The organism is Acidobacteriota bacterium (genome assembly GCA_003225175.1).
Classification (GTDB): Bacteria; Acidobacteriota; Terriglobia; order Terriglobales; family Acidobacteriaceae; genus Gp1-AA112.
Window position 1 is genome coordinate 1 of sequence record QIBA01000035.1, and the last position, 111564, is coordinate 111564.

The 111564-nt window shown below is 55.3% G+C and carries 83 protein-coding genes and 3 pseudogenes; 47 read left to right on the forward strand and 39 right to left on the reverse strand.

The genetic code is table 11. From position 1 onward, the window contains the following. From DMG62_06140 to DMG62_06155, 4 genes and pseudogenes are all read left to right on the forward strand, one after another. Positions 1-2483: pseudogene (locus DMG62_06140) on the forward strand (restriction endonuclease subunit R). A 176-nt stretch (positions 2484-2659) separates the two neighbouring features. Beyond that, positions 2660-3523: an alpha/beta hydrolase gene (locus DMG62_06145; GenBank protein ID PYY23866.1), complete on the forward strand. Its 864-nt coding sequence runs from the start codon at positions 2660-2662 to the stop codon at positions 3521-3523. Between the two features lie 805 nt (positions 3524-4328). Further along, the gene (locus DMG62_06150; protein ID PYY23786.1) at positions 4329-4589 is read left to right on the forward strand and encodes a hypothetical protein; all 261 of its coding nucleotides are present in this window, start codon (positions 4329-4331) and stop codon (positions 4587-4589) included. Positions 4590-5545: 956 nt separating this feature from the next. Next, positions 5546-6013, forward strand: coding sequence for a glyoxalase (locus tag DMG62_06155; protein ID PYY23787.1), 468 nt, complete (start codon positions 5546-5548; stop codon positions 6011-6013). 205 nt (positions 6014-6218) lie between these two features. On the opposite strand, the gene DMG62_06160 is transcribed toward DMG62_06155, so the two are convergent. The 3 genes from DMG62_06160 to DMG62_06170 are packed head-to-tail and all read right to left on the reverse strand — an operon-like array spanning position 6219 to position 9042. Next, positions 6219-6818 carry a recombination protein RecR gene (locus DMG62_06160; GenBank protein PYY23788.1) on the reverse strand — a complete coding sequence of 200 codons (600 nt, stop codon included), beginning with the start codon at positions 6816-6818 and terminating at the stop codon, positions 6219-6221. Positions 6819-6849: 31 nt separating this feature from the next. Then, a complete protein-coding gene (locus DMG62_06165; GenBank protein ID PYY23789.1) occupies positions 6850-7149 on the reverse strand; it encodes a YbaB/EbfC family nucleoid-associated protein in 300 nt (99 codons plus the stop codon). Positions 7150-7167: 18 nt separating this feature from the next. Beyond that, positions 7168-9042, reverse strand: a complete 1875-nt coding sequence (locus DMG62_06170) for a DNA polymerase III subunit gamma/tau (protein ID PYY23790.1) — start codon at positions 9040-9042, stop codon at positions 7168-7170. A gap of 222 nt (positions 9043-9264) precedes the next feature. Between DMG62_06170 and DMG62_06175 the strand changes: the two genes are divergently transcribed. The 5 genes from DMG62_06175 (at position 9265) to DMG62_06195 (ending at position 15296) form a co-directional block, all read left to right on the forward strand. Then, positions 9265-10935, forward strand: a complete 1671-nt coding sequence (locus DMG62_06175) for a ribonuclease J (protein PYY23791.1) — start codon at positions 9265-9267, stop codon at positions 10933-10935. A 260-nt stretch (positions 10936-11195) separates the two neighbouring features. Beyond that, positions 11196-12161, forward strand: coding sequence for a threonine dehydratase (locus tag DMG62_06180; GenBank protein PYY23867.1), 966 nt, complete (start codon positions 11196-11198; stop codon positions 12159-12161). A 289-nt stretch (positions 12162-12450) separates the two neighbouring features. Next, the gene (locus tag DMG62_06185) at positions 12451-13410 is read left to right on the forward strand and encodes a signal recognition particle-docking protein FtsY (GenBank protein ID PYY23792.1); all 960 of its coding nucleotides are present in this window, start codon (positions 12451-12453) and stop codon (positions 13408-13410) included. A 6-nt stretch (positions 13411-13416) separates the two neighbouring features. Further along, positions 13417-14607: a bifunctional diaminohydroxyphosphoribosylaminopyrimidine deaminase/5-amino-6-(5-phosphoribosylamino)uracil reductase RibD gene (gene ribD, locus DMG62_06190; protein PYY23793.1), complete on the forward strand. Its 1191-nt coding sequence runs from the start codon at positions 13417-13419 to the stop codon at positions 14605-14607. Between the two features lie 50 nt (positions 14608-14657). Continuing rightward, positions 14658-15296, forward strand: coding sequence for a riboflavin synthase (locus DMG62_06195; protein ID PYY23794.1), 639 nt, complete (start codon positions 14658-14660; stop codon positions 15294-15296). Between the two features lie 184 nt (positions 15297-15480). Here the strand turns inward: DMG62_06195 and DMG62_06200 are convergent, their stop codons facing one another. After that, positions 15481-15669, reverse strand: coding sequence for a hypothetical protein (locus tag DMG62_06200; GenBank protein PYY23795.1), 189 nt, complete (start codon positions 15667-15669; stop codon positions 15481-15483). A gap of 10 nt (positions 15670-15679) precedes the next feature. After that, complete coding sequence (locus DMG62_06205) at positions 15680-16060, reverse strand: hypothetical protein (protein PYY23796.1); 381 nt, start codon at positions 16058-16060, stop codon at positions 15680-15682. A gap of 59 nt (positions 16061-16119) precedes the next feature. Here DMG62_06205 and DMG62_06210 point away from each other — a divergent pair, with 59 nt between their 5' ends. The 7 genes from DMG62_06210 (at position 16120) to DMG62_06240 (ending at position 24264) form a co-directional block, all read left to right on the forward strand. Beyond that, a complete protein-coding gene (locus tag DMG62_06210) occupies positions 16120-16635 on the forward strand; it encodes an acyl-CoA thioesterase (protein PYY23797.1) in 516 nt (171 codons plus the stop codon). A gap of 49 nt (positions 16636-16684) precedes the next feature. Next, positions 16685-17509 (forward strand): ATP-binding protein, encoded by an 825-nt coding sequence (locus DMG62_06215; protein ID PYY23798.1) that lies wholly within the window; start codon positions 16685-16687, stop codon positions 17507-17509. Positions 17510-17642: 133 nt separating this feature from the next. Then, positions 17643-18689 (forward strand): heat-inducible transcription repressor HrcA, encoded by a 1047-nt coding sequence (gene hrcA, locus DMG62_06220; GenBank protein PYY23799.1) that lies wholly within the window; start codon positions 17643-17645, stop codon positions 18687-18689. Positions 18690-18698: 9 nt separating this feature from the next. Then, positions 18699-19289, forward strand: a complete 591-nt coding sequence (gene grpE / locus DMG62_06225; protein PYY23800.1) for a nucleotide exchange factor GrpE — start codon at positions 18699-18701, stop codon at positions 19287-19289. Positions 19290-19301: 12 nt separating this feature from the next. Next, complete coding sequence (gene dnaJ / locus DMG62_06230) at positions 19302-20420, forward strand: molecular chaperone DnaJ (protein PYY23801.1); 1119 nt, start codon at positions 19302-19304, stop codon at positions 20418-20420. A 9-nt stretch (positions 20421-20429) separates the two neighbouring features. Continuing rightward, positions 20430-21146, forward strand: coding sequence for a 16S rRNA methyltransferase (locus tag DMG62_06235; protein ID PYY23802.1), 717 nt, complete (start codon positions 20430-20432; stop codon positions 21144-21146). Positions 21147-21285: 139 nt separating this feature from the next. Further along, positions 21286-24264 carry a hypothetical protein gene (locus tag DMG62_06240; protein PYY23803.1) on the forward strand — a complete coding sequence of 993 codons (2979 nt, stop codon included), beginning with the start codon at positions 21286-21288 and terminating at the stop codon, positions 24262-24264. Between the two features lie 3 nt (positions 24265-24267). On the opposite strand, the gene treZ is transcribed toward DMG62_06240, so the two are convergent. The 3 genes from treZ to DMG62_06255 form a co-directional block, all read right to left on the reverse strand. After that, entirely contained in the window at positions 24268-26013 is a 1746-nt protein-coding gene (gene treZ / locus DMG62_06245) for a malto-oligosyltrehalose trehalohydrolase (GenBank protein ID PYY23804.1), read from the reverse strand. Between the two features lie 124 nt (positions 26014-26137). Beyond that, positions 26138-27337 (reverse strand): glutathione-dependent formaldehyde dehydrogenase, encoded by a 1200-nt coding sequence (locus DMG62_06250; protein PYY23805.1) that lies wholly within the window; start codon positions 27335-27337, stop codon positions 26138-26140. Continuing rightward, complete coding sequence (locus DMG62_06255) at positions 27334-28110, reverse strand: cyclase (protein PYY23806.1); 777 nt, start codon at positions 28108-28110, stop codon at positions 27334-27336. Before DMG62_06255 ends, DMG62_06250 begins: the two co-directional genes overlap by 4 nt. Positions 28111-28654: 544 nt before the next feature. Here DMG62_06255 and DMG62_06260 point away from each other — a divergent pair. Then, positions 28655-29515, forward strand: a complete 861-nt coding sequence (locus DMG62_06260; GenBank protein ID PYY23807.1) for a hypothetical protein — start codon at positions 28655-28657, stop codon at positions 29513-29515. Between the two features lie 138 nt (positions 29516-29653). Further along, entirely contained in the window at positions 29654-29986 is a 333-nt protein-coding gene (locus DMG62_06265; GenBank protein PYY23808.1) for a hypothetical protein, read from the forward strand. Here the strand turns inward: DMG62_06265 and DMG62_06270 are convergent. From DMG62_06270 to DMG62_06285, 4 genes are read right to left on the reverse strand one after another with little or no spacing between them, the layout of a single operon-like run. After that, entirely contained in the window at positions 29967-33224 is a 3258-nt protein-coding gene (locus DMG62_06270; GenBank protein PYY23809.1) for a hypothetical protein, read from the reverse strand. The two genes, DMG62_06265 and DMG62_06270, sit on opposite strands and share 20 nt — an antisense overlap. A gap of 5 nt (positions 33225-33229) precedes the next feature. Then, complete coding sequence (locus tag DMG62_06275) at positions 33230-34051, reverse strand: hypothetical protein (GenBank protein PYY23810.1); 822 nt, start codon at positions 34049-34051, stop codon at positions 33230-33232. Then, on the reverse strand, positions 34051-35238 hold the full coding sequence (locus DMG62_06280) for a hypothetical protein (GenBank protein PYY23811.1): 1188 nt from the start codon (positions 35236-35238) through the stop codon (positions 34051-34053). Before DMG62_06280 ends, DMG62_06275 begins: the two co-directional genes overlap by 1 nt. A 38-nt stretch (positions 35239-35276) precedes the next feature. Next, on the reverse strand, positions 35277-35891 hold the full coding sequence (locus DMG62_06285) for a hypothetical protein (GenBank protein PYY23812.1): 615 nt from the start codon (positions 35889-35891) through the stop codon (positions 35277-35279). 907 nt (positions 35892-36798) lie between these two features. Here DMG62_06285 and DMG62_06290 point away from each other — a divergent pair. The 4 genes from DMG62_06290 (at position 36799) to DMG62_06305 (ending at position 43995) form a co-directional block, all read left to right on the forward strand. Beyond that, complete coding sequence (locus DMG62_06290; GenBank protein ID PYY23813.1) at positions 36799-37512, forward strand: macrolide ABC transporter ATP-binding protein; 714 nt, start codon at positions 36799-36801, stop codon at positions 37510-37512. Continuing rightward, positions 37509-38954: a hypothetical protein gene (locus DMG62_06295; GenBank protein ID PYY23814.1), complete on the forward strand. Its 1446-nt coding sequence runs from the start codon at positions 37509-37511 to the stop codon at positions 38952-38954. The genes DMG62_06290 and DMG62_06295 overlap by 4 nt, the downstream gene beginning before the upstream one ends. A gap of 132 nt (positions 38955-39086) precedes the next feature. Then, on the forward strand, positions 39087-40670 hold the full coding sequence (locus tag DMG62_06300) for a GMP synthase (glutamine-hydrolyzing) (GenBank protein ID PYY23815.1): 1584 nt from the start codon (positions 39087-39089) through the stop codon (positions 40668-40670). Positions 40671-41019: 349 nt separating this feature from the next. Beyond that, positions 41020-43995 carry a preprotein translocase subunit SecA gene (locus tag DMG62_06305; protein PYY23816.1) on the forward strand — a complete coding sequence of 992 codons (2976 nt, stop codon included), beginning with the start codon at positions 41020-41022 and terminating at the stop codon, positions 43993-43995. Positions 43996-44303: 308 nt separating this feature from the next. On the opposite strand, the gene DMG62_06310 is transcribed toward DMG62_06305, so the two are convergent. The 5 genes from DMG62_06310 to DMG62_06330 form a co-directional block, all read right to left on the reverse strand. Further along, positions 44304-45122, reverse strand: coding sequence for a hypothetical protein (locus DMG62_06310; protein ID PYY23817.1), 819 nt, complete (start codon positions 45120-45122; stop codon positions 44304-44306). 32 nt (positions 45123-45154) lie between these two features. Beyond that, positions 45155-47770 (reverse strand): penicillin-binding protein, encoded by a 2616-nt coding sequence (locus tag DMG62_06315; protein PYY23818.1) that lies wholly within the window; start codon positions 47768-47770, stop codon positions 45155-45157. A 92-nt stretch (positions 47771-47862) separates the two neighbouring features. After that, on the reverse strand, positions 47863-48234 hold the full coding sequence (locus DMG62_06320; GenBank protein ID PYY23819.1) for a hypothetical protein: 372 nt from the start codon (positions 48232-48234) through the stop codon (positions 47863-47865). Between the two features lie 24 nt (positions 48235-48258). Further along, positions 48259-50022, reverse strand: a complete 1764-nt coding sequence (locus DMG62_06325) for a proline--tRNA ligase (protein PYY23820.1) — start codon at positions 50020-50022, stop codon at positions 48259-48261. Between the two features lie 86 nt (positions 50023-50108). Then, the gene (locus DMG62_06330) at positions 50109-50951 is read right to left on the reverse strand and encodes a sugar phosphate isomerase/epimerase (protein PYY23821.1); all 843 of its coding nucleotides are present in this window, start codon (positions 50949-50951) and stop codon (positions 50109-50111) included. 130 nt (positions 50952-51081) lie between these two features. Between DMG62_06330 and DMG62_06335 the strand changes: the two genes are divergently transcribed. From DMG62_06335 to DMG62_06345, 3 genes are all read left to right on the forward strand, one after another. Continuing rightward, positions 51082-52494: a gfo/Idh/MocA family oxidoreductase gene (locus DMG62_06335; GenBank protein PYY23822.1), complete on the forward strand. Its 1413-nt coding sequence runs from the start codon at positions 51082-51084 to the stop codon at positions 52492-52494. Between the two features lie 110 nt (positions 52495-52604). Then, the gene (locus tag DMG62_06340) at positions 52605-53444 is read left to right on the forward strand and encodes a hypothetical protein (GenBank protein PYY23823.1); all 840 of its coding nucleotides are present in this window, start codon (positions 52605-52607) and stop codon (positions 53442-53444) included. Then, a complete protein-coding gene (locus DMG62_06345) occupies positions 53401-53736 on the forward strand; it encodes a hypothetical protein (GenBank protein ID PYY23824.1) in 336 nt (111 codons plus the stop codon). Before DMG62_06340 ends, DMG62_06345 begins: the two co-directional genes overlap by 44 nt. 1324 nt (positions 53737-55060) lie before the next feature. On the opposite strand, the pseudogene DMG62_06350 reads toward DMG62_06345, so the two are convergent. Further along, positions 55061-55369, reverse strand: a pseudogene (locus tag DMG62_06350) (hypothetical protein). 402 nt (positions 55370-55771) lie between these two features. Between DMG62_06350 and pyrG the strand changes: the two are divergent. Together pyrG and DMG62_06360 are read left to right on the forward strand one after the other, a co-directional pair. Beyond that, positions 55772-57451, forward strand: a complete 1680-nt coding sequence (gene pyrG / locus DMG62_06355; protein PYY23825.1) for a CTP synthetase — start codon at positions 55772-55774, stop codon at positions 57449-57451. Positions 57452-57560: 109 nt separating this feature from the next. Then, positions 57561-58397, forward strand: a complete 837-nt coding sequence (locus tag DMG62_06360) for a 3-deoxy-8-phosphooctulonate synthase (protein ID PYY23826.1) — start codon at positions 57561-57563, stop codon at positions 58395-58397. A 239-nt stretch (positions 58398-58636) separates the two neighbouring features. Here the strand turns inward: DMG62_06360 and DMG62_06365 are convergent, their stop codons facing one another. Continuing rightward, a complete protein-coding gene (locus DMG62_06365) occupies positions 58637-60556 on the reverse strand; it encodes an antibiotic hydrolase (protein PYY23827.1) in 1920 nt (639 codons plus the stop codon). Between the two features lie 105 nt (positions 60557-60661). Here DMG62_06365 and DMG62_06370 point away from each other — a divergent pair, with 105 nt between their 5' ends. Beyond that, positions 60662-60973: an antibiotic biosynthesis monooxygenase gene (locus tag DMG62_06370; protein PYY23828.1), complete on the forward strand. Its 312-nt coding sequence runs from the start codon at positions 60662-60664 to the stop codon at positions 60971-60973. Position 60974: 1 nt separating this feature from the next. Here the strand turns inward: DMG62_06370 and DMG62_06375 are convergent, their stop codons facing one another. Together DMG62_06375 and aroB are read right to left on the reverse strand one after the other, a co-directional pair. Next, positions 60975-61730 carry a dimethylmenaquinone methyltransferase gene (locus DMG62_06375; GenBank protein PYY23829.1) on the reverse strand — a complete coding sequence of 252 codons (756 nt, stop codon included), beginning with the start codon at positions 61728-61730 and terminating at the stop codon, positions 60975-60977. 2 nt (positions 61731-61732) lie between these two features. Continuing rightward, the gene (gene aroB, locus DMG62_06380) at positions 61733-62833 is read right to left on the reverse strand and encodes a 3-dehydroquinate synthase (GenBank protein ID PYY23830.1); all 1101 of its coding nucleotides are present in this window, start codon (positions 62831-62833) and stop codon (positions 61733-61735) included. Positions 62834-62917: 84 nt separating this feature from the next. Here aroB and nadB point away from each other — a divergent pair, with 84 nt between their 5' ends. Then, positions 62918-64477, forward strand: coding sequence for an L-aspartate oxidase (nadB, locus tag DMG62_06385; GenBank protein ID PYY23831.1), 1560 nt, complete (start codon positions 62918-62920; stop codon positions 64475-64477). A gap of 111 nt (positions 64478-64588) precedes the next feature. Here nadB and DMG62_06390 read toward each other — a convergent pair whose 3' ends face one another. Further along, on the reverse strand, positions 64589-66256 hold the full coding sequence (locus tag DMG62_06390; GenBank protein PYY23832.1) for a serine/threonine protein phosphatase: 1668 nt from the start codon (positions 66254-66256) through the stop codon (positions 64589-64591). A gap of 61 nt (positions 66257-66317) precedes the next feature. Here DMG62_06390 and DMG62_06395 point away from each other — a divergent pair, with 61 nt between their 5' ends. After that, the gene (locus DMG62_06395) at positions 66318-67037 is read left to right on the forward strand and encodes an ATP-binding protein (GenBank protein PYY23833.1); all 720 of its coding nucleotides are present in this window, start codon (positions 66318-66320) and stop codon (positions 67035-67037) included. A gap of 73 nt (positions 67038-67110) precedes the next feature. Here the strand turns inward: DMG62_06395 and DMG62_06400 are convergent, their stop codons facing one another. The 3 genes from DMG62_06400 to DMG62_06410 form a co-directional block, all read right to left on the reverse strand. Next, positions 67111-67416, reverse strand: coding sequence for a hypothetical protein (locus DMG62_06400; protein PYY23834.1), 306 nt, complete (start codon positions 67414-67416; stop codon positions 67111-67113). Positions 67417-67516: 100 nt separating this feature from the next. Beyond that, complete coding sequence (gene mscL, locus DMG62_06405) at positions 67517-67942, reverse strand: large conductance mechanosensitive channel protein MscL (protein ID PYY23835.1); 426 nt, start codon at positions 67940-67942, stop codon at positions 67517-67519. A gap of 260 nt (positions 67943-68202) precedes the next feature. Then, entirely contained in the window at positions 68203-68679 is a 477-nt protein-coding gene (locus DMG62_06410) for a hypothetical protein (protein ID PYY23836.1), read from the reverse strand. Positions 68680-68913: 234 nt separating this feature from the next. On the opposite strand from DMG62_06410, the pseudogene DMG62_06415 reads away from it, so the two are divergent. Continuing rightward, positions 68914-70138: pseudogene (locus DMG62_06415) on the forward strand (glutathione-dependent formaldehyde dehydrogenase). A gap of 10 nt (positions 70139-70148) precedes the next feature. Here DMG62_06415 and DMG62_06420 read toward each other — a convergent pair. Then, positions 70149-70898, reverse strand: coding sequence for a hypothetical protein (locus tag DMG62_06420; GenBank protein PYY23837.1), 750 nt, complete (start codon positions 70896-70898; stop codon positions 70149-70151). Between the two features lie 34 nt (positions 70899-70932). Next, entirely contained in the window at positions 70933-71973 is a 1041-nt protein-coding gene (locus DMG62_06425; protein PYY23838.1) for a hypothetical protein, read from the reverse strand. A gap of 62 nt (positions 71974-72035) precedes the next feature. Here DMG62_06425 and DMG62_06430 point away from each other — a divergent pair, with 62 nt between their 5' ends. Both DMG62_06430 and DMG62_06435 read left to right on the forward strand, forming a co-directional pair. Further along, positions 72036-72269 (forward strand): hypothetical protein, encoded by a 234-nt coding sequence (locus tag DMG62_06430; protein ID PYY23839.1) that lies wholly within the window; start codon positions 72036-72038, stop codon positions 72267-72269. 23 nt (positions 72270-72292) lie between these two features. After that, entirely contained in the window at positions 72293-74125 is a 1833-nt protein-coding gene (locus DMG62_06435; GenBank protein PYY23840.1) for a hypothetical protein, read from the forward strand. Between the two features lies 1 nt (position 74126). Here the strand turns inward: DMG62_06435 and DMG62_06440 are convergent, their stop codons facing one another. Together DMG62_06440 and DMG62_06445 are read right to left on the reverse strand one after the other, a co-directional pair. Further along, the gene (locus DMG62_06440; protein PYY23841.1) at positions 74127-74522 is read right to left on the reverse strand and encodes a hypothetical protein; all 396 of its coding nucleotides are present in this window, start codon (positions 74520-74522) and stop codon (positions 74127-74129) included. A 115-nt stretch (positions 74523-74637) separates the two neighbouring features. Continuing rightward, positions 74638-76521, reverse strand: coding sequence for a hypothetical protein (locus tag DMG62_06445; protein PYY23842.1), 1884 nt, complete (start codon positions 76519-76521; stop codon positions 74638-74640). Between the two features lie 191 nt (positions 76522-76712). Between DMG62_06445 and DMG62_06450 the strand changes: the two genes are divergently transcribed. The 3 genes from DMG62_06450 (at position 76713) to DMG62_06460 (ending at position 80129) form a co-directional block, all read left to right on the forward strand. Beyond that, entirely contained in the window at positions 76713-77525 is an 813-nt protein-coding gene (locus DMG62_06450; GenBank protein PYY23843.1) for a hypothetical protein, read from the forward strand. A 161-nt stretch (positions 77526-77686) separates the two neighbouring features. Then, complete coding sequence (locus tag DMG62_06455) at positions 77687-79630, forward strand: hypothetical protein (protein PYY23844.1); 1944 nt, start codon at positions 77687-77689, stop codon at positions 79628-79630. After that, entirely contained in the window at positions 79617-80129 is a 513-nt protein-coding gene (locus DMG62_06460) for an N-acetyltransferase (GenBank protein ID PYY23845.1), read from the forward strand. Before DMG62_06455 ends, DMG62_06460 begins: the two co-directional genes overlap by 14 nt. A gap of 115 nt (positions 80130-80244) precedes the next feature. Here DMG62_06460 and DMG62_06465 read toward each other — a convergent pair whose 3' ends face one another. The 3 genes from DMG62_06465 to DMG62_06475 form a co-directional block, all read right to left on the reverse strand. Next, positions 80245-80898 (reverse strand): hypothetical protein, encoded by a 654-nt coding sequence (locus DMG62_06465; protein PYY23846.1) that lies wholly within the window; start codon positions 80896-80898, stop codon positions 80245-80247. 280 nt (positions 80899-81178) lie between these two features. After that, complete coding sequence (gene proC, locus DMG62_06470; GenBank protein ID PYY23847.1) at positions 81179-82087, reverse strand: pyrroline-5-carboxylate reductase; 909 nt, start codon at positions 82085-82087, stop codon at positions 81179-81181. 244 nt (positions 82088-82331) lie between these two features. Further along, positions 82332-85352 carry a hypothetical protein gene (locus DMG62_06475; GenBank protein PYY23848.1) on the reverse strand — a complete coding sequence of 1007 codons (3021 nt, stop codon included), beginning with the start codon at positions 85350-85352 and terminating at the stop codon, positions 82332-82334. Between the two features lie 183 nt (positions 85353-85535). Here DMG62_06475 and DMG62_06480 point away from each other — a divergent pair, with 183 nt between their 5' ends. Together DMG62_06480 and DMG62_06485 are read left to right on the forward strand one after the other, a co-directional pair. Next, positions 85536-86507, forward strand: a complete 972-nt coding sequence (locus DMG62_06480) for a hypothetical protein (protein ID PYY23849.1) — start codon at positions 85536-85538, stop codon at positions 86505-86507. Positions 86508-86915: 408 nt separating this feature from the next. Further along, a complete protein-coding gene (locus DMG62_06485) occupies positions 86916-89396 on the forward strand; it encodes a hypothetical protein (GenBank protein ID PYY23850.1) in 2481 nt (826 codons plus the stop codon). Between the two features lie 118 nt (positions 89397-89514). On the opposite strand, the gene DMG62_06490 is transcribed toward DMG62_06485, so the two are convergent. Beyond that, on the reverse strand, positions 89515-90888 hold the full coding sequence (locus DMG62_06490; protein PYY23868.1) for a peptidase M20: 1374 nt from the start codon (positions 90886-90888) through the stop codon (positions 89515-89517). Positions 90889-91010: 122 nt separating this feature from the next. Between DMG62_06490 and DMG62_06495 the strand changes: the two genes are divergently transcribed. From DMG62_06495 to DMG62_06510, 4 genes are all read left to right on the forward strand, one after another. Next, a complete protein-coding gene (locus DMG62_06495; protein PYY23851.1) occupies positions 91011-91955 on the forward strand; it encodes a hypothetical protein in 945 nt (314 codons plus the stop codon). 24 nt (positions 91956-91979) lie between these two features. Beyond that, positions 91980-92855 (forward strand): UDP-diphosphatase, encoded by an 876-nt coding sequence (locus DMG62_06500; GenBank protein ID PYY23852.1) that lies wholly within the window; start codon positions 91980-91982, stop codon positions 92853-92855. 22 nt (positions 92856-92877) lie between these two features. Then, positions 92878-94038: an FAD-binding oxidoreductase gene (locus DMG62_06505; protein ID PYY23853.1), complete on the forward strand. Its 1161-nt coding sequence runs from the start codon at positions 92878-92880 to the stop codon at positions 94036-94038. 191 nt (positions 94039-94229) lie between these two features. Beyond that, positions 94230-96602 (forward strand): cell division protein FtsK, encoded by a 2373-nt coding sequence (locus DMG62_06510; GenBank protein PYY23854.1) that lies wholly within the window; start codon positions 94230-94232, stop codon positions 96600-96602. A 111-nt stretch (positions 96603-96713) separates the two neighbouring features. Here DMG62_06510 and DMG62_06515 read toward each other — a convergent pair whose 3' ends face one another. Continuing rightward, complete coding sequence (locus DMG62_06515; protein PYY23855.1) at positions 96714-96905, reverse strand: hypothetical protein; 192 nt, start codon at positions 96903-96905, stop codon at positions 96714-96716. A gap of 77 nt (positions 96906-96982) precedes the next feature. Between DMG62_06515 and DMG62_06520 the strand changes: the two genes are divergently transcribed. The 4 genes from DMG62_06520 (at position 96983) to DMG62_06535 (ending at position 103072) form a co-directional block, all read left to right on the forward strand. Continuing rightward, positions 96983-98338 carry a 2-isopropylmalate synthase gene (locus tag DMG62_06520; GenBank protein PYY23856.1) on the forward strand — a complete coding sequence of 452 codons (1356 nt, stop codon included), beginning with the start codon at positions 96983-96985 and terminating at the stop codon, positions 98336-98338. A gap of 5 nt (positions 98339-98343) precedes the next feature. Beyond that, positions 98344-99573, forward strand: coding sequence for a peptidase M20 (locus DMG62_06525; protein ID PYY23857.1), 1230 nt, complete (start codon positions 98344-98346; stop codon positions 99571-99573). 288 nt (positions 99574-99861) lie between these two features. Further along, positions 99862-101571, forward strand: coding sequence for an amidohydrolase (locus tag DMG62_06530; protein ID PYY23858.1), 1710 nt, complete (start codon positions 99862-99864; stop codon positions 101569-101571). 235 nt (positions 101572-101806) lie between these two features. Further along, the gene (locus DMG62_06535) at positions 101807-103072 is read left to right on the forward strand and encodes a UDP-glucose 6-dehydrogenase (GenBank protein PYY23859.1); all 1266 of its coding nucleotides are present in this window, start codon (positions 101807-101809) and stop codon (positions 103070-103072) included. A gap of 58 nt (positions 103073-103130) precedes the next feature. Here the strand turns inward: DMG62_06535 and DMG62_06540 are convergent, their stop codons facing one another. The 3 genes from DMG62_06540 to DMG62_06550 form a co-directional block, all read right to left on the reverse strand. Continuing rightward, positions 103131-104411, reverse strand: coding sequence for an adenosylhomocysteinase (locus DMG62_06540; GenBank protein PYY23860.1), 1281 nt, complete (start codon positions 104409-104411; stop codon positions 103131-103133). Between the two features lie 95 nt (positions 104412-104506). Continuing rightward, the gene (locus tag DMG62_06545) at positions 104507-105682 is read right to left on the reverse strand and encodes a methionine adenosyltransferase (GenBank protein ID PYY23861.1); all 1176 of its coding nucleotides are present in this window, start codon (positions 105680-105682) and stop codon (positions 104507-104509) included. Positions 105683-105932: 250 nt separating this feature from the next. Next, the gene (locus DMG62_06550) at positions 105933-106823 is read right to left on the reverse strand and encodes a hypothetical protein (protein ID PYY23862.1); all 891 of its coding nucleotides are present in this window, start codon (positions 106821-106823) and stop codon (positions 105933-105935) included. 180 nt (positions 106824-107003) lie between these two features. Between DMG62_06550 and DMG62_06555 the strand changes: the two genes are divergently transcribed. Beyond that, positions 107004-108113 (forward strand): sensor domain-containing diguanylate cyclase, encoded by a 1110-nt coding sequence (locus DMG62_06555; GenBank protein ID PYY23863.1) that lies wholly within the window; start codon positions 107004-107006, stop codon positions 108111-108113. 207 nt (positions 108114-108320) lie between these two features. Here DMG62_06555 and DMG62_06560 read toward each other — a convergent pair whose 3' ends face one another. Next, on the reverse strand, positions 108321-109340 hold the full coding sequence (locus DMG62_06560) for a hypothetical protein (protein PYY23864.1): 1020 nt from the start codon (positions 109338-109340) through the stop codon (positions 108321-108323). Between the two features lie 72 nt (positions 109341-109412). Further along, positions 109413-111473 (reverse strand): hypothetical protein, encoded by a 2061-nt coding sequence (locus DMG62_06565; protein PYY23865.1) that lies wholly within the window; start codon positions 111471-111473, stop codon positions 109413-109415. Between the last annotated feature and the right edge of the window lie 91 nt (positions 111474-111564).

A 111564-nucleotide genomic window follows, 5' to 3' on the forward strand; every position in this document is an offset into this window, starting at 1 on the left:
CGCTTCAAGGAACGCGCTCTGGTGCACTTTGCCGCCGATCCTGAAGAAGTCCACATGAGCACGCGCCTGCAAGGGCAGGGCACGCACTTTTTGCCGTTCAATCGCGGCAGCCATCCCGGCGAGGTGCAGTGCGGAGCGGGCAATCCGCAGCATCCTTCCGGATACCGCAGCGGATACTTCTGGGAAGAGGTGCTGCAGCGCGACAGCTTTCTCGATATCCTCGGCCATTTCATGTTCATCGAGAAAAGCGAAGAGAAGATCGACGATGGCCAGGGCGGGCAGCGGCGGATTGAAAAAGAGGCCATGATCTTCCCCCGCTATCATCAACTCGATGCGGTGCGCAAAATTGTGCGCGTAGGGACGACCGGTTGGCCAGCCTGCACGATGCTGCCGACAAGAAGATTTTCGATTGCGTCCTGGTGATCACCGATCGGCGGGTTCTCGACGACCAGCTCCAGGACGCCATCTACCAGATCGAACATGCGCAGGGCGTGGTAAAGGCCATCGATCAGGACTCAAAGCAGCTTGCGGAAGCCCTGATTGACGGAACGCAGATCGTGATTACCACGCTGCAAAAGTTTCCTTTCGTTATGCGCGGGTTATTACACACCGCCGGAGCTGAGAGCCGGGACAAAGCCACCGAGCAGGAGAAGCAGCAGGCCAAAGCGTGGCAGGCGGCCATTGCCAAACGCCGCTATGCGGTCATCGTGGACGAAGCCCATTCCAGCCAGAGCGGTGAAAGCGCGCGAGAGATGAAAGAGATTCTCGGAAGCGTCGGCAACGGCAATGAGGAAACTGAGCCGGATTGGGAAGACCGCCTGAACCAGGTCATCCAGTCACGCGGACACCAGCCAAACCTCAGCTTTTTTGCTTTCACCGCTACTCCCAAGGGCAAGACGCTGGAAGTCTTCGGCAGGACTGGGCCGAGTGGCCTGCCCGAGCCGATACACATCTACAGCATGCGGCAGGCCATTGAAGAGGGATTCATCCTCGACGTGCTCAAGAACTACACAACGTACAAGATGTATTACGGCCTGCTCAAGGCAGCGGACGACGATCCGCAATTGCCCAAGAAGAAAGCCACCAAGCAGCTTGCCAAGTTCACCACGCTGCATCCTTACAACATCGAGCAGAAGACTGAAGTGATGGTCGAGCACTTCCGCCACAGCGTGAAACATCGCATTGGCGAGCGCGCAAAAGCCATGGTCGTGACCGCATCGCGGCTTCATGCCGTACGCTTCAAGCTGGCCTTTGACCGCTACATCGCGGAAAACGGCTATACCGACGTGCGTCCGCTGGTGGCTTTCAGCGGCACGGTACGCGATCCTGAAACGGGACTTGAATACACCGAGCCGGGCATGAATCTGGACGTGGTGACCGGCAAGCCGATCGGTGAGAGCCAGTTGCCCAAGCGCTTTGAGTCGATGGACTACCAGATTCTGCTAGTCGCCAACAAATACCAGACGGGATTCGACGAGCCTTTGCTGCACACCATGTATGTGGACAAGCGCCTGGATGGCGTGCAGGCCGTGCAAACCCTTTCGCGGCTCAACCGCATGATTCCCGGCAAGGACGCGCCGTTCGTTCTCGATTTCGTCAACGAATCCGAAGACATATTCCGCGCTTTCAAACCTTATTACGACAAGACCGGCCTGCGGCAGCCATCCGATCCTTCCCAACTTGAGAGATTGAAGCACGAATTGAATCAGGAGCAGATTTACCGTCGCACGGAAGTTGAGTCGTTCGCGCAAGTCTTCTACAAGCCAAAAGAGAAACAGAGTCCCGCTGACCATGCGGAGATGCAGAAGCATCTTCAGCCCGCGGTAGATCGCTTCAACGCTCTGGAAGATGACGACGGGAAGCAGGAGTTTCGCGACAAGCTCAGCGGCTACGTGCAGCTTTATTCTTTTTTGAGCCAGATCATTCCTTACGGCGATCCCGAGTTGGAAATGCTTTACAGCTTCGGCAGGTTCCTGCTGCCCTATCTTCGCCTGAGCCGTGATAACACCCCGATCAACTTCTTCGACGAAGTAGAGCTGCAGTACTACCGGCTGGAGCGCATCTATTCCGGGCCGATTGACTTGCAACAGGGAGACGCCGAGGGCGTGAAGAGTCCTACAGAGGTAGGCACGGGAAAAGCGAAAGATGAGGGGGCCCCGCTGTCAGAGATCATCAGCGTTCTCAACGAGCGCTTCGGAACCAGCTTCACGGATGAGGACCGGCTTTTCTTCCAGCAGATCAAGGAAAAAGCTGTCCACAACGAACAGGTGATTCAGACAGCTCTTGCCAACCCACTGGACAAATTCGCCCTCGGAATTCGCAAGCTGATTGATGACTTCATGATCGAGCGCATGGAGCAGAACGACGAGATTGTCACCCGCTATATGGCAGATCGCGAATTCCAAGGCGCAGCCTTCCCCATCCTGGCAAGAGAAATATTCGATGCCATACACGCGCCGAAGACGGCAGCGATAAGCGATTAGCAATAAGAAGGGAACAGGGGACAGGTTACAGGGGATAGAGCAAATCCGACTTCGCTTTCGCTATTGGCTTATCGCGTATCGCTTGGGAAGGCGTCCTGTATAGTCCAGAGATCTCTAATCTGGAGCATACCTTGGGAACGTCTTTCCGGTTTGTTGCTGTAATCGCGGTTAGCCTTATGCCTGCTGCATTGTCGGCAGCGGTTGTAGACGACAATCCGTTCGCCTCGCGCGCGGCCGACGTTGATGGCGTTTCGATTCACTACATGACTGCGGGCCAGGGTCCGGCGGTGGTTCTGCTGCATGGATTTGCTGAGACCTCGCTGATGTGGAAGCCGGTTATTCCGGCGCTGGCGCGGCGGTTTACTGTGATTGCGCCGGACCTGCCGGGGATCGGCGAATCTGCCATTCCCAAAGAGGGACTAGATATGAAGTCTGCTGCGGTGCGTATGCATGCGCTGGTGCGGTCGCTGGGCTTTGAGAAAGCTGAAGTCGTGGGCCACGACATTGGCCTGATGGTCGCCTATGCCTACGCTGCGCAGTTCCCTGCTGAGATCACAAAGCTAGTCGTGATGGATGCATTTCTTCCCGGTGTTGGCGGTTGGGAGGAGGTCTACAACAATCCGGCGATTTGGCATTTTCGCTTCAATGGTCCGACGCCCGAGGCGCTGGTGCAGGGACGCGAAGGCACCTACTTCGAATATTTCTGGAATGATCTGGCTGCCAATAAGGCGCGCTCAATTCCCGAATCGGACCGCAGAGCTTATGTTGCGGCCTATTCGCGTCCGGGGCGGATGCACGCGGCGTGGGCTTATTTTGTCTCGTTTCAGCAGGCGGCTAAAGACTTCGCCGAACTCTCGCAGACTAAGCTGACGATGCCGGTGCTGGCTATCGGTGGAGAGAAGTCGCTGGGAGGAGTGCTGGCGAATCAGATGAAATTAGTTGCTACGGACGTGAGAGCTGTGGTGCTGAATGATACCGGTCATTGGGTGCTCGAGGAGAATCCCAAGGAGACGACCGCGGCGTTGCAGAAGTTTTTGTGAGACAGGCGATGGAAAGGCGGGCCACAGACGCGACGCTCACCTTCGATGTAACAGCTTAAAAAAGCAGCAATAAGCAATAAGCGATTAGCAATTAGCTAAAGCAACAGCAACAACGAACACCGGCAGTTAGCAATTAGCGATTAGCGAAAACATAGGTGACAGGTTACAGGGGACACGCTTGCATCTTCGCCTCTTATTCGCCTATGCTGTTGGCGTGCAAGATGAAGACCCGCGAGACAAAAAGGCGATTCTGGTGGCGGCAGCGATTATCTGTGCCGTGAGAACCGCGCGAGAAGAGAACATCATGCCAACGTCGCCGCGCATTCTGAGCCGGGTATCGGACTCCATCCTCCTGGCCAGGCTGCTGTGGGACCGGATCAGGAGGGGATGATTAGCCAGCGATTAGCGATTAAAAAAGCAGCAATTAGCAATTAGCAATTAGCTACGGCAACACCAACAAGGAAAACCGGGAATTAGCAATTAGCGATTAGCGAGAATATAGGGAACAGGGGACAGGTTACAGGGGACAGCAAGGATCGGATGATCGGGTCATCCGGTCATTGGGTGAAGTCAGTCAGAACCCCTGCCATCCTGCACCCCGGCAGACGGGAAACAGCTAGAACCAGACACAGGATCCTTCGGCAGGCTTAGGAAAGGCGTCGCCTGGCCGGGACGCGGCACATCCCGGCGACACTAACACGGGATTAAGACTCGGAAGTTACTTCGTGTCGCAAGATAGCGCATCGATTTCTGCAACACTGATGTTATCTTCTCACTACCGATCCCGCTGTTCCCCTGGTTCCCTATGTCTGCCAAGGCCGGCAAGAAAAAAAACGGCAAGGCTACGCCTACAAACGGCACGCCTACACCTATTGATGAGCAGGAAGTGGGGCTCTGGATAGACACGGCTCTGATTTCACGCCTTCACGGGGTGAAGTCATCGCCGCTCAGGACTGAGATGAGTGGCGAAGCCCAACGCTTATTGCATTATGCCGACGTTCTGCTCGGTACCGACAAGAAGGAAAAGTTCGTCTCCGCCAAGCCGCAGAAAGAGCGGACGAAGTAACGGCAGCAATTAGCGATTAGCGATAAGCGATTAGCTAAGACAACAGCGATTAGCGATGGCAACAGCCGGGCGAGGGCGCGCGGCGGTCCCCGCTACCCACCCTATCAGGCGCAACCGCGGCTGGAGACCCCGATGGCAGGGGGTTCTGACTTACTTCACCCGATCACCCGATCACCCGATCACCCGATTCTGACTGACTTACTTCACCCGATCACCGGGGTCCCCGGCAAGCGCCGCTGTTGCGGTTGCTTGGGTGAGGTCACCCGACGGCCCGATCACCCGATTCTTCCGGTTCCCTGTTCCCTATGTTCTCGCTTTTCGCTCTTCGCTTATTGCTAATTGCTGTTGTCTTAGCTAATCGCTTATTGCTGATTTTCCTGTTTTCGCTAATTGCTAATCGCTTATTGCTGCCTTTTCCCCCCTTGACGCGCTAGGGCAACGTGTCGTAGCAACGAAGAATGGGGATTCGCAGGGAATCTTGGCTGGGGTGGATGCCTTCTGATGCGGGGTTGGGCTTGTCGGTGATCTCGGCGATTCGCTGTGCCTTCCCTGATCGTTCCCTGCCTGGTTCGACTTGTCCCAGTGCTTACGCGGGTTTTATGCAGGAAGAGAAATTCACTGATAATTCACTGTTAATTCGCTGTTTAATTCGACTTTCCCCGGATTTACGGGGTTTTATGCATGAAGAGAAATTCACTGATAAATTCGCTGTTAAATTCGCTGTTAATTCACTGTTAAGCTCCGGATCAGCGAATTAGCAGTGAATTTGAATTCCTGCGATCGCTTCGAAACGGTGGCCGGATTCAGAGGCCGGAGCTGATCCCCTAGCGCAGCCCCACCAAATCTTTTTCCTATCTTGTCGATTCCCCGATGTCCGCCCGTCTTAGGTATGCGCGGGGGAAGTTATCCGCACAGGCAATCGATCTGAACCATGAATCTAATCTAAGGAGATAGTCGTGAAAAACAAGGTAAAACCAGTTCCCGATGGCTACAGCACAGTGACTCCCTACCTCACCATTCGAGGTGCAGCGAAGGCCATCGACTTTTATACGCAGGCCTTCGGCGCTAAGGAACTCTTCCGAATGCCGGCGCCTGACGGCAAGGTCATGCACGCCGAGATCCTGATTGGCAATTCTCATATCATGCTCGCCGATGAGTCGCCCCGAAGCGAAACCAAAGCGCCGCAAACGTTGAACGGCAGCACCAGCGGCATTTTTCTGTATGTCGAGGATGTCGATGCTGCTTTTCACCAGGCGCTAAAGGCGGGTGCCAGGGAAACGCAGCCTCTTGAGAACCAGTTCTGGGGCGACCGCTTCGGCAAACTCACTGATCCATTTGGGCACAGATGGATGCTGGCGTCGCATGTCGAAGACGTCTCTCCCGCGGAGATGGAAGAACGAATGTCCGCTGCTGTTTCGAAATAGCGCCGCGTATTAAAGAACCGTCGAGCCCGGCGAGTGTTGTTGCAGGCAACTTTCGCAGCATCTGTGAAAGCACGTGACGGCACTCGCCGATGTGCTCCGGAGTTATTGCTGCCAGCCTCCCCCTAAGCCTCTGTGGAGCTGGACAAGCGAAAGTAGCTCGTTGAGCTGAGCTTGGCGGAAAAGTTTCCACGAAACGAGTCCGCCGTTACAACTCGCGGCGGCCTTCGATTGCTTTGGCCATGGTCACTTCGTCGGCGTATTCGATATCGCTTCCAGCGGGTATGCCGGTGGCAATGCGCGTGAGCTTTACAGCCGGATTCTTCAGCATGCGGGAGATGTAAGTCGCGGTAGCTTCGCCTTCGACTGTGGGATTGGTGGCGATGATGAGCTCATCGATGTCACCGCGGTCTACTCGCGTCGAGAGGCTGGTAAGCCGGAGGTGCTCTGGCCCGATGCCGTGCAGCGGTGAAAGGGCTCCGTGCAACACGTGATACACACCGTTGTAGCTCCGCGTTTTCTCAATGGCAGCGATGTTCGTAGGCTCTTCGACAACGCAGACCAGGCGCTGGTTGCGGGTGGCACTGCTGCAATACACGCAGGGATCGACGTCCGTGATGTTGTTGCATACCGAGCAGAGATGAAGGCTGGCCTTAACCTGCCTGATGGATTCAGCAAGCAGCTCGGCATCTTCGTCACTAGCGCGCAGGATGTGAAAGGCGAGGCGCTGCGCTGTCTTGCCGCCGATACCGGGCAGCTTCTTGAGTTCCTCGATGAGCCGCGCCATCGGCTCTGCAAATTTCGACAACTGATCCTCTGAATTCTTCGATCTTGCTAAATCAGAATGGCAGATTCATGTTGCCCAACATTCCGCCGAGGCTAGATTGCATGGTGCTGTCCACTTTGCGGCCCGCTTCATTCACTGCGGCGGTGATCAGATCCTGAAGCATCTCGAGGTCGCCTGATTTCACGGCCTCGGGATCGATCTTTACTGAAAGCAGCTGCTTTTGCCCATTCATCTTGACGCTTACCGACCCACCGCCGGCGGATGCCTCAACGCTGGTGGCGCGCATTTTCTCCTGGATCTCCTGAGAAGCGCGCTGGGCCTGAGCTAACAATTCCTTTGGGTTGAATTCCATTGGTGAGGAATCTCCGATTTAGTTCTTCTGTCGCAGATCGACTACGGTACGAACTTCCGCTCCAAATTTCTCCTGCATGCGACGCACTATGGGATCTTCCGCAGCTCTTTGTCGGGCCACACCCGATCCCTTGCCGTTCCCGTTCGTCACTCGCTCAACGGGCCCATTCCGGGCCGTGCCTCCGCCGGAGAAGTTCAATTTCATTAGTCGGCCGCAAACACGACTCGCTTCCTGAATCAGCAGACGCTTAGCTTCGGCGCCGATGCTAAGGTCAATCACTCTTTCGGAGAGCGGAACGCGCAGGTTGATCTGGTTCCCTGTGAGTTCCCATTCTCCGCGTGCAAGCAGGTCCGCCGCCGTATCCTGGTTTTGTGCTTCGAGCATCGAAACCAAAGCAGAGCGAAGCTTCTCAACCGAAACTTCTGGGACTGAGGCAGGAACAGCCACGGCTTCTGGAACTTCTTCGATAGCCGTCGCGGTCGAAATCACTTTGTATGCAGCCGTAGATCCGTCGATCGATTCCACGATCGACATCTCCGGTTCGGAGTTCCGCACCTTCCGCAAGCGATCTGCTTCGAAGGGTGAAACGCGCTGCTGAGTTTGTGGCGAGGCGCCTCCACTCGAAGACGGAAAGGGCGACCTTGATCCGCTGCTGATTGGCGCGGGACGTACTTCGGCGATTCTTGGCACAGTAGCGAGAGGAGCTCGCGCGGTTTGAAGTACTGGCATCGCTCCTCTGCTTGCATTTTGACTGAGGAATTCTTCGAGTGGCAGCAGCCGACTTGCATGCACCATCTTAAGCATGCCTAGCTCAAGATGGAACCGCTGCTCCTGGCGGTAGCCGAGTTCGTCATGGGTGCGCAGAATAATGTTGAGAAAACGGGTGAGATCTTCTTCAGAGAAAAGCGCGGCTGTACTTGCGACCTTCTTCCGCTCATCTGAAGAGATTTGCAGCAGCGGGGACTCCTCTCCAGCTACCTTCGCGACCAATGCATTGCGCAGGAAACGCACGAGTTGTTTTGCAAAATGCGAGGGACTCTGTCCTTCGGTCATCAGTCTGTCGAGGAGCTTTAATAGCTCTTCGCTGGAGCTGCGGTGCACGCACTCCATCGTTTGCACTAAAACGTCAGACGAGACAGTGCCCATCAATCCTCGCACTTGCAAGGCCGTCAGCACCGCTCCGGAAGCGCCTTCGAAGACGGCACAGCATGCGATCGCTTGATCCATGATGGAGAGCGCGTCGCGCATCGATCCATCACCAGCCTCAGCCAGAGCGGCCAGAGCATCATCTTCTGCCTTGATGTTTTCCTGTGTAGCCAGATCGCGGAGCTGGCGCACAATCTCGTCAAATCGAACCGCGTGAAAGCTGAAGTGCTGGCAGCGCGAACGAATCGTTTGCGGAATGTCTTCCGGCTGCGTTGTAGCCATCATGAAGACAATGTGGCTGGGCGGTTCCTCGAGAGTCTTCAGCAATGCGTTAAAAGCAGCGTCGGTAATCTGATGCGCTTCGTCCAGAATGTAGATCTTGTAGCGATCACGGGCTGGGCGATAACGTGCAGCATCGCGCAGTTCGCGGATCTCGTCGATACCACGATTTGTCGCCGCATCAATTTCGATTACATCGATCGAACTACCGGCACGGATCTCCTGGCATGAATCGCAAACGCCGCAAGGTTCTGGAACAGGTTTTTCCGTCGAACGACAGTTGAGCGCCATTGCCAGAATACGAGCGACGGTGGTCTTCCCGATCCCGCGGTGCCCGCTGAAAATGTAGCCGTGTGCGATTCGTTCTTGGGTAATCGCGTTCTGCAGCGTACGCGTGACATGTTCCTGCCCTATAACATCGGAAAATTTCTGTGGCCGGTATTTTCGGGCGAGGACCTGATAACTCATGGTGGGACTGTGTCGATTATACCTGTGAAAGAAGGGGCATCAGCATTAAGCAGTCAGCGTTCAGCCTCTCACCATTCGGGTCGGCTCGTGCACGGCGCGAGGCTCCTGCACTTTGTCCAAAATGCCTTGAAGGAGCACTACAGCGCAAAGTGACTGAATGCCGAGTGCAGAATGCTGAGTGCTGAATTTCTGCACGATTTTGTGTGCTAGCATCGAGCTTCGATGACTTCCGGCAAACTTCACGTTGTGCCCTTAGGCGGGCTCGGCGAGTTCGGCATGAACTGCATGGCCCTGCGCTGGGGCGACGACATTATTGTCATCGATGCCGGCCTGATGTTCCCCGAGTCCGAGCTGCTCGGGGTTGACATCGTTGTTCCAGACATTACCTATTTGCTGGAAAATCGCGACAAAGTTCGCGCCATCCTGCTGACCCACGGCCACGAAGATCACATCGGCGGACTTCCATGGATTCTCTCCGAGCTGAATCTCCCTGTTTATGGCACGGAGTTCACCCTTGCTCTTGTTGAAGGCAAGCTCGAAGAGCACGAGCTGCTCGACTCCGCGCAGCTCAATGAGATCGCGGCAAACGAGCGCTTTCGTATCGGGCCGTTTCTGATCCATCCGGTGCGTGTCACTCACAGTCTGGTAGATTGCGTGGCGTTGGCGATTCACACTCCGCTTGGCGTTGTGATTCATTCCGGCGACTTCAAAGTCGATCCGACGCCTACCGACGGCAAACTCTTCGACCTTCATCAATTCGCCGAATACGGCAAAGAAGGCGCGTTACTCCTTTTGCAGGATTCGACGAACGTCGAGCGTCCAGGCTACACGCCCAGCGAACGAGCGGTACGCCCTCGATTTGAAGAGATCTTCACGCGCAGCAAGCGGCGACTTTTCGTCTCTTGCTTCTCATCGTCTATACATCGAATCAAGCTCGTCGCCGACATGGCATTCGAGCATGGACGTAAGCTTGCCCTTGTCGGCCGCTCGATCAATGAAGCGACCGAGATCGCGCTCGATCTGGGCTATATCCATATTCCCGAAGGAACGCTCATTCATCCAGGGCAGATTCGCGACTTCGCTCCAGAGAGGGTCTGTGTCCTTATTAGCGGTACGCAGGGCGAGCCGATGTCTGCCCTGTCGCGCGCGGCGGTTGACAATCACAAGCACGCAAAGATCGAGCCCGGCGATACGGTTGTTCTCTCCTCGCGCATCATTCCCGGAAACGAGAAGGGAATCTATCGCATGATCGATCACCTTTATCGTCGCAATGCACAGGTGATTTATGAAGATGGGTCTGGCTCGCCGGTTCACGTGAGTGGACACGCGAGCCAGGAAGAGCTTCGGCTGCTCATTAATCTTGTACGGCCCAAGTATTTTGTCCCGATTCACGGCGAGTATCGTCAGCTCAAACGTCATGCGGAGTTAGCAGCTTCGATGCATGGTGCTGTCGGTAATGTAATGATGCTGGAGAGCGGCGAGGTTCTAGAGATCGACGAACTCGGCGCCCGCAAGACAGGAAAAGTCACAGTCGGGCGGGTGTGCATCGACTCCGGCTCGGCTAGCGACGTAGTTGAAGATCTTGTAATACGCGATCGCCGCCACCTCAGTGAAGATGGCATCGTACTGCCCGTAATCGCGATCAATAAGTTGACCGGAAAGGTGGAGTCCATTCCCGAAATCGTAATGCGGGGCTTCGCTGCCGCCGGCGCAGAGAATGGATTCCTGGCAGAGGCGCGTGAAGTGATTAGCCGAACCTTGGAACAGTCGAGCCAGGAAGAGAAGGCTGATTATGGCGTGATCAAAGAGAAGATCCGTCAGGATCTGAAGCGTTATATCAACAAGAGTATGAGCCGCCGTCCGTTGATTATGCCGGTCATTCTCGAAATCTGAAATAGCGCGCCACAAATATACCCAGTATCATCTTGGTCTGGATTACGTGGTCCGGCCGCCCTCGGTCGGTACGCGGCTGAAGAGCCAGCAATGTGTCTTAACGCGAGCAGATTTCTACAACAGAAACGGTGGGGGGCCGCCTAACTCAACAGCATAGAAATCGTCTGCAGTCTACCGGCCCAGGGCGGCCGGAACCACGTAAGCATCGCCGTGCCAACATCTGGCCCTAACGTGACAAATCACAAAGAGTGAGCTTTATCTTGATCACCCTAGAAAAAATTCAGCAAGCTCAGGAACGGCTGCGTGGGGTCGCGCTTCGCACCCCGTTACAGCGAGTTTCATTCGGGGAAGGCGAGATATATCTCAAACCGGAAAATCTTCAGCCCATCGGCTCATTCAAGCTGCGCGGCGCATACAACAAGATTGCGACCTTTTCTTCTGGACAACGGGAGCGCGGCGTCATCGCTTACTCCAGCGGAAATCATGCGCAAGGTGTCGCTTACGCGGCGCGCGCGATGGGCTGCCATGCCACCATCGTGATGCCTGATAACTCTTCCAAACTCAAACTGGAGAAGACGCGAGCGCTGGGAGCGCAAATTGTCATTGTCGGCCCATCGAGCGACGAACGCAAAGCACGAGCTGAGCAACTCGCGCAGGAAAAGGGATTCGCTCTTGTTCCGCCATACGACGATGAAGCTATCATCGCGGGGCAAGGCACGATGGGATTAGAGATCCTCGCTGATTTATCTGATGCAACCACCGTCCTCGTGTGCGTCGGAGGGGGCGGCATGATTAGCGGGATCGCTGCTGCCGTGAAAAATATGAGGCCGAGCCCCAAAGTCTATGGTGTCGAATCGGAGCTAGGCGCCAAAGCTAAAGCCAGCTTCGAAGCCGGGCAGCGCCTGACTTTCCCGGCTGAAGAGACCACGCGCACGATCGCCGACGGACTGCGCACGCAAAGCGTTGGCGAGTGCAACTTTGAACACATCCAGCGCTACGTGGATGGGTTCATTGCCGTAAGCGAGGACGAAATCCGTGAATCGGTTCGTCGTTTAGCGTTTGACGCACATTTGATCGCAGAACCTAGCGGTGCAGTTCCATTGGCAGCCGCCCTGTTTCATCGCAACGAGTTCCCTGCCAGCGGCAAGACAGTAGCCATCGTTAGCGGAGGAAACATCGCTCCGGAAATGCTGAAAGAGATACTTGCCAAAGGTAAGCAGTCGTGAGCACGTTCTGCTGTTGGTTAAATGGTTCCGGCCGCCCTCGGCCAGTATACGGCTGACAAACCAGCACTGCCTCCCATTACCAGCAATCTTCTCATTGTGAGCATTGTGCTCGTTTAATTCAACAGCATGGAGATCACTTGCTTTGTACCGGCCGAGGGCGGGCGGAACCACGTAATCGCAGCAGAACATGCGATCGCACGAGGGAAACCAATTCTTCACGCCACGTATAATCGAGTATTAGCGCGCCAACTCTGCACAATTCTGAGAAGTTGATGTCGCGCTCGACCTGATGATCCAAACCCTGTTCGGCAGCCTCGACGAGGAAAAGAATAAAAAGCCAGGCTTCTTAGATCGCATGAAGGAGGCGGTCTCGCGCACGCGCGAAAACCTCAGCGATCGCATCGAGGAAATCGTTGCCTTTAATAAGGAAATTGACGTCAACACACTCGACGATCTCGAAGCCACCCTGATCGCAGCCGACCTCGGAACGACGACAACCCACGAGGTGCTGGAAGCGCTGCGCGAGCGTGCCACTCACAAGCAGATCGGGGACGTGAACGAGCTCAAGCGCCTGCTGAAGGAACAGATCGCGGGCATTCTCAACGGCGCATCAAATGTTCAGGTGCGCCAGGTTAACGGTCCCGAAGTGGTACTCATCGTAGGCGTAAATGGTACAGGCAAGACCACAACCATCGGGAAACTCGCAAGTCTTCTTCGTGGCCAGGGAAAATCGATTCTCCTATGTGCGGCTGATACGTTTCGCGCGGCTGCCATCGAGCAATTAGAAGTTTGGGGCAATCGCACGGGAGTGGAGGTCATCAAGACCAAACCAGGCGGCGATCCGTCGGCAGTGCTCTTCGATAGCTTGAGCGCCGCCAAGGCGCGCGGTGCCGACTACGTGATCGTCGATACGGCCGGCCGCCTCCACACTAAGCAGAACCTGATGGCAGAGCTCGAGAAGATGCGCCGAACAGCACAAAAAGTAATTCCTGACGCTCCACATGAAATCCTGCTCGTCATGGACGCGACTACTGGGCAGAATGGACTGCAGCAAGCACGACAGTTCACGCAATCCGCAGGCGTAACCGGCATTGTGTTGACCAAACTCGACGGCACTGCAAAGGGTGGCGTAGTAGTTGCGATCTCACGCGAGCTCGGACTTCCGGTTCGCTACGTTGGCATTGGAGAAAAAGCCGGCGATCTGTTGCCCTTCGATTCGCAGTTATTTGTCGATTCATTATTCGAATAGAACGACATGCCCGACGAAAACCACGAACGCTCCATGCGTCGCGCATTGGGACTGGCGCGTGAAGGGATTGCGCTCGCCTCTCCCAATCCTTACGTCGGGGCAGTGATCGTCAGCCCAGCGGGTGAGATCCTCGGGGAAGCTTTTCATACCTACGCAGGTATAAAACACGCTGAGGTAATCGCGGCAGAGCAGGCGGGAGAGCGCGCTCGCGGCGCAACGCTCTACCTCAATCTTGAACCCTGCTCGCACGCTGGACGCACTGCGGCGTGCTCCGACGCGGTAATCCGCGCCGGCATCAATCGCGTTTACGCGGCAATGTCCGATCCCAATCCTCTGGTCGCCGGCAAAGGTTTCGAGCGGCTGCGAGCAGCAGGAATCGAAGTGCACATCGGTCTGCTTGAGTGCGAAGCTCGCAAGTTAAACGAGGCTTTTGCGAAATACATCCTTACGAAGGCTCCGCTGGTAACGCTGAAAGCCGGCATGACACTCGACGGCAAGATCGCTCCTCCGTACACCTCTCCAGCCGACGGAGTTGCACTTGCTGATGCTGCGGGAGGATGGATTACCAGCCCTGATGCCCGCACGCACGTACAAGAGTTGCGACACGCCGCCGACGCAATTCTTGTTGGGGTGAATACCGTTATCACAGACAATCCTCTACTCACCGACCGCACTGGACTGCCAAGGCGGCGTCCGTTGTTGCGCGTCGTCAGCGATTCCAAGTTGCGCCTGCCGCTCGAATCACGCTTGGTGAAGACCGCAAACAAGGATGTGATCGTCTTCTGCTCATTCGCAGAGGAAAAAAGACGACGGGAATTTGCAGAACGTGGGATTCGCGTTGAGCAGGTCAGGCTGGGGGCGCTCGATGGACGTCCTGATATCGCGGCGATTATTGAGCGACTGGGAGAACTCGAAATTACAAACCTGATCATCGAAGGTGGAGCGCTCGTGAATTGGACCGCGCTCGCCGCAAATGTGGTCGATAAAGTCTTCCTGTTCTATGCACCCAAGATTCTTGCAGGAACTGGGTCGGTACCGTTTGCGAGCGGCCCAGGCTTTCCGCACATCAGCGAAGCCGCCCGAGTGCGCTCGATTTCACTGCATCGCTTCGGCGAGGATTTTGCGGTTGAAGGATATATAAAGGATCCATATGCAACAGACGAACGTGAAATCAGGCAGATAAGACCGCCATCCTGAGTCGTAGAATCTAGGATCAGATCCTCCAAAACGGTGCTCCCAGAACGAGAATGTTTACAGGCTTGATTCAGCAAACCGGACGCGTTGCTGCTCTTGATGTTAGAGAAGGAGCAACACGCATCCGCGTCTCGGCCCCCGGGCTCGCATCGCATTTAAAAAAAGGCGACAGCGTAGCGGTGAGCGGAGTGTGTTTGACTGCGCTCTCGCCCAACGCCGACAGTTTTGAGGCCGACCTGGCAGAGGAGACCATCGGACGCACTTCCCTCTCGCGCCTGGAAGCGGGAACAATCGTAAACCTGGAACTACCCACCCCAGCTGGAACTCCACTCGGTGGTCACATAGTTCAAGGTCATGTGGACGCTACCGGCAAGTTGACTTCTCTTGACCTTACAGGGACAGGAAACCAGGACCGCTGGCTTAAAATCGCAATTCCCGAAACGTTGACTCGCTATGTAGTGCAGAAAGGTTCAATCGCAGTGGAGGGTATCAGCTTAACCGTGGCATCTATCAGTGGAACCCAGGTTACGATAGCAATTATTCCGCACACCTATCAAGCGACGAACCTTCATTCGCTCAAGCCGGGCGATCCTCTCAACATCGAAGTCGATGTGCTGGCACGTTATGCAGAGAAGCAGCGCCGGCAGGCGCATCGTTGGACGATCGAGGAACTGGTCAGCCGGGGACTCTGACTTCCAGCCTGCTTCTTGGGCGAGCACTGGCCCTTCTATAGCGCCCATTCACACATTGTTTCCCTTCGGGAAAACGCAAACGCCGTATTGGACTTTCCTTCGCGCACATCCACTTTGCCTCCTTTTACGACACAGTTTTGCAAAGCGGAATTGGCCAGCGCAGATGTACCAACTTTCGTTAAGTTCAAATTGAGCTCGACTTGATGCGACGCTGACCGTTATCTAACTGCGAAAGCTGGTTGCTTCCCAAACTAAGGAAGTCTGTCAGCTCTCCGGTCTTATTGTCTTTGAGCTGGTAAATCTTTGCGTCCGGATTGTCGGGAGTTCCCTTCATCAAGACCAGATTCCGCTTTCGGAAAAACTCTGTCCTCACCCCTTGCCTTTCAGGACGGTGCGTTTGAGAACATATCTCGGCTTTCAATTTCCTGCGGCGATTTGGCATAAAACGTCAGTTCAGTATCCACTCCCGAACAATCGGCACACGGCAGCATGCCGCGGTATGGCGCAATCAGCTGTATGGAACCAGATGAGGTGGATTGCGGCTCGTAGAATGCATTTCCAAATCGGAAGCAGGAGACCAGGCATGGAAACGACGAGGCGGAAGCATAATCGCAAAGACATTCTGCACCTCTCCACGTAAGTTTTGGGAGCGTCACCACACCGAAGAATGACCGTCCTTCCAAGCAGAGTGCAGCCCATTTGAGACATCGCAATTTGTCACACAAGACAAACGCTTCCGGACCTCTCACACTCCAGACTGGCATCGCCTGATTCAGAACAACATACCTTGAATCGTTGCCTTATTCCTGCGACTCTAGGTCACATGGAAAGTCTCGATGACCATCAGCAGCCGCGGCCGGTTTCAGATTCCGTCTCCGAAATGGCCGAAGTGGTGCTCCCTAACGATGCAAATCCGTTGAACAACCTGCTGGGCGGCAGGCTCATGCACTTCATCGACATTGCAGGAGCGATGGCCGCACACCGTCACAGTCGAAGCTACGTTGTGACCGCATCTATGGACCACATCGACTTTCTTGCTCCCGTGCACGTTGGCGATCTTCTGATTCTGCGTTCTTCGGTAAACCGTGCTTTTCATACGTCGATGGAAGTCGGCGTGAAGTGCTGGGTAGAAAACTACATCGCTGGCACCCGCCGCCATATTGCGTCTGCATACCTCACTTTCGTAGCAGTCGATAATGGCGGACGCCGACAACCCGTGCCACCCGTTGTACCCGAAACGGAAGAGGAGAAACAGCGCTACGAAGATGCTGGCCGGCGCCGGGAGCTGCGCAAGCAGGAGCAGGAGCGCAAGAAGGCCAATCAGCTGGCGCGCGGGTAGCACGGCTCAAACGTATAATCAAAGTTTCAAGGAGCAATCCGTGGGACACATGCATGGCGGCCCGCCGCAGCAAGGGCCAATGCCGCTTCCGGGCGTGCAGAACGTAATTGCTGTCGGTTCGGGTAAAGGTGGAGTGGGAAAAACTACGGTCGCGGTGAATCTGGCCGTGGCGTTGGGAAAGCTTGGCTACAAAGTTGGTCTACTCGACGCTGACATCTATGGACCTAATGTTCCGCTGATGATGGGCGTCAACCGGCAACCCGATGTGCTCGGGGAGAACCGCATCGCTCCAATCACGAACCACGGCATCAAGGTGATTTCAGTTGGATTCATCAGTCCCGGCGACCGTCCCCTCGTGTGGCGTGGACCAATGCTGCACTCGATCATTAAACAGTTTCTGCAGCAGGTGGAGTGGGGTGATCTGGACTTCCTAATCGTCGATCTTCCTCCCGGAACGGGAGACGTCGTGATCTCGCTGTTTCAAACCGTTCCGCTGACCGGGGCAATTGTTGTCTCGACGCCGTCAGATGTTTCGCTTCAAGATGCGCGCAAAGCCATCGAGATGTTTCGTGGTGTGAAGGTAGACGTCTTCGGCGTAGTAGAGAACATGAGCCAATTCCTCTGCCCGCACTGCCATCACGAGATCGACATTTTCTCCAAGGGCGGGGTGGAGCGCACGGCGAAGCAGTTTGGCGTGCCATACCTGGGCTCGGTTGAGCTCGATGCCGATGTTCGTAAAGGTGGCGATACCGGTTTGCCTGCGGTACTTGGAGGCGAGGATTCTCCACATGCCAAATCGTTCTTTGCCTTCGCGCGCCAAATTTCTCAGAGCGCAGCGGAACACAAGACCGAGAGCGTCATCGAGATTAGGTGAACCCGAGAGCCGCTTAGCACTCCCGAACTCGGAGTGCTATCTTGACAGCATCCCGCTCAGGTTCCTATCATCTAACCAGTGGGAGTGTGTCTTCGCTCTGGTATTATCCAAGCAAAATCAATAAGTTAGCCGTATGCCAAGCTCCAATATAGGCTCTCGGGAACGGGAAATCCTGACCGCCATCGTCGAGACTTATATCTCAACCGGGGAACCGGTTGGCTCGCGGACTCTTGCTCGCGCGAACAAGGACGGATTAAGTCCGGCGACGATCCGGAACGTTATGGCCGACTTGGCGGAAGCGGGACTGCTTGAGCAGCCGCACACCTCGGCAGGACGAGTGCCCTCTCCGCAGGGATATCGGTATTACGTGGAGCAGCTCACCGGCCGCGCGCAAATCTCCCACGCTGACCAGGAACTGATCACGAATTCTTTTCTCGGGATCGGCGATCCGCAGGAATTTTTGGAGCGCACCTCGCATGTTCTGTCGCTGATCTCACGGGGAGTTGGGGTCGCGATATCGTCTCCAGGTCACGATCGTCATGAGCTGGAGCACGTCTACTTCTCGCGCCTCAGCACAGGCAAAGTTCTTGCCGTAGTTGTGACGAAATCAGGAGTTGTTCGCGACCGCGTACTGCGTATGGATCGGGACGTCTCGCAGACTGAACTCGAGAGCGCCGCGAACTACATCAATGTTAACTTTCAGGGATGGACGATTGAGTCGATTCGCACAGAGCTGGCGCGGCGCATCGAGCGGGAACGCAGCGAGTACGACCGACTGATGAGCTCGCTGGAGCAGCTCTATCGCGGTGGAGCGCTGCATCAGGAGGAAGGCCCCAAAACGGTCTGGGTCGAAGGTGTCTCCAATCTGGTAGTAAAGGATGCTGATCGCGAGCGCCTGCGCGAAATGCTGCGAGTTCTTGAAGAAAAACAGCGGATCGTGGAACTACTCTCCAGCTATGTTGATACCAGGCAGGAAGCGGTTCGCGTAGTGATTGGCCTGGAAGATCGCTTGCCCGAGATGCGCAACCTGGTGCTGATTGGAGCGCCGGCGCGTGTGGGGGGGCAGGTGGTTGGATCTTTGGCGGTAATCGGTCCGACCAGAATGGACTACGAGCACACGATTACGGCTGTGTCTTACATAGCGCAATTATTTGACAAAGTCTTAAACGAGAACGAGTAAGTTTGAAATATGGCAATCGACAAGGAACAGAATCAGACAGTACAGACGGACGACGGGCAACAGAACGGCGCGCACGAATCTTTGCCGCCTGCCGACGCGCAGGAGCTGGCACAGGAATCGCAAGGTGGAGTCTCGCGCCAGGAATACGAGCGTGTGAGCCAGGAACGAGATGCTCTGCTAGATCGTCTCGCGCGTCTTCAAGCCGAATTTGAGAACTATCGCAAGCGCAACGCACGTGAGCAGGCTGAGTTTCGCGAGTATGCAGTTGCGGATGCCGTCAAGAACTTCCTTCCCATTTTGGATAACTTCGATCTGGCGCTTCGCAGCCAGAAGAACGAAGGCGCTGAGGCGGCGCTGCGTTCGGGCATCGAATTGATCCGCAAGCAGATGGACGATGTTCTCTCGCGTCTCGGCGTGCAGGTGATTCCGGCCCAGGGCAGCACCTTCGATCCACGCGTACATGAGGCGATCGAGATGGTCGAGTCCGCAGACCACGCGGATCACGAAGTGATTGACGAGTTGCAACGCGGATACAAGCTGAAAGAGCGGCTGCTGCGTCCGGCGATGGTTCGAGTGGCCACAAATCCAACCGGCAAATAACGGAGAATCCACCTGCCTACAAAAGTGAAGCGGGACTATTACGAAGTTCTAGGTGTAAGCCGAACCTGCACCGAGCAGGAGCTGAAGAGCGCCTACCGCAAGCTCGCGATGCAACATCACCCTGATCGCAATCCCGGTGACAAAGATGCGGAAGAAAAATTCAAAGAGGCGAGCGAGGCATACAGCGTCCTCTCGGATGAGGAGAAGCGCGCACAGTACGACCGCTTTGGTCATGCGGGATTCGGAGGCGGCGGAGTTGGTTTCGATGCTTCGTCCTTCCAGGATCTCAGCGAGATCTTCGGCGACCTCTTCGGATTTGGCGACGCCTTCGGCGGTGGTCGCCGCCGCAGTCGCGCACAGCGTGGCGCAGATTTGCGCGCCGACATCACGATCGAGCTGAAGGATGCGATCTTCGGGAAGAGCACCGAGATTCCCGTTCGCAAGACCGAGACTTGCGATACGTGCCGTGGAACCGGAGCAGCCCACGGAAAGCAGCCGACTACATGCAGCGCTTGTGGAGGCCGCGGGCAACTTCGGTATCAGCAGGGATTCTTCAGTGTGGCTCGCACCTGCGGAACTTGCGGCGGCACTGGCCAGGTAATCACTGACCCATGCAAGACCTGTCGTGGCGAAGGTCGCGTAATTCGCGAACACAAAATGAAAATCGATATTCCGCCTGGAGTGGAGGACGGCACGCGGATTCGTTATCAGGGAGAAGGCGAGGCCGGTGTTTTCGGCGGCCCATCCGGGGACTTATATGTTGTGCTCGGCGTTAAAGAAGACTCGTTCTACGCACGAGATGGAAACCATCTGCACTGCATGGTGACAATCGCGTTTCCTCAGGCCGCACTTGGAACGGAAGTCGCTGTGCCGACCTTTGATGGCGAATACGCCCTCAAAATTCCCGCCGGAACACAGAGCGGCCAGACAATCCCAATTCGGAACAAGGGCGTTCCTATACTGCGCGGACGAGGACGAGGGGACCTAATCGTTCACGTTGAAGTTCAGATTCCCAAGAAGCTTTCTCCGCGTCAACGCGAGCTTCTGGAAGAGCTCGCGACACTTACACAGGTCGACGAAAAGCAGGACAAGCGCAGCTTCTTTGAACGCATGAAGGCACGCCTGCAGTAAACTGCGGCGATGACCCGCCGTCGCTGGATCGCCGATGAGGTCTCAGGCGACCAAGCCTTTCTTCTGGGAAAAAAAGCTGAGCATCTCTCCCGAGTTCTGCGTGCGCGTGTAGGACAGCAATTCGAAATCGCGACGCCCTCCGGCGTGCGCATGGGCGAAATCATCGAAATCGAGCCCCAACGTATCGTCTTTTCCACCCATGATGTTCCGCGCACCGAGGTCGGACGGGCCACAGCGCAGATTCATCTTTATCTTGCTATTTTCAAATTCGATCGTTTCGAGTGGGCGGTAGAGAAATGCACGGAGCTCGGGGTCAACAGTATCGTTCCCGTTATCGCGCGACGCACGGATGCACATCTCGCAACCGCGGCTCAAAAACGTGTCGATCGCTGGCGACGAATCGCGCATGAGGCGGCGCAGCAATCGCGGAGTGAATCTGTCCCCGAAGTCGCCAATCCTGAAAAGCTTGATGGAGTTATTTCAACCGCTCAGGGCAAACGCGTCGTGTTGGCCGAAACCGAGCATGAGCTTCGGTTGCGAGATGCTATAGGGATGGCTTCGGAGCTGTCCCTGGCGGTTGGCCCTGAAGGTGGTTGGACCGAATCAGAATTGGCCTCATTTACAAAGAGTCTATGGGTGCATGCATCTCTTGGTGCCACAATCTTGCGGGCGGAAACTGCTGCCATTGCTGCACTGGCGATTGCGCAGTCGTTCCGCGGTGGCTGAGCCGCGAACACAACCGAGGGCAGCTGTGCCACTGATTTATCCCAACTTCTTGTGCTCCAGATTTGCACTCGCATCCAGTGATTCCCGTTGTATTGTTCGCCTTTTTTTCGCATAATGCCCTCGGACGCTGAAAGGTTTTATGGGAATCTCGTATTCGCAGCTCAATCCGAAGCAGAAGCAGGCGGCCAGTCACGTCCATGGGCCCATGCTGGTGCTTGCCGGAGCTGGGACCGGTAAGACCAGCGTTCTGGTGCACCGGATCTCACGGCTAATCAATGCAAGGCACGCTCAGGCCAACGACATTCGTGCATTTACCTTCACTCATAAGGCTGCACGCGAGATTCGGTCGCGGGTTTCACGATCGTCTGCAGGAATCGCAGCCTCAGGACTACACGCATCCACCTTTCATGGGTACTGCTATCAACTGCTGCGCGAGGCTGGGGAAGACTTCCAGCTTCTCGATCAGTTCGAGCTATGGACATTCCTGCGCCAGCGAGTCGCAGAACTTCCACTGAATCGCTTTCTTCGGGCTGCCAATCCCGGCCGCTTCCTAAAGGACCTGCTCACTTTTTTCGATCGCTGCTCGGACGAGTTGGTCAACGCGAGCACTTATGCCGAATACGTTGCGCATGTGCGAGCCGGAGAAATCGCACTTCCGCGAGTTGCAAAGAAGAAACTGGCGGAAAGCATGAGTCGCGACGAAGTTCTCGAGCGATGTGAGGAAATCTCTGCGATCTTTATCGCCGTCGAGGCGCTGCTAGCGTCGAATCGTCTGTTGACTTTCGGCGCGCTGGTCCCCCGTGCGATTCAACTGCTGCGAAGCGATGCGCTCCTGCTTGCTCGCGAACGTCGCCACACCCGTTTCCTGCTGGTTGATGAATTTCAAGACTCGAATCATGCACAGATCGAGCTCACGCGCGTGCTGGCGGGATCTGAGCAGAATGTCTTCGCGGTTGGCGATCCCGATCAGGCGATCTATCACTTTCGAGGCGCCTCCAGCGCGGCGTTCACGGAATTCATCAGCGTCTTCGACCGGCTGGAGCAGCGAAACATTATTAATCTCGCCGCGAATCAGCGCTCGACGCAGAACATCCTGGACTGCGGCTTCTCCAGCATTCGCCACAATCCAGGATTTTCGCCGGCGGGCAGCCGCCTGAGTCTCGAGCGCGAGAAGCTGGTGTCGGCCCGCGACGAAGAAGATCGCAATACCGGGAGTGCTTTGCTCTTTGGAACCGAGCCTGTGCATTTGGTTCCATATCGGGAATATGCCCAAGAATGCTCAGATATTGCGGAGCGCATGCTCGAATTGCATGCTCAAGGCGCGCGCTGGCCAGACTGCGCCGTTCTCTTCCGCAGCCACGCCAATGCCGAGGGCCTCGTCGAGGAGCTTGGCGCGCGATCCATTCCCTTCGAGGTACAGGATACTGACGTATTCGAAAGCGATGTGTTGCGTGATCTGGTCGCCTGGCTGCACTGCGCAATCTCAGGCTCCGATGATGTTGCGTTCTTCCGTCTCGCGCTGCGCAATGATTCAGGCATTAATCTGAGCGGCTTGTACGCGAAATTGTCATCATGCGCGCGTGGCACCAAAGTCGTGCAGCTTCTCAACGACGTGTCTGGCGGTCCGGAGCTACTGCACTCGCTTCGGGAATTTGCGGAGCGTTGCAATGCTGTCGGAGGCGATTTGCTGGAGATCGTCGGGGCTGCAGCTGCCGTTCTGAATATCTCGCAATGCTCTGTTGAGTTCGTTCGCTTTCGGGATTTCGCCGCGAAATGGCGAGAGAAGCGCATCGCTCGAACCGGCCGATTGGCTGAGTTTCTGGAATATCTCGATTTGTACAAGACCGGCGGAGGCACACTTCCTCTGACTTCTCCTGAGCGCCCAGAGGAGGAATTCCAGCACTTAAGTTCCCAACATGTTGAGGAAGATCGCGATGCAGCAAAGCTGCTTACCGTTCATGCTGCCAAGGGGCTGGAGTTCAAGAATGTTTTCGTATTGCGAGTGGCCTCCGGATCACTCCCAACGAACTACAAAGAAACGCTGTTTGAATTTCCGCGCGAGCTGAGCCGCGGGAACTCGCTAGCGGCAAAAAGCGATGACGACATTCACCGTGAAGAAGAGCGGCGTTTGTTTTACGTCGCTGTTACGCGAGCCCGCGACACGCTTACGCTGTACGGCCGGTTGCGTGCCGGCAAGAATAAACAGGAGATTCCTTCGGGTTTTCTGCGCGAACTCAATGATGACTCAACGGTAAAGCATGCGCTCAGAATTCTTGAGCCGCGATATGCCGCTCGAGAAGAAATCCTGCGCGACTTACCCGCCTGGGCCGCTATCGCGCGCGACCCGATATCGCAAATTGTGGAATTGAGTGCTTCGGCGATTGAGACGTATGCAATATGTCCGCTGAAGTATGCCCTGCAAAAGCATTGGCGGCTTCCTGAAGAGCCATCCGCAGCGCTGCAGTATGGAGCGGCGATGCACTCTACGCTCAAGGATTTCTACGATGCCGCGCGACGAGGAATCGACCGTGCGGCTGAGGAAAGCGTTGACATCTTTCTGCGCGAGTTTGAGCAGGCGAAGATCGACGAAGCTCTCCAACGAACGCTATACGAGCGACAGGGGGCCGAGCAGCTTCGGCAGTTTATCGCTCTTCGCGCACTTGAGCCCAAACCTTGCGTCCTTAGCACAGAAAAGAAATTTCGCTTCGCGATCGAAGATGTGATGATCAACGGCCGCATCGATCGCATAGATCAGCTCGAAAGCGGTGGGGTTCAAGTCCTGGACTACAAGACCGGCGCTCCGAAGAACAATATGGACGCGGACAACAGCGTGCAGCTTGGTATCTATGCCATGGCTGCAAGGCTCGAAGAACACAGGGTCGAGAAGCTGGTCTTCTATAACCTGGAAGATAACAGCACTGCCGAAACAACTCGCGTAAACAATGAAGAGAGAATTCGAAACAAAGTTCTGGACGTAGCGAATGGAATTCGCGCAGGAGCTTTTCATCCATCGCCTGGGTTTCATTGCAAGAACTGCGGCTACAACAGTCTATGTCCCGCCACGGTAGAGCGAGTATTTGAACCTGCCGAAACCCCGGTTGCTGGCGTGAGCGCCTGAAATTTAGTCTGCAGCCGCTTGCGTCGGTTTTGACGCTGCCTGCGAGACGCGCTGACATTTAAGAATTAATGTCTGGTATCCATTCTCATCGCTGCGCAATAGGACTTCCTCATGGGCTTCGGTTGTCTCCGCAGCTTTCCCGCTTCCAGGAAATCGCACTCTAATCACTATTTCGGCATTCTGAGCTGGCACCTCGAGGACGATTTCACCGTGCGTCAATCTTGCCCGACAGGTTCGCGACGAGTGCGTCACGAACTTGCGCCGAAGATTGAGGAGCTCGCGGTACCATGCGAACATCTTTTCATCTATCTTCCAAGTCAGTTTCGAGCGCTTGAAAGTTTCAGGATCCTGCGGGTTCGGCGTTTCTTCCCAGGCGAAATCTTCAAATTCCTTTTTGCGTCCATCGATCACCGCTTGTTGCAGGTTCTTGTCTCCATAGTCGGTGAAGAATTGAAAGGGCGCGGGCTCGGCGTACTCTTCACCCATAAACAGCAGCGGTGTCTCTGGCGCGAGAAGTAGCAGTGCCGCTGCGGCTTTGGCAGCTCCGCGAGGAACGACATGGCCAAGGCGCTCTCCTGTGCAGCGATTCCCAACTTGGTCATGATTCTGGATGCAGAACACATGGCGTGGTAGAGGAATGCCTTCGGTGCTCGAACCCCGTGAAGCGCGCCAAAAACGATAGTGCTGTCCCTGAAAGACAAAGCCTTCGTTGAGGGCTTTTACGATCTTTTCTGGCTCTCCATAGTCCTGGTAATACCCGCGGTTTTCCTTGGTCAGGTATGTGTGGACAGAGTGGTGGAAATCGTCGCTCCAGACGGCGTCCAGTCCGAATCCGCCCTCGCTAGTAGGCAAAATCAGACTACGATCGTTCTGGTCCGATTCTGCAATCAGAGCAATCCGCCGATTGGCGCCTCGCGCGAACTCCTGCACATCACGTGCGAGTTCTTTGATGATGTGTGTCTTTGAGCTATCGTAGATCGCCTGAATTGCATCGAGACGCAGAGCGTCGACGTGATACTCGCGAATCCAGTGGAGTGCGTTCTCAATGACGTACTTGCGAACTTGCTGGCTGTCTTCGCCGTCATAGTTGATTGCGTCGCCCCAAACCGTGTGATAACGATCGGTAAAGTACGGGCCGAACTCGCGCAGGTAATTCCCTTCGGCTCCTAGATGGTTGTAGACGACATCGAGCACCACCGCGAGGCCGGCGCGGTGCGCCGCATTCACCAGCCGCTTGAGACCTTCCGGGCCACCATAGCTCGCCTGCACAGCGTACAGAGAAACTCCGTCGTACCCCCAGTTGCGCTCGCCAGGAAACGCCGACACCGGCATAATCTCAATCGCAGTCACGCCAAGCGAATGCAGGTGATCGAGCTTCTTGATCACACCATCGAAAGTTCCTTCCGGCGAGAACGTCCCAATGTGCAATTCGTAAATGATGTACTCGTGAAATGAGAGGCCGGTCCAACTCTCGTCGCTCCAGATGAAGGCCTCAGGATCGACGATCTCAGTATGGCCGTGTACGCCTTCAGGTAGAAAGCGCGAAACCGGGTCAGGCAGGCGTCTCTCGCCGATGAGGTAGCAGTAGCGGTCTCCTGCTTTCGACTTGGCAGTGCCGCAGAAAATGCCTGCCTCATCGCGCCTAAGCTCGACTTTGGAGCCGTTCACTTCAACCGAGAGCTGCTCAAGCTTCGGAGCCCAGATTCGGAATTCCACTTTGTCGCAAGCAACCGTGGCGCCAAACATCATCGTAGCGGGAACCTCAAAGAACAGACTCTTGGATGCAGTGAAAGCAGGTCAAGTCTTAGAAAAGAGTGGCACACTTTGGCACAAGCGAATGGCGTCCTGCAACAGGCGCCATTCTCATTAGAGTTTAGGCAGCCCTCGCTCCGTCCGCCCACGGATCGAGGACCACTTTGGTACAGTGATCCTGCTTGTCGCGGAACATTTTGTACGCTCCCGGAGCGTCGGACAACGGCAGGCGATGAGTGATCACAAAGCTAGGGTCAATCTCGCCGCGCTCGATTCTCTCAAGCAACGGCTTCATGTAGCGCATCATATGAGTCTGACCCATTTTGAATGTAAGCGCCTTGTTCATCGCGGCTCCGAATGGGATTTTGTCCAAAAATCCCCCATAGACGCCCGGAACCGAAACCGTTCCGCCTTTACGGCAAGCCAGAATGCATTGACGCAGCACATTTGGTCGGTCTGTCGAGAGCTTCATCGCCTGTTTCGCACGATCGACAAGAAAAGGCAGCGTATGTCCGTATGCCTCCATACCCACCGCGTCGATGCAGGAGTCAGGGCCGCGATTTCCCGTCATGTCTTTGAGTGTCTGGACTACGTCATCGACAAGTTCGTAGTTGATCGTTTCCGCGTCGCCTTCTTCAGCTAAGCGCAGCCGCTCGGGGAAGCGGTCGATCGCTATCACACGCTCAGTGCCCAGCATAAATGCGCTGCGGATGGCGAACTGTCCTACTGGTCCGCAGCCCCAGATCGCGACTGTATCACCGCGCTGGATATTGCAGTTTTCCGCACCCATGTACCCGGTAGGAAAGATATCTGATAGAAAGACGACCTTCTCATCTGGCAGTCCATCAGGAATTTTGATGGGACCAACGTCAGCGCATGGAACGCGCGCGTACTGTGCCTGACCGCCAGCATATCCACCCATCATGTGGGTATAACCAAATAAGCCGGAAGGCGAGTAGCCCATCAGCTTTTCAGCGATCCACGCATTCGGGTTCGTGTTGTCGCACAACGACCAAAGTTGCTGCTCACAAAAAAAACACTTCCCGCATGCAATCGTGAACGGAACGACTATTCGATCACCGATCTTCAACTTCTCTTGATCGATTGCGGGGCCGAGTTCGACTACTTCGCCCATGAACTCATGGCCGAGGATGTCCCCCTGCTCGAGTGTGGGCATGTACCCGTTGTAGAGATGCAGGTCGGAGCCGCAGATGCAGGTACTCGTGATGCGTACAATCGCATCGCGCGGATTGAGAATTTTCGGATCGGGAACGTCTTCGACGCTTAATTTTTCTATGCCCATCCAACACAATGCTTTCATGACGCACTCCTTTCGACTCTGAGTTGACGTAAGCCGGTTTCGAATTCGCTGGGTTTCCGTCGCTCCGGATATGCCTCTTGAATTGTCTTCACCAGCACAGAACGCGGACCGTGCGTTTGTCCATCGATTGTTGGAACTTCTCCGGCTTCGATCAGTGCTTTGAAGCGGCGAAGATCCTCACGCATCATGAACTCTGGATCTTTTCCGAGGATTCTTGCAATAGCTCGAACAGAAGCACCGGCAGGCGAGCCATACTGAATGGAAGCGGTGATGAGCGTTCCGCGATTGCCGGGAGCGCTGCGGAAGTGGGTTGAGCCACGTAGATCGAGATCGGAACCGGGCAGCGAATGCCACACGATCCATTCGTTTTTTCGTTCATCGACGATCTCTGCAGTCCAGCGGACGCTTTTTCCGAAGCGTCCCATAACGCTCCACTCCGAATGGCGATTATCAATAACTGTTACGGATTCTAGATTGCGCATGAAACGCGGCAGGTTTTCGAAGTTGCGCCAGAACTGATATGCCTTTTCTGGCGTGCAATTAAGGGCGAAACTGCTCTCGACGAGAACACCTTGCGCGTTCCAGTCGAGTGCCACGCCGCCGTAGGCTATGATCCCGCCGGCTGCAGCAACAGCGAGGCCTGTTTTGGATCTGCGCGACAAACCCAACAAAGCCATTGCGCCACCACCGAGAATCGCGCTCCATCGCGCGAACTCGAGTGATCGCGCCTGGCCGCGCACGCCTTCCGGACGAATGTCGGATATTAAACTCATGACTTAGCGCTCCTGAATTTTCGGTCAACGATTCATGGATGCGCCGAACAGTTCGCGAGAGCGCCAATGGTTGGAGTTGTCGGATGGTGTCGCTCGATGAGGTTCTCTAGATTCGGAACTATAGCGCGGAACAGCGTGGGAAACAGGCCTTTTGCGAATTCCCCCGCGAAATCTGGAATTCTGCCCACAATTCGCGAAGTTGCGTGAAAACCAGGAAATTAACGGCGAGGCCTATGGATTCTTGGCAATAACAAGACGCACAAAGTGAGTTGGGGGTTCATCGACATTCAAGAACCTGACAAGGAGTGAACAGAGAATTCCGGTGTCCAACCATCCACCTCCGATGTAACCGCTCCGCAGGAGTCTGGTCTTGGGTTAACACGGTGCTCTGCAGGCGTTGGAGAACCTTGTTGTACTGCCCTAAGGTACTACCCCCAACTAAGGCGAATTCTTTAATCCGCTTACTAGTCCTGCCGTATACATCCAGAGTAGATGCTCTCCTACTTTGACCTGACAGTCGGATCCCCCACCGACCGAAAGGTCCATGATGCACTTGAATCTGAAAGGGTTCAGCGCCATAGGAATACTATCCATTGGGATTTTTTCTTTTACCGGTTGCTCAGTTTCGAATGCCAAACCACCATCCACTAGTACTACGACGACACAGTTAATTGGTTCAGGATCGTCTACTTCCGTCAGCACCACCCCTGGTTCGGGCAGCAACGGAGGCGCACCGGTTCCACCGTCGGGAGCGACTGTCATCTCCAATATCCAGAACCAGACGGGATGGCAGACCTGTGGTGGCTGCGGCAACGACGGGGGTACCGGGCAAGGTCCCGTTTACAACCTAACCCAGGGAATTGCGAGTCCAGCACTGAGCGGCAGCTCAGCTGACTTCTGGATCGCGGGGGGCCCTGCATATTCAGGCGGATACTACTTCATCGAGCAACCTACAGTACCCAATCCATTGAGCTATCTACGCTATGAGTTCGACCTTTACATTCCAGGGCAATATGCCAGCGCACCGCAAGCTCTTGAATTCGAGTGTCAGCAGAACTCCGAGGGATACACCTACAACTACGCTTGGCAGGCTGACTACGACAGCAAGTCCTGGCGCGTGTTTAACTACACGACCAAACATTGGGAACCGACAAGCGTAGGTTTCCAACCGTTTGCCCCAGACACTTGGCATCACATCATCGCGATCTACCACGCGTCGGGAACCCAGGTCATGCACGATTCCATCACGGTGGACGGCGTCACCTACCCAGTCAACATCACACATGACGCGTTGTTTACCGGGAACGGGCTCGAACTCACGAACGCATTCCAGGTGGATCTGGATGCGAGTAGCTCGCCTTATCACATCTATCTCGATAACATGACTGTTTCATTGAAGGACTAAGATCAGCTCCCGCCCTCGCGAAGAGCGAGGGTGGGACAGTCTGCTCGATCGAGCAGCCACCCGGCCATCCTAGTCACCCTGCGGCTTCCATTCGCTTCCCCATTCGTGATAAGGTTCCACGCCTCGATCGGAGTAAGTATGCAGTCGTACGCTCCAGGTACCGGTCTAGCCCGGACACGCCTCGCACTAGCACCTCCCATTCTGGGCATCATTTTCCTCTCTCTAAATCTGTCAGCCACAGATTCAAGGACACAAGCGGGGTTACACATCCAGGTCACGGTTGTTCACGCTGTGCCCAGCCCAATTTCGCCGAAGGAACACTCGGCGTCCGCGAATTCAATAACGATGCCCACTTCATCACTCGAGATTAAGACCGAAAGACACCTACTGGATTCCAGTTCCATGAAGGGGAAGAAGCAGCAGGAAGGTGTGCGAGCAGTGCTCGAAACCGTTACCGTCGTGGCTCCGTAGTTGCGTTCTGCTTCATCTGACGGAAGCATTGTGCGATTTCACCGACTGATGGCATTGACTCGCAGATTGCCCGATTCACTTCGTCGTAGGAAATGGCATTCTGCCCACGGCGGGCCGTGGTCGGCTCCGCAGTAGATGGATTCGATGTTTGCTTCTTACTGCTTAACTGAGCAGGGGCCGGTACAACAGTCGCCAAAGGTGCGGAGGACCCAACTTCCTTTCCAATCTTGGCAGGTAACGCCGGTTTCGCTTGGGCTACAGGGGAAGGTGCGACTGCCCGGGGTGGCAGCTCTTTGATTCGCTCACGCACGTGCGTGTATGCCGAAGTGATTGCTTGCTGTGCACCTGCTGTAGGCGCTCTCAATACATCATCAGTCAGGTAAGGAAGCAGCTCTGCATTGGTTATGATGATTGTTGCGCCCTGAATCTGCAGAGGCTCAGCCGGCAGCTTCACGGTTCCTGTGGGAATATTGATTCCGTGTGGCAATGGTTGTACGGGCTTGATGGAGACGCTCAGATCGCCAGCTGGCAAATTGCGTAGCAGAAACTTCCCATCTTTGTCGGTGGTTGCCGTCGACGGCCCGGCTGTGACTTGCGCTCCAGCCACCGGAATCATCTCTGCCTCTCCACTTTTTTCCGCGTCGCGCTGGGAAGTAGTTTGGTTCTTTTTTGGCGGCTTTGCGGAACTTCCGGAGAGTTCATCTTGCGCCTTCAGGAGCACTCTTCCCGAAATAGAACGCAGTGCGCGTAGCGGAAATTCTTCAATGACGGTCGACACTGGGCTGATGTGGATCGGGATCGCCTCAACTGGGCCGATGTAATTGGCTGGCAGTGAAGCGGGATTTAATGACAGCTTGTAGTCGCCGGGAGTGACGTTGTCGATCTGAAAGTCGCCTGAGCCCCCTGTCTCTATCTTGCGCACAGTCTTACCGTCATCCAGCAATAACTCGATGCTTCCCATTCCCCTCGAATCAGGTTGGCGATGATTGTCAAAGCGCAGATCGTTGTAAACGCTTCCCATGAGTCGGGCAAAGTCGAGGATGCCGAAGTTCACTGCAGCAATGCGCTGCTGGATCAAGTCGGCTTCCACTTCGGCGCGTGTCGTCATGCGGACTGGGAGGTGGAATTGCGTGAGGGCTAGAGAAACCTGATGCTGATCTGTCGAGACAGAGGCGAATTTGAATCTTCCTTGCGCGTCAGTCAGCGCAGCTTGGCCGTCCTCGAGGCGTACTTCAACTCCTTCGAGTCCAGGTTCGCCAATGTTGTAGGCGCCATTGATATTCATGTCGCGAAAGACGCGGCCTTCGATCACGCGCTCACGATGTAACAGCATCGACGCGGGAGCCGCCGTGAAGCTCTTCAGGAAGCCGAAGGTGAAGATGGTCGTGCGTACGAGATTCGTCTGGCGACTGTCGAAGAGGTACACGTTGCTTAGCGAAGAGCGAAATTGCAAAGTCGGACGGAACTGATAATTGAGCGAATAGCCGACCGATTGTGTCCAGTTGTTTTGCTGGGTGGCATTGCTGCCGTAAGTGAAAGAAAGGCTCGGATTCAGGTGCAGCTTCGATCCAATGGCAAGGTTTGCGGCAGCCGAAACAGTAGTTCCTTTCGGCTGCTGCGCTGCGAGCAATGCCTTTACTTCAGGCGGAAAGTTCGATGAATCGATGAAAGCCGACGGATTGGCTTGAAACTGCGCTTGCAACACCGGCGACAGCAAGCTGAGTTCCTGATTGAGCTTTGAGACTAGGGATGGGTTCACGCGATCGTGCTCCACCCCCAGCAGCAATGTCTGAGTCTTGATCGGTAGACTGATGGAATCGCGAACCGTGAGACGATCCTCCGACGTGATCTGGAGAGGATCCTGAATCGATCCAATCGTTGCTTGGGCGGTGTTCGCGATTCTCTGCGTGATCTGCGAGCTCAGCGAGACATCGTAGCGATCTCCCGTAGCAGTGGTTGCTGTAAATCCACCGCTGTTTCGGCTATAGGTGTAAGCAAAATAGACAGCCTCGCCACGAGAGATCCGAAATCCCATATTAGGACTTAGATAATCGCTGCTCCCTTTGTAGCGATAGATCAATCCTGGAGTTACGTCCGTATGGTCGTAGTAAAGCCCTTGACTCAGCCGCGAGCTGAGCCGGTAATTAAAACCGGCTCGCGTATTCGACGTTCCTGAGAACAGCGACTGAATCTGGCTCAGCGGAAACGTCTGCGAAGCGAAAATGCTGCTTGCATATCCGGAAAAGCGAAAGTTGGTGTAAGAAACATCTGCGCGCCCCATCTTGCCGTCATTGCTGATACCGCCCTGCGCGCCGAGAAGTAGACCTTTGGTCAGGCGAAAGCTGGCTCCGGCATTCTGCATTACGTAGTCGCGACGTTGCAGAGCAGTGCCCACGTTTACGGGAATGTTCAGATAGCTGGTACCGCTAAAGAAGCTCAATCGTTCGTTCTGTTTCCGATGAAAAATAAAGCCAGCGGCGTCACGCGAGGCGTTCAGGGCAAGGAAGTAGTAAGGAATCGTTGTGCCTCCAAAAAACGAGAACTCATTTTTGCCACGATAAAGACTGAGGCTGGCACCGCGCAGTCCGGCGCCTCCTGGCGCTGAGAACTGGTTAATTCGATCCTCACCGGTTTCGCCGGTCAAACTCTGACTGAAATCAACCAGGTTGAGGGCGAAGCCTGAAGTGCGATACGCAATGCTTCCTGTTCGGAGATTAACTGCGTGTCCCCCGAATTGGTTGTTGTTCTCGAACTGACTCACCGCATCGAGGCGATTGTCGCCAACCTGCTGTGACCAGGAAAACGAATCAAAGAGCGTGTAATTGGATGTACCACCAGAGTTGGAGATCTGGAAATCGCTGCCGAGTGTCCCATGCGCCAGCTCCGATTCGCGACGCAGCAGACTCGGCGGAATAAGCTTCATCGGGCGCTCGATGACGTGAACGATGATACTGACAGGAGCGCCGTTCACATAAGCCAGCGCCACAGTCTCGCCGCGTGAGAGTCCGGCAAATGTAATGACCTCGTTGCCGAGTTCGGCGTGAGCGACTTCCTCGTCAAGCACAATTACGCTGGTTACGCCAGGCGCTGTGATGGAGTGAGTCGATTTCCAATAGACGTCTACGCTTGAAACAACGCCCGGTTCTGCGGAGAAAACCTGCGATGGGCACAACAGTATCGATGCGAAAAGCAGGCAGGCTGCTCCCGCGACGATCCACGCTTTGTTCCCCAACGCCATCGTTCCTACTTACTTGCGGTCTTCGCCGGAATTGTGAACGCAATCTGGCGTGTCTCCACATGAGTGCCGCCATACACGACCGAGAGAACCGCGGTGTACTCTCCGGCATTCAAGTCTCCATTCCAGTCCACTTGCATTGTGTCCTTCTGTCCGGGAAGGAATCGCTTGATCAGGCTCTCCGACTTTCCAACCAACTTATACTGCAGATTCAGAATGGCCAGGCGGGCCTGCGGAAATACGTGAGTGTTGCTCTCGTTATCGACTGAGAAGCTGACCTTCAGCGCTTCGGTCGCCGTGGGAGGCATAAGTTTCAATTCCTCGAGCCTTACGGCGTATGCCTCAGAGTTCTTGGCCGTCAGCAGCACCAGACAACCGAGGCGCATGTTTGTGAATATTTTTCGGCCATCCTCGGTGGTTTTGTCGCTGGGGATGGGCTTCGATTCGACGAACAGTACGGCATAGTATCCGCCACGCGCGCCCACCGGCGGCGTGACAATTGCTCTCATCTTTTGCGACCCGCCGGCAGGAACTTCGAACCTTTCCGGAACAAACTGGATCCAGTTCGCGGCTGATCGCGGCGAAGTTCCTGGAGCAGCGAAGACTTTTTCGTTTTTGTCGTTAAACCAGAGATCTGTGATTTGCACGTGCAGTTCAACTGGCTGGCTACCGTTGTTCGCAACAGCCAATGAGTATTCGAAGGGAACTCCGGGCTTGAAGTCCTCGACGATCTGCGCGGGAGCCAAGGCAATCGCCTGCGTGAACGCGGCGCCCGGAACGAAAAGGATTAGAAAGATTAGAAAGCGCAGCTTGGGGGAAGTGAGTTTCATTATTGCACCGTCATTGTGTATGTAAGCGTTGCAGTTTCAGCGGAACCGGTAACGATCCCAGGCGCGTTTGTGTTGGCAACGAAGAGTCCGAGATATCTCGTGATTGATGAGCCACTCGCGACCGAGTTGGTGATTTGAGTTGGAGATCCGGAATTGTTGGAAATTGCACTGTAGCCCGATCCGCTGCTGCCGGAATCGTAGAGTTTGAGAATTGCGGAATGAACGAAGTCGGTGCTCACGTAGGTACTGATTGTGGTCCCGCTCGTTGCAGTAAAGCCGCTGAATGTCGGTTGGATCAGATAAGGACTTGTGTAGAGAGCCCCGTTGGCTACTTGGCCGTTCACGATCGTTAGGCCTGCTGCGGGGTTAATGCCAAGGCCATTTACATTTCCGAACCGTGCTGTGAAATCAGGTGTGGATCCCGTGGGCGTAAAGGTCAGGCCCGTCGAACTCGCCAAAGTCATCTTGAGCGCGGTCTGGACTGTTTCCGCCGGGTTGGCCAGCGTCAACTGTAAGGTCTGTTGAAGATTATTGTGGCTCGCATCGTACACATGGAAGGTCACCGTTGCCGAATCGCTTGATGTGATCGCGAATCCATTGGTGTTTGCTACGAACAATCCCAGATATGCCGTGTAGTTTGCGTTATTCGGCGTAGACCCCAGAGCAACTATTTCGCCAGCTGCGCTAGTCGGCAAAGTTGAGTAACTGGTCTCGACCGTGCAAGCTCCGGAGACAGAACAGCTCCGAAGTTGAATGACGCTGGATGACGTGGTGAAGTTCGTCGATACATAAGCTCTTACTTCACCGTGATGACCGTTGTTTGCTCCGCTCAGGACGATCGTGTACGGCGTGTAGTACAGCACTCCGCCGGTTGTAGCAATTACCGTTAACCCGCCTGATGGATTTCCAATGGACGGCGTCCCGATTCCCAGGCCGTTCACATTTCCGAAACCGGCACGGTAAGGAGTTGCTCCTGCGATCGTGACTCCTGATGCATTCGTCTGCAGCGTGGCGCTTTGTGCAGCGCATGGAATCGGAGTGCCAAGATGTAACCAGCCAGTCAGAGCCAGCGTGAACGCGATTTTTGGGAGGGTCTTCATCATGCCCAAACGTAGCAATCCACGCTGAGCCTTGGATTGCTTCCGAGAGCGCAGCGTGGATTGGTTGATCTGACTCGTCAGTGGCATGTTGTTTCCGGTTTTGGGGCTCACTGGAAACCCATACCTTAGTTAACGGTTAACGTGAATGTAACGGTTGCGGAGGTCGCGCCGGTTAGGCCTGCACCGTTCGTGTTAGCAATGCTCACACCGACATAACGCGATACTGCGGTGCCGCTGGTTGCATTCGTCGCGATAGTATCTGGCGAACCAGAGTTCGTGCTCATCGCGCTGAAGCCGTTAGCTGCAGGAACAGCCGCCGAGTTGGCGGTGTCGCGAACGAGCGAGACGTTAGCCAACGAGAAGTTCGAAGAGACGTAAGCCGTAACAGTGTTGTTGCTGGTGGCCTGTGACGTGAAGCTCGGGGTGAAACGATATTCGGTGTAGTAAATGGCGTTACCACCTGTTGCTGCCGGCGTGTACTTGCTGCCGCAGCCGCCGTTGTTGATTGCCATCCCGTCAACAGTTCCGAAGTTCATTTGAAAATCAGTGGTAGTTCCAGCGCTGATCGCGCAGGATCCGGCTGCTGCGCCTGTGCTCAGCGTGAGCTGCACAGCTGATTGAATCGTTGCCGATACCTGAAGTGTCGGAGCAACGGTGTTTGTGCCTGTCGCCTGTGTCGCAGCGAAGGATGTCGATGCCAGCAACAGGGCTGCGAAGATTGCGAGTGTCATGCGTTTCATAATTTCTCTTCTCCTCTTGAGGTCCCTGTGCCACTCGACCTTGTCGTGTGGATTTAGGGGAAAGAACAAATTTTTAAATTGCTTGGCCCGAAATCCACAGTGGGAAGTCAGCGTAGGAAATCTTCTTTCCAGTCGCCCTGTCGGACTATCCCACCCGAAATTATTCCCATTTTGGTACCCGCGAAGATACCGAAAGGACTATGTACTTCGGGTGCGATGTGCCGAGATTATGATGGGCCTATGAAGGGGTCAACGTAACGCGCGAGTACGCACAAGTAATGTCCACTTTCGTGGGAGAGCAGCAAAAAGCCGCGATTTCGAAGGACCCCAGGTGGTAAGTGTCTGATTTAGAAAGGCTTGTTCAAAGGAAGGCCTATGGGTATTCCTGCATTGTTGCTGACCGGAGGCCCTCGTGACCGGCGAAATACCGGTTACTTCAATAACTGTCGAAGTTGCGCTGAATCCTTCAGAAAATCGATTTTTGGAAGGCGGGGACAAGCTGGAATGGGGTTTCAAAACGACACGACCCGCGCGGTTATCACCGCAGCGGGTCGCCGGTAAGCTGTTGGGATTGGCTTGAGGCGGTCACTCTATGCGAATGGCCTCTGCAAACCTCCAATGTGTAGCGGAGTTCGCCAGGTCTTTAGAGCTGAACGCCCTAAGCCTCAGCCACCTCACGTTTATTACTACTACCATCAGAACTTTTCATATATGTTGGATCGCCCTCCTTTCCCGTGTGATCTAAAGGATATTTGCTGCTAATTTCAAAGTCAACCGGCAGAATCGCGTTGCTAAACGACAGCGATTAGCAATAAGCAATAGCTGAGAGGCTATAGCACGTTCAGCTTGCAACTTTTGCCCTCATGCAGGCGTAATAAAAATATTCACTACCGAGTCATAAATCTTAATGCCGACCGACACTATGAAAGGCGCCGACATTGAGGCGCAGAAGCTTTGCCGCAGCTATCGCATGGGACAATCCGAGATTCGGGCCGTAAACTACGTGAGCTTTTTGATCCAGTCCGGAGAGTTCGTCGCCTTGCTCGGAACATCCGGATCTGGCAAGTCTTCCCTGCTGAACCTCATCGCCGGCCTGGATACTCCGAGTGCTGGTTCAGTTTCGGTTGACGGACGCGACCTCGCGCGCATGTCTCGCGAACAACTTGCCCGTTATCGACGGAGCACTGTGGGCATGGTTTTTCAGGCGTTCAATCTCGTCGCGGCGATGACTGTGCTCGAGAATGTCGAACTGCCGATGCGCTTCGCCGAAGTACCGCGCGACCAGCGCCTGAATCGCGCTCGAACGGCACTCGAACGCGTGGGCTTAGGCCATCGTCTCAATCATCGTCCATCAGAACTTTCTGGAGGCGAGCAACAGCGAGCTTCCCTAGCACGAGCATTAGTCAACTCGCCGCAGTTGTTGCTCGCCGATGAACCTACGGGAAACCTCGACAGCCGCACGGGAAGCGAAATCATGGAGTTGATCCATACGATTAACGGGGAGGGCACAACCGTGTTGATGGTCACCCATGAGCGTCCTCTAGCGGAACAATACGCATCGCGGTTCATATTCCTGCGCGACGGAAAACTGGTTAGCGATCCCTCCGAGGTGCCAGCATGAAGACGGGTGATCTAGTCGAACTTGCCGCGCGAAATTTGCGTGAGTCTGTGCTGCGCAATTCCCTTACCACGGTGGGAATCTCCGTCGGGGTCGCGTCGCTGGTCGCCATGCTGTCGCTGGGCATCGGTCTACAACATCTTGCCGCATCACGTCTGGCGAAATCGGGATTGTTCGACAGCATCTACGTGACTTCCGGGAGGCGCATGCAAGGGCCGAACGGTCGGATGGAACGAAGAAAGGGACCGCCACCTCCGCTGGACGAGCCCGCGCGTCAGAAGATGGCACGCTTTACTGAAGTCTCAGAGGTGTACCCAGACATCCGCTTCCCCGCGGAAGTGAGACTTGACTCTCCGAGCAACATCGAGGATCCTCCGGCGCAAGAACCGAGCTCCACGAAGTCCGAATCGGGAAATACGACTGAATCCGGAGAACGCTCTGGAAGTCGCGAGTACCAATTGGTCAGTGGGTTGCCTATGTCTGCGCGACAACTCGAGACGTTCGATAACATAAAGGGCAGATACTTCTCGGCGCCTGATGCTGCTGAAGTAATACTGCAGGCAGATGAGGCTAAAAGTCTGAGTGACAAACCTGAAGAGGTCGTCGGCAAAGACATTGTTCTTCGCTACGCCTCTCGGCACCTTCTTAAAGATGATGCGACGAACTCGGCCGCTTCCGAGTTCGGTGCGGCTAGCGAACTAAGCGTCTACGCCGTGACGCCGGTAGAGCGAAAAGTAAAGATTGTTGGTCTGGTCGAGTCGAAGGCCGACGCCGGAATCCGCGGTGCAGGCAGCGCTGGAGCATATGTCCCTATCGCCTTTGCGCAACAGCTCGAGCCGATGCAGATGACGCAAGTGCGCCTTGCAGGCGATCGCGATCCACTGTCGAACAGCTACCAGGCGCTGATCGTGCGAGTCAGCCGGTCTGCCCAGGTGGAACCAGTCGAAGACAAGATCAAGCAGCTCGGCTACAATACCTTTTCCCTTCTCGATGCTACGCGCAGCTTGAGGAAGTTCTTCGCCATCCTCGATCTCTTCCTCGGCATTTTCGGGAGCCTCGCGCTTGCGGTTGCATCGCTCGGGATCATAAACACGCTGGTGATGTCAATCCTCGAGCGTCGCCGCGAGATCGGGATCATGAAGGCGATAGGAGCCAGCGATGGCGACGTGCAAAAGCTCTTCTTCGCCGAAGCCGGAGCCATGGGCATCTTTGGGGGCACGCTCGGTGTCGTGCTTGGATGGATCATAGGCCGCGTCATCAACTTCGGCACGCGCGTTTACATGCAGCGCCAGCAGCAATTCACTCCAGACGACGTGTGGCTGGTGCCTCTGTGGCTGGTCTTGGGGGCGATCGGGTTTTCGCTGATGGTGAGTCTGGTTGCCGGACTGTATCCCGCGGCTCGTGCGGCTCGCCTCGATCCGGTGCAAGCCCTGCGTTACGACTGAAACAGGCTGGCGACTGTCAGCTATCGGCTTTCGTGCAGCAGCCGTTATCGTATCAAACCCAAATGCGTTTTGGCCGAACGCCGAGTGCCGACAGCTTGTTGAATATGCGCGTAAACTCTGAGAAAGTAGATCATGGAACCCCAGTCGATCGTCATCCTCGACTTTGGCTCGCAATACACGCAGCTGATTGCACGTAGAATTCGCGAACAGCGCGTCTTCTCTGTCGTACTTCCCTGCACTGCCCCGCTCGACGAAATCCAAAGCTATCGCCCTGCCGGAATCATTCTGTCTGGCGGTCCTTGCTCCGTCTATGACGACGATGCGCCTCCAGCGGACGAGCGTGTGCTCTCGCTCGGGCTTCCCGTTTTGGGCATCTGCTACGGACTGCATTTCATTACGCACAAGCTCGGAGGAAAAGTAGTTCCGGGGCCGAAGCGCGAGTACGGTCATGCGCAGGTCGAGGTAGTCGAACGAGAGTCTTCGCTCTTTCGCGACTTGCCGGCATCGCTCTCGGTGTGGATGTCTCACGGAGACGAGGCGCGCGAGCTGCCCTCAGGGTTTCGAATAGTAGCAAAGAGCTCCAGCGCGCTTGCAGCAATCGAGAATCCGGAGCGCAAGACATGGGCAGTGCAGTTTCATCCTGAGGTTCATCACACGAAGCTTGGCACCGATCTGCTGCGTAACTTCGTCTTCGGCATCTGCCATGCCGAGCCCAACTGGACGGCGCAACGATTCATCGACGAGACCGTCGCGTCGATTAAAGAGACGGTCGGCGATGGACACGCGATCTGCGCGCTTTCTGGCGGCGTGGATTCCTCCGTGGCGGCCGTTCTGGTGCAGCGTGCCATGGGAGACCGGCTGACCTGCGTCTTTGTCAACAATGGCGTATTGCGCAAAGACGAATTCCAGAAAGTACAAACCAATCTTCGCGACCGGCTTGGACTCAACCTGGTAGCAGTGGATGCGAGTAATAGGTTTTTGTCGAAGCTTGCAAGCATCACCGATCCGGAAAAGAAGCGCAAGATTATCGGAAACGAGTTCATCGCGGTCTTCGATGACGAAGCCGAAAAGCTCATACGGAAATATCAGCAGCAAAAGGCCTCGAACGGCAGCGGTGTTAAGAAAGCTGAGTTTCTCGTTCAAGGGACGTTGTACCCAGATGTGATTGAGTCACGCTCAGTCCGCGGACCTTCACAGACAATCAAGACTCACCACAATGTCGGCGGACTGCCAGAGAAGATGAATCTGAAGTTAATTGAGCCGCTAAAGGATCTCTTCAAGGACGAGGTACGCCGCATCGGTCGCGATCTGGGCATGCCCGCGGAGATCCTGCAGCGTCAGCCCTTTCCCGGTCCGGGACTCGCAGTCCGCATTCTTGGCGAAGTCACTCCCGAGCGCGTGAAATTACTTCAAGATGCTGACGACATCGTTGTCTCTGAAATCAAAGCCGCCGGGCTCTACAACCAGATATGGCAAGCATTCGCGGTTCTGCTGCCCGTGATGTCCGTTGGAGTCATGGGCGATTACCGCACTTACGCGTACACCTGCGCGATTCGCGCTGTGCATTCCGAGGACGGCATGACCGCAGATTGGGTCCCCCTTCCGTATGAGGTACTGCGCACCATTTCGAGCAGGATCGTTAACGAAGTCCTTGGGATCAACCGAGTAGTGTATGACATCACTTCAAAGCCGCCGGGCACGATTGAGTGGGAGTGATTCCTTCGTGGTGTTTGTCATTCCGAAGCGCAGCGAGGAGTCTGTACCACACGGATGCGCACTCGTAAGAATAAAAATGCTTCGCTAGACTAGGAAATGACAGTGTGTTAGGCGTGCATGGCTTCGGCGGAAATCAGCTCATCACCGCATCCGCAGCCTCATGCTTTAGCAGCGTCCGCGACTAACTCAGCTACGCCTTGAGGTCTCCATTCGCTCCATTGCGACCTCCTCAAACCGTGAGCATCCAATGTGTTAGGCTTTCCCATGGACCTCTCCGCCCAGGGCACCGTCTCCGAGGGCAGTGGATTTGTGTCCCCGCCTCAGCCATCGGGATAAAGGAACAAAGGTTTTGATCGGAATCATCATCTCCAAGGTTATCGGGACTAAGAACGAGCGCGAGATGAAGCGCTTGTGGCCCATCGTTGGGCAGATCAATGCCCTTGAGCCTGCGATGCAAAAGCTCTCCGACGATGAGCTTCGAGCCAAGACCGAGGAATTCCGCCAGCGTATCCGTGAGTCCGTTCAGCGTGCCGCTCCCAACGATCTGGATGAGCAGCCGGTCGAGTCCAGCACGAAGGCAAAGCACGATCCAGTGCTAGAAGAGGCTCTGAACGAGGTTCTCCCCGAAGCATTCGCCGTGGTCCGCGAAGCGGGTCGGCGCGTGCTGAACATGCGCCACTTCGACGTTCAGTTAATCGGCGGCGCAGTGCTGCATCAGGGCAAAATTTCAGAAATGAAGACCGGTGAGGGCAAAACGCTCGTCGCTACTTTGCCAGTGTATTTGAATGCGCTAGGCGGAAAGGGCGTTCACGTCGTTACCGTCAACGACTACCTCGCCAAGCGCGACTCGGAATGGATGGGCAAGCTCTACACCTCCCTCGGGCTTTCGGTTGGCGTTATCGTCCACGATCTCGACGACAACGAGCGCCGCCAGGCTTATGCGGCAGACATCACCTACGGCACCAATAACGAGTTCGGCTTCGACTACCTGCGCGACAACATGAAGTTCGATCTTAAGGACTGCGTTCAGCGCGGACATCATTTTGCCATCGTCGATGAAGTGGATTCCATCCTCATCGACGAAGCGCGTACGCCGCTGATCATCGCCGGTCAGAGCGAGGAGTCAACCGACAAGTATTACAAAGTGAATCGCATTATTCCCGCTTTGGAAAAAGGCGAGGAGATCCAGAAGAGTCTCGAAGAGACGATCTTTACCGGCGATTACACGGTCGACGAAAAGCACCGGGCGATTACCGTTACGGAACAAGGCTGGGAAAAAGTAGAGCAGATGCTCGGAATCGGTAATATCGCGGATCCCGAGAACTGGGGCTGGAAGCATCACGTCGAAACTGCCATCAAGGCGCACGTGCTCTATCGGCGCGACACCGAGTACGTGATCAAGGACGGTGAAGTAATTATCGTCGACGAGTTCACGGGGCGCATGATGCCCGGCCGCCGCTGGTCGGACGGATTGCATCAGGCGGTCGAAGCCAAGGAAAACGTCAAGATTGAGCGTGAGAACCAGACGCTCGCGACCATCTCCTTCCAGAACTACTTCCGGATGTACACCAAGCTGGCCGGCATGACGGGTACAGCGGAAACCGAAGCGGCCGAGTTTGAGAAGATTTACAAGCTCGAGATTGTCGTTATTCCCACAAATAAACCGCTGCTGCGACTCGAGAATCCGGACGTCGTTTACAGAACGGAAAAGGAAAAATACTTTGCGGTCGCGGACGACATTCAGAAGGTAAACGTCGACCAACGTCCAGTGCTGGTGGGCACCACGTCAATCGAGAAGTCGGAAAGGCTCTCGGAGTTGCTGAAGAAAAAGGGCGTGAAGCACGTGGTGTTGAACGCCAAATATCACGAACGTGAAGCCGAGATCGTCGCTCAGGCTGGACGTCTGGGAGCCGTAACCATTGCAACCAACATGGCCGGACGTGGTACCGACATTCTGCTGGGCGGCAACGCGGAATTTATCGCAAAGCAGGAGCTGCTGAAAAAAGGTTTGGCACGCTCAGTGGGAGCAGCCGCTGGAGAGCTCGCGCCAGTGGCGTCGTCGGCAAATCTAACGCGCTTTTACTATCAGGGCGCGGAGTATGAGGTCGAGGCCCAGCAATGGCACGAGGCACTATCGCGGCATGAGCATGACATTCAGGCGGAGCACGACAAGGTTGTTTCGGTCGGCGGTCTGCACATTCTGGGTACTGAACGACACGAATCGCGACGTATCGATAACCAGCTTCGCGGACGCGCGGGCCGCCAGGGTGATCCCGGGTCCTCGCGGTTCTACCTCTCACTCGAAGACGACTTGATGCGTATCTTTGCCAAAGAGTGGGTCTCGAATCTGCTTCAGCGGCTAGGAATGGAAGAGGGAATCCCGATCGAGTCGAAGCTGATCTCGCGACGTATCGAGGCAGCGCAAAAAGCTGTCGAAGCGCAGAACTTCGAGTCGCGAAAACATCTGCTTGAATATGACGATGTTATGAATAAGCAGCGCGAGGCGGTGTACGGCCTGCGTCATCAGCTGCTCGAGGGGATCGACCAGAAGGACCTCATTCTTGAGGATTACGTTGGCAGCATCATTGGCGATCTGCTCGACCAGTATTGTGCACGCGAGCGGCACGCGGAGCAGTGGGACACAACGGCCCTGAAGCAGCAGATCTTCACTCGCTTCGGTGTGGATCTTGCAGCTGAAGGAGTCGATCCCGACAAGCTGAACCGTTCCGAATTAGGCGATGCAATCTTCGACAAGCTCAAACAGCGCTACGAAGCCAAGGAGAAGCTGATCGGCTCCGAGGCCATGCGCTATCACGAGCGCATGATCATGCTTAGCGTGCTTGATGGCCAGTGGAAAGACCATCTGCTCAGCATGGACCACCTCAAAGAAGGAATCGGTCTGCGCGGGTATGGACAACATGATCCGCTGGTTGAGTACAAGCGCGAGTCATTCGAAATGTTCGAAGGGATGATGCAGCGCTTCCAGGAAGAGACCGTTCGTTATCTGTACCTGCTACAAGTGATTGAGTCAGGTCCGCCGCCGAGCCACGACGACGGGCTCACAATGGATGGAGTTCCATTTGATCCGCGACGTCCGGTGGCTCCGCCTCCGAGCACAAATGGGAATCGCCATCGCGCAGCTACCTCGATGGACGACATGGAGCGCGAGTTTAAGCGCAAGAAAGAACGTGAACTTCAGCAGGCACGGATGGCTGGTGGAGGCGAGCAGTTAGTCCAGCAGCGTCGTGTGGGCGAGAAGGTCGGGCGGAATGATCTGTGCCCGTGCGGGTCGGGGAAGAAGTACAAGAAGTGTTGCGGGGCGTGAGCTTACCTCCGCTTTCAAGGACTGTTCTGAAAGTGAGTTGAAAGGCACGCCTGAGGCCTGTGGGGACGTCTAGTGGCACAGCCGCCCTCGGCCGTGGCTACCCAAGTTCAGCAAAAAATCGACACGCTATGGCCTATCGATGTGCTCCCACGGCTCCCACTCCGCTCTGCGGAGCAATTCTTCAGTTGTGTTGAATAGGTAAGACATCTCGCACCGTAGGCATTTCCACATGTGTGGACCTGGGCGGAGCCACAGTCTAGGCCAGCTGTGCCACTAGTTCAAATTTAGAGTATGAGATACCCAAGATCCTATTCCGGCAGCGGCATGGGCCCATGATTCAGCAAAGCGACGAATCTTGGATCCTTGCGGAAGCTCACAAACTCGTGGTCTTTTTGGAAGTTCTCTGCGACTTTAAATCCTTCCTCCATCGCCTTCTTGAGATATAACAGGCAGTGCTCGGCATCGCCACGTCCCGCGAACATCTTCGCGACTACGTACGAGTAGCGCGCTCGATCCTCTGGAGAAGACATCTGCATCGAGACGCCTATTTGTGAGTGGCGCTCGAAGATCTCTGGATCGAGGGAAAGGGCCGTCGCATATTCTTCGCTCGCTTTGTCATATTTGTGGGTCGCGAAATACGCGGTGCCGAGATTGCTATGGAAACTCGCAGACTCGGGGTTCAGCACGATCGCTTTACGGTAGAGCTTGATGGCCTTCCCGTAATTGCGAGTGTTGTAATGAACCACGCCGAGGTTGTTGGTGGCTTCTGGATATTTCGCGTTGCCCTTGATCGCGTGCTCAAACATGCGCTTGGCTTCGTTGAAGTGCAGCATCTGAAGTTGAGCGATTCCTTCTTTATTATAAAGCTGCGCTGCAGACGAACTTTTACGGATCGCGGCTTCGTAGTAGTCGATAGCGTCGGCGTAGTACTTCTCTGCGCGCAGGATGTCTCCACGTTGCTCGAGCTGCTCGACAGTCGCGGTCGGAGAGGGCGGTTCAATGCGGCGCAGTTGCACCGGAGTCGTCATCGTGACCGACGAACTGTCTGTAGCTGGATTATTGGCTTGCCCGAAAGCACAGCAAACAGCGGCTAGAGCGAACGTGAAAGCGAACCTTGCACGAGACATGGTGGCCTCCCAGGTCACTTCCGTCGCGGGTTCTACCTTGGTGCAGGCGGGGGCGGCGAACTCTGCGGCGAATTTTGGTCCTTATTATCCCCCTTAATTGCCCCAAAAAGCTTGCCAAAAAAGCCCTTCTTCTTCTTGTCGTCCTCGGTACTTTGGGCCGCCTGGGACGACTGCACTACCGGTGGGGACGAGAGTGGCTGGGATGTCGCCTGAGCTGGATTAGAAACCGCAACCGGGGGTGTCGGATGGGGTCCGACGCCAAATATCTTTTGGAAAAAATTGCGTTGGTCGCCCGCGGTCATTTCGCAGGTCTGATTGGGTTCGGTGCCGGCGATGAATGCTGCCTCATAATCGTTCGGACACACGGGGGTAGCGAGGTAGTTTGTTACCTTATCGAGCTTTACGTCGACCACGCCGGCAGGCGGAGTAAACGATTGAACTCCATCCTTATATTGCGGTAGAGCCACGGCGCGCTTCATGAATTGCGCCCAAATCGGAGCTGCTGTTTTGGCCCCTTCCAGCTTCAGGTCGCTGTAGTCGTCGTAGCCTACCCAGACTATGCACAGAAGGTTCGTGGTGTAACCTGCGAACCAGGCGTCGTGAGAGGTGCCAGTCTTGCCTGCGGCGGGAGCAGCGAAGCCTTCACGGCTGCGGACTCCAGCAGCCGTGCCATAGTTCATCACGCCTTCCATCATCGTGGTGGTGACGTATGCTACGCGCGGATCGATCACCTGCCGGCTGTCCGTCGTGAAGTCTTGGAGAATATCGCCCTTTGCATCGCGCACGGAGCTGACAAAGATCGGTGAAATGCGCGTGCCATTATTGGCAAAGATCGTATAGGCCCCGGCCATGTCCATGGGCGTGGCGTCGTACGAACCGATTGCCATGGCAGGAGTGGCGCGAACTGATTTGATTCCGGCGGAGCGGGCCAGGGCAACAACCTTGTCGTAGCCAATCATCTCGGCGACTTTTATAGTCGCGTTGTTGAGCGAGTGCGCGAGAGCGAAGCTGGCGCTCACCGGTCCATAGTATTTGTCCTCAAAATTCTTGGGTGTGTAGACCTTGTCTTCGTATTGGAAGACAGTAGGTGAATCGTCAACGATCGTAGCTGGCGTGAAGACCGATTGTGCTCCGCTCAGAGCCGTGTTGACTGCAGTCGCGAAAACGAATGGCTTGAAGATCGAGCCGGTCGGACGGCTCGCTACGACGTGATTCAACTGACTCATACCGTAGTTGCGTCCTCCGGAAAGCGCGAGGACTGCTCCGCTATGGGGATCGATGCACACCAGCGCCACCTGCGCTTCAGGTCCCGGTTTAATCGTCGTCACGATCTTGGCGTTCTTGCCTTTACCCTCCCGAACCTTCTTAGTCCTTTGCTTGCGGACAAGTTCGTCAACCTGCTTCATGCCGATATCGATTGCTTCAGCAGCCGCATGCTGTAAGTCGAGATCGAGCGTCGTGTAGATGCGGTATCCATTCCCGTTGAGTTCGGTGTCTTTGTACTGCGAGAGCAAAGACTCGCGCACCATGTCGACAAAGTACGGCGCATCGCTGGCTTCCACGTTAGGCGGAGCAAGCTTCAGAGACGCGGCCTTGGAGCCGTCAGCCTGCGCTTGCGAGATCACCTCGTTGTCGACCATCGCCTGCAGTACGATGTTGCGTCGTTCCAGAGCGCGATCGGGATGGCGATATGGTGAGAAGTATGTGGGGCCATTTACAATTCCGGCCAGCAGTGCCGCCTCGGGAAGCGTGAGATCTCCAATATCTTTCCCAAAATAGGCCTGCGAAGCCTCACCGAATCCTTTGATCGTGAACGAGCCGCGCTGGCCCATGTCCACCTGGTTTACATAGAGTTCGAGAATCTGCTTCTTCGAGAGACGCTGCTCGAGCTCGGTAGCGATCAGCATCTCGGTCAGCTTGCGCTTGATGGTCTGCTGCGGAGTAAGGAAGAATCCGCGAGCGAGCTGCATGGTCAGCGTCGATCCGCCCTGCTTGTGTCGCGAGCGCAGATCAATCAGTGCGGCTTCGAGGAAGCGGAAGTAATTCACGCCACTGTGCTGGAAGAAGCGGCGATCCTCGATGGAGAGGATTGCATTCACGAGGAGGGAAGGCATGTCCTCGTATGTGATCAATCGACGCTTGGATCGGTTCTCGCGGTCGAACAGTCCGGTGACGAGTTGAGGCTCGAGTTCATACGCATCGAGTGCGCCGCCGTTCTTCTGAGTGATGCGATCGACCTTGCCATCAGAGACATGGATCGTCGCAGACTCGGGTGTGTGATACGACTCGGGTCCGGGACTAACTTCGATGGATGAGACGCCATCTTTGTACGTGCCCACTCGCGATCCGTTGCGGTCGCTCTCCTCGGTATATCCAGCACGACGGAGGTCGGCGGCGATGCTGCTGATTTTTGTAGTCTCGCCGACTTTCACCGTTTCGGGCGCAGCGTAAATCTTTGCCGAATTGGCGAAGATAGGTCCGCTCAGGCGTTTATCAACAATCTTCTGGTACTTGACGTAGTAGTACGCAAACACGCCAAACAGAACCGTACATACGATGATGAAGCCGGCTACAGAAGCCTTGACGACGGGGTGCGAGAGGCGAGCATGAATGCCTTTGCCGCGGGGGATTTTTAGCTTGATGGCCAAAGTAAAAAACTTCTACCTACATAGATTAGACGAAAGCTGGCCGGTGATGGCTCCTGATTCTGCATTGCCTCAAGATTCAAGCAGTTAGCCGCCTATTGAAGGACTCGGTTAGGAATCGGATCGATCTTGGTTCCGTTCTTCGCGGCCGCATGGAAGTCCATGTCAAAGGGACGAAACATAGCATCAACGTGCACCGTATAGTTTACCCCGATGATGCAGTCCCCTCCGCCCTTTGCAACCCAAACCAATTCAGGATTTACCGGGACGCCGATCTCTGCGATCTGTTTTCTCACCTCGCCACGAATGGCATTCTCATCCAATGGAGAGTATTCGTTGTTGCGAGAGATGCTCTGAAGCTCCTCCTGGAATTGATACGCCTGGATATATGGCGGCATCATCTTCCACAAAAGATAGACGACCGCAGCTACTACAAAAATGCCAAAAAGCGATTTGAGCCTCGTCATGTTAATCAGAGAGCCAGAGCTGATTTATTGCGCAATTTGCCGCAATTTTTCAGTAATTTCGGCCATGCTAGCATCGACGGATTGACGTGTCGAGCGTTGTACGAGCTCCACTTTCCCTTCGGTAACCTTCTTGCCAACATTGATCCGATAAGGGATTCCCACTAAATCGGCATCCTTGAACTTCACCCCCGCCCGGTCCTCACGATCGTCGAGCAGGACATCGAATCCAGCAGCTGTGAGCTTTGCTGACAGCTCGTCGCCTGCGCTGCGAATCGCTGAATCGCTCACATTCGTAGGCGTTACCACTACGTCGAACGGAGCGATATTGTAAGGCAGCCAGAAACCATCGTTGTCGTTACTTTGCTCGATCGCCGACGTAAGGATGCGCTCAATGCCAATGCCGTAACTGCCCATAATGGGAGCAACTTCTTTCCCCGACTGATCCAGCACTCGCGCTCCCATGGACTCGGAGTACTTGTAGCCAAGCTTGAAGATGTGCCCAATCTCAACGGCCTTCGCTACAACCATCGGGGTGCCGCAGTTTGGACAGCCTTCGCCAGGCTGCACGTTACGCACGTCTGCGTACTGTTTTACCGCGAAATCGCGGCCGGGAGTTACGTTACGCAAGTGGTAGTCCTCTTTGTTCGCGCCCGCAATCAGGTTAGTGCGGCCTTCCAATGCTTTATCGACGTAGACCATCTTCATGCCTTCCACACCGCCGGCGTTGAAGCCATCCATATCGAGGCCGACGGGTCCGAGAAAGCCGCCAGGAGCTTTGAAGATGGATTGAATCTCTTCCCCATGCATCGGCCGGATTTCTCTCGCGCCAGTTACCGCGAGCAGCTTGGCTTCGTTGAGCATGTGATCGCCGCGGACGAAAACCGCGATGGGCCACTCGAGACGCTTGCCTTCCTCGGTGATCCAAGTACCGACCATTGCCAGCGTCTTGATCTTCTGCTTCGGTGACACGCCGAGGTACTTGGATACTTCTTCGATGGTCTTCATCCCCGGCGTTTGGACCAATTCGGGAGAGCCATTGCCGGAGGCCTTGAGATCCTCGACTGGCTCCAGCCGCGATGTCGCCTTCTCCAGATTGGCGGCGTAGCCGCACTTCGGACAGCTCGCAACCATGTCTTCGCCCGCATCGGTATAGATCATGAACTCGTGCGATTGCGATCCCCCCATGGCTCCCGAATGGGCTTCGACGACCACGAATTTCAATCCGCAGCGAGTGAAGATCGCAGCGTAGGTGTCGTAATGTTTGCGATAGGAAACATCCAGTCCGTCGGCGTCGATATCGAAAGAATATGCGTCCTTCATAATGAACTGCCGCACGCGGAGCAGTCCCGATTTAGGACGAGGCTCGTCCCGAAACTTGGTCTGTATCTGATACCAGATCTGGGGAAGCTGCTTGTAGCTGCGCAGCTCCTTCCGCGCGATCTCCGTCATCACCTCCTCGTGCGTCATGCCGAGACAAAGATCGCGTCCGCCGCGGTCCTTGAGCCGGAACATGTTCTCGCCCATCACCGACCAGCGGCCACTAGACTCCCACAGCTCCCGCGGATGCAGCGCCGGAAGCAGGAACTCCTGGCCGATCTTGTCCATCTCATCACGAACGATGGAGATGATCTTATTAATGGAACGCTGCCCTAGAAAAAGGTATGAGTAGATGCCGGCAGCGAGCTGACGAACATAACCCGCGCGAACCAGAAATTTGTGGCTCGCGACCTCCGCGTCGGCAGGCGCTTCGCGCAGAGTGGGAATAAACAATTGAGACCAACGATGCATGTGGCTCCGTGAGCTATGAGGCAAAGGATTTATTGTAGCGAGGAATTGCGGCCGCGTGCGTTGGCCGCAGCCGCGACTTGCAGGAGTTAACTCAGGGCGCCCCGCATGAAACCGAGCGATTCGGCCATGCCCATAAATGGATCCTTCGGTTCAATCTCATACTCTAATTGAGCCTCTCCCTTGTAACCTGACCGCACCAGTTCGCGCAGCACAGGAACAATTGGCATTACGCCCAGTCCGACAGAAACGCCTTTCGCATCTACTTGATCCGACTCCAAGTCCTTAACGTGCATGCTATACAGTCGATCCCACGTCTTCTTCACGTCCGAAACGAGGTCTTCGTGCATGCGAAAAGTGTGGCCGAGATCCATGCAGATGCCTATTTTCGGATCAAGTCCTTTGATCGCGTCATATATCTCAAGCGGTGATGGGAAGCGCTTATCTTTAGGGCCATGGTTGTGAATGGCAGCTTTCAGGTCATAGCTGCGAATTACTTTGTCTAGCGTCCGCAATTGCTGAGGGAAAACCCCCACGACAGCGAGTGAGGCGCCGAGATCGTGAACGTAGTCGAATGCCTGACGCATCTCCGCCTCGGTATCTTTAAGATAGATCACCCCACAGCTCGTGATCGAGAGTCCCAAATCCTCAGCCTGCATTCTGACTTGTTTCCGCTGATCGGACGTTGAAGTCAATGGCAGATGAACATCTTTCAGTGACAAGTAGCGCACGCCGAGGCGATGAATCGTTTGCAATGTCCCGGCCAAGGGAAAAGACTTCAGTGAATACGAGCAAACTCCCACACGCAATCCATGGAATTGTTTGTCATCGCTCGCTTGCGGCCCTGCGGCGAATGAAATGAAAGGACGCATCGCACTGCATGCAGCGCTTAGGCCGGCGGCTTTTATTACACGACGACGGGTGAGACTCATCGATCCTCCTACAATCACGCCACTCACAAGTTATCGATTGAATCGAGGTTTACAGAATGAAATGCCGATTCGCTCGCGGAAGTTATACTATGCGGCTTGCGGGCTTGATTCCAATCCAAGGGGTTGTCATATGTCGATCGATCGCCGAGATTTTCTTAAGACTACGGGGAAAGCAATCACCGTTGGAGCAGCAACACTCGCTCTGGGCGGACGAGTACTCGGTGCCAATGATCGTGTTCGCCTCGCGATTTGCGGCGTACGCGGCCGCGGCAATGATCATCTTCACGGCTTTGCGAAAGTTCCCGGTGCGGAAATTGCTGCGTTCTGCGACATCGATGAGAGCGTTTTGAATCAACGCGTCGGCGACATGCAGAAGCTCGGTCTCGCCAAACCCAAAACCTATGTCGATATCCGCAAGCTCCTCGAGGACAAAGATATCGATGCAATTTCGATCGCAACTCCCAACCACTGGCATTCGCTCATGGGTATTTGGGCCTGCCAGGCTGGTAAAGACGTATATGTAGAGAAACCGTGTTCTCACAACTCTTTTGAAGGTCGCCGGTTGGTGAGCGCGGTGAAGAAGTACAACCGCATCTGCCAGCACGGAAGTCAGTCCCGGTCGAATCCCGGCATGATCGACGCCATACAAAGAGTCCAAAACGGGACAATAAGCGACGTCTACCTCGCCCGCGCACTTTGCTACAAGTGGCGGCAATCTATCGGACGGGCCACGCCTGAACCTGTGCCCGCAGGCGTCAATTACGACCTATGGACTGGTCCCGCGCCACTGAAGCCATTCACGCGCAACCGCTTTCATTACAACTGGCATTGGATCTGGGACACCGGCAATGGCGAAATCGGCAACCAAGCCATTCATGAGATCGACATCGCGCGCTGGGGACTCGGTGTTCGCTTCCCTGTCCAGATTTCCGCAATGGGCGGGCACTTCATGTTCGACGACGATCAGGAAACACCCAATGTGCTGAACGCGACCTTCTACTTCGAGGACACCAACAAGAAGCGCAAGATGATGGAGGTCGAAGTCCGTCACTGGATCACCAATCACGAGGCTGAGATCGGCTCAGGCGCCTACGGAAGGTCTGCCGTACCAGCCGCCGGTTTGACTGCCGGCAATGGAAAGAAGGCCAGTAACGAGCAATCGCTTGGCCCGAAGGATGCGAAGACCAATACCATCGGTAATCTCTTTTACGGCTCGAACGGCTATGTCGGCATTGACGGGTACGATGCATACAAGACCTGGCTCACGGAGGAGGCTGTGGCGGGACCCTCCGGTAAAGCGGCAGGCGACCATTTCGCAAACTTCATTGATTGCATTCGCAGTCGGCGTGCGGAAGATATTCATTCGCCGATTGAGGAAGCTCACATCTCCACGACGCTGGTGCATCTTGCGAACGCCTCATATCGGCTGGGGCGCACGCTGCAATTCGATCCCGAAAAGGAAGAAGTCGTTGGAGATGAGGAAGCAAACCGCATGCTGCGCGGCACATATCGCGCGCCATACGTTGTGCCAGAGCAAGTCTGAATTGATTGTGTCCAGTGGCAGGAGCATGTAAGAATCCGGAGCGCCGGGATACCTCCCGTCGCTCCGAGGCTTGCCCATCGAATAGGGAGGTGCAGACCGCACCCTGCGCCATGATCACAAGACGAGCACTCCTCGCTTCATTGGCCGTGTCGCCATTCTTCATGGCTTTCAAGTCCAGCGAAGATATCAAGATCGGCGTTTGCACTCGCGATTGCGCCAGCGCAGCGAAGTACGGTTTTGATTACATCGAACCGGCAGCCGCTGAGATCGCGGTCATGAGCGATGACGAATTTCGGGATTACTCTGAGGAGGTACTCGCTTCTCCAATCCGTTGCCGGGCGTTTAACAGTCTTATTCGTCGACCTGACCTGAGAGTCGTCGGCAACGAAGTCTCAATTTCCGTCTTGAGAGATTATTTGGAGCCCTGCCTTGCACGTTGCCGACGCCTTGGAGCCTCGGTTGCGGTTTGGGGCAGCGCCGGATCGCGCAATGTTCCGGAGGGATTCTCCCGGCATCGAGCTCACGAACAGATCGTCCAATTCCTTCGGATGGCTGGTGATGTTGCTCGCCATCACGATCTCGTCGTCGCGATCGAGCCGCTTCGCCGCCAGGAAAGTAACATTCTGAACACTGGCGGCGAGGCACTGGAGATGGTGCGCGCCGCGAAGCACGCCAACGTGCGCATGATCATCGACTACTATCATCTTCGCGAGGAGAACGAGGATCCGAAGGTCCTCGAGACAGGTCAACGAGAAATTGTCCATTTGCATTTCGCAAACCCTCATGGACGCGTCTGGCCACACGATCTGAACGAGGATGATCACTACATCGATTTCTTCCGTTATCTCAAGAAGATCGGTTATTCCGGCGGTATTTCAGTCGAAGGTAAAGGGACGTTTGAGAATGATGGCGCCGCAAGCCGAGCGTTCTTTCGGATGGCGACGGCCTGAGAAAAATCGACTGGACGAATCCTTTAATGAGACTCACGAATCTGCGCAGACTGGCACTACACCTACCAAAGAACACAAAAAAGTTGTGGTCGAGTTTAACGTCTTGCCATGGGCAATCACGTTCGAGCCTCAGGGTGAATTAGAACATGCAGAACTGGAATTCGTGACACGAGCATTTGACATGAAGGGAAAGTCAGTGGGCGAAACTCAGGCAACCACCGTCACGGCAGACCTGAAGCCTGCGATATACAAAGAAGAGCACTATGATCGGCACGCTGGTAGCGAAGGTTGAAGTACCTCAGGGATCCTGAACCTTTTGTGAGTTCAGACTGTCTTTTCTGGTGTTGACAACGGAGCGCCGGCGCGAGGCCGTCCGATGCTCCGCTGGAATCTCAGGCTCCTCCTGCATAGGACACCCGATCAGACATTTGATTCCTGAAGCTCGGCTTACCGACAGCCTTCACATACACGGCGTAGGAACCCGCGGCGAAGTGATAGGAAGATAAATCAAGTGTGCGGGTTCCTACGGGTACTTCCGACAACGGCATCAGATTCTCGCCGTCAACCGAGATAAAAGGAACGTAATGATCAATCGTGTTCTCGTTCCCTGTTACGGTCCAATGAAGCTGGCTTCCGGAAACTGACGCCGAAACTGTGATGCAGTTGTCGATTCCGCTTTCAATCTCAGTCGCTTCCTCGTAGTCGTTCCATGTCACTAACTGCAAGGATTCAAGCTGAGTAGCTTTGGAGTAATATTTCCCGATTTCGGAAAATGTCGAGAGCCAGGTTTGTCCACAGTTTTGATTGATGGTTCGATTGGACGACCAGTCGGCCAAAGTGTCGTTGAAACCTTTGTACGTTGCCCCGAAAACGTGGCTGGGCAAGGCTGTAACCCCGGCAGCGTAGAAATTATCGAGATAGGATTGCGCCCAGTCATTCGCATCCGAATCGATGATGACCCAGGAAATGCTGCCGTTGCTCTGCGGGTGACTAAACCCCCCAGGATTCTGGAATATAAGCAGCGGGTTTCCGGGCACGCTTGCCACAATCCTGCCCCAGTCCAGCGTCCCAAATCGGTCTGGATCAAAGAAGAACACGGCAGGACGGCCATTGATCCTCATGTATGCCGAAGATGTCTCGAAATTGTTGTAAGCGTACGTAAGATCCGTGATCATCTGACCACTTAGGTCGCATCCGGCAGTCGCGCTGCAATGGTTCAATGCGCCGCCATCCTCCATGATCGCGAAGACGAACTCCCCGTTTCGACTCTCCGCTTCAGCCTTTAGCGAAAACGCGGTCGCGTTGGGCATGGCGTTGTTTTGGCCATACCAATCTTCGATAAATCCAGAGATGCCGCGACTCAACGCATCGCTTACCTGCCGCTTGATTTGCGCCGGATCGCTTGACGTGTAGCCAACGTCCATGTGGCTCGATTCTCCAAACCAAGCCATGAAATGAGCGTAAATCCTGGTCGCCGCACCAGGATAGAGCAGCATTCGTGTATCGACTTTGCTGACATTGGATAAGCCTGCATTGCCGTTAAGCTGCCGGCCAAAAGTTGTCGCCGCACTCGTGTTGCCGGACGTTTCAGCGGTCACTGAGGTTGTGGGCTTTACTGGTGTCGGCATTGGTGTAGGAGTTGGCGGGGGGGCTGGCGTTGGTGTAGGAGTAGGGGTCGGCGTTGGTGTGGGGGTTGGCGTTGGTGCGGGCGTCGGCGTCGGTGTGGGGGTCGGGGTCGGGCTTGGTGTGGGCGTGGGAACTGGAGTTGGTGTCGGGGTTACGGAGGTTGGCGTAGATCCGCTGCCAGCCGTAGCCGATGCTGGAGTTGACGTGAAGCTAGAAGCGCCACCTCCCCCGCATCCAGTAACAAGTGCTAAACAAACGAGCGTGCACGAACAAAAACAAACGCGTGAAGTACGCTTCAAGTCTCGCCTCCAAGGGAAAGGCGAGGGTATCGGTTGCAGCTGCTTCACTCACTTGGGTTGATCTTCTAGAAGGCTAGGAAAGAAACTCGTAGCGTCGAACTAAGGTGTGCGTAAGGGTGAGCCTTTAACCCTAATCGCCGCAGTCAGAAAAGCTGGAATTAAACTGAAAAATATAGGGCTACGCTCTGCATCTTAATACCCTGTTTGCCTGGTGCAACCTCGAATGGGAGTTCCCGAAATTCACAATTCCTTCACAGGTCAACTTCTGCAATAATTGGTTGTGTACCCCTATGCGGTTCAATCCGGCCCTGCCTGGAAAGGCATGGGGCGGGGCCTCCGAGCCGCAAACACCCGGCCGGACCTGCCGGAGACCATTTCCAGACACTCTGAGGCGAGAAACGAATGGCAAAGTACGTTTTTGTGACCGGTGGGGTTGTGTCGTCCTTAGGCAAGGGACTTGCCGCGGCGTCGATTGGCTGTCTTCTCGAAAGCCGCGGCTTAAAGGTGAGTCTCCAGAAGTTCGATCCTTACCTCAATGTGGATCCTGGCACAATGTCTCCGTTTCAGCATGGCGAAGTTTTCGTCACGGACGATGGTGCCGAGACTGATCTCGACCTTGGACACTACGAGCGTTACACCCACGCTAAGCTCAGCCGGGATAACAACCTGACCACCGGCAGGATCTACGAGCAGATCATCACGAAAGAACGTCGCGGCGACTATTTAGGCAAGACTGTGCAAGTCATCCCGCACGTCACCAACGAGATCAAAGCGGCGATGAAGAAGGTCTCGCAGGATGTGGACGTGTCATTAGTCGAGATCGGCGGCACAGTGGGTGATATCGAGTCACTCCCATTCATCGAAGCCATTCGCCAGATGCGTCAGGAACTCGGCCGCGAGAACACAATCTTCGTACACGTGACGCTGGTTCCGTGGATCGCTGCCGCTAACGAACTTAAGACGAAACCGACCCAGCACTCGGTGAAAGAACTCCTGAGTGTGGGAATCCAGCCCGACATTCTGCTATGCCGAACTGATCGTTTCCTTTCCAAAGAGATCAAGAGCAAGATCGCTCTGTTCTGCAATGTGGAAGAAGAGGCAGTTATTACCGCGAAGGACGTGGCTTCGATCTACGAAGTCCCACTCGTATTCGCACACGAGGAAGTCGACACGCTGGCCCTGAAGTATCTGCATCTCGAGGCTCCCGCACGCAAGCTTAAAGCGTGGGAAGGTCTGGTTCACCGCGTATATAACCCAAAAGATGAAGTTTCGATTGCAATCGTCGGAAAGTACGTCGAATACGAAGACTCGTATAAGTCGCTCAAAGAGGCTCTGGTTCACGCGGCGGTCGGGCAAAGTCTGAAGCTGAATGTCACTTGGGTGGAGGCTGAGGGGCTCGAGAGTCGCGATCCCGAGGATCGCTCGTACGAGGCGCAACTCGAAGGCTACGATGGGATTCTTGTCCCCGGCGGATTTGGTAAACGTGGTATCGCCGGCATGTTGAACGCGATTCGCTATGCACGCGAGAAGCGAATTCCCTATTTCGGAATATGCCTTGGCATGCAAACAGCCTGCATAGAGTTCGCACGTAACGTTTGTGGACTGCATGATGCCGACTCGAGCGAATTTGATCCAAGCACTCCACACCGCATCATTTACAAACTGCGTGAGCTCAAGGGTATTGATGAACTGGGTGGCACGATGCGTTTAGGCGCATGGGAATGCAAGCTCGAAGCAGATTCGATCGCCGCGCACGCCTATGGTAAGACTGAAATTAGTGAACGTCATCGGCATCGTTACGAATTCAATCGGGAATATGAGGCGCTGCTGACCGGCGGCGGGCTGCGGATCACCGGATCGACTCCGGACGGAACCTACGTTGAGATCGTCGAAATCCCGAACCATCCCTACTTCCTTGGTTGCCAGTTCCATCCTGAATTCAAATCGAAACCACTTGAGCCACATCCGCTGTTCCGAGAATTTGTCAAAGCTTCGTACGACAACCGACTCAAGCATCGGGAACAACGAACGGAGGCGGAAGAGGAGCTATTCCTGCGGCCAGAGAAAGTGGGCCGAAAGTAAAAATCCCGGAGCGCGCGAGTATGAATACAAAATGTTTGAGGCTTCGTGACCTCCGAAGGCCGCCTTCGTGACGGGCGTGTTCGCCCTCGGGTCTGTTACTCTCCGTTGAATGGAATTTGAGGTCGGTAACGTCCACGTAGGTTCGGGTGAACTCTTCCTGATCGCTGGACCGTGTGTGATCGAGAGTGAAGCCCATACTCTCAAAATGGCTGAAGCTATCAGCACTATTACGCGCGAAATGCGCATTCCCTACATCTTCAAAGCTTCCTACGACAAGGCCAATCGAACTTCACTGAAGAGCTTCCGCGGACCCGGCCTCAAGGAAGGTACTCGCATTCTGCGAAAGGTCGCGGAGACTCATCGCGTTCCGGTGCTGACTGATATCCATGCGCCTGAACACGCGGAGCCAGTCGCGGAAGCTGTCGACGTCCTTCAGATTCCCGCTTTCCTCTGCCGTCAGACCGATCTCCTGGTTGCGGCCGCGAAGACCGGACGCGCAATCAATGTCAAGAAGGGACAGTTCGTCGCGCCCTGGGATATGCGACACGCCGTCGAAAAGATTCGGGAGAGCGGCAACGGACGAATCTTCCTCACCGAACGTGGATCAAGCTTCGGCTACAACAATCTCGTGGTGGACATGCGTTCCCTGTCAATCATGCGAAAACTCGCTCCCGTGGTCTTCGACGCGACTCATTCCGTTCAGCTTCCCAGCGCAGGAACTGGCGAGAATGGCCAGCCGAAGCAGAGCGGCGGACAACCGGAGTTCATTCCCATACTCTCACGGGCTGCCGTGGCCGTCGGTGTTGATGGAGTATTCCTGGAAGTGCACGACAATCCTTCGCAAGCAAAGTCCGACGGAGCCAATGCGTTGCCCCTTTCAAAGCTGAAGGAGACTCTGCAGCGGTTACTCGCGGTACATCGCTCAGTAAATCTGCCGGCACAGTAAGTACTTTTTCGAATCTCTGTCACGGCACAATTACGCATTTTTTTTATTGATTATTTCAGCGTTCCGTCGTACTAGGAATAAGCGGGGGAATTTGTGATTGTGTCATAATGGGAAAAACCCGATGGTGGGCATGAGATCGACTAGATATCTCATGAGATCGGATGAGATCTCGCCATCTAAGTCCTTTGGATGATGAGATCGAACAAAATTTCGGCACGTCCCGAAGAAGCATGCCGACTTCACTGTCCTCCCGGAACGATTGGCAGCAGAATCTGTGACGCGTGTTGGGCGTCATGGTAGATAGTATTGATCGCAATCGCCCAACGCCGATTATCGTTCAGGGGCTCCCCTGTGTTGGGATTTACATCGAACCGCGGGAAATTGCTGCTCGAAATATCCACGCGAATGCGATGGCCCTTCTTGAATACAAGGGACGTCGGGTACATCTCGATCGTGAACGGATACACTTCGCCCGGCTTCATCATCTCAGCATGTTGGAGTGAGTTGCGATAGCGGGCGCGCACGATGCTGTCACCGATGTTGAGATTTACACCATCGGGGAAATCTTTGTTCGCCGGGTAAACGTCGATCAACTTGGCCGTGAAATCCGTGTCGGGAGCGCTCGACGAAGCCCACAATTTCACGATGAGCCTTCCGGTGACCTCGACATCCTGCGACAACGGCTCAGTCTGAAAAACCAGGACATCACTACGAGTCGATAGCGGCAGCGTATCGTCGCAGGTCCAGATTGAGACTCGACATCGCTGATCGTAAGGCCCTTGTTCCATCAGGTTTTCCGAGTCTCCCGGACGCTCAATGGTGTTGTGCCTTGACGGCGGAGCGTTGTGCGACGAGATGTTGCCACCGAGCGTTGGCACCGGACGGTGCGGATCGAACTTGAAAGACTTCGGCGACTCGGCAACTGGTTTCTGGATCGATAGCCACCCATTAGCGTGGAGGTAGTACGGAGTGGCAACTGCGCGCGCGAGTGGCCATTCCTGCTCGTCGCGCCAATATCCCCCTACAAAGATGCGGCTCTCAGGCGTTTTGTGCGCATCGCCGCCGCCCATAACGAAGATACGCACCGGAGGCTCGCGATCTACTCCGTTGTCGATTCCCTTCAGCCAATGATCGAACCAGCGTTGCTCGAAGGCGAGAAAATCAATCGCCGCATCAGGGCCGAACTCGGCCTCGCCCGCATAGCTGCGCGTGCGACCTCCATGTGTCCACGGTCCCATAATGAGGCGCTGCAGGCTCTTTTTATTTTTCGTCAACGTAACAAAGTTCATGTTGGCGACCTGTGCGCCCCATGAGTCGTACCACCCGCCGAGGTGATAGACGGGAATGTCCTTGTAATCAGCGACATGCGCGACTACATCGACGCCCTTGTCTTTCCAGAAATCGTCGTAATCACCGTGAGCCATCGCCTGTGTGAGCCAGTCTTCATAATCCGGCGCGTGCTTGAGAGCAGTGGTTCCCGGACGAAACGGCAACGCCTTCGCATACTCGCGAACGTGCTCTCCCAGATGCAACAACGCCTGCTGTGTAGCCGGATCGCGTGCAGCATCGCTTCCCTGTGGTCCGCCGATGTTGAAGATCCAGTTCATCCAACGCATTTCGAAGGCACCGTTGTGGCGCACTCCATAAATTCCGTAATCCGACATTGCGTCGGCAGGAATCATCGTGGTGAGATATGGCGGATTCGACAACGCAAGCGCGTGCTGCGTGCCTCCGGGATATGAAGTACCAACCGTCCCGATCTTGCCGATTGACCATGGCTGTTTGCCGATCCATTTAACCGTGTCGTAGCCGTCGCGACCGTCATCGCGGTACGGCCACCAGTGCCCTTCCGAGTTGTAGCGGCCGCGAATATCCTGAGCCACTCCAATGTAGCCACGCGGCACGAAGTACTTCGCCCACGGCTCACTCGTTTTCTTTCCATAAGGAGTGCGTTCCAGAATGACCGGAAACTTCCGTTCAAGGGCCTTGCCATTTTGCGCTGGACGATAAATATCACACGCCAGCTTTACACCATCCCGCATCGTGATCATCACATCGTGATCGACCACGATCTCGTACTGCGGTTGTGAAGCAGTCTGGACAACGGCTGCTGCGCTCAACCAAAGAAGAAGGGCGAAATGAAGGCGCATGCGAAGCATGGAGCTAACCTTATACAAGAACGTTCTGAAAAAAACACAACGCGGAATTCAAAAACCTGAGTCCGACTCTGATGAGTGGTCATATTTTCGCTGATGGGGGCAAGAATGATTGCCAGAATTTGGCATGGCTTCGCCACAAGAGAGAACGCTGACAAGTACGAAGCGATGCTCAAGCCGGACGTCCTGCCCGGTCTCGACAAAGTTGCCGGCTATCGAGGCAGCTATCTGCTGCGAGGAGATCGTGGAGATGAGGTTGAGTTCATCACGCTGATGCTCTGGGAGTCTGTTGATGCCATTCGCGCCGTTGCAGGCGAAAACTACGAACTTGCAATCGTTCCTGAGGAGCGGAGGAGAGTCCTATCTCGTTGGGATGAACGAGCTCAGCACTACGAGGTTGTGCAGGGTCCGGCAAAGTAGTTCACTTGGCGGCGCGATAGAGTCCAGCAATTCCAAAAGTGTACGGACGCCACGTCGCGTTGCGATAATGCGCGCTTCGCATACGCCCAAGCATCTCGTCAGGTGACGGAAAGCTCGACACCGAGGCAGGCAGATAATTATAGGGTCCACGCACGCCCGAAATAAACGTTCCGATTCTCGGAAGGACCTTTTTGAAGTAGAAGCTGTATAGCTTTCCGAGCAGACCGCCAGGTTCACTAAAATCTAAAATGCCGATTTCGCCGTTTGGGCGAAGAACTCGATAAATCTCCGCCAACCCTGCATCGTAGTTCGCAAGATTGCGAAAGCCGAAAGCTGACACTACGAGGTCGAAGCTTCCATCAGGAAATGGCAAGCAAAGAGCGTCGGCTTCCACTGCTTCGATACGTTGAAGGAAAAATTTCCTTAATCCGCGGGTTAGCATTCCGCGCGAGAAATCGGCGCCTACGATCTCAATTCCTGAGGCTTGCCGGCGAAGCGCGGCTGCCATGTCCCCTGTCCCACAACACAGATCCAGAGCTCTTGCACCAGGGTTTCCCAATACAGAACGAAAGAAACGTGCAGTCCGCCACCACCACAGCCGATCGACATTCATCGACAAGATATGATTGAGCAGGTCATATCGAGGCGCGATCTCATCGAACATCTCGCGTACGGCCAGCGCAGCCGAGCGTTCGCCTGCCGAGCCTTGCGGAGCAGCGCCAATCACTTGTGGTCGATCTTTTAGAGGAACAGGCATCGTCAATTGCGAGAGAGATAATGCAATTCCTCAACCGCGTGCGCCACTACATCGTCGGGGACGCGGTTGAAAATTTCCACTTTTCCGACTGAAGTCGCCAAAACGAAGTGGACCTTACCATTAAAAGCCTTTTTGTCGCCCTGAATACGTTTCACGATGTCCTCCGCCCGGCTATTGACTTCAGGCAGCGGAGAATATGCAAGCACACATGACACTATCCTCTGTGCCAATTCGGGAGAAGTCCTTCGCACAGCGGTACCGATCATGGCAGCCGCAGCCATGCCCCAACCGACAGCTTCACCATGTAAAAAATGACGATATGCCGTATCAGCTTCCAGCGCATGTCCAATGGTGTGTCCAAAATTCAAGATGCGCCGCAGATCAGATTCCTTTTCATCGGCAGCCACCACTTCAGCCTTAATGCGCGTACAATCGTGAATCACACGTTCAAGGATATCCTGATCCCTTGCCAGCAATCGTTTGCGTTCGCTCTCCGCGATCTCGAACAGCTTTCGGTCGCGGATCACTCCCGACTTGATCACCTCGAACAATCCAGCGCGGAATTCGCGATCCGGCAATGTAGTCAGCAACTCCGGATCCGAGATCACCGCGAGAGGTTGATGGAACGTTCCAACGAGATTCTTTCCTGCACGCAAGTTGGCCCCGGTCTTTCCGCCGATCGCGGCATCGACTTGCGCCAAAAGGGTTGTAGGCACCTGGATAACAGGTACGCCGCGCATGTAGACCGACGCCAAAAAACCAGCGAGATCGCCAACCACGCCTCCACCAAACGCAATAACGACCGAATTCCGATCCGCGCCTTTCATTGCCATTCGTTCAGCCAGGTGTTCCACACTTGCAAAACTCTTGGCGCGCTCACCATCCGTCATTTCCAGGACACTGAAGTCGAGCTTCGCGCTCGCCAATGCTTTCTTGAATGTCTCGCCCCACAGCGTCCAAACCGGAGCGACGGTGACGACGAAGCATCGAGATTTCTTGCTGGGAAGCAGCTTAGCGATGGTCTTTCCAACCTGAGTAAGCACGCCACGCTCGACTAGCACTGAATACTCTGCTGACTTCGTTTTGACGGTGATTTTGTTCACGAGCTTTCATCATATCCCATGCGCTGCGGACGTCAGTCCGATCGGGAATGGTCCCGATATCGCGTGCTACCATCGAAATTTCTCATGCCTTGGTTTTCATCTGAGACAGATTTCATCGTTGTTGGAGGCGGAATCGCTGGATTGCGCGCTGCAATCGGACTTGCCGAGGGTGGCCGTGTGTTGGTCGTCACGAAGCAGGAGGTCACCGAGAGCAACACGCAATATGCTCAAGGTGGAATTGCAGTGGCCTTAAGCGACGACGATGAAGTCGAGCTTCACCTGCAAGACACCATCGATGCTGGTGATGGACTTGTAAATGTTGAAGCCGCTCGTGTGCTTGTCAAAGAAGGTCCCGCACGCATTCAAGAGCTGATCGACTGGGGGACCGAATTTGACCGAAGTGGGAGTAAGTTAACGTTCACCCGCGAGGGCGCACACAGCCGCTCGCGCATCCTGCACGCTCACGGCGATTCTACTGGCCGCGAGATCGGACGGTCTCTAATTGCTAAGGCTCAGAAGATCCCACAAATCGCCTTCACCGAATTTGAATTTACGACAGACCTTTGCCTTGATGGCGAACAAGTGACCGGAGTAGCTATGCTCGCCGCCGACGGCACGCCCAAAACGGTTCGCGCCAAAGCGGTGCTCCTGGCGACTGGCGGCGCAGGCCAGGTTTACTCAGACACGACCAATCCCCCGGTGGCCACCGGAGATGGAATTGCAATGGCATACCGAGTGGGCGCTTCTATCAGTGACATGGAATTTTTTCAATTCCATCCTACAGCGCTCTCTGCGCCCGGAGCTCCTCGCTTTCTACTTTCAGAAGCACTACGGGGAGAAGGAGCACTGCTGCTCAATCCAGCGCGCGAGCGCTTTATGCCTCGATATCACCCTCTGGCGGAACTCGCACCGCGAGATGTTGTCGCTCGCGCCATCGTGCAGGAAATCAGAACAAGCAAAGCCACACCTGCGGTAGCATATCTCGATCTGCGGCATCTCAACGCAGCACATCTGCGCGAGCGCTTTCCGCGAATCTATATGACGTGCAAACAATACGGCATCGACATTACCGCCAATCTGGTGCCTGTCCGCCCCGCCGCTCATTATTTGATGGGTGGGATCAAAACAGACCTTCATGGACGAAGTTCGCTGCGTGGTCTCTATGCAGCGGGAGAAACAGCGTGCACCGGTGTGCACGGCGCGAATCGGTTAGCCAGCAATTCCCTGCTGGAAGGACTCGTCTTTGGTGCCCGAGCCGCCGAAGCCATGAGAAAGGAACTGGGCTCGAAGGCAAAGCTGTCTTGCCATCAAAAAATTGCTGGAGCGGATTCGAAACCCGATCCGCAAACTGCGCAACAACTGCGCGCCGCAATGTGGCAATATGCCGGGGTCGTAAGAGATAGGAGCGGGTTGCAACAGCTGCTGCATCAGATCAATAACTGGAAGCTTTTACTGAGGTTGCCATTCAAACGCGTGGACTTCGAGACAAAAAACCTTCTAGCCGTTGGCGATTTGATTGCGCGCTCCGCGCTGGCGAGAGAAGAGAGTCGTGGAGCTCACTTTCGCGCTGACTGCCCACGACGCGATGACCTGCGTTTGCGGCAGCACTCCGTTGTGACCGCCGATAAAATCTGCTTTGAGTAGATCGAGAAGACCGCAAGACCGCTGGGGTTCCCGCGACACTGGTAGAGACGCAGCATGCTGCGTCTCTACCATGCTGCGGCCACATCCGAATATCCCAAGGTTGGTCGGGCTTCAGTCGCCGATATATTCAAGTTCCACGGTGGTGCAGTCATCGGATGGAGGCGCACCTTGGGCAAACTCACTCACCGCAGCGAACAGATCTTTTCCCCGAAGAACGACAGCTTCCAATCTTTCATCGCCGAAGAATTCGCCTTCACGATTCTGAGCTTCGTTTACGCCGTCGCTCACGAGAACGATTCGATCACCAGGTTTCAATTTGAAACTGTAGGTTTCGAATTCTGCAGTTGGAATGAGTCCCAATGGAAGATTTCCTTCTGTAGGTCTCAAAACCCTGCCATCTGCTACGCGGACAGCCGGCACGTGTCCACAGTTGAGGAACTCACAGTTGCCGATGGGGGTGATTTTAACGACGTTGCAGGTCGCATATTTCTCGCCCAGTTTCTTCACGCACAAGAAGCGATTGACGGCAGCCGCAATGTCCGCAAGCGGCACGTGGGCGACGAGCTGCGAATAGATCATCCCCTGCAAAATCGAGGCAAGAATCGCGGCTGAAACTCCTTTCCCGCAGATATCGGCGAGCACCAGGTACAAGTTGCCGTCTGCCAGCACGGCATCGTAGAAGTCTCCTCCAATCTCCTCGCAAGGCAGACTTCGCGCCCGCAACTTCGCGTAATTCACCTCGGGAATGATCACCGTCATCAGGCGCTGCTGGATCGTCGCGGCAATGGCAAGCTCTTTTTGATACAGCCGCGCATTCTGTTCAGCCTGGGCAAGTTGCGCGGCCTCGATCAAAGCGGCAGCTTCTGTGGCAACTGTGTTGAGAATGTCCCGACTCAAACTTGATAGGCCGCGGGAGGCTAGGCGGCTATCCAGGTAAAGGACTCCATTAATGCCTCGCGGGGCATCATCAGCCTGAGTCTGTTGGCCCTGCGCAGCAATGTTAGTCCGGAACAAGGGCATGCAGATCACTGTCCGTAGATCGTGGGCGACAATGCTCTGCCGCGCTGCGAGATCCGAATGACTTGCCGTATCGGTAATGATTACTCGGGAGGCCGATGTCATCGCATCTTTCAGGATCGAATGCGAGATCGTCGTATCGTCTTTGAGTTCATCCCCGAGCGAGTTGCGCCCAACGGCGAGGCTCAAATCCCCTTCTTTGCCGACCAAGAAGACAAATCCACGTTCGGCACCGGTGATGCGTAATGTTGCTTCTACAAGCGTTACCAGAACGTCGTCGAGAGCTCCGCGGCTGTTCAGCTTGCGTGCGACTTCCAGGAAGAACGCCAGCTTCTCCAGATCGGAAGCTTCCTTTTCAACCTGGAGTCCCGAAATCTGGCTCAATAATTCCCGAGCTGAGCTGGTTGTCTGGCTAGTGGTGCCAAATTGGAAAACGGCAAATGTGCGGTCGTTGCTGCTGCCAAACTGCAAGCGGTCGTTGTTAACCAGCTTGTGTCGCTTTACCAGAGATCCGTTGACGAATGTACCGTGCTTGCTGCCAAGGTCTAGCAGGTAATATTCACCACCCATCTGCACGATTTCGGCGTGATCACGCGAAGCCATGGGATCCGTAATTACCATGTGCTTCTCTGCCCGTCTTCCGATGGTGAACGGGAAATGGATTAGCGGGATTGCCTGCTGCCTATCACCTTCTACGCGCAGCAGAACAGGAAATTCCTGTCCACTGACCATAGTGTTCTGGGCGGAGGCCTGAGTCGACATTTGAGTACCTGTTGCACAAAAGCGTAACACCTCCTGCTAGTCGGGACGGTACAATTTTGCCTTGCTAACGAACAGGGTCACCAAGCGCGTCGTGGTTTCATGGAGCGGGGGCAAAGACAGCGCCTGGACGCTCTATAGGCTTCGTCAACAACCAGATAAGTACACGGTCATCGGGTTACTTACCACCATCAATCAGCGTTTCAATCGCATAGCTATGCATGGCGTTCGACGCGAGCTCCTGGAAGCGCAGGCTCAAGCGGCGGGACTGCCGCTTTGGGTCATTCCCTTACCTTCACCCTGTACAAACGAGCATTACGAGCGCCGCATGAGCAACGCCCTGCACTTTCTAAAGCGGCTCGGAATAGATGCCATAGCCTTCGGGGACCTCTATTTGCAGGATATCCGCCAGTATCGTGAGGCCCAGTTCAAGAAATGCGGACTTGAGTTTCTTTTTCCTGTCTGGGGCATGCCTACGCGCGAACTCGCGGAAGAGATGCTTCGCTCGGGACTGCGAGCACGCCTGAGTTGCGTTGATCCACGAGCGGTTCCGGCGGACTGGGCCGGCAGAGACTACGACGAGAAGCTCCTGACTGACTTGCCGGCGTCTGCTGATCCCTGTGCCGAGAATGGCGAGTTCCACACCTTCGTATATTCAGGGCCCATGTTCCGAACGTCGATCCCAATTGTGAACGGCGAAACAGTACAGCGAGACGGATTCGTTTTCCGAGATCTTCTGAGTGTTCCTGCCTCAGCGTCCCAATGCGCTGCGCAGACTCGTTAGACATATTTAAAACGCAAGTCTTTGAAGCACAGTTCGGCAATACCCGCGACTGCTTTATTTCAGCCTGCAATTGTTACTTCATTTCCTTGATGTACTTCGTAAGGTCCCTTATCTCTTTTGCTGTTAACGCTCCCTCGAATGGAGGCATCTGGTTCTTGCCCTTTGCGACGACTCTTGCAAGTGTTGCAGGAGGAATCTTGAGCACTGCGGAATCCTTGAAACTCCTGGCACGAAGGCTTCTCCCGACCTCCGAGGCTCGGCCTGTCGGTTCATGGCACCCCTCACAGTTAGTTTTGTAGATTCCCTGCGGCTTTTGGTCTAAAGCAACGCAGGAAGCTGTTAACACTCCAACGAACAAGGCAGGGCAACACGCCTGGATCCAAAACTTTCATCGTTTCTCCGGACGGGATTTTTCAATTGTCGAGTGCGACATGCCAGCACACGATGTCTCGATCACATCCAGAAACTTAACTGCCCGACTACACGCTGGCGCCAGCGGCGGATCCCACGGGGCTGGTGCAAAAGGCACATCGCTTGGCCGCAATAGGAATCTCGCTCAAACACTCGGGACACCTCTTCGCAGTTGGGTCCGGAGGAGCCACTCCTCGGTTTCTACGTTCCGTGTAGGCATTCACTGGCATTACGATGAAGAAATAAACCGCAGCTGCGATCATCACGAACGAGATCACAGCATTCAAGAATGCGCCGTACATGATCTTGCTGTTGTTGATGGTAACGCTCAGGTTGGAAAAGTCTTGCTTGCCGCCGATCGCGGCAATTAGAGGGGTGAACATATTCGTGACCAGCGATGTAATGACGGCTCCGAACGCTGCGCCAATCACAACCGCAACTGCCAAATCGACAACATTTCCGCGCAAAACAAACTTCTTGAAACCCTGCAACATGGGCGTACCTCCCGGAGTAGCGGGCGGCAGCATAACAGAAAAAGAATCGCGGAGTTTAGGGAAGGCACCCACTTTAGTCGTGCCGGTTAGAACTGATTTCTGATTCTCGCTTCAGCGCCTGAGGTAGCATGCTGATGATGAAAACCAACATTTACCTCAGCGGCTAAAGCGAACCATAATGGGATCGCATTGACGGCACAGATGCGACCTTCTTTACCGCAAAGCTTTAACGCTTGCTGGCGTGCTTATGGAAGGGACAACTAGATATTCGTATGGCCGCTGGCCGAGTTGAGCAACTCGCGAAGGCGAGCTGCCTGCGTTTGTTCCGTGGTCGTGTCGTTTAGGTACTCGATGCCATATGAGTAGCCGCGGCGATTGCGCACCTCAGCCTTGACCCGCAGCGGCTGTCCGGAATAGGCGGGGGTAAATTCGATCTCGATGATGTCACCAATGCGCAGCTCCACTCCAGCGAAGACGGCCAGCCCGCCGTCACTCATGTCGCGCCCACGCGCCTCAACGATCTTGGCTGTGTGAAGAGAATTCCAGAAAATCAAGCGAATTGGGATGTCGATCTTGTGCCGCTCCCAGCGTCGCTTGCGCGCAAAGCCAATGGAAGGTTGAGGAGAGGAGAAGGCAGTGGCCATGCCGTGATAATAGCGACGGTCTTGATTTCTCCGAAGATTACTAAAGGCACACGTTGGTAATGATTTGCAAGTATCCGTGACTAGACTGTGCATGCCGCACAAAACAGAGACTTTGCGCAACCAGCATTTCCACAGCCGGGGTGACGAGAACGCGCTGGAATTGTGTGCCTCTTTTCTTTCTCTGTTCGCCCAGATTACTTTTCCAGACGTTCGTGTTGTTGAGTAGTCCGAACCTCGGAGCTGCGCGACTTCGAAGCCGAGAATCCGAGGTCAACCTGCCAATTATCGCTGGCCTCCAACTGAAGACAGCGTTGAAAAGGAGCTCTCATGAACGCAGTACTGTTTCGCGGAGTCGGCAATATTCAGCTCGAAAACGTTCCTGACCCAAAGATTCAGAAGCCCAATGACGCGGTGGTGCGGCTTACGGCAAGCGCGATCTGTGGCACTGACCTCCACATGATCCGTGGCACCATGGCGGGAATGAAGCCTGGAACCATTTTGGGACACGAGGGTGTCGGCATCGTCGAGGAAGTCGGAAGCGCCGTGCGCAACTTTAAACCGGGATCGTGTAGTAATTCCCTCCACCATTGCCTGCGGAAACTGCTCTTATTGCCGTGCCGGCTACTACTCACAGTGCGACAAGGCGAATCCAAACGGTCCCGAGGCGGGCACAGCATTTTTCGGTGGTCCAGCGTCCACTGGACCATTCGACGGCCTCCAGGCCGAGTATGCACGCATTCCCTTTGCGAATATCGGCCTCGTTCGAGTTCCCGATGGCGTCAGCGATAATCAGGCAATCTTGCTTTCCGACATCATTCCCACAGCATGGATGGCCGCCGAGATCGCCTGCATACACGCTGGCAGCACGGTGGCAGTCTTCGGATGCGGTCCTGTCGGGCAGTTTGTAATCGCCTGCGCCAAGCTGTTGAATGCCGGGCGCATTTTCGCCATCGATACCATTCCGTCGCGACTGGAAATGGCCCAGGACCAAGGCGCTGAAATCATCGATTTCAACCGGGAGGACCCGATTGAGGCGATAAAGGGCTTTACCGGCGGCATTGGAGCAGATCGTGTAATCGACGCTGTTGGTGTTGATGCCACGCATCCGCATCATGGACCTGCCAAGAAGTCATGGCTGCGAAGACCAAAGGACCGCCTAGAACGCAAGATGATCACGCCAAAGACAAGCGTGCAAGGCGATAATTGGCATCCCGGCGACGCTCCTTCACAGGCGCTCTCGTGGGCAGTAGAGTCCGTAGCCAAAGCGGGAACCATGTCCATCATCGGTGTTTACCCGGAGACAGCAGAGAGTTTCCCGATCGGGACAGCAATGGAAAAGAATCTCACGCTCAAAATGGGGAATTGCAATCACCGTAAATATATCCCGATGCTGCTGGACAAGGTGGTAAGTGGCGTACTGGATCCCGAGAAGGTGCTCACGAACATAGAGCCAATGACGAATGTGATTGATGCGTACAAGGCATTTGATACGCGCCAACCTGGCTGGATAAAAGTGAAGCTCGAGCCTTCAGCCTCGAGGCGGGCGGCTTGACGTAGCCCGGTCAGCCTCGAATCAGCGCAGTTTGAAGCAGTTCTTTTCTTCCAGCCGGCAGCCGGGCTTGCGTGATCACCTCTTTGATCGCGGGCTTGGGCAACTTGGCTGCAATTTTCAGCACTAATGAGTCCGTAGCCTCTCTCCGGCGCAGAATCCCAATTTGGATTTCGCGTCGGAGAGACCACTTTGAATGATTTGCAAGCATTATCAAGAAGGTAAGCGGAATCTCCGGCCTGCCAAGCGCCTTAACGATGCTAGCTTCCGTAATTCGCGGATTCTGCAACGCCGCTTCGCTGACGGTCGTCTGGCCGTCAACCAACAGGGCTCCGGCTACTTTCGTCGAACCTCTTCGAGCTAAGGTAATTCGCTCTCCTAAGGCGAGCGTTGCCGATTTTCCGACTAGACTTTCTTCGACTGCGAGTTTTATATCGGGAAGCACGGACGGCGTCAACGCCAGCTGCATCAGTTCGAAGGTGAACAATCTTCTGAGCAAAGGCAAGGAAATGTGACGCGGAGTGCGCTGGTGTTCAACGACTCCGACGAGCACCTTGCGCCGCTTAATTACCGAGTGATTACGAGCAATTTCCTCAAGGGCTACAGCTGGTAAATCGCGTCGGCGAAGAATCGCCAGCGCAAGATCTTCCATTAAGGCAGGATGTTTAGCCGCAACTACAAGATCTTCGACAAACGAACTGGCGATCAACTCTTCTGGGTTGGCGTCCGGATTGTCGAGCGAGATCGGCCGTCTATTCGTCACAAGTAATCAACTGGCGGGGTGTGGAACTTTACCCTCATGAGGCAGATGCGCTGTTACACTTCCGCGCCATCGAGAGTGCTCCCATTACGGGATGTACAGGCTCAAGGTTCACGGCTGCGCCAGGGTGTTTAGCGCGCACCAGTTCGCCGAACCTCTGCCGGATTTGTGGAGAATGTGCAAATACGCCACCCGTGACTGCCACATTAACTTTCGAGATTTCGGGCCACAGTTTGCGTACAACGATGGTCGCGAGCCGTGCGAGTTCCTCAGCTGCCGAAATGAGAATCTCGCCCGCCAATTTGTCGCCACCATCGGCGCATTGCAGAACGGCGGGCAGCAGCGATGAAAAGTCCGGTGGTGGATTCGAGTTCGCCATCGAGACGAGTTCTTCAATGGTCTTCAAATCCCAAGCTCTCATGACAGCGTCCAACAAGCTGGTCGGCTGCTTGCCATCGTAGGCTCGCATCGCGTAAGCCACGGCTCTACGCCCGATCCAGAATCCGGAGCCCTCGTCCGAAATCATCGGTCCCCAGCCGCCCGCGCGCCCAGACTCGCCACAATCATTGATTCCGAGAACGTTTGAGCCCGTGCCCGCGATCAGGAGAACCCCAGGCCGACCGCGAAATGCCGCATGGTGGGCAATGAGCGCATCGTTCACAACTTGTACCTCTCCGGCTACGAGCTGTTTGAGGACGCTATAGGTCCAGTCTGTAACTTCGGGAATACTGGAACCGGCAATGCCAATGCAGGTCCGCGTGATTTGCTGTGGAGTAACGCCTGCGGACCGGCAGGCCTCTGCTACTGCGCTCTCAAGAGCCCGGCCCGCCGCATCTTCGCCGACCTTTTTGATCTTGATTGTGCTTCCGACGCTCCTGCCTAGGACACGCGAGTTGTCCCCAACGACGCACTCGGTCTTGGTTCCACCACCGTCAATTCCCAGGAAGAAACTCACGCACTTAGTTCTATCACGGGAACTTACCGCCTTCCCGGAGACGAGTAACCTGTCGAAGTGACCCGTCAGGATTCCCTCCCTTGACCCAAACCGCTGCAAAATCCTTATTGCATTTCTCAGAATGCTGGGTAATGATGCGCTCTACATCCCCTCAAAAATCATTAGCCAGTGAGTAACCGAAGCAAATGAAGGATCTTTACGAGCTGATTCGTCACAAGGAAGCCGATTTGGAACGCATCCAGCGCGAAATTGATGCTTTGCGTCTGAGCGCCAAATTACTGGAAGAGAGCGGACGCACTCCTGTCCAGGCGGCGGCTGCTTCGGCGGCTACGAGTGTATATAGTCCCGCGCCTAAGCCTCTTCCTGCACAGCCCGTTGCCACCCCCACCACATGGGCTTCTGCTAAACAGTTTCCATAGGATGCGGTGAGGAATTTCCGTTCATGGGTACTTCCGCCAGCCCGATTGGGCGAGACGAAGAATCTGGATCCGATCAGCGGCAGTCTGCTCGAAGAGTTGTTTCCGAGCCCATCCGGTTAGAATTGCAGCCGGACCGAGAGGTTTGGATACAAGACTTGGGTGAAGGCGGCCTTGGCATTGCGAGCAGCTCGCTGCTGGAGCTCGGGATGCCTGCCTCTCTGAGATTTGAGCTTCCGGAGACTGGCTCTGTGATCGATGCCACTGGCGTGATCACGTGGAGCGGCGATGACGGCAGAGCAGGGATTCGTTTCACGCGAATCGAGCCCGCATCAACGGCGGCTCTCCGCAAATGGCTTAATTCGGGCGCAAACACACATCCATCGCACTCGGATGGTGCTCACGTGGACAACGATTTATCTCGCAAGATCGCCGCGTTACGCGAAGTAGCGGATCTGCAGGCGATCATCTCCACCGAGCATCTGGAAACCAGCACGGCACTGGACGTGGTTGTGCGACGCATGGCCGAACTCACGCGCGCAACGGGTGCGGCAATCGCTCTGCGCGAAGGTCAGGACGTTTTTTGTCAGGCCAGTTTCGGCAACGCTCCGGACGTCGGTGTAAAGCTTTCTTCGAGTTCGTTGTCGGGAGAGTGTCTGCGTTCCGGCACGCTTGTCATGCTCGAGGATTCCGAGAATGATTCGCGAGTGAATCCGGAAGTTTGCCGTTCCTTGAATTTCCGTTCCCTGCTGATCATGCCCATCCATGCGGGGACGGAAATCGTTGGCATCGCCGAAGTCCTTTCGCCGGATCCTCATAACTTCGAAGGTGGCGACATTCTGGTAGTGAGCTTCCTCACCGATCTAATTGCCAGCGTTGCGGCGCCACCCAAAGAGATTTCAGCACCTGAATACACCCCGTTCGATGTTCATGAGGCTCTGGAACCGTTTCTCGTTCCCCATTTGGAACCACTACCCGGCGCGATTATGCCATCGGCAGCAACTGCGATTGCGCCGCCTTCCGCCCAGAGGGCTCCTGTCTCGAGTCTTCGCGTGGAGCAAACAGCTCCTGCGCAACAAAAGCCCGAGCATTTTGAAGGGGGAATGCACATCCGCATGCCAGCACGTGGCACGCGCATCTCCTTCATTGGAATCCTGTTGGCAGGCGTCCTGCTGGTGCTTGGATATATCTATTACCGCAATAGCCGTGCAGCGGCTCAAACAGGCAACCACGCACCAGTGGTTGGACCGAGCGGGAGTGCGACAACTACACCTTCCCCAGCGATCTTGCCTAGCTCAAATCCGGGATCATCTCCAAATATCGCGAGAGGTACAGTGTCCGCTCGCACCATTCGCCCAGCTTCGGTTCCTCCGAGCCGTACTAACAATGCCGAGGTGACAGAGCTCGAAGTGATTCAAGGGCACACTGTGACTCCCAAGCCGGCAGCAGAGCCTGCTGCTCCCGAGCTTTCACCGATGAACATGGCGGATCTGGCGCGAGGCTCAAACGCGCTGCCTGCATCGATTGTGTTGGCGAAGACTGCGACTCCAGAGCTTGGACCGCCTCCATCTCAGGGCGTAGTCCCTCAATCTCAGGGCGTAGTCCAAGGCAAGCTAATTAAACGAGTGCTGCCTCAGTATCCCGAAATGGCACGGCGTGCAGGTGTATCCGGCGAGGTCGTAATCGCCGGGATTATCCAAACAGATGGAATGTTGCGCAACTTGAAGGTTCTAAGCGGCAGCCCGCTGCTCCGTGAAGCCGCGCTGGATGCGGCAAGGCAATGGCGATACTCGCCTTACATGCTCGGCGGGAAACCTGTGGAAGCGGAGACTCGTATCACCGTCAGCTTCCACCAGTAGCCTACCGAAAAATTCTTTCCGCGCTGCTCCTGGCCGCGTTACTTGCCCCTTGGTCCACGGGACCAGAGTCGGCGCTGGCCTGCATTAACAATCGATCCTGCTTGACCGAATGCAGGTAGTTAACGAGCTGCGTGTATTCGCGCCGATCGGCTGGGGTTACAGCCGCCGTGTTCGCGACCGCAACCGCTTGCTCAGCCTCAGCGATGCCAGGATCGAAGACGGCATCCGTCTCGGACTGGGCTTGCTGGGCTTTCTCGATCTTCTCAAACGCAACTCTTCCCAGCTGGTGGAAGTTAGACGAAACAGTGGCAGCGTGCCCCGCTGGAGCTAAGTGAATTGCCCCGTAATAGAACAGCGGCGCAAGCATAATTACGAGAAAGCAAATGCGCACTTTCATGCTGAAATGATGGGCTCATCTGGCTGAGGCGGGGTAATTACGCAGGTCACAAACGTGCTGTCACGATAGAGAAAAGTAATCTGGAAGTAACCATCCGTTATTGCCTAACCAGTAACTACTGCAGCAGCCCGATTTGGCGCTGGAGAGCTTGGAAACGCTTATCCGAGTGCAAGTTCTGGAACTCGGGATATACGTTTAAGTACACCAGGTATTCATCGCGTCCTTGGTAGGCCTTCTCGAGCCAGGTGATCGCTTCTTCACGCTCCCCAAGTCCGTTGAAGACGAGGGCCACATGGAGCGGCGACACATACATACGCGCCTCGGCTATTTTTTGGAGCTGATCGAGCACTTTCAGAGCCTCAAGACGTCTCCCATTCACCGCATATGCATATCCGAGCCAGGCGAGTTTGTCTTGCTGGCCGCCCGAATAGACTCTCGCTTTCTCCAGCACTGCGATCGCATCTGCGTTTCTTCCCTGCATAAGTAATACCGGCCCCATGCGTTCATAGACGTAGGGCTGTCGGGGATCGATCGCGGCCGCCTTTTCATATTGGGCGTTCGCTTCCTCAAACATCCTCATAAGCGCGAGCAGAGATCCCTGATTGGTATGGCCGAACGATTCCATGGGACTGAGTTCGACCGACTCTCTGGACTGAACAAGAGCCTCTTCAAACCGACCCATACTCTTCAGAAACAAGCCATAAGTATCCCGGGAAGTAGCGTCATTCGGACTGAGTTGAATCGCACGGCGAAATTCCTTCTCGGCTTCGGTAAAGTTCCACTCGTAGCGCCACTCAACCCAGGCTAACTCGCGGTGGGCTGCTGAGGAGTCGGGGTCCAGTTCCAGCGCTTTTAGAAGCAGACTACGGGCCGCAGCGTACGACGATTTGGGATCTGCAGCGCCCTGGCTCGCCATGGCACGATTCATGACAGCCATCGAGACATAGGGCGGAGCGTACCCGGGATTCAGCCGAATGGCAGTTCGCAGGTGTTCCATGTTCGCCAGCATGGCTTGAGTTCCCGGTATATCGAACCGAAGTTTTGCTTTCAGATATGCGTCGTACCCTTCGCTGTTCACTGTGCTGGCGACTGACAAGCGCGCCTCGTCCTGTGGAGTCAATTGAACGCGGATCTCAGACGCTATTTCCCGGGCCACTCGGTTTTGCAGCGTAATCACATCTTCCAGATTTCCGTCATAGCTGTTCGACCACAAATGATCGCGTTTGCCGCTCTCGATCAGTTCGGCCGTGATCCGGACCCGATTGCCCGAACGTCTGACGGTTCCCTCCAGCAGGTAATTCGCGCCCAACTCCCGGCTGATTTGGTCCTCACGCTTCGACGTGCCTTTGTACCGGGCCATCGAGGTCCAGGCAATCACGCCGAGCCGGTCAGAAGGGAGCCGTCCAAATTGCGAAATCATCTCAGCCGTCAGACCATCTGCGAAGAACTCCTGTGCCGAGTCTTTGCTGAGGTTCTCAAAAGGGAGAACAGCTAACATCGCTCGGCCTGGTGGAACTGGGGTGGCGGTGTTCCTGCCAATCACGTAAGCGATAACGAGCAATGAGGCGAGCGCCAGCGCTGAACCCGCTATCCAAATTTTGCGATGAGAAGGCTTTGAAGAAATCTCAGGCAGCGCAAGGGACGATCCAGAACATGAAACGTGGGATTCTTTTAATTCCAAACTCTGAACTTGTTCGATCGAAGCAAGCAACCGATATCCGCCTTTGGGAATCGTCTGGATAAAGCGAGGATTCTTCTTGTCATCGTCAAAGGCCTTACGAAGTTCCGAGATCGATCGCGTGAGCACGTCATCGGTGACAAACGTGTCCGTCCACACGGTCTGCATTAGCTTTTCTTTGGAGACAACGCCGGGAGATTTCGCCAGGCACACCAACACCTGCATCACCTTCGGCTCGAGGTGAACCATCTTGCCGTTGCGGCGCAGGCTGTTGAGCTTGGGCGAGACGACCCACTCTTGAATCTGGAAGTTATCGTCCATTGCATCTTCTAGACATAAAGCTAGTGCTGATTATGACCGCACGAGTGGCTATTTGGTTCCCGAAGAAATTCCGATGAAAATCCGAATTCTCACACGTGGCCCGACATCTCACGAAAATTTGAGGCCGTCTTCAGGACTTCCTCCGCTTCCGCCCAATAGCTTGCGACTCGCGCCGCCGGTGCGAAGTCAGCATGAAACGGTCCTTTCTTTTTTGGCTCTGTCTATCTTTACGCGCAAGTTCCCAAACCCTTTCATTTGAGCTTCATGACGACTTCTTGATCGTTTCCAAATGCACAATTGGTACGCTACAAAACCTCGTTGCCGTCATTGACACCGGAGTAACCGAAACGACCTTGGATCTCCGCATTGCCAAGCGGCTCTCGCTAAGCATGAGACCAGAAGCTGCAAGTTTCGGCACCCGTAACGTCGTGGTACAAGCGGTTTCGATCCCGAAGATTGAACTTGGTCCACTTCGCTCCGAACACCTGTCAGGAATCGCGGGTGACCTCTCTCCTTTGACGCATTCCATGGGAATTCGTCCCGACGTGCTCATTGGCATGGACCTACTAGGAATGAGCAAGTTCCTCATCGACTACAAAGCCAAGACCATCACGTTTGGAACTGTCCCATCTCTCCCGCATTCCGCCACTCTGCTCCCAGGAAGGCGGTTCGCACTGCTCGACGCAACCGCCGACGGCAAGATGCTGCGCTTTCAAGTGGACACCGGATTCAATGCGGTCCTCATCTATGGCGGAAAGGTGCGCGCATCTGCAGTCCTTCAATCCGACTCCCACGAGGCAGCTCTCGGCTTGGTACTGCGAGCACAGCTGGCCGAGATACGAGAATTTCAAATTGGTGGCTGGAAAACCAAAGGCTTTCCCGCATATGTAACCGACGAGATACCCGGAGGGGAGCCTGGCTTTGACGGACTACTTGGACCTAAAGCTCTCGGTGTACGGCGCCTCGCGTTCGATTTTGAAAGACATATATTGGCTTGGGAGTGACAATGCCGGCCCGCGGCTCCCACCCACAACAACCCAAAATCTCCGGTCGCGTCTAAACTGATAGTGGCCACTCCCTACATCAACTAAGGAACCCTACTATCCAATTCGCTAAAGTAAGCGGCGTCGTCAGTCTGGTCCTGATCCCCCTACTCCTGTGCGGTATGGTTTCTGGCGATGACACACCTCCCACAGAGTCGCAAGCACCTGCAGGTCAGCCGAACGGACAGCTGCTACTCGACTATCTGAACCAGAGCATCGACTGGTACCGTCATCTTGCCATCGAAGAGAGCAGTGCCACCGATCCCGCCGATCTTTTGTTCGTCAATGATGATCGCCAGATGGCGAACCAGATTGTCCGCCTGTCTTTCGATTTCGGACGTGCAGCCGCGCAGCTGATTGCTGCACAAACCCCAGCAAGCTCTGCTCAAAATCCATCGAATTCAAGACTTCAGAATCTGGTTCAAACAACCGCCAAGACAGACCAGTTGGTGCGTGATACCCAGACTGAGATCGATCAATTACAGGACAAGCTTCCGACCGCAACTCCCCGCGAGCGGCCAAAAATGCAGGCAACACTGGACGAACTTAAGTCCGAACTAGCTTTGGCCCAAGCTCGTAGCGAGGCTCTGCATAACATCTTGCAGTTCGCGAGCAGTGGATCGGCCGGTGCGACGGGAGGCAATCTTGTAGCGCAGGTGCAGGAGCTGCAGCGCTCAGTCCCAGAAACCACTCTGACCAATCCCCCTACTGCGACCGCGGATGGACAATCCAAGGCAAGTACCACAGCCACTGCTTCCTCTGCTACTTCAACTACACAAGCTCGCCGACAACAGCCAGAAGGTTTGCTCGCCCTGGTTTCAGATCTGTTCTCCCTTACGCGCAAAATCCGAACAGTTGACGATAGCATCAAAACCACGAATGCTCTGGCACAGACTGCGCAGGACCTGCGTACTCCGATCATCAAGAATCTTTCTGCCTTAGTTCAGCGCGGCAATGAGCTGGCCCAGCAAGCCGACACGAGCGAAATCGCCGGCCTCCAACAACAAAAGCGCGAACTCGACGCCCTGACCGCACAGTTCAAACAGGCCTCCAGCCTGATGCTTCCACTCAGCAAGCAGAGCGTGCTCCTGGATCTTTACAAGAGCAACCTGAGGCGTTGGCGGGACGACGTCAAAACGCAGTACCAGATCGATCTCAAGAACCTTGGCCTGCGATTGCTCCTGCTCACGCTGGTGCTGGGAACGTTCTTGATCCTGGGTGAATTGTGGAAGCGAGCCACGTTCCGCTATGTGCACGACTTTCGGCGCCGCTACCAATTTCTACTTCTGCGACGCATCCTTCTGTGGTTCGTCATCGCGCTTACGGTCGCCTTTGCGCTGGCAACTGAAATTGGTTCACTTGCGACCTTCGCAGGGCTAATCACCGCCGGCATAGCAGTCGCACTGCAGAATGTCATTCTCGCCGTAGCCGGCTACTTCTTCCTGATCGGACGCTACGGAGTCCGCGTCGGCGATCGTGTGCAGATCTCCGGAGTCACCGGCGATGTCCTCGATATTGGCCTCGTTCGCATTCATCTCATGGAGATGGGCGGCAGCGGCAACTACATTCAGCCCACAGGCCGCGTAGTCGTCTTCTCGAACTCTATCGTCTTCCAACCCACCGCAAGTTTCTACAAGCAAATTCCCGGGACTAATTTCGTTTGGCATGAAGTCTCTCTCACCCTCGCTCCCGAAAGCGATATCCGCTTGGCGGAATCCCGGCTATTGGGCGCCGTCGAGAAGGTGTACGCCAGTTACAAGGACCGCATAGAGCAGGAATACCGGCAGATGCAGACGCAGCTGAACATCCGTACAATCGCGCCAAAGCCGGTAAGCAGATTACGTTTGGCGCAGAGCGGCCTTGAAGTCGTCATCCGATATCCAGTAGAGCTGGACAATGCAGCAGAGATCGATGATCGCATCACACGCGAATTGCTTGCTGCCCTGGCTCAGGAACCACGCCTGCGACTCGTCGGCTCCGGTACTCCCAACATTCAAGTAGTACCCATCACAAATGGAGCGACCGCGACCCGCGAAGTAACATCCAAGAGCGATGGCAAGCAGTGACATCGCTGCAAAGATGAATGCTCCGGCAAGGGCTTCTGTAATCACGATTCGCGAAACCACTTCCGAAGATCTGGAAGAGGTTCTCTATCATCGCCGCCAGATGTTCTTAGACATGGGCCATGCCGAAACAGTGGTGGATCGAATTGTGGAAAGCTCCAGACCGTCTATCCAGTGCTACCTGGCTGACGGTTCTTATCGGGGCTGGTTTGCAATCGCTGAGCAGGGACGAGTTGCAGCAGGCGTCGGCCTTCTGATTACCCCATTGGTCAGCGGGCCGCTGGCTCCTGAGAATATAAATCGCGCGTATCTTCTGAATGTCTATACCTATCCGGAATTCCGCAAGCGCGGCCTCGCTCGGCAACTCACGCAGAAAGCAATCGATTATTGCCGAGCAGAAAGATTCAACGTGCTCTGGCTACACGCCAGCAAGTACGGACGACCGCTCTACGAGTCGATGGGATTTGAGACAACGAACGAGATGAGACTGATAATCGATTGAGAAGCAGAGTGCCATCTTTCCAAAGCGGAGCGCCGGGCGCCCCGCGCGGCCAAGGGGATTGGAAATTAGTCTGAAAAATTCAACTACTGAAAACCAGGAGTCTGGGCGCTCCGTTCTATCTCTTTCCCCGCAGCACAGCGAAGGCATCTTTTCTCCATAGTATCTCGACAGCGAGCCCTGCGTTCCGCATGAGTTCCATTTCTTCATCCAATGGCACGTAGACATCTTCCTGAGACCACGCCTCAAGGTAGCCATCAGCTTCCGTCGGAGAGTAACTTTTCGTCAAATGAGCCTTCCATGCTTCTCGCTGACGCCGTGCCAGGGTCGCACTGCTGGCCGGTTGGCAATCAACATTCACGATCTGCCCTCCGTTTCGCAGTGCCTTCGCGATCCGCGAATAGAGCTTCGCCTTCGAACGCCGCGTCTCGACATGATGCAAGGCGAAGGACGCCACCACAGCGTCGCAACTCGGGATTTCCATCCGCAGAAATGAGCCGAGGATGAACTCTGCGCTGGCCGGCAGACGCTGCGCCGCGGCTTTCAGAATCTCGGCGTCTGCATCAATGCCAACCACCTTGGCCAGCAGTGCAGTCTGCAAGCAACACGCCGAGAGCGCCCCAGTCCCAATTCCCAAATCGACGATTATGTTCGACTTGGGATCAATCGCAGCCGCAGCCACACCCAGCATCTCCTCATAATGAGGAATGAACGTACGAATACGAGCATCGTATTCAGCCAGATCGATACCGAGATGTGTAGCCACACTCATACTTTGCTTGGGAGACAGGCGGTCAAGGCGTGAGACTGCAACCAGAACTCGCCTATGGTCAGGAACCCAGACTACAGTCAGGATTTTTAGACTGCAGCTAGGAGCCCAAATCGATAGATGCCGGAGCCCAAAAAGAGACTGTCATCCCGAACTCACCCCAAAAGTGTTGCGACCTCCATGAAGTACAAGCGGAATGAGGAATCTGCTGTTGTCTCGGATGCCGACGAGTCATATTCAATTTCGACTGCAGAGAGGCCACTAATGCGTCAGACAACGTTCCTCACACCCGACGCACATCCCCACTGCCTATCGCGCTGGCAGACTCCGCCTTCGCCCACGAATCCTGCTCCGCTCCGCCATTCGGCGCCGCTCGCGCCAACGTACTCGCCTTCCGCGTCGTCGTATCTATCGCACGAATCAGCGTAGCGCGAATGCTACCCGTTTCCAATTCGAGCAAGCCTTCTACTGTGCATCCACCCGGCGTCGTGACCTCGCTCTTCAGAATCGCAGGATGCTGACCGGTCTCAAGTACCATCGACGCAGCTCCCAGCGTTGCCTGAGCAGCCAGTGTAGTCGCCAGGTCGCGAGGCAAGCCGACACGGATGCCTCCCTCCGCCAATGCTTCCAGAATCGTGTAAATGAATGCTGGCCCGCTGGCAGAGAGTCCCGTAATCGCATCCATCATCGACTCCTCTACCTCGGCGGTGCGGCCCATCAAACCAAACAGCGAAGAAGCCTCGACTAAGTGCTCTCCACCGGCAAAGCGTCCAGGACATAGCGCAGTCATTCCCTTCCCGATCCGGCACGCAGTGTTTGGCATCGCCCGAACTACCGCCAGATGCCTTCCCAGAGCGGATTCGATCGCCTGCGTAGTTACCGCGCTGGCAATCGAGATCAGCAATACGTCTTCGCGCAACTCCGAACGAATCTGCTGCAGAACACTGCGGACGTAAGTCGGCTTCACACAGAGCAGGACTACGTCAGCATCGCGGATGGCAGCCGAGTTGTCGATGGTGATATTCATGCCAAGCTGTTTGCTCACAGTCGCAGCGCGGTGGGCATGCTGCACGGTGGCACGAATATCGGCAAATCGCGAATCTCCGGTCTTCGCCAGAGCCGCCAGAATGGCTCCGCCCATCTTCCCAGCCCCAAGCACTGCAACCGATCCACGTTTATCTTCGCTATTCATAAATCTCTCCTCCAGCTTCGTCTTCTAGTCGTTGACCAAAAGAAAAACCCACATCGCTCTCCCGATGTGGGTTCTGGTTGATGCCGAATTTATTTAGCTATTAGGCGTCTTCCAAGCAACCGCACCATCGCGCACACGCCGGAGGCAGGCACGGGATCGGCGGGTTGGAAATCCGCAAAAACATCACCTTCACTTTAGCTTGAAGTGGAATGAGATTGCAAGCGCGAAGTTAGATGTTCAGGTACTAAGCCACTCCTGTGGCCGTTTTCATGCCTTGACTCCGCGACTGGGGTCGAGACTCTGGAGTCCCGTTGAGCAGCTGCTTCGCTGCTTGCTGCAGCAGGCTCAATTCGTGCTCCAGCTCCTTAGCCTTCACGGGAGCGCTCTCTAATTCGCCGCGCTTTCCCATCTGTTCCATTTCCGCCGCAAGCTCCCGGGCAGGACCTGAGGATAAGTTGGCAATCGAGCCCTTTAGCGCGTGTGCAACGTGCCGGATTGTTTCAGGATTCGTTCGCGCAACTGCGGTATGCATCTCTCGCAACAGGCGAACGCTGTCTTCAATAAACAGACGAAGCACGTCGGCCATTAACTCGCGATCTCCGGCAAGCCCTTGCAGTATCTTCTTTTCGTCGATGAGTCCGGGCGGAAGGGAAGCTGTGTCTTGCTGGGTCTCCGCGAGAAGCTTTATTGCATCTTGGTCCTGTCCCGCAAAAACCTGCGCAATTGCTTCTTGCAAAGCGGCGAGTCGAATGGGTTTGGAAACATAGCTGTCCATTCCAGCAGTAAGACACCTCTCGCAATCTTCAACAGCTGCGTGCGCGGTAAGAGCAAGAATTGGCAATCGATTCCTTCCGGCATTTTCCCGACTGCGGATCACGCGCGTAGCTTCCAATCCGTCCATCTCCGGCATCTGGACATCCATTACGATTAGATCGAAGTTCCCCGATTCCGATTCGGAGACTGCCAATTTCCCGTTCTCGACGATCGTAACCTCGTGTCCGAGCTTCTCTAGCAGACGACTCTCAAGCTTCTGATTGACGGGATTGTCCTCCGCCAACAGTACGCGCAGGCCACGAGTCGATGGAGCTTTCTTCCTTTTCGCTCTGCGCGGCTGTCTGCTCACCGACTCCGATGTGGAGGCGATAATCGCATCAAAGAGTTCGGACTGCTTGATCGGCTTCACCAGATATCCCGACACTCCAGCCTGTTGCGCCCGCTTCACATCCTCAGAATGTCCGGCAGAAGTAAGCAGGATCAGCTTCATGCCAGCAAGCCGGGGATCACGAGCGATCTGTTCTGCCAGCATGAACCCGTCAATCTCAGGCATATGCCCGTCGAGCAGAGCCAGTGCAAACGGATCCTTCCATGCGAGCCCAGCCTCGATTGCAGCCATCGCCGATTTCGCTGAGTCCGCCGTGACAGGACGCATGTTCCAGCGGGCTAAGATCTCCTGCAGAATGCGGCGATTGGTTTGATTGTCATCGACTACCAGCACGGACATACGGCTGAGCATTTTTGCCGGACCAGCCACCGCAGAAGCATCAGCACGCCCAAATTTTGTTGTGAAGTGGAAGATGCTTCCCTTTCCGGGACTGCTATGCACCCACACCTTGCCTCGCATGAGTTCGACAAGCTGGGAACAGATGGCCAATCCCAAACCGGTACCGCCAAACCTGCGGGTAGTAGAGCTATCGGCTTGAGCAAAAGCTTCGAAGATCAATGCCTGCTTCTCCGCAGGAATTCCGATACCGGTGTCTTTCACTGTGAAGTGAAGGCCGATCGCGTCTTCATCCTGCGACTCCAGCTCAACTCGGACTGCAATTTCTCCATTATCAGTAAATTTGATCGCGTTGCCGATCAGGTTCAATACGACTTGGCGCAGGCGTGCGCAATCGCCCACCAATACTTCAGGGATCTCTCGTCCGACATGTAGAGTGAGTTCAAGACCTCGCTGGTGAACCCGCGGAGCCAGCACACGCACACTGTTCTCGAGTGTGGCGCGCAAGTTGAATGGCGCCTGTTCGAGCACCATCTTCTTGGCTTCGATCTTCGAAATGTCGAGTAAGTCATTGATCAGGAGCAGCAGAGCGTCCGCCGAACTCTTAATTGTTTCGAGATAATCGCGTTGCTCCCGAGTAAGCCTTGTATCCAGCGACAACTCAGTCATTCCGATAATGGCGTTCATCGGAGTCCGAATTTCATGGCTGATATTTGCGAGGAATTCGCTCTTGGCCTTGTCTGCCTGCTCGGCACGATGCTTAGCCGTCTCCAGTTGCTCTGCATGGTCGCGTAGCTCCCGTTCGGCTCGACGACGCTGCAGGAAATGCCCAATCTCGCTTCCCACCGTGCTCATCATCTCGAGCAGCTTGTCGTCGCGTTTGAAAAGCGATCGTGTGAAGAATTCGAGAACACCGATGACTTCGCCTTCTACCTTCACAGGGAAAGCAAAACCGCTGTGTAATCCGGCGGCGGTAGCAGATTTCCCACGCGGAAAGTTCCAATCGAGTGCAACGTCATCGATCCAGGCTGGCTCTCCACTTTCCCAGACCCGGCCAGGAAGTCCCACCGCTTTGGGACAACGCAGCTCCCTGGTTCGAGCTTCGAACTCTTTCGCGTCGAGGATGTCCCGGCTCCAGAAGTCCGTGCAGCGAAGCACGGCGTCTTGCTTGAGAAGCGTCCAGATTGAGCCTGTGTCCCAATCCAGGTTCTGACCAACAGCATGCAGCATGTCGATGCCTGCGGAGACTAATGGAGTAGCGTTCGCCATGACGCGCGTGACGGCGTACTGCGCAGCCAAACGCGCTTCCTGCTGCTTCTCTTCCGTTAAATCTCGACCTACACAGTAGATCAGCCGCTTTTCGGTAGAAGTAATGACCGTCCAGTAGATCCAGTGATATTCGCCATTAACGGAACGGTACCGGTTGGCGAAGTTCATCAGATTTGCTCCGGTGGTCGCTACTCTTAGAGCGGCTGCGCTGGTGCTTGGCACATCGTCCGGATGAAGAAAGCTGATGTATGGTTTGGAGAGCAACTCCTCCCGCGAGTAGCCAAGCATTTCCTCCCACGCGCAGTTGATCCATTTCAGATAACCATCAAACCCCGCAATGCAGAATAGATCGACGGAAAGGTTAAGGAAATCTTGAAATTCCTGAACGCCGGACAGCGGATTCGTATTGGGCCCCTGAGTCATCACGTAAGACTCCTGAAGTATGGCCTGTGGCAAAGTAAGCCGAAAGTTTAGCACCGACCGGAAAAGACGCAGCATGCTGCGGCGGCCGTCTCCACGCTGCCGCCTTCATTGGCGGGATTTTCCATTACTGTCATTCCAAAACGCGCGGGTTTGCACGAGGAATCTGCTGTTCTGTAGGACGCCGAAAAAGCAGATCGCTCGCTTCGGGATGAAAGTAATCATGGGAGCCGACGCCATCTGGAGCCTGCGAGACGCAGCATGCGACGCCTCTACCAGAAACTTTCATTTGACCGGCCCATCTCCACTCGTTACCATCGGCAACCACGGTTTCGCAGGAGCCCACAAATGAGTCCGGATTCCCAGGAACCAGCGCGTGTTGTTGTCGCGGACGATGACAATGCATTGCGTCATGCGATCACCAAGCTGTTGAAGAGCTGCGGCTATGAGGTCACCAGCTTTGACAATGGTGCCGATGCACTGGAAGCGCTGCAGCGAGAGCCTTTTGACCTCGCCATTCTCGACATCTGGATGCCGCGCATGAGCGGCCTTGAAGTTCTTGCGCATCTCCGCACTGAGGACAACAAACCTCGAATCATCATCATGACCTCCGACGACACTCCGGAGACCTTACTTCGGGCGGTGCGCGAACAAGCCTACGACTATGTCGCCAAACCTTTTCCCCCGCACGACATCATCGAGCGAGCGCAGCGCGCGCTACACAAGGAGATGGAGCCACCGATCGAAGTGATCTGCGCTCAGCCGCACTGGGTGGAGCTGCTTGCGCCCTGCACTCGCGGTACCGCGGAGCGGATTGAGGGATTCATACTCCGACTCGAAGTTGGACTTTCGGAAGAGCTCCGCGGGGAGGTGGCTCAAGCCTTTGGCGAGCTTCTGAAGAATGCGGTGGAATGGGGAGGTAAGCTCGACCCAAATCGGAAAGTTCGCATCGCCTACGTACGAACTCCCCGCATGCTCATGTATCGCATCGCCGATCCAGGCCAAGGCTTTAGTTTTCAAAATTTGGAGCATGCTGCGATTGCCCATTCTTCCAACCATCCGGTTGCACATATGGAGATCCGCGAGAAGAAGGGGATTCGCCCTGGCGGGTTTGGAATTCTCATGACGAAAGCTGCAGCCGATGAGTTGATCTTTAACGACAAGCACAACGAGGTGATCTTCATCCGCTACCTAATCCCGCAGGAGGTCGCAGCAGCGGGCAGGGCCTCGTAACACAATCACCAGGATCCTCAAGCCGCAGACTGCCGCAACACGACATATCAGGCCCGAAGGGCCGACATTCATTTTGTGATGGTCAGGCCATTGTGCCGTCCCTCCGGGACTCCAGATCCGACTTAACTCGCCCAGCATTTCATGCTGGGCTTTCACATTTAGCGCCTCCGGCGCGGTTGGGCCGAACGGTAACAGCTAGATTTCAAAATGACATTGGGAACCGCGAGACTTAAACTTCAAATCGGGAATTTGGCCGCTGCTGACCCTTGGCATATGCGGTTAGGCTCTGATTCTTTCGGTCCTTTTCGGCACTGGCATAACAGCCCTGCATCTACGTGTTCACTATGCTTCGGACAACTGATTACCTAATAATGCCTAGCACGTCTTACCTCAACACGGAGGGCCGCCGTGCTCCAACATCTGAAGTTTGCCACGCGTCTGCTGCGCAAAAATCCAAGCTTCACGCTCATTGCTACTACTACATTGGCGCTAGGCATCGGAGCAACCACGGCAGTTTTCACATTGGTGGACGCGGTACTCCTCAGACCCCTCGCCTATCGCAATCCGTCCCAGCTCGTTTCTATTTCGGCCGATGAGCCGGTCGCAGGTGGTGCCGACATCGGCTTCAATCCACTCGAGCTTGATGACCTGCGCGAACGAGCCGGCATCTTCGATCAGGTTTCCGCAGTGTGGCCTGTCAGCGCGAATCTCACCGGCGGAGATCATCCCGAGAGAATCGAGTTGGTGGCTGCCAGTCCAAGCTATTTTTCGATCCTTGGTGTTGCTCCGCAGCTTGGACGTATCTTTGGTCCGGAAGACGAAGCCCTCGGCTTCGCCGAAGCCTGCCTGATCAGCGACGCAGCCTGGCACCGATTGTTCGGCGGAGATCGCAATGTGCTTGGCCGCCGAATTTACCTCGATACCGACGCGTACACCATCGTTGGCGTAATGCCGTCGGCGTTTCGTCATCCCGGAAGAACCCGCGCCACCGACGTTGACGTCTGGGGCACTGCCGGATACAAGGCGGATCCATTTCCGCATCCACCGCAGCGCGAGCAACGTTTCATTCCGGGATCGATCGGCAGGCTCAAAGCGGGAATCACGGTTGCGCAGGCTCAGATACGGCTCAATGCTCTGGTTTCGCAGCTTCGCCGGGAAAATCCAGCAGTTTATCCGGCAGCATCGGGTTGGACCATGAATCTCACCCCGATGGACGAAGTTGTAGTGGGAAAGACCCGCTCGCTGCTGTGGATTCTCCTCGCCGCCGTCGCAGCTATTTTGCTGATTGGCTGCATCAATGTAGCCAACCTCTTGCTTTCCCGGGCGTCAGCACGCGAACGCGAAATCGGTGTGCGTTTGGCATTGGGCGCCAGTCGTCGCGACCTCATTGCGCAGTTGCTTACTGAATCGTTTGTCCTGTCCAGCATCGCTACCGTTGTAGCAGTTGTCATTGGCTGGGCGATGTTGCGCGGCATGGTCATCATCGCCGCGTCGAAGCTACCTCGGATTCATGAAGTCACGCTCAACATTCACGTACTGGCCTTCGTTCTTGCGCTGGCGTTGTTAACGTCGATTTTATTTGGTCTTGCGCCGGCTTGGCAAAGTTCGTCGCCGGAACTGGTGAGTAGCCTGGGTGGAAGCTCGCGTGGAGGCAGCAGCAGTCATCGTCAGAACCGCATGCGCGAAGGTCTGGTTGTCGCTGAGATCGGGATGTCTCTCGTGCTCCTTGCCGGAGCTGCACTGCTCGCGAGAACACTGTGGCAGCTGACAAACATCGATGCCGGATTCGATCCCGCGCACGTCGAGATCGCGCGTGTGTGGTTGCCCGTGCCGAACCATCCGGAACTCGATCCGTATCGCAATCCTGAAAGGCGACAGGTTTTTAATCGTGAAGTGTTACAGCGTCTTAACAGCATTTCGGGTATCGAGCAGGCCGGACTTACGGGATCTCTTCCACTCACTGCAGATCAATTCGTTGCGAAACTGGGAATCGAAGGCCGCACTAGCGATCCACGCAGCGCTCCCGACTTGCCGCTGATCGTGGTAAGTCCAAATTATTTCAATGTGCTGAAAACGCCTCTACTGAGCGGACGCACATTTTCAGAGAGCGACGATTTCAAGAGCGAACCTGTTGCTATTCTTGACCAGTCTGCTGCCAGGCAGCTGTGCCTTCATGAAGAGGCGCTGGGACATCGGGTTGGCTTTTTCGGAGGACAAAAGCCGCGCTGGTTCACGATCGTCGGAATAGTTGCCGACGTGAAACAGACCGCCCTCGATTCGCCCCCAAGCCCTCACGTGTACTTCTCCCTCTATCAGACCGGAGCACGATCGTTGGGCGTAGTTGCGCGTGTAAAGGCCGGCGGAGCCAGGGACGAGGAAACGCGGATGTCGTCAGTAGGCGAACAAATCAGACGGGAGATAGAGGCCGTGGATAAGGACCTTCCCATTTTCGGAATTCAGCCGATGTCGAACCTCGTGAGTGCTTCGCTTACCGCGCGGCGGTTCTCTGCCGAGTTGATCGGCGCATTCTCGATGCTGGCCCTGGTGCTTGCGTCGATCGGAGTGTACGGCGTAATCGCCTACTGGGTAGCCCAACGAACGCGCGAGCTGGGCATTCGTATGGCCTTGGGCGCTCGGCCTAATGACGTTCTGAAACTCGTCCTCGGACGCGGTGCACGCCTCGCTGGAATGGGAGTTGCAATTGGATTGGTTGCTGCTCTTGCCGTAGGACCGGTGCTGCGCTCCCAGCTCTACGGAATCTCGGCTTTCGATCCAATTGTCTTTGCGTGCGTACCTGTCGTTTTGCTCGGGGTGGCCCTTGCCGCCGGATATGTGCCTGCAATGCGCGCTATGCGAGTGGATCCGATCGTGGCGCTGCGAGAAGAGTGAAGATCGGGTGATCGGGTGATCGAGCCCTTCACGTCACTACCGGCGGCGGAAGCCGATGGTGGTCCTTTGCGAACACTGCGCCTCAGGGACAGTATGGAATGGTGAGAGGCGGTAACACTCACTTCAACAGATCCACCAACCTTCCCTCTGTCGGCAACTGCGATAACCTATAAACCAACAGCGCGGCTCGCTTCGAATTGATCGGAATCGAGGTCAGATCAATCTTCTCAGCCGCAGAGTGATCACCCGATCCTGAAGACCCAACGCCTGCCAGCGTCGGAATGTACTGGGCAATGAAAGCGCTGTCACCAGCACCGCGCTTCATCGGATCGAGTTCCGGCATATCGGGCTGACCTAACGAGTGGTTCACCTGGTTCAGCAGCTTCAGCAATGCCCGATTGCCTTCATTCGGAGCTTGCGGCGGATACGCTTCGTAGAAGTCGATCTTCGCGTCGGCCTTCGCCAAGTGCTGCGCAACGATCGCGCGCATTTTTTCCTGCACCCGCTGGACCTGCTCGTTCGAGAGACAGCGCAGATCGCCGATGGCAATCGCCGTTGGCGCCACGATATTCGGCTTGCCGGTGGCCTGTCCACCTGTTTCCTGGGGGTTGATCTGCGCGGTTGTGCCGCCGAGAACCAAGCCAACGTTATACGTGAGATAGTCTTCGCGAAGCTGTGTGCGAAATGCGTCAAGGATGCGCGTAAGCTCATAGATCGCACCGAATCCCATATTGGCACCGAAGACACCGGCTGAGTGCCCGGTTTCACCGCTCGCTGTAAGGCGCCAAGTCATGCTGCCACGTCGACTGGTGCTGCCGTAGTAGATTCCGTTTCGGCGAGCAGTGTTCTCAAACTCCAGCCCGGCATCGCTCTTCTTGGCAGCCTGGATCATGTCACGGCGAGCCATCTCAATCGGATGACCGGCAGCTTCTTCATCTCCACTGAGCACCACTTTGATGTCTGCACGATCCAGCGCCCCTGATGCTCTGAGCGCCTTGAGCGCAGTGAGCATTACGACAAGACCACCCTTCATATCGTCGGTCCCAGGCCCTGAAGCCCAATTGCCCGTCTTCTTCTCGGAATCGGCTTCACCCGACGTATCCGGATCGCGGCTCGTCCCCTGCATGGTGAAGTGCTGGAAGGGGCTGTCCTTTTCAAACACTGTGTCCATATGCCCAATGAGCAGTACACGTTTGCCGCACTTTCCCGGATCAGGACACGGATGCTCTGCCATCAGGGTTCCCGCACGTTGCACCTCGTCCATCGGAACCCAGCCGACTTTGAAGCCGAGCGACTCAAACTGCGACTTCAGGACCTTTCCTACGGCACGCACACCCTCAAGATTTTTGGTGCCGCTATTGATCTCGACTAGTTGGCGCAACAGATCGACGGGCTGCTGCTTTTCGGCCTCGATTGCCTGGAGGATCTTCGTTTCGGTTGGATTGAGGTTTTGAGCTTGAAGAGCAGGATTTGCAACCAGAAGAACAAACATGAAGAGACGATCGAATTTCACCGACGAATGATAGCAAACTGTCTTGTAGAACACCTCTTCAGCCCAATCGCCAAACCTGAGCGAGGGTTGCCGATGTGAGTACCCACTCGTGTGCCGCTAAAATGTTCAGCATGAGCAGAGTCCTGATTTGTGCTCTTCTGGTAACTTTTTACGTTCTTCCCACCGCCCACGCTGATGAAAACACTGAGCGCGCCGTAAGCGTCCGCGAGGGCAATCTTTACGTCAATCCGGACACAAACAGTCAAAAGCTAGGAGCTATCGAGCGCGGACGCGAAGTCGCAGTCCTCGAGCACAGCGGCCAACAATGGCTGCACGTGCTGGCTTCGCTCGGAGGCGAGCGCGAGGTTTCGGGATGGACTCTTGATAAAGGCCTGGTTCGCAAAACCACACCGAACGGCGACCAGATCCTGTATGGCGAGGCGGTCGATTCAGAGGTAGAAGCGAGCCGTCGCGGTGGTCGTAGAGGCGCCGATAAAGATGCGCTCCGTCTCTACTACCGTGTCGCTGAGTACTTTCCGAACTCGCCGCTTGCTGGCGAAGCCGCGTATCGCTCGGCCGATATTGCCTGGCAGCTCGATGTAGAAGACATGAGGCGACGTCCCTCCGCGCAGGAGAAAGATCCGTACATGCGCCATCAGATGGACGAAGAGCAGATGCGCAAGGTGATTAAGAAGTATCCAGGCACAAAGTGGGCCGATTTGGCGGCATACGATCTGATCGACAACAAGCTTTGCGGCGATTGGCAAGGCGATCCGAAATGTCCCGAGAAGGAAACCTCTTTGTACGAGAAATATGTCGCTGACCATCCGCAATCGGCAAAAGCCGCTGAGGCCCTCTACAACGCTGCTTGGAGACAGTCTGCGCTGATCGAAATCTATCGCGAGCGCCAGGACCAAAAGAAGGCTGAGGAGAGCCGCGCGCACGCCATCCAACTGGCACAGAGAATCCCACAGCAGTATGCGAATTCGGACTTCGCCTATCGCGCACAGCGTCTGCTATATCTTCTACAGCAGAAGATACCCACTTACGGCAACACCAGCGACTGATTCACATAAGCGAAAGGACGTTCATTGCCCGTTTACCAGGCTGTTGTGCTCGCAGTCGTACAGGCATTCGGAGAATTCTTACCGATTTCCAGCTCAGCGCATCTGATTCTCACCCGCTGGTTCTTCGGCTGGAGCGAACTCGATCCTGCGATGGACCTCACGTTCGACGTCGCACTTCATGCCGGGACGTTACTGGCGGTGCTGGTCTACTTCTTCCCTACATGGATCAATTTGATCGTCGCTGGATTTGGAGGACGACCGCCCCTGTCCGGCAACAGCGCAGGACTCGGCAACCTCGACGATGTCGAGAGCGGCCGCGACCGCATGCTGCTTTGGTGGATCGTTCTGGCGACAATGCCTGGTGCCATCGCGGGCAAGCTGCTCGACAAATATGCTGAGCTCAAGTTTCGTGACAGTTATCTGCTGATTGGATCAACGCTTGTAGTTGTCGGCGTGTTGATGTGGCTGTCCGAGAAATTCGGTGCGCAGCGCAGGACTATCACGGGAATTAATGCGATTGATGCGATCCTCATCGGCATCGCGCAGGCATTCGCACTCATTCCAGGCGTTTCGCGCTCAGGTTCGACGATCACAGCAGGACTCGTCCGCGGTCTGAATCGTGAAGCCGCAGCGCGATTTAGTTTCCTGCTGCTCGCACCAATCACGGCGGGCGCCGTGCTGCTCAAAGCACACGCTGTCATGAAAGCTGGTGGGCTTCCGCCCGGAATGAAACAGCCGTTTCTGATCGGAATATTTTTATCAGCTATTTTGGGAATGGGTGTAATTGCTTTCTTTCTTCGATTTCTTCGGACTCACTCGCTTAATTTCTTCGTCGTATATCGCGTGCTGCTAGGAATCGTGGTGATCGTGCTTGCCCTGAAGCACTTCCACGCGGGATAAGCTCGAGTCCGGGGAGGGAGCATTGCGGACCGCAGAGGTCGTCATCATCGGCGGGGGCATCGTCGGTTCGAGCATCGCCTACCATCTGACTGATGCAGGATGCCGCAACGTGCTGGTCCTCGAGCGCGAAACCCACCAAGGCAAAGGTTCAACCGGCAAGAGTATGGGCGGCGTTCGAGCCCAGTTCACCACTCCGGTAAACATCCAGATGTCGCTGTACTCGATTCCTTTCTATGCCGCCTTCGACGAGCGCCTCGCGCATCCTGCTGGATACAGACCACAGGGTTATTTGTTCGTTGCCACAAAGCCTGCACATCTAGAGTATCTCCAGACCAATCAGAAGCTGCAGAAGTCACTCGGGCTTAAAAACGTTCGCATGCTAGCCAAGGCGGAGATCGTCGAAATGGTTCCCCAACTCCGCTCCGACGATATCCTCGGCGGAAGCTTTTGCCCGACCGACGGATTCGTTGATCCATACAGCTCGATGGTTGGCTTCATCAAGCGTGCCATGGACAATGGCGCGACTCTTTGGAAATCAATTGAGGTCACAGAAATTCTAAAAGAGAACGGGCGTGTTGCAGGTGTGGCCACGACGCGCGGCGAAGTTCATGCGCCAGCCGTTGTAAATGCCGCGGGGCCGTGGGCAGCCGACGTGGCTGCGATGGCCGGAGTCGATCTTCCCGTAAAACCGCTGCGTCGAATGCTAATTCCCACCGAGCCGTTTGAGGAGGTATCACACGAGATCCCCATGGTGATTGACATGACCAATGGCTTTCATTTTCGGCCAGAAGGTCGTGGATTCCTGCTCGCATGGAACGATCCCGAAGAGACTCCCGGATACAAGTTCGACTTTCATCCCGAGTTCATCGAGAAAGTGTTGATCCGAGCAGCCGATCGTGTGCCATGCTTCGAGAATCTGGCGGTGAATCCAAAACGCGCCTGGGCCGGTTTGTACGAGATGTCACCGGACCATCACGGCATCATTGGAGAGTTTGAGGAACTGCCAGGCTTCCACGCTGCTAGTGGCTTCAGCGGGCACGGAGTGATGCATGCACCTGCAACGGGCAAGATCGTTGCGGACTTGATCATGTCGGGAACGACGAAGGTTGTGGACAACGTAGGCGTCCTCAGCCCGGCACGGTTCAGAACAGGAAAACTGTTGCACGAAACAGCCCTGCTCTAACCCTTGGCCTAAAGTAAAACTTGAAACCGTCTCCGTGAGCTCTTCTTTGGCCTTCGCGCCCTTCGTGTTCGCCTCGTCGTGTGAACCATACGAATTAGTGGTATTTCACCAAGAATCTGAGATAATCATCCTGCTCTGGCCGCTCCGCGACTCGTCCGAGGGTATTGTCTCCCTCCGGTCCGAAGGCCCCAATGAACGCTCTACACCGGCCGTTTACGCCTACTAAGAACCGTCGTTTCAACGAGTTGATCGGCTTCTCGATGATCGCGGCGGCGCTGCTGCTTTTCCTTGCCTTCGCATCCTACTCACCCTTTGATCCCTCGCTGAACACCGCCTCGGTGTCCGAAGGCAGCCCAACTCACAACTGGATCGGCCGCGTCGGTGCAGTCATCGCCGATTTGTCCTTGCAAGCCCTTGGCATTGCAGTCTTTGCCCTTCCCGTGATGCTGGGAATGCTCGGACTGCGCTGGTTTCGCTCGCGGCACATCCATTCGCCAATCGAGAAGCTGCTTGGAGCTTTGACTCTTTTGCTGTTCATTCCGGCCTTCATGGGATTGCTGCCGGGACATCTTCGCTGGATGCATGCGCTAGCGATTGAAGGCGTATCTGGAAAGCTTCTCGCCGACTTTTTAATCCATTACTTCAACCTGCCTGGAGCGTACATTGTCGCTCTCAGCGTGATCTCTGCGGCGCTCTACCTTTGCACCACGTTTTCATTTACTGAACTTCACTACTGGCTGGAGACACGCTTCACCTTTGTAACAGCAGCATGGCAGCGCCTGCAGGATTGGCGCGCTGAGCGTGTCAAATTGAGAGCTCAGAAAGAGCTGGAGAGGCGCAAGGCCAACCGGCCCATGGTCACAAGTCAATTGCTTCCGGCGAAGAAAGTACCCCCGGCGGCCCAGGTTTCGGATCGGTACGAATCAGCCCGTCCAGTAAAGACTGGCTTGGAGCAAATGGCTGAATCGCTTTCCGCTGTCGAAAAGGAAGGCGAACCGGAGCTAGACGAGCGCACTGCTGAAGATCGGGAAATTGAAGTTGGCAGGCGCGCAGATTCAGACACAAAGCGAAAGACGGTGTTACCCAAGACTCACGGAACCTTCCAACTTCCTCCAAGTGCGATGTTGAAGCGCCCAGATGAGCAGTACGCCATCGACGAAGCCGAGCTCAAAGAGCAGGCGCAGATTCTGGTGGAGAAGTGTGCGGAGTTCGATGTTCATGGCACCATTACGCACATCAACCCCGGCCCGGTAGTTACGACTTTCGAGATGAAGCCCGAAGCGGGAATCAAGTACAGCCGCATCACCAGCCTTTCCGAAGACCTATGCCTTGCCATGAAGGCGGAAAGCATCCTGATTGAGCGCATGGCCGGCAAGAGCACGGTCGGCATTCAGGTGCCGAACGTCGAGCGGGAGACGATCTACCTTCGCGAAATCGTTGAGTCGCAAAGCTTCGCTGATGCGCGCTCGCGACTGACGCTAGCTTTGGGCAAGGACATCAACGGCCGAATAATAACCGCCGATCTTGCGACCATGCCCCATTTATTGATCGCCGGCTCAACCGGGTCAGGTAAGTCAGTAGCGATCAACGCGATGATCATGTCACTGCTGTTCAAGGCCACTCCCGATCAGGTGCGTCTGATTCTCGTGGATCCCAAGCGAGTCGAACTCGGAAACTACGATGGCGTTCCACATCTTTACACGCCGATCATTACTGAGCCGAAGCTTGCTGCCGTCGCGCTGCGCAACGCCGTGCGTGAGATGGAGCGTCGCCTGAAGTTGCTGGCCGAGAAGAGCGTCCGCAACATCGATCAGTACAACAAGCTCTTTGCAGAAGACACGCCTAGTCTGTTTGACGAGGACAGCGAGCACAAGCCGCTTCCATACATCGTCATCATCCTCGACGAACTCGCCGACCTGATGATGCTCGACGGGAAGAACGTTGAAGAATCGATTACGCGACTCGCACAAATGGCGCGCGCTGTTGGGATCCATTTAATTCTCGCGACCCAGCGGCCTTCAGTCGACGTAATCACCGGCCTCATCAAAGCCAACGTGCCCAGCCGGATTTCGTTCCGCGTTGCAACGAAGGTTGATTCGCGCACGATTCTCGACGCGAACGGAGCGGAGTCATTACTCGGACGCGGCGATATGCTCTTCCTGGCTCCAGGTTCCGCTCGCGTGCAGCGCGTTCACGCTCCTCTCGTAACAGAGAAGGAAATCGCCCAAGTCGTCGAATTCTGGCGCTCGCAAGGCGAAGCAGAATACGAGAAAAAATTCCTCGAAACTCCGAAAGAGGAAGGCAACAGCGTCCAAGGAGGGGCCGGCGACGGCGAAGATGAGCACGACGAACTCTTCGAAGATGCAGTGCGTCTAGTACTCGACTTTGGAAAGGCCTCCACTTCGCTGCTGCAACGTCGTCTACGGATTGGCTACGGGCGCGCAGCGCACCTGATCGACCTCATGGAACGCGATGGTATCGTCGGCGCCGCGGATGGTCCGAAACCTCGCGAAGTGTTGAAGCGTCCAGATTGGATTGACGAGGTCGAACAGGCCATGCGATAGAATCCGCAGCCAAGGGCCGATTTGCAACGCGAACCGCTGGAGCGAGTCATTGGTTACTTGCCTTCGCCCTTTCTTTGTTGGCTAACGCGTGCGTTGCAAAGTGCGTTCTTTTTACTTCTCGCGGCCATTCCCCTTGGTTATGAAAGCTTCGTTCACGGCATGCGGTCCGATGTCTCTATCTGGTTCCAATGCTTTCTCTCTCCTGAGTAGTGTTTGAATTGTTCCGCCCACACCGCAAACTTTCTTGGATGCTCTTGGCAGGGCGTTGGAGATCGTACCCAACGGGATGATGGTCAACTTCATTTACTACTTCTTGTTGGCTTTTGGAGCTTCACTTTGTCTTTCCTCGCTGCCGAAGGCTTGTACTTCCGCCCGAAGTAATGCTTCGTAGGCGACAGGAAGACGACGTTATCCCCAACCTATGGACTTCCGTTCTAAAATGCAGACATAACCACCAGGACGGACCCTTGGCCCTGAAGCATTCAGACCTGATTTACGACTGGAACAACGTTCCTGGCGCTGCTTTCAAGCCTGCCGGCCGCGTGATGCTTACTGACGAGTCGTTGCGCGATGGGCTTCAGTCACCTTCAGTGAAGGACCCCACGATCGAGGAAAAGCTTCGTATTCTCCACCTGATGGAGAAGCTCGGGATCAACCATCTCGATATGGGACTGCCGGGCGCCGGAAAGCGATCTTATGCAGATGTGGAGCGGCTTGCTCGCGAGATTCGAGACGCAAAACTCAAGATTCGGGGAAACTGCGCGGCGCGAACTCACGAGAGTGACATTCGACCGGTAGCTGAGATTCAGGACAAAGTCGGTATTCCCATCGAAGCCGCGACCTTTATTGGATCAAGTCCCATCCGCCGCTATGTCGAGGACTGGAGCGACGACTTTCTCCTGAAGACCACGGAATCCGCAGTGAAATTTGCCCGCTCTCTTGGTCTAGAGGTGATGTATGTCACCGAGGATACGACACGCTGTGATCCCGAAACGGTAAAACGACTTTATAAGACCGCTATTGAATGCGGCGCACGCGCAATTGTCATTTGTGACACTTGTGGACATGTCACTCCGGCCGGAGTCACTGCACTCATCCGTTTTGTCGTCGATGAAATCGTGAAGCCTAGCGGGGAGCAAATTCGTGTCGACTGGCACGGGCACTGTGATCGTGGCCTTGCCGTGGCAAATTCCCTGGCAGCCCTTGCTGCTGGAGCAGACTGCGTCCACGCTTGCGCAATAGGTATCGGCGAGCGCGTCGGCAATACGCAAATGGACCAGATGCTGGTGAACCTCAAGCTCATGGACGTTGCGCCATGGGAAGATCAGGACCTTACCTCATTGAAGGAGTACTGCGAGACAGTTTCTCGCTCCACAGGTGTCCCAATTCCGAAGAATTACCCCGTGCTGGGAGATGATGCTTTTCGAACTGCGACAGGTGTGCACGCGGCTGCAGTAATCAAAGCGTTCCGCAAGAAAGACATCGAACTCGCGAACACCGTTTATTCAGGCGTGCCGTCTCATTACTTTGGAATGGAGCAGATCATCGAGATTGGTCCCATGTCCGGCAAGTCGAATGTAGTCTTTTGGCTTGAGCGCAAGGGACTCCCTGCCGATGAGGTCACGGTAGACCGCATCTTCCAGAAAGCCAAACAATCCCATCGAACACTTCTTGATCACGAGATCATGGAGTGCATTGCCCGCGACAGTCGCCCAACTATTGCCAGCGCCGATTAATTCCCATGGACTCGCCCACCCGTACCGCTCCAGAAACTGTGCCGCAGGAAATCGCGCAACTTGCTGCAATGCGTCTCATACACGCAGCTTTTGCCTGGTTTCAATTGCGAGAGCAGGAACTGAGGCGCGTGCAGCTTCAAATCGCGCGTATCCCGGCTCCCCCATTCGGGGAAGCTGCGCGTGCGGAATGGCTGCGTGGAAAATTTGCAGCAATCGGGCTTGAGGATGTCGAAGTCGACGCAATTGGAAATGTGATTGGTGTGCTTCCGGGCGAGGATCGCGAGCTTCGTGCCGTCGCTATTTCGGCTCACCTAGATACTGTTTTTCCGGCAGAAACTGAAATCACGATTCATGAAGACCGGGATCGCATTTATGGACCCGGGGTAAGTGATAACGCTGCCGGTCTGACCGCCATGCTTGGAATCGCGATGTGTCTGCGCGAAGCGCGCATTCGCAATGAGTCCGATTTGGTGTTCATCGGCAACGTGGGCGAAGAGGGCGAAGGAGATTTGCGTGGCTTCCGCTACCTATTCGAACAGCCCAAATGGCGCGAACGCATCGGTTACACGCTCGTAATTGACGGCAGCGGAACTGATGCCGTGATTGGCCAGGCGCTCGGCAGCAGGCGCTTTGAGGTGATTGTCCGCGGCCCAGGCGGTCATTCGTGGAGTGATTTCGGACAGCCTAACCCGATCGTCGCGGTTTCGCGCGTCGTTTCGCGATTCAGCCAGACGGCGCTGCCTTCGTCTCCGAAGACAACATTCAATTTTGGCGTGATCAGCGGCGGGACATCAGTGAACTCGATTCCCGAAATGGCGCAGGTAAGTATCGATTTGCGCTCGGCGTCAGGAGAAGAGTTGCAGCGGCTCGAGGATGAGCTGCGCGGTGTGATTCACACTGAGATTCCGACCGGATCGCGTGATGGCTCCCCCGCAAAACTGAATGTCGAGATCAAGAAGATCGGTGATAGACCAGCGGGAGAGCTTCCGAACGACTGCAGAATTCTGGAAGTCATGCGGGCAGTGGACGCACATTTGGGCATCACGTCGCAGCTGCGCCGTGCCTCTACAGACGCAAATATCCCTATATCCATGGGACTTGAGGCCGTAACAATAGGTGCGGGAGGCACCGGGGGAGGCGCCCACACTTTGCGCGAATGGTTCGATCCCTCGGGACGGTCACTTGCTCTCAAACGGGTTTTGCTTGCAGCGCTTGCGTTGGCGGGCCTGGAGTAGCTTTATCTGAAGGCCTTTGTCGCCATAGCCCCAATCTCTCTTCTAAGGTGTGCCGTTGATTATGTGGTTCCAGCCGCCCGGCCGGTACGAGTCTGAAGACGCTAAGATGGCCTGCAGCTGGGGAGCATTATTCAACGACGTTCCGACCAAAAACATGCTCTATTTCGTAGGCCGCATTCCAGTTGCAAGCTTGTACCGGCCGAGGGGGCTGGAACCAGGTAATCCATGCGCTGACCTACTGCCAAGAGGCTATATTGATCAAAGGTCCTCGACTCTGGAACGCATACCGTGACAAAAAGCCTGCTCTGTCTGCTTTTGCTCTTGACCTCCGCCTCCTTCACACAAACCGCCGAGGTTATCTTCAGCAACGCCGACATCTACACCGGCGGACACTTCTCAACGCCAAGTGATGCTTTCACTGCCACTGATGGACCAAGAGCGAAAGCTATTGCCGTCGCCAACGGCAAAATCATCGCGGTGGGTGGCGATGAAGTTCTGAGCCACAAAGGAGCAAAGACGCAAATTGTCGACCTGCGCGGCAAGTTCGTCATGCCGGGATTCAATGATGCTCATTGTCATCTAGCCAGCGGCGGGCAGGCAAAACTCGAGCTTGATCTGGTCGGCGTGCGCTCCCTGAACGAGATGAAGCAGCGGATCGCGGACGGTACCAAGAAAGCTGCTCCCCGCGAATGGATGATCGGTCGTGGCTGGGATCACACGCTGTGGCAATCGCAGCAGCTGCCTAACAGGCAAGATCTGGACGCGGTCACCCCAGGCCATCCTGCATTCTTTGTACGCGTCGATGGACACATCGCGGTTGCCAATTCAGCCGCGCTGAAGATCGCAGGACTGAATCGCAATAGCAAAGAGATCCCCGGCGGCCAGGCTGATCGGGACAGCTCCGGCGAGCTCACAGGAATCGTTCGCGAAAGCACGAAGGAGGCTTTCTACAAGATCATTCCACCCCTCTCAGCAGCCAAACGTCGGCAAGCCATCGAGCTGGTCCTGGGCGAGGCGGCACAATGGGGACTCACTTCGGCTCAGGACAACTCCGCCTGGGAAGATTTCCTCGTTTACGACCAGCTCAGACGAGAAGGCAAACTCACGTTACGCATTGCCGAGTGGCTGCGCTTCAACGATCCTGTCAAGACGCTCATCCAGCAGCGAGCTCATCATCCCAGCAGCGATGCGATGCTGCACACCACCCAGCTCAAGGGTTTTATGGACGGATCCTTGGGATCGGGCACCGCAGCGATGCTGCAGCCTTATTCCGATAATCCGAAGAACGCCGGGTTGCCGCAGTACGATCAGGCCACGCTAACGAAGATGACAATTGAACGCGCCTCCTCGGGTTTTCAGATTGGCTTTCATGCGATCGGAGATCGCGGTGCCAACATGGCGCTAAACGCGTTTCAGGAAGCTTTACGCCAGGTTAAGGCTAACCATTCCAAGACTCCGGCGGGGTCGCAGTCGCCGCTGGACTTCCGTTTTCGAATTGAGCATGCTCAGGTGGTCGCGCCTTCTGATATTCCACGGTTTCATGAACTAGGCGTAATTGCGTCAATGCAGCCCAATCACCTGCTCACAGATATGAACTGGGCAGAGACTCGGATTGGTCCAGAACGGGCCAAGAATTCATATGCCTGGGCTGAATTTCTTAAATCCACCGGGCGTCTTGCTTTCGGGACCGATTATCCAGTCGAGCCGATCACACCTTTTCGAGGCCTCTATGCTTCAGTTACCCGAATGAATGAAGCCGGTACGAAGTCTTACTTTGCTGACCAAAAGCTGAATATCCATCAGGCGATTTATGCGTACACATGGGGCGCTGCCTACGCAGAATTCGAGGAGAAAATAAAAGGGATACTCGTTCCTGGTTATCTCGCCGACTTTGTTGTCCTGGATCGGGACATTACGCGCGTAGGTGCTCCTGAAATTCTGCAAACGAAGGTATTGCGTACTGTGCTCGGCGGACACACAGTGTACGAGGCTCGTTAGGTTTGTCATTCCGAAGCGAACCGAGGAATCCCTACCCTTACCTTGCTGGCAGCTATGGGGATCCTCGGCTCTGCTCGGAATGGACAAGCTGCGGCAAACACAAGCCACTAGGGCCACTCCCCGCAGTACATGACCTTCCCGCACGTTGTCAGCTTGTTAAACACAGCATAAAACTAATGAGCACTCTCCCCCTGCAGAGCGCGCTACCCGGCTCCCCAAGACCCCAGGAGGCTTCATGCACCACGCGGTATACGGAACCGGCTATCTGGCAACGGTGGTTTCATCGTGTCTAGCCGATTTTGGGCTGCCAGTTACATGCTTTCACGAAGATGTACCGCGTATCGCCTCACTCGCCCGGGATGAGACGCCTTACTACGAAAAAAATTTGAAGGAAGTCGTCCGGCGCAATGTCCGCTCCGGCCGACTCGCGTTTTCGCACGACGTCGAACGCACTTGCCGCAAGTCGCTGATGATCTTCATCGCTCAAGACAGCCAGGATGGCCTTGAGGAAGTGGCTACCCGTCTTTCCCGTTTCTGCACCGACGATCACATATTGGTAATTAGCAGCCCAGCGCCCGTGGGCACAGCATCGCGCATCGAGCGCAGCTTGCGTTCTGCCGGATCAAAGATCGCAATTGTCTCGCATCCCGTTTTCGTAACTGACGGTTGCGCTGTCGAAGACTTCAATTGGCCGGACCGCATTCTGCTCGGTACCGATTCAAATGCTGCCATCCAGGCGATGAAGATGCTGTACCGGCCCCTGGTGATGCGCGGCGTGCCGGTCATCGTGACCAATCACGAAACCGCCGAACTGGCTCGTGAAGCTTCGACAGCCTTCCTAGCCACGAAGATTTCGTTCATTAATGAACTCGCCACGCTTTGCGAGCACGTGCGAGCAGATGCTGTCGATCTCGCTTTGGCCCTGGGACTCGACAAAAAGATTGCACCGCGCTGCTTCCAGCCGGGGACCTCCATTGGTGGCCCTTTTGTCGAAGCCGAAATGGAATCTTTGGCACAGCTCGCCGTAAGCAATGGTGTATCGCTCAAGATTCTCAGCGCTGCACGCGAAGTAAATCAGAGCTTATGTGAGCGCATCATGACAAAACTGTCATCGGCGCTGCAATCCGTGCAAGGTAAGCAAGTCGGACTGTTGGGTTTGGCGTTCAAGCCCAACAGCAACTCCGTTGTTGCCTCGACCTCCATGCAACTGGCAAAGCGATTAGTGAACATGGGCGCTCAGGTACGGGCTTATGATCCCGCGGCGATCGAAGGAGCTCGCGCCGAGTTGAACGGATCTGTTCGTTATTGCGATAACGCCTACGCCGCTGCGGAAGGAGTCGATGCCTTGGTACTCGGCACTGCATGGTCCGAGTTCCGCAGCCTCGACTACGATCGGATCAAGCGATCACTCAAACGTCCGTTGATTGTGGACACCAAGAACATCCTCGATGCAGTGAGAATGCGGTCGCTTGGGTTTGAGTACGTCGGCATTGGTCGATAGCGGTCCAAACAAAACGCCGGGCAATTGCGCCCGGCGCTCCGAAACAGCCAATCTGGGATTAAGTTCCTTCGCTCCAGCTTGCCAGGTACTCTTCCTGTTGTGGTGTGAGCTTATCGATCTTTACGCCCATCGCTTCGAGTTTCAGGCGTGCGACGCGCTTGTCGAGATCAACTGGAACCGGGAAAACTTTCTTCTCGAGGTTCTTGTAGTTCTTCACAAGGTATTCGCAGGAGAGCGCCTGATTGGCGAAGCTCATGTCCATCACAGACGCTGGATGACCTTCGGCGGCGGCCAGATTTATCAGGCGGCCCTCACCGAGCAGATAGATCTTGCGGCCATCTTTCAATGCGTACTCGTCGACAAAATCGCGGGTGGCACGCTTCGCTGATGCAAGTTTTTCCAAAGCAGGAATGTCAATTTCCACGTTGAAGTGTCCGGAGTTTGCAACTACCGCCCCGTTCTTCATTACCTCGAAGTGCTCTTTGGCAATTACGTTCTTATTGCCGGTGACGGTTACGAAGACATCGCCGATCTTCGCGGCTTCAGCCATGGACATCACGCGGAAGCCATCCATCACGGCTTCGAGAGCCTTTGTAGGATCAATTTCCGTGATGATTACATCTGCACCCATCCCCTTGGCGCGCGATGCCAGACCGCGTCCGCACCAACCGTAGCCGGCGATCACGAACTTGGAGCCGGCGAGCAGCACGTTGGTACAGCGAACTACACCATCAATCGTGGATTGGCCAGTGCCATAGCGGTTGTCAAACATGTGCTTCGTATCGGCATCGTTCACCGCGATGATCGGATAGCGCAGAGCACCGTCTTTCGCCATGGCACGCAGACGAATCACGCCCGTGGTAGTTTCTTCTGTGCCGGCGATGATGCCCTCAACCACGTCCTGACGCTTAGTCAACGCGGTGGTAACGAGGTCAGCGCCGTCATCCATGGTCAGGTGTGGCTTATGATCGAGGGCGCTTAGGATGTGTGAGTAGTAGGAGTCGTTGTCTTCGCCCTTGATCGCGAAGGTCGAGATGTTGTAATCGCGAACCAGCGAAGCGGCCACGTCATCCTGCGTGCTTAGCGGATTCGAGGCGCAAAGCACAACATCGGCACCGCCGTCACGCAACGTGATCGCGAGGTTTGCGGTTTCCGTGGTGACGTGCAGGCACGCCGAGATGCGGATGCCCTTCAGCGGCTGATTCTTGATGAACTCTTTGCGGATGCTCTGGAGCACCGGCATCGATTGGTTGGCCCACTCGATGCGCCTCTTGCCCTGATCCGCCAGCTCGATGGTTTTTACATCAAAAGGAATTTGAGTTGCAGTTGCCGTAGCCATGCTCTCCTTAACGTGTGCCCTCAGCGTGTGGCGCTTGTGGCGAATCGGGAAACTAAGAGCGGAGCGACTGCCACTACAGCCGCTCCAAAGAAAATCTACTTCGCGATTGCGATGCCCTGTCCTGCAACAGCGGCCTTGAGAGCGGCAGCCTTATCGGTCGCTTCCCAGGTGAATTCGGACTCCTTGCGTCCGAAATGGCCGTAGGCCGCGGTCTTCTTGTAAATTGGACGACGCAGGTTCAGCGACTCGATAATGCCTTTCGGCGTGAGCTTGAAGTGCTCGCGGACCAGGTTCTCGATCTGCGTCTGCGGAAGCTTGCCTGTGCCAAACGTATCGACCAGCACGCTCACCGGATCCGCGACGCCGATTGCGTATGCCAATTGCACTTCGCAGCGATCGGCCAAACCAGCAGCCACAACGTTCTTCGCGATATAGCGAGCCATGTAGCAGGCAGAGCGATCGACTTTTGTCGGATCCTTGCCCGAGAATGCGCCGCCGCCGTGACGTCCCATACCGCCGTAGGTATCGACGATGATCTTCCGCCCAGTGAGGCCTGTATCCCCCATCGGACCACCCACGACGAAACGTCCCGTGGGATTGATGTGATACTTCGTATCCGCGTCGAGAAGATGCTCTGGAATCGCCTGCTGAATAACTTGTTCGAGTACTTCGGCGCGCAGGCGGCGATTATCCACCGTCTCGCAGTGCTGTGTGGAGACTACCACCGCGTCCACGCGGACCGGTTTGTGGTTGGTATCGTATTCGACTGTTACTTGGGATTTGCCATCGGGACGGAGGAAATCAAGGATGCCACTCTTGCGGACTTCTGAGAGCCGGCGAGTGAGTTTGTGAGCCATCGAAATCGGAGTCGGCATGTAATCTTCGTTCTCGTTGGTTGCATAGCCGAACATCATGCCCTGATCACCGGCACCACCGGGATCAACCCCCATCGCGATGTCAGGCGATTGTTCGTGGATCGAGGAGATCACCGAGCAGGTCTGGGAATCGAAGCCAAATCCCGCATCGGTGTATCCCACCGCGGTGACGGTGCCACGAACGATCGATGGGAAATCTACATATGCCTTGGTGGTGATTTCACCGGCAATGAATGCCAGTCCCGTTGTGAGCAGCGTTTCGCATGCCACGCGGCTGTATTGGTCTTTTTCAATACAGGCATCAAGAATAGCGTCGGAAATCTGATCGGCGATTTTGTCCGGATGACCCTCGGTCACCGACTCAGACGTGAATAGAAAACGATCACGGGAAGACAAGCTTTTACTCCTCCACAGAATTATTTATAGGCAGCAGTTAGCGCCTGAGGGACAGAGCCTTGGAAGACGCACACACGAGGGGTGACTGACTTCTTTGCTGTTCAGAGTACGTTAGCAGACACTCACCCCATCGGCAAGCAATCTGTGCACTGCTAAGTCATTATAATCATGTCCACTTAAGGCATTAACTCCGCATCTATGTGAGGCGCAATTTGACGGCTGAACGGCAGAAATCGGGATGCAAATGGGGTTATTGCTGCAGTCCTTCAGGCGTGAAAATCAGCTCTTTCACCTGCTTCGGCCCGCCGTCGATATTTACCGATCTGCCGTTGAACGAAACCTCCACACCAGCCACATTTCCGACGCGCAGGCGAACTTTTTTGTTCGCGCGAATGGTGCGACTCTTCTGTGCGTTGAGGATTCCCTGCCCCAGACTCTTGCCATCGGCCGAAACTGAAAGCCATGAGTCCTCAAGCGCGGTCACCTGCAGAAGAATCGCCGAGTTAGACGCTCGTGCAGCTGCGGCTTCTGTTGAGTTCGTTGTTTTGGTCTGAACTGTATTTAGCTTCTCCGGGGAAGAATCAGCCCGGGATGGATGACCCTTCGCCTGATTCGGCTCGGAATCAACATTCGACGGCACTGCAGGTTTCGAAATGGGACTTGAGGCGGGAGATAATGGCTGCTGCCGGGCTTCGGACGACGAGGAGGCAACCTGCTGCACCTCAGGCTGAGAGGCTGCGCTGCTTTCGCCTCTGACGCTCAGATAACGTTTCACTGAGTATCCAAGCGCCACGACGGCCAAGAGCACGATGGCAGCCATCAGTAGCATCTGATTGGAAGATGTCGCAGGTTCTTCAGGCTGCGATTCTGGTTGGAGTTCCACCAGTGGCCCTTTCGCGGACTGATGCTCGCGCCAAGCCTGATCAAAGTCGGCTACAGCTTGCTCTTCATCCAGGCCAAGGAAGCGAGAGTAAGCCTGAACGAAACCCTTATTGAAAATTCCACCAGGGAGCTTGTCGAAATCTTCTTCTTCCAGTGCCCGCAGCGACCGCGTGCCGATCTTAGTCGACTCCGAGATTTCCTCAAGAGAGACATCCCGCATCTCCCTCTCCCGGCGCATCTTTTCGCCAAAGCCACTCACGCTATTTCGTTATACACCCGGGCTTGTGGCATAGCCTCATAACGCAGCAAAATCATAGGGTTGCACCACGAATGGGGCAATCTGGCCGCGAAAGTAATGTTTACTTTTCATGTAATGCGGGGTATATCTCTTTTTGAGTCTAGGGGATAATGAGCATTATCTGAAGTAGGAGAAGGCTGAATGGGGTTTGGGTCGCTTTCCCCAAGTCGCTCCCAATTTGGGTCATCTTTGAACTCGATGAGTGAGGCCACCGGTACCGACCGCAAACGGCAGATGGAAGAGATCAGTATCTTCCATGATGTCGCCAAAGCCCTCACGTCTTCTCTCAATCTGGACTCAATTCTGCAGACCATCATGGAAAAGATGGCCGTCTTCTTCCGCCCAGACACTTGGTCGCTACTGATGGTCGACGAGCAGAAAGACGAACTCTATTTTGCCATCGCCGTCGGTGACGCTGCTGACGCACTTAAGAGCATCCGCCTGAAAGTCGGAGAAGGCATCGCCGGCTGGGTTGCCAAGCATGGCGAGTCTCTCCTTGTTCCTGACGTCTACAACGATCCTCGCTTTGCCAAGCGTATCGACGAAATGACGAAGTGGCAGACGCGCTCGATCATCTGCGTCCCACTCAAGTCGAAGCATCGGGTCCTCGGCGTGATCCAGCTGATCAACTGCGCCATGGAGAGCTTCTCGGACAACGAGATGTTCTTCCTGCACGCGCTCTGTGACTACGCTGCCATTGCCATTGAGAACGCCCGCGCCGTTGAAAAAATCCAGGAACTCACGATCACCGACGATTGCACCGGCCTGTACAACGCTCGGCATTTGTACAAAACCCTCGAAGCCGAGGTCTACCGGTCCCATCGTTTCAACTACGAGTTCAGCGTTATCTTCATTGACCTTGACCACTTTAAACAGGTCAATGACACGCATGGACACCTTGTGGGAAGCAAGCTGCTGAACGAGATCGGATTCATGATCAAGTCGCATCTGCGACTTATTGATTATGCCTTCCGCTACGGAGGCGACGAATTCGTCGTCCTTCTTCCCCAAACGGGAAAGGATTCGGCTCTCGTCGTAGCTCGGCGGCTTCGCGATGTAATGCGAAATGCGCAATTCCTCGAGGAAGAGGGCCTAAACCTGACTTGCCGCGCCAGCATGGGAGTTGCGACTTATCCAGAAGATGCCAAGAGCGCCCACGAAATCATCCGTCAAGCCGACGAGATGATGTACATGGTCAAGAACTCCACCCGCGACAACATCGCCATCGCCCAGCAGGGAATGCTGCAGTAACACCAAGAAACTTTGAACACCGAGGGCACGGAGGCCACTGAGGGGCTTGTGGTGTGTCATCCGAACCGACACCCTTTTGGGCGGTGAAGACTCCCTATCTACTGCTAAAGCTACTGTTGCGTGGGTGCAGTATTGCGTCCGGCGTCAAAATGTAATGTATGGAGCAAAACCTCCATTCCCTCAGTGATCTCCCTGTTCAGGTTGGGTTTACTTCGGCCTAGAACTTAAAACGGGACTGGCATCTGTAGCTGTCGGCTTTTCCTTTACAGGCTGAGGTGTCCACGCAGTTGCGTTGGCTGGCGCATTGGGGTTGACGCCAAAATCCCACACAAACATATTGATCGTCTTCGGATCGAGCATCTCAACGAGCGCATACTCCCCTGGAGCCAGAGGACGTTCTGGGGTCAGCTTTACCCATTCGCCGTTACTCACGACTTCCGCCGTGGCGGGAACAATGTCTTCCTGATTTGAAACCTTGCCGAGCAGGGAAATCTTCACGTTACTAACGACGCGAGTGCCCTTCTTCGGCTGTACGCGGACGATCTTGAACCGATCCGGCCGATTCAGCTCCGGCGACGGCTGATTAGTCTTCTCGTCGGAGTTCGAGGTTGTCACATCCACATAGATGGCCGGCGAACTCTCGTGCGACTGGACGCGCGCGCTTGCACCCTTGAGTTCAATGCTTTCCTTCGACCCCGTGGGAATCGGGTTGATGATTCCGCGCATGATGTTCTTGCCTATCTGCTTGTTGAGTTCTCCGCCGTTCTGCACCACCTCGACCAGCTGCGCCTGGCCGCGATAATGATCAAGCAGGAAGACGCCGCCACTGTCCGGAAGCCACAATCCGGGCGCGACCAGCGGACGCGCCGCCTCTGCCTTCTCGCGCTCTGCTTTCTCCTCCGCGTCGGCTTGCTTCATCTCCTCGGCACTGACGTTCGGATTGAGACCACGCGGATTTTCCTTGTTGAACTTGTTCGTGGCATCCCAATCGACAAGGCTGTACGGAACCTCTTCCCAGTCGTAGCGCTCAGCGCTGTAGAAGTGAACCCGATCGCGCTGGATCTCCCACTTCGTGGCCAGCTGATACGAACCATCTTTCAGAACCAGACGCTTGGCATGCTCCTGCGCGTGCAGAGTCGCCGGCAGGATCAGCGCAAGCCCAATGCCGAGTGCCGTAATGAAAGCCTTGCGCATATTAGTAAAGACGAAGTTAGGGGCTATAAGCATCTAACCCAAATCTGCCCCAGGTGTTTCTGCGTTCCAGGGTAGAGACGCAGCATGCTGCGTCTCTACCACACGTCAAAACTGGCAGTCCGAGCACTGTCTTTCCGCGGTTCCCGAAAACACAGTGTTTGGATCCGCTGAGAGCATTATGAACTTGTCAGGACTCACGAAATAGAAAGCGTAGTTCGCCGAAGCCGAAGTACTCGTAAACGAGGCGCGACCGTTCGTCCCAGCGGTCAGATTTCCGGTGAGTGTTCGCGATATCTGCGCGGTCCCACTGTTGACGTCCTCCATACCGGACAAAGAAGTGCCCAGGCCAGCAATGGTGAGTTGACCATCGATGGCCTGCAACACACTCCCCGCAGAGTTGACTCCCGCCGTAGCGAACGCATATCCACCCGTTACCAATTGAAATCCAGTCTGTTGCCGGAACAGCTGCCCAGTGGCTACGAAGCTTGGGTCAATCTGTAGGATTACTCCTTGCTTCTGCGAAGCCAGCCACACGATGAAATTCGATGAACCGGTCCCAATTTGGCCTCTTCCGCTTGCCGCCACACTATAGCTTGCTCCACTAGAAAATGCAGTATTTGTGGTCATTGCTCCGCCGTTGTTCGCATCTACAACCCCGCCACTGAATTGACCAGTCGCGGCATTCGTATCGAAGCGCGAGGCCAGAGCGTACGGCTTGTTCCCAGAGACGGCCGAACCATTCGCAAAAAATGCGCTTGACCCAAGAGAAGCATTACTGAACTGCCCGGTCGATTGCGCAAATGCGGTTCCAGCGATTCGTAGTCCTGAGACATCCAAATTCATCATCACGAGCGTAGATCCGTCGATGATGTAGTACACGAACTGCGCGCTGTTTAGAGTTGCCGTGCCCCTCCCTCCCGCTGGTACCGTAAAGGATCCCACAATTCCCGTTCCCGATACGGGACCTCCGCTAGCGGTATTCACATCCTCCGTTCCCGTTACAGTCGCACCGCTGAATGTAAGCTGACCGACTGCCGCCGCCGGCCCTGCGTTGTCACCCGACATGCCGAAGACGAATGGCCCGCTCACGCCGCCGGTAACCGCCGCTGGATCTTGCAAACGAATGAATCCGGAGGTCACCGCCGTAGAGTCGAAGGCAATCACCTGCCCGCGCGCACTCGAAGTAAGAGCAAATGAAAAAGTATGCGAGCTAGAGGCGTCGGTAAGCGTCATCGTGCCGCGTCCATCAGCGCCTACGGAATACGTTCCCGTTAGGGGAACACCGGTAGAGGGACCAGCGCCAGAATTGCCGTCGCTCACGCCAGCTGTGATGTGTCCAGCCCCATCCGCCTGAAGCGTGCCGCCTCGATACGCGAACCCTGAGCCTGAGCTGTTATCCCCCTGGCTCACGAAAAATACATAAGTGCCGTTCAGGCTCGCGTTGCCGAATTGCAGGGTAACCGGAGCCGATGCCGAAAAGGCCGTGTTTGCCTGCGACGTAGCCGTGACCGTTATCGCAGATTTGGGAGGTGAAGCGGGCGCAGTGTACAAACCAGTTGCGTCAATAGTTCCGTGAATGGCATCGCCGCCCTGCACGCCGCTGACGCTCCAATTGACCGCATTATTTGTGCTTCCGGTCACTGTCACCGTCGGAGTGAATTGCTGCGGCGCGCCGGCCATAACCGTAGCGCTGGTTGGACTGATTGTGATTGTAACCGCGGGAGCTGTGAGCGTTACGACCGCAACGGCGGTCTTGGTAGTATCCGCCTGCGCAACCGCGCTTACTGCGACGGTAATTGTGGTCGGCAGCACCGCTGGCGCCGTGTACAGCCCGGTTGTGCTGATCGTACCGTTTGTCGCGTCTCCACCTGTCGCGCCGTTGACTTGCCAAGTCACCGCCGTGTTGGTAGAGCCGGTGACTGTGGCCGTAAATTGCTGGGTTGTCGCACCTGCGACGCTCGCTGTTGTTGGCGAGATCGTTATTGCCACTCCGGCGGTGGTGGTACTTTTATTTCCCCCGCATCCAGCCCAGATCAGTGCAGTCAAAATCAGTAAGAGAAGAAGAACTCGTTTCGGCAAAGAATTGACACCCCTATTGAGGTCTATGTATTCGTGGTGTTCGCAGTACGTGAATTGTCCATTGTAAATTGCTGCTCTCTGGCAGATGTCTCTGCCTCCGAAATGCGAGGAAGAAGTAGACCTGTCATCCTTCTATGAAAACAGGCGTACCTGTCCATAGGGTGGTTGCGGTGGTGAT

Excerpts from the sequence above, each read along its gene's own strand:
- ribD (PYY23793.1), top strand. The coding sequence starts at position 13,417 with ATGCCCGACGAAAACCACGAACGCTCCATGCGTCGCGCATTGGGACTG.
- pyrG (PYY23825.1), top strand. The coding sequence starts at position 55,772 with ATGGCAAAGTACGTTTTTGTGACCGGTGGGGTTGTGTCGTCCTTAGGC.
- DMG62_06450 (PYY23843.1), top strand. The coding sequence starts at position 76,713 with ATGAAACGGTCCTTTCTTTTTTGGCTCTGTCTATCTTTACGCGCAAGT.
- DMG62_06295 (PYY23814.1), top strand. The coding sequence starts at position 37,509 with ATGAAGACGGGTGATCTAGTCGAACTTGCCGCGCGAAATTTGCGTGAG.
- DMG62_06255 (PYY23806.1), bottom strand. The coding sequence starts at position 28,110 with ATGAGTTTAATATCCGACATTCGTCCGGAAGGCGTGCGCGGCCAGGCG.
- DMG62_06330 (PYY23821.1), bottom strand. The coding sequence starts at position 50,951 with ATGAGTCTCACCCGTCGTCGTGTAATAAAAGCCGCCGGCCTAAGCGCT.
- DMG62_06235 (PYY23802.1), top strand. The coding sequence starts at position 20,430 with ATGACCCGCCGTCGCTGGATCGCCGATGAGGTCTCAGGCGACCAAGCC.
- DMG62_06290 (PYY23813.1), top strand. The coding sequence starts at position 36,799 with ATGCCGACCGACACTATGAAAGGCGCCGACATTGAGGCGCAGAAGCTT.
- DMG62_06275 (PYY23810.1), bottom strand. The coding sequence starts at position 34,051 with ATGAAACTCACTTCCCCCAAGCTGCGCTTTCTAATCTTTCTAATCCTT.
- DMG62_06375 (PYY23829.1), bottom strand. The coding sequence starts at position 61,730 with ATGCCTGTTCCTCTAAAAGATCGACCACAAGTGATTGGCGCTGCTCCG.
- hrcA (PYY23799.1), top strand. The coding sequence starts at position 17,643 with ATGCCAAGCTCCAATATAGGCTCTCGGGAACGGGAAATCCTGACCGCC.
- DMG62_06410 (PYY23836.1), bottom strand. The coding sequence starts at position 68,679 with ATGCACAGTCTAGTCACGGATACTTGCAAATCATTACCAACGTGTGCC.
- DMG62_06335 (PYY23822.1), top strand. The coding sequence starts at position 51,082 with ATGTCGATCGATCGCCGAGATTTTCTTAAGACTACGGGGAAAGCAATC.
- DMG62_06210 (PYY23797.1), top strand. The coding sequence starts at position 16,120 with ATGGAAAGTCTCGATGACCATCAGCAGCCGCGGCCGGTTTCAGATTCC.
- DMG62_06430 (PYY23839.1), top strand. The coding sequence starts at position 72,036 with ATGAAGGATCTTTACGAGCTGATTCGTCACAAGGAAGCCGATTTGGAA.
- DMG62_06455 (PYY23844.1), top strand. The coding sequence starts at position 77,687 with ATGGTTTCTGGCGATGACACACCTCCCACAGAGTCGCAAGCACCTGCA.
- DMG62_06145 (PYY23866.1), top strand. The coding sequence starts at position 2,660 with ATGCCTGCTGCATTGTCGGCAGCGGTTGTAGACGACAATCCGTTCGCC.
- DMG62_06460 (PYY23845.1), top strand. The coding sequence starts at position 79,617 with ATGGCAAGCAGTGACATCGCTGCAAAGATGAATGCTCCGGCAAGGGCT.
- DMG62_06445 (PYY23842.1), bottom strand. The coding sequence starts at position 76,521 with ATGGACGATAACTTCCAGATTCAAGAGTGGGTCGTCTCGCCCAAGCTC.
- nadB (PYY23831.1), top strand. The coding sequence starts at position 62,918 with ATGCCTTGGTTTTCATCTGAGACAGATTTCATCGTTGTTGGAGGCGGA.
- DMG62_06175 (PYY23791.1), top strand. The coding sequence starts at position 9,265 with ATGACTTCCGGCAAACTTCACGTTGTGCCCTTAGGCGGGCTCGGCGAG.
- DMG62_06520 (PYY23856.1), top strand. The coding sequence starts at position 96,983 with ATGCTTCGTAGGCGACAGGAAGACGACGTTATCCCCAACCTATGGACT.
- DMG62_06345 (PYY23824.1), top strand. The coding sequence starts at position 53,401 with ATGGCGCCGCAAGCCGAGCGTTCTTTCGGATGGCGACGGCCTGAGAAA.
- DMG62_06215 (PYY23798.1), top strand. The coding sequence starts at position 16,685 with ATGCATGGCGGCCCGCCGCAGCAAGGGCCAATGCCGCTTCCGGGCGTG.
- DMG62_06150 (PYY23786.1), top strand. The coding sequence starts at position 4,329 with ATGTCTGCCAAGGCCGGCAAGAAAAAAAACGGCAAGGCTACGCCTACA.
- grpE (PYY23800.1), top strand. The coding sequence starts at position 18,699 with ATGGCAATCGACAAGGAACAGAATCAGACAGTACAGACGGACGACGGG.
- DMG62_06435 (PYY23840.1), top strand. The coding sequence starts at position 72,293 with ATGGGTACTTCCGCCAGCCCGATTGGGCGAGACGAAGAATCTGGATCC.
- DMG62_06265 (PYY23808.1), top strand. The coding sequence starts at position 29,654 with ATGCAGTCGTACGCTCCAGGTACCGGTCTAGCCCGGACACGCCTCGCA.
- DMG62_06555 (PYY23863.1), top strand. The coding sequence starts at position 107,004 with ATGGGGTTTGGGTCGCTTTCCCCAAGTCGCTCCCAATTTGGGTCATCT.
- DMG62_06170 (PYY23790.1), bottom strand. The coding sequence starts at position 9,042 with ATGAGTTATCAGGTCCTCGCCCGAAAATACCGGCCACAGAAATTTTCC.
- mscL (PYY23835.1), bottom strand. The coding sequence starts at position 67,942 with ATGTTGCAGGGTTTCAAGAAGTTTGTTTTGCGCGGAAATGTTGTCGAT.
- DMG62_06560 (PYY23864.1), bottom strand. The coding sequence starts at position 109,340 with ATGCTTATAGCCCCTAACTTCGTCTTTACTAATATGCGCAAGGCTTTC.
- DMG62_06300 (PYY23815.1), top strand. The coding sequence starts at position 39,087 with ATGGAACCCCAGTCGATCGTCATCCTCGACTTTGGCTCGCAATACACG.
- DMG62_06250 (PYY23805.1), bottom strand. The coding sequence starts at position 27,337 with ATGAAAGCATTGTGTTGGATGGGCATAGAAAAATTAAGCGTCGAAGAC.
- DMG62_06365 (PYY23827.1), bottom strand. The coding sequence starts at position 60,556 with ATGCTTCGCATGCGCCTTCATTTCGCCCTTCTTCTTTGGTTGAGCGCA.
- DMG62_06240 (PYY23803.1), top strand. The coding sequence starts at position 21,286 with ATGGGAATCTCGTATTCGCAGCTCAATCCGAAGCAGAAGCAGGCGGCC.
- DMG62_06185 (PYY23792.1), top strand. The coding sequence starts at position 12,451 with ATGATCCAAACCCTGTTCGGCAGCCTCGACGAGGAAAAGAATAAAAAG.
- DMG62_06320 (PYY23819.1), bottom strand. The coding sequence starts at position 48,234 with ATGACGAGGCTCAAATCGCTTTTTGGCATTTTTGTAGTAGCTGCGGTC.
- DMG62_06490 (PYY23868.1), bottom strand. The coding sequence starts at position 90,888 with ATGTTTGTTCTTCTGGTTGCAAATCCTGCTCTTCAAGCTCAAAACCTC.
- proC (PYY23847.1), bottom strand. The coding sequence starts at position 82,087 with ATGAATAGCGAAGATAAACGTGGATCGGTTGCAGTGCTTGGGGCTGGG.
- treZ (PYY23804.1), bottom strand. The coding sequence starts at position 26,013 with ATGATGTTTGGCGCCACGGTTGCTTGCGACAAAGTGGAATTCCGAATC.
- DMG62_06280 (PYY23811.1), bottom strand. The coding sequence starts at position 35,238 with ATGCCACTGACGAGTCAGATCAACCAATCCACGCTGCGCTCTCGGAAG.
- DMG62_06370 (PYY23828.1), top strand. The coding sequence starts at position 60,662 with ATGATTGCCAGAATTTGGCATGGCTTCGCCACAAGAGAGAACGCTGAC.
- DMG62_06475 (PYY23848.1), bottom strand. The coding sequence starts at position 85,352 with ATGCTGCGTCTTTTCCGGTCGGTGCTAAACTTTCGGCTTACTTTGCCA.
- DMG62_06510 (PYY23854.1), top strand. The coding sequence starts at position 94,230 with ATGAACGCTCTACACCGGCCGTTTACGCCTACTAAGAACCGTCGTTTC.
- DMG62_06285 (PYY23812.1), bottom strand. The coding sequence starts at position 35,891 with ATGAAACGCATGACACTCGCAATCTTCGCAGCCCTGTTGCTGGCATCG.
- DMG62_06205 (PYY23796.1), bottom strand. The coding sequence starts at position 16,060 with ATGCCAGTCTGGAGTGTGAGAGGTCCGGAAGCGTTTGTCTTGTGTGAC.
- DMG62_06390 (PYY23832.1), bottom strand. The coding sequence starts at position 66,256 with ATGTCGACTCAGGCCTCCGCCCAGAACACTATGGTCAGTGGACAGGAA.
- DMG62_06535 (PYY23859.1), top strand. The coding sequence starts at position 101,807 with ATGCACCACGCGGTATACGGAACCGGCTATCTGGCAACGGTGGTTTCA.
- DMG62_06495 (PYY23851.1), top strand. The coding sequence starts at position 91,011 with ATGTTCAGCATGAGCAGAGTCCTGATTTGTGCTCTTCTGGTAACTTTT.
- DMG62_06465 (PYY23846.1), bottom strand. The coding sequence starts at position 80,898 with ATGAGTGTGGCTACACATCTCGGTATCGATCTGGCTGAATACGATGCT.
- DMG62_06515 (PYY23855.1), bottom strand. The coding sequence starts at position 96,905 with ATGAAGTTGACCATCATCCCGTTGGGTACGATCTCCAACGCCCTGCCA.
- DMG62_06270 (PYY23809.1), bottom strand. The coding sequence starts at position 33,224 with ATGGCGTTGGGGAACAAAGCGTGGATCGTCGCGGGAGCAGCCTGCCTG.
- DMG62_06165 (PYY23789.1), bottom strand. The coding sequence starts at position 7,149 with ATGGAATTCAACCCAAAGGAATTGTTAGCTCAGGCCCAGCGCGCTTCT.
- DMG62_06440 (PYY23841.1), bottom strand. The coding sequence starts at position 74,522 with ATGAAAGTGCGCATTTGCTTTCTCGTAATTATGCTTGCGCCGCTGTTC.
- DMG62_06325 (PYY23820.1), bottom strand. The coding sequence starts at position 50,022 with ATGCATCGTTGGTCTCAATTGTTTATTCCCACTCTGCGCGAAGCGCCT.
- DMG62_06310 (PYY23817.1), bottom strand. The coding sequence starts at position 45,122 with ATGTCTCGTGCAAGGTTCGCTTTCACGTTCGCTCTAGCCGCTGTTTGC.
- DMG62_06480 (PYY23849.1), top strand. The coding sequence starts at position 85,536 with ATGCGACGCCTCTACCAGAAACTTTCATTTGACCGGCCCATCTCCACT.
- DMG62_06540 (PYY23860.1), bottom strand. The coding sequence starts at position 104,411 with ATGGCTACGGCAACTGCAACTCAAATTCCTTTTGATGTAAAAACCATC.
- DMG62_06525 (PYY23857.1), top strand. The coding sequence starts at position 98,344 with ATGGACTCGCCCACCCGTACCGCTCCAGAAACTGTGCCGCAGGAAATC.
- DMG62_06340 (PYY23823.1), top strand. The coding sequence starts at position 52,605 with ATGATCACAAGACGAGCACTCCTCGCTTCATTGGCCGTGTCGCCATTC.
- DMG62_06360 (PYY23826.1), top strand. The coding sequence starts at position 57,561 with ATGGAATTTGAGGTCGGTAACGTCCACGTAGGTTCGGGTGAACTCTTC.
- DMG62_06260 (PYY23807.1), top strand. The coding sequence starts at position 28,655 with ATGATGCACTTGAATCTGAAAGGGTTCAGCGCCATAGGAATACTATCC.
- DMG62_06195 (PYY23794.1), top strand. The coding sequence starts at position 14,658 with ATGTTTACAGGCTTGATTCAGCAAACCGGACGCGTTGCTGCTCTTGAT.